The following is a 115,343-nucleotide window of genomic DNA, read 5'->3' on the forward strand; positions in this document are numbered from 1 at the left end:
TTCTGCCGGGGCCGAATAGATTTTGCGCGAGCCGGACAGCGGGCCGGTGGTGACCTGAAACGGCGTCATCTCGGACGGACGTGCGGGCTTGTTCATAGGAATGCGCTCCAAGAAAATGACGCCGACCAACAGGTCGACAAGTGCGGCTTGGACCGCAAAGCGCGTGCCAAAGGCAATCGGCTATTTTCGCAGGAAATTCCCGCGTGCCTCGTCGGGTTGCGTCACATGTCGCAGGGGACTGTCTCATTCACGTGTCACATGGACGGCGTGCATCACACAAAACCCGCTCGTTTCTCGCTCCCCGCGCACGAGCGAGAGGAAAACAAGGCAACACAGCGCGTTATTTTCTGCCGGTTGGGAATAGCGCTCCGCTCAAGTGCATACCGCTCAGAGCTTGGCACACCATTTGCTGACGTAAGCGGCGTCGGGGCGTTGATGTATTGACCTCATTTAGAAGTCGTCTCCTGAGGTGCTCGCAATACTCACTGCGCTCTTCGAAGCGAGCAAACGGCGCTCCAGTTTCACGCGACTGGCTGCGTATCGGCGCTCGTCTCCTGACCCTTGGGACGGCTGCAAGGCTTTCCGGGGGAGGCGGCTCGCCTAACACCTTCTCCCAATCTAATAGGTGAGCCGCCTCACTTTTTTTCCGCTTTGCTGCCGCTTCCCGGGAAATCTCCATCGTCCAGGTTCCCATGGTCACCCTCATCAACACGCTTCAGAACCGGCCACGACATCCCGAGAAGGCCAAGCGACCGGACTCGCCCTCTCCGCCGCGCCCGGATTGGATCCGCGTCACGCTCTCATCAGGGAGCGTGCTGAACCAAACTCTCTCCGTCGTGCGCGAACATGGGCTCAAGACGGTCTGTGAGGAGGCCGCTTGTCCAAATCTCAGCGAGTGCTGGTCGAAGCGGCACGCGACGATGATGATCATGGGCGATACATGCACGCGCGCGTGCGCCTTTTGTAACGTCAGGACCGGAATTCCGCAGCCATTGAACGATCGCGAACCGGAAGAAGTCGCGGCGGCCGTTGCCAAGCTGGGCCTCAAACACGTGGTCATTACCTCGGTGGATCGCGACGATCTCGCCGATGGCGGCGCGGAGCATTTCGCGAGGACCATCGAAGCGGTACGCCTCAGCGCACCGGGCGCAACCATCGAGGTGCTGACGCCGGATTTCCTGCGCAAGAGCGGGGCGATTGAGACGGTGATGGCCGCGCGGCCGGACGTGTTCAATCACAACCTCGAGACCGTGCCGTCGCTCTATCTCCGGATCCGCCCGGGCGCGCGCTACTTCCATTCGCTTCGGCTGCTAGAAACCGCGAAGCGCCTCACTCCCCAGGTGTTCACGAAATCGGGGATCATGGTCGGGCTCGGCGAGGAGCGCGACGAGGTTTATCAGGTCATGGACGATCTGCGTTCGGCCGGCGTCGACTTCCTGACGATCGGCCAATACCTGCAACCGACACCGAAGCACGCGCCGCTCGTCCGATATGTTCCTCCCGACGAGTTCGAGACCTATCGCCGGATCGGACTGGCGAAAGGATTTCTGCTCGTCTCTTCTTCGCCGCTCACGCGCTCATCGCACCACGCGGACGAAGATTTCGAGCGCCTTCGTGCTGCGCGCCGAGCCGCCGACCGGGGTAGCGTTGAAACATCTGAATGACGTTTACGGAGCGTCGTTAAGGAATTCCGTTTATCCATTGGAAAAGACGCGTGGCGGCAGCATACTATGGCCGCCAGCCAGCCGCCGAGACCGATGCGGCTCGACCGAAAGCGCGAACGAGGGGGAAGCCGACAAGCCTAGAAGGGGGACTGATCGCAGGAGGACATAATGCCTCTCAGACTGTCGCTTCCGGCTAGCTGGATGCTGTTCGCGCTGCTGTTGGCGCCCCTCGCGGCGTCGGCCCAAGACAATCAGGCGGCGAAAGAATTCTCGACCCAGCAGCTCGATCAGATGCTCGCGCCGATCGCGCTTTACCCCGACGATCTTCTCACCAACGTGCTCGTCGCCTCCACCTACCCGCTTGAAGTCGTGCAGGCGGCGCGCTGGCGGCAGGACAGCGCAAATGCCAAGCTCAAGGGCGAGGCTCTCGAGAAGGCCCTCGACGGCAAGGATTGGGATCCGAGCGTCAAATCCCTGGTACTTTTCCCCGACGTTCTGCGAACCATGAACGACAAGCTCGATTGGACGCAGAAGCTCGGCGACGCCTTCCTCGCCCAGCAAAACGACGTCATGGACCGCGTCCAGTTTCTGCGCCAGAAGGCCGATGCTGCGGGCTCTCTCAAAACGAACGACAAGCAGAAGGTCTCCAAGCGGGACAACGCGATCATCATCGAACCCGCAAATCCGGAGGTCGTCTACGTTCCGGTCTACCAGCCGACAGTCGTCTACGGATCGTGGTGGTATCCGGACTATCCTCCCTACTACTGGTACTGGGATACGCCACCTTCCTATTTCGTATCCGGACTCTTCTGGGGAACCGGCCTCGCGATCGGAACATCGCTGTGGCGATGGGGACATTGGGATTGGCACAATCACGACATCGACATCAACGTCGACCGCTACAATCGCATCAACGTCAACCGCGCGCAGATCACGTCCAACAAATGGGTTCATGATCCGCACCATCGCGGCTCCGTTCCTTATCGCGGGAAAGAGGCACGCGACAAATTCGGCAAGTCGCGCGAAAAGCTCGATAGCGCACGCCAGGATTTCCGCGGCTTCGACAAAGACAAGCTTGGCGACAAAGCCGGCGACAAGCTTCGGGATGGCGCCGGTCGCGACGGCGATCTCAAAGACCGGGCTGGTCAAGGCGGCCAGAAAGTCAAAGACAGGGCCGGAGACCGGACGCCCAAAAGGGACATCTCCGACAAAGCCCGCTCTCGCGAGAGCCCATCAAAGGCTTTGGACGTGAAAAGAAAAGGCGACGTCAAGAAGCAAGTCGATCGCGGGCAAGTGAGCCGCAAATCTGCAGCCAAGCACATGTCCGCCCCACCGATGCGGGCCGTTCAACGCGGCGGCGGCGGGATCAACAGGGGTGGGGGAATAAACAGAGGCGGAGGAATGCACAGGGGCGGCGGCGGACGGGGTCGAAGATAGCCCCCGACAATTCGGATGCCTTCAATCTCAGCTTTACGAATGGAGCGCGTGCCGTGTTCAAACTTCGCAAACCGAGATTTCATCGACCGGGCCTCGTCACTCTCGCCGTTGCGCTCGGACTTTCGCTTCCGTCTTTCGCAGCCCGTGCCGCAGACGAGCAGTCCGTTTTCAGCTCTCCCGACGAAGCTGTCGCGGCCCTCGTCAGCGCCGTCAAAAGCGAAGGAACAGCTGAGATCGTGCGTGTGCTCGGCCCCGAAGGTTCCGAAATCGCACAATCCGGCGATCCCGTCGCCGATGCGGCGCGGCGCGAAAAGTTCATCGCGGCATTCGATGAAGCGAACAAGCTGGATCGCGTGAAGGATACGGAAGCCATCCTCGTGATCGGACACGACGAATTTCCGTTCCCGGTTCCGCTGGTCGAGACGGCCGGCAAGTGGCGTTGGGATACGGTCGCGGGACTGGATGAAATCCTAACCCGGCGCATCGGCGAGAATGAGCTGGCGGCCCTGGAAGTCATGCGCGCCTACCTCGACGCGCAACGAGAGTATGCTGCTCTCGATCGGGACGGGCGCGGTCCGCAATACGCACGGAGGCTGTTGAGCAAAGAGGGAAAAAAGGACGGGCTTTACTGGCCGGCATCCGGAGATGGCGACGTGAGCCCGCTCGGTCCGCTGATGGCGAATGCGCAAAGGCAAGGCTATGCGCGCACCGATAGCACCGGCGCCCCGCGCGCCTATCACGGCTATTTCTACCGCATCCTGTATTCGCAGGGGCCGTCGGCCAATGGCGGGCAACGGGAGTATCTCATCAACGGCCGCATGATCGGCGGCTTCGGTTTGATCGCGATCCCTGCGGAGTACGGCAATTCCGGCGTGATGACCTTCATCGTCGACGATGACGGCGTCGTCTTCGAGAAGGACCTGGGTGCCGATACGGCGCGCGAATCCGCCCGGATCTATTCGTTCGATCCGGACAGCACATGGACCAAGGTGAGCTTGCCCGCCGGCGAGTGATCAACCCAGATCTCGCCGACCACGCGGAACGCTATTTTGGCTTCGGCTTGGCGCGCGCGATCCCTTCCTGCCGCAGGTAGGAGATGACCTGCCAGATTTCGGTCTCCGAATAGGTGCCCTCGAACCCGCCCATGAGGGTGCCGGGGCGGCCTTTGAAAATGATGTCGAACACGATCGTGTCGTCGGCTCCGCCGTTGGGGCGGAACAGGCCTTCGACGAGGTTGGGTGCGCGGGCGCCGAGGCCGTTGGGGCCATGGCAGAAGAGGCAAGTGTTGCTGTAGAGCGCTTTTCCTGCCTCGATCGCCGTTGCCTGGCCCTCAAGTGGGTTCTTCTTTTCCGCAGCGTCGTCTGCAAACGCGATCCCTACGCCTGCTGCGAACAATAGTGCCGTCGCCATCGACAGCACGGCCGTCACATGTTTCATCTTCCGGTGGCTCCTGGGTGCAAGGTCGGTCGCGGCACGCCCGCCCAAAGGCCGGCGTGCCGCTCGAGGCTATTTGCGCTTGTGGACCGCAAACACGAACAGGCTGCCGCCGAGCTGGCGCGTCTTCAGCCATTCGCCGTAGACCAGCGGCCAGATGCTGCCGCCGCCCGGTCCTGCCAGGATGGCAACGTACTGGGTGTCGCCGACCATGAAAGTGGTGGGGTTCGAGTGAATGCCGGTTCCGACATTGAACTCCCACAGCGTCTCGCCGGTATCGTCCTTGATGGCGCGGAACGTTCCTTCTGCGTCACCGTTGAAGACCAAGCCTCCGGCGGTTGCCAGCATGCCGCCCGTCGCGGGCGTGTTTTGACGGCGAGACCACACCAGTTCGCCCGTGGTGCCATCGAACGCCTTCACGTACCCGCCACCGGGGTTGAGCCGCAGAACGTCGGTTCCCAGGAACCACTGACCGGGCTTGAACTCCTGTTTCTTGGCGGCGAGATCCATCGACATGTCGCGACCGGGTACATAGACGTACCCCGTTCTCTTGCTGAAGGCGGCAGGTACCCATTCCTTGCCGCCGTCGAGTACGGGCGCGATGTCCTTGGTCTCCTTGCCGTAAGTCGGGATCTTTTCTGGGTCCGCCTCGGGCCGGCAGTTGTCGCCCCAGCTCTTCACCCAGTTGACCCGCCCCATCGGCACGACCCAGTTGCATTTGTAGGTCTTGCGATCGATCGAGTAGAGGTGCCCGTTACGATCTGCGTGGAGCCAGGTCTTACGGTCCTGCTTGTCGGTGATAAGGATCGATTCGTTGGTGCCGTCGTAGTCCCACACGTCATGCGGCGTGTACTGGAAGTGGCCTTTGATGGCGCCGGTCTTCACGTCGATCGCGATCGTGGATCCCGTGTAGAGGTTGTCGCCGGGGCGAACGCTACCGTCGAAGTCGGGGACCGGATTGCCCACGCCCCAAAGCAAAAGGCCGGTTTCCTTGTCGTACGAGCCCGGAAGCCACGGGGTTCCGCCCGCCGTCTTCCAGGAGTCGCCACCCCACGTTTTCGCGATCTCTTCCTTTCCGGTCATGGGAACGGTGTGCGTTTTCCAAGCTTCCTTTCCGTCATCGGCATTCAAGGCGTAGATCGTGCCAGGGTTGGCGCCCACGTCGCCGCCCGAGTTGCCGATCAAAATCTTATTGTCGACGATCATCGGCATGGACGTGAAGATCTCGCCGGTCTTGTAGTCGCCGAGCTTCGTCTCCCAGACGACCTCTCCGGTGTGGTTGTCGAGTGCGACGACGTGAGTGTCGAGCGTCGCCAGGATCACCTTGTCCTCGTAGGCGATCACGCCGCGGTTCACGTCGCCGCAGCAGAGCTTCGGACCAAGGTCGGCCGGGAGCTTGCGATCGTAGCGCCAAAGCACCTTGCCGGTGACGCCGTCGATGGCGAACACGCGGTTCTGGCTCGACGACACGTAGAGGCGGCCATTCACGGCCGTGATCTGTGAATCCTGGGCGCCGAGAACGCCAAAAGACAGGCTCCATTTGGCGACGAGATCGCCGACGTTGTCCGAATTGATCTGTTTCAGAGGCGAATAGCGCGTGCTTTCGTAGTCGCGGCCGTACATGAGCCAGTTGTTCGGATCCTTGTCCGCATTCAGCAGCATGTCTTCGGTGACGTAGTATTCGATGTGCTTGCCATCGAGCGTCGAGACGCCGAGTGAAACCGCAGGTGATGCGCACACGCCTATCGCGGCACTCGCCAGCAATGCCCTCTTGAGGCTAACTCTGCCCTTCATTGATTGTCGCTCCCATTTGCCATGCTTTTTTTGGGCGATCCGGACGGATCGCCACGAGGTCGGCAATGACCGGGGTGCAGTCATCATGCCATTTCTGGGAAAACTTCCCGGGAAGGCAAAATCAATGGCTTAGGATTTTCAGGGGTGGATGCCCCGGCAAACCGGGCGACACAGGTGTCGCGGCGGTAATACGCAAAAACAGCGCTGGCATTCCATCCGCCTACGGGCCTTCGAGCCCATCGGTCGACGACCGCAGGAGCGAACAAATTCCGCTCAAATTATCGGTTGGCGCATGTTGCGGAACAGGCCCCCGAAAGCGTCAGCTTTCGAAGACGGGATCGTGATGGTGCCAAGCGCTATTGGGTCGGAAGTTTCGTACTCATGATTGGCGTGATCGCGCCGTTCACATGATACTTGTGGCACAGGAGACAGTCCTGGCGCGCCATGTTGCTGGTGTGACAGGTCTGGCAGAGATCCTTTTTCACGGCGCCGAAATTGGATGCGAAGTTTTGCGGGTTGCCCTGCTCGTAGCTCTTCAGATACGGGCTGCCCTTCTCAAGCTCATGGCAACTCAGACACCCGCGTGTTTCCAGGAGGCCGAAATGCGGCTCATGGATGAAGCTCGTGAAGCGTCCCTTTTTGCTCTTGGCTGACGGCGGGGAGAAATTGACGACCCGCCCTTTGCCCTGGATCTCGTCCACGCTATGGCATTTCGCGCAGGATCCCTGAGCGTCCTTACCCGTGAGGGCGTCGAAGACAGCTGCGGCCGGGCCGGCATCGCCCTTCGGTGCTTGGGGACCTGTCAAAAAGAGCCACGAGTAGATGAACTTGTCCTTGTGGCCCGTGGGGCGATAGAAAATCGCAAAGTCCTGCCGGTACCAGCCGCCATACTCCGCCCAGCTCTCCGGATCCACGTCGCTTTCAATGCTGATCACGGGCGCGACCCTGGTTTGCGGTTCCGATACCGCCGCCTTTGAAGCGGACGATGTGCCGGCTGGCGCCTTCTCATCCGCCTTGGCGGTGGAATCGGGCTCGGCGTTCGCGGCTGCCCCGTCAGGCTGGGCAGGTTTCGCGGCCTCCTTGCTGGCGGCACTCACCCCGCGCAGCTCTTCCTCCGTGGGGAAAAGTAGATCGTCGGTCTGCTCTGTCGCCTTGCCTTGAGGCTGTTGCCTGCTGGATGGCGTTTCCGTGCCGCTATCGGACTTGGTGTTTGCGGTCTCTGACGCCGCGGGAGCATCGGCAGGCACGTTTGCGTCCGCCTTGGAAGCATCGTCCGCAGGTCCGGGACCATCGCGCTTGGATTTCGCGGTTTCGGCTTTGTCGGCCGATCCTTCAGGTCGATCGTCCCTCTCGGCGTCCTTGTTGCGCGCTGCGTCGATCGAGCGAGGCGTGCCACTCGGCAACGGTAAGCGGGCTCCGACCGCCCCGCCGGGCGCGTCGGCGGCACCCTCGCCGTCATCGGGGCCGGCGTTCGTGGTATAGGTTTTTACTGTCGCATCTTCCGACTGTGCTGGTTTCTGGGCGTCTCCGACACTTGCTTTCTGGGCGTCTCCGACGCTGGCTTTCTGAGCGTCTCCGACGCCGGCTCTCATCGGGGGAGACATTTCTTTGGCGGCGCGCGCTTTCCCGCCTTCTCCGGACTTGGCATTCGCCGTGTCGGTTTTTCGGGCCGCTTTGTTTTCGCTCCCTGCGGCCAAACCAGAGTCCGTCACCGTCGGGCTCCAGCCGCTGTTCTGCTGATCCTTCGGTGCCGGGCGATTGGCCATTTCCGCGGCGAGATTGGGCAGCCACTGCTGTTGCGCGCTGACGACCACATCGCGCGGAATGCTCGCGGTCAGATCGGCAACGAGCGTCGCACTCAGCTTCGCTCCGCCGCCGATGTTGAAATCGCCGAGCACGTCCGACGCCTTGCCCTTGATGAGGGCGTAGAACAGCCTCTTGATCTCCCAAACGAGATCCGACACCGCCTTGATCTGATCGTCGCTCGCATCTGCCAAATCCTGGAGGTTCAGGCTGTCCACGGTCTTGAGCAGAGCGCGGCCCCGATCGTTCCGGCTGATCATCACCTTCATGAAAGGTGTGAGCGCGGCTTCGGACGCCTCCGGCCATTCTCCGAAAGCGGCCTTCTTTTTCGTCAGCGTCTGCACGTCGAGGCCAGGCAGGCTCAGGAACGCAACGCCTTTCGGGCCGCTGACCCGTTCCTTGCCGACGATCTGGTCGAGATGGCACCCGGTGCAGGTTTGCTCAAACGGCGCGACGGCCATGACACGCTTGTCCTCGCGCGTGTTGTGACAGGTCGAGCACGTCTCGGGAATGCTCTTTGCCGGATTTTTCTTGGCCACTTCCGGGTAGTGTTTTCCGAAATGGCCGGCGTGATCGTAGATGATCCGCGTGCGCTTCTTGAACGGATAGCTCTCGAATTTCGGGTGATTGCCGTCGAAGCTGTCGAACTTCATCACGTGGCAGGAGCGGCATTGCTCGTTGGAGATCTTGTTCAGGCTGAAGTTGGTGCCCTGATGCTCCTGGTGACAGGTCGCGCAATAGAGGCCGCGCGCAACCACGTCGTGCGTTGGAAAGGCGGCGTTCTGCGCACGGGCTGATTGCGGCGCGGGCAACTCAGCAGCAATTTTCGTCAGCCGCTTGGTGCTTTGTTCGAGCGCTTCGGCTGAAGCGCCATGCGCGTTGAACGCGGTATCCGGCATTTTGTGACAGGTGAGACAGGCTTTGCTGTCGGCTTCCGGATCTCCGGCGACGAGGCCGTGTAGCCAGCTCACTTTTCCGCTGCCGCTCTTGGTATGACAGGCGCTGCACTTCTCGATGCCGCCGTGCGCGCTCGCGAGCGGACCCGGCATCAGAAATTGCGTGCCCTTGGTGAGAAGGAGGGCTGCGCCGAGGCCGACGAAGGTCACGAGTGCCAACAGCACCGCGATACGATCGCGCAGCGATCCAAAGGCCGCCCGCCGCTCGGCCTTCGGCGATAGAGCCCATCCGATCCATCCCGGTTTCCACATCACCAAGCCCCCGATGAGAAAGCATAGGCGATGAGGACGTGATGCACCGAGAGCACGATCAGCGCGTAGGTGACGGGAACATGCACGAACAGGCACGCTTTGGTGAGCCCGAGATAGACATGCGCGAAATCGAGCCGGTCCTTCTCGACCACCAGGTTCTTGATGGCGGCAAGCTTCTCCTTGCTCTGCTGGTCGACATAGCGCGACAGGTTGTCGATCTCGCCCGTCAGCCTTTTCAGCGGGCGCTGCGAGCCGAACAGATGAGAGGCGACGTTGCGCTGCCCTTGGAAGAAGCCGTGCAGGTGGGTGGCGTAGAGATCCTGGATCCAGGCGTCATAAGGCGGTGCAGGCAGCGCGATCGCGGCGGCGGCCGGTTCGGTCCTGGCGACGGCGGCGTGGACATCCCGCGCCAGATCGGCGCGAAGACCGGGGATGCGATCATAACTGATGCCCTCGTCGATCTGATGCTTGGTCTTCAGCGACCAGGCGAGATAAGTGCCGAGAATGCCACTCAGCGTCACCAGCACGAAGCCCACCCACAGCGCCCATTCGAAACCGGTGTCCGGCAGAGAGAAATCCGAATGCGAGATGAAGGCGGCGATCAACAGGTAGCCGATAAAAATATGGATCTTCCGCCAGCGCGCGGCAGATTTCGGCGACAGGACGGCTCTTTTGATGGCGATGTGGAAATAGAGCTGCAGGCTCATGCCACCGGCAAGGATCCAGCCATCGAGATAGCGCGGATCGCGGAGCCCATTGCCATAGATCCAGACGAGCCAGAACAGGCCGGCGGAGATGGCCGCGATCAGAAGACCCTGGACGGTCTGGCTGATGGGATATCCAGACGCGCGCCGTCCTGCCGATCTCACGGCCACTCCCCCGAGACCGTCCATGGCGACGGCCGTTTTCCTCTTGAAGCGCATTCGGGTTGCCAGTCGGCTGGTATCAATTGTCTGGTTTTCTCGCCGTACCCTTGAGCTTGTCCGCTCCAGGAATCAGGCTGTCGAGCCCGGCCATCGTGCTGCCGTCATACGTCTCGGTCATGCCCACGAGCAGCTTGGAGACGCCGTCGGCAGCGACCGTCAGAAGGCGGTCATTGTTCAGCGTCAGACCGGCGGAATGACCGAGCTCGACCATCTTCGGGAGCTCCGGGACGTTCGGCACCGCCTTCGCGGCGGCGGCAAGCTGCTTGCGCGCCCGATCGGCGCGCTTGGCCATCTCGAACGCATAAGTCCTTCTCGCAGTCGCCTTACCGACCGCGCGCAACGCCGTCTCGAGTTCGACGCCGAGACCGACGAGATAGAGCATCCGCTTGCGCGCCGCGTCGGCCGGTACGTTCTCTCTGCCCTTGGAATACCAGGTGTTGTGCCGCACTTCGCCTTGCGACCAGGACACCAGCTCGAACGCGCTGCCCGCCCGATGACCGCCCTTGTTCACAAGATCTTCTCGCGCCACGACGTGGCAGCCAAAGCAGTTCTTCGCCAGCTGGTAGAACGAACGCGGCCGGATCATTCCCTTGGAATCGGCGAGCTTCCAGCGCTCCTTTTCCTCGGCCTTGCTCTCGAACAGTATTGTCTTGCCGCTGAATCCGCTGTGGACCTTGATCCAGTCCTGCCCGGCGCTGTGGCAGGACTCGCACGAGATGCCCGCGACTGGCTCTTCTCGGTTGTTCTTGTTTTGCACCGTGAAATGGCAATCCCGGCACAGGGAATCCGACTTGATGCGCCGCACGCCCATTTTGTCCGCGATCTCGTTCGCCTTGGTGTTGCGCGGCAGTTCGCGGAAGGTTTTGAAGTGATGCGACCCCTTCCAGGCCTCGGCCTCCTGCTTGTGGCATTCGGCACAGGCATTCGGACCGACGGTCTTGGCCGGATCGGACGCAACCGCGCCGTCCGCAGCCAAGCCGACGGTCATCAGCAAGCCGCAGAGACAAAGTGCGGAAGACCGGAGACGGGACGTTGGCCCAAGCCTGATCAACCGAAGGCTATGCACACTACTAACAGTAATGACTACTCACCCTGTGCTTCCGCCAACCCATACTCCTCGATCGGCTGTTCCCGCCGTTTGCGGAGACGATCGAGAGCAAGTCGCCCCATCTGCCGGCCGGTCGGCACAGCGAGCCATCCCTTCACGCGGGTCAGAATACTCGCCTCGACGGCATCGCCGGCCGTCGGGAGAAACGGATCGGCGTAGCAAGCCACGCCAACGCCCGCTGCGATCGATTTGACCGCGTCGACCATTCCCGGCGCGCCGCAGACGTAGACGACATCGGTCGGCAGCAGGCGTGGCAGATAGTCGGTTGGCCGGCCCTGCTTCACCACCGGGGTGACGGACTGAGGCGTGCTGCAAACAGGCACGACAAGGACATTGGGGAAGCGCGCCAGCCGCATGAAGGCGGGCCCCATGTAGAGCGACTCGATGGTGCGGCCACCAACGATGATCATCATCCGGCGCTCTGTATTTTCGCGCAGCGCGGCCACCGCGATGGACCAGATCGGCGCGAAGCCGGTGTTGGTGGCAACGAGAACGAGCCGGCAGTCCGGATTAGACCTGAAATGCGCCGAGCCGTAGGGACCGGTCAGCTCGACGCGGTGGCCCGGCTTGATGCGCTTACCAAGCGATGGGGTGACGCGCCCATCCTTCATGCGCCGAACATGGAACCAGATCGAGCGACCATCCGGATTGCTGCACAACGGATGGGTGATGCTGAAAGGGCGGCTCGGATAGCCGTTGAAGCGCACCTGCACATATTGCCCCGCATGATAGGGCAGCGCGCGATCTGTCCTGATGCCGACTTCCATCACCTCCGGCGACAGGGGAACCAATGAACTCAGCACGCCTTCGACGGTTCGGACGGCCGACGACTGCGTCTTCTCGATCACCGCATCGCCTGCGATCCGGCACTGACAGGCGTGAACAACACCCGGCGAGGCGCCTTCGCCGCCGTTCACTTCGCCGGATACGAGCCGAACGCAGCAAGTGCCGCAGTGGCCGGCACGGCAATCGTACGGCAGGTCGATGCCGTTGCCCAGAGCGGCATCCAGCAGCAACTCGCCGCGCCGCGCGAGAAAGCTTTTACCGTTGATGGTGATTTGGTGACTTCCTGCCATCGCCCCAATCCCGGAAGGCTAAGTGACCGATCTACGGCTGGCGCGAGCGACCCGCCTTCGTTGCGCGGTAGAACATTCAAGACAGCCGACGAAAAACAAACGCTCTGGATAAATGCCCCGCCCTCGTCGCCTGAAAGCAGAAACGACGACTACTTTCTATCGTCCGTCATTTTGTTTCCCCAAATTTTGGCTGGCGCTTAGCATTGGCAAAGTGAAATCGACTACGATTCCAATCGATAATGCATTTCGGAGGAGACAATCCGCGTGACCTTCACGGCCTAACCCTCAGCAATGACCTAACCTTCCATCATGGTCAGACAATGACCCTTTGATGGTTTTGGATGATCGCAGGAGAAACTGACAGCCGTTCAAAAACAGCTTTCAAATTTTGCTGGGAATGGCGATCACTATGAACTGAAGCGAGGCTCCACAAGGCGCTAATAAGCCCGGCTCCATACGAGGAACGCATCGCGCGCCCACTCTGCGTGAAGCTAAAACGCGATATACTTATTTATTCCATGATCCAGAAAATGTCATGTTTCGCACGGTGAGCTGGCGCTCGCCGGGAAGCCAAAACGCCATCTGCTCAATGCTGCACTTTTTATTTCACCAACCCTTTCATCCGATTGATCCCGTGACGCCTATGGAGCCGGTGAACATTTTTCTCAGCTCATTCATTTCCAAACGTTGATTTTACTCGGCCATATGGCGGCCCGCTTCGTTCATTAATTTTCATTGCATCAATCCCGCATAACGGCCGGGGAGCCTGTTTCGCGAGATGGATAAAAAATCGGGATTCAGCCTTTAAATCTTGTGAGAGCGTAGGGCGATGAAACGATTGTCCATTTTTGCAGTGTTTTTCCGTGTCTTCGCGAGCACCCTGCTGATAAGCGCGGCGTTCGTTGAGAAGAATGCCATCGCTGGGGGCAGCGATGGCGTAGGGAGCCCTAGCGCTCAAGCTCAACCCAGAACCGAGCTCGCTCAGAATAGTGGAGCAGCTGCGGCCCACAATGCGGACGCGGCGCTCGAAGCGCTCATCAAGAAGGATGAGAAGAAAAGAGCGCAGATCAAAAAAGCGGGCGACAAATCCGTGAACGCCAAGTCCGACATCCACGGTGGCGGAACGAAGCTTTCCGCTGATGCCCATGCGGACGGCTACGGCGAGATGTCTCTTCTCGGTGCGGCAGCCAAAGCGTCGAAAGGCAAGGAAGATCCGATACCCGCAGTCGACAACGAAACTCTCTCCCTCTATCCCACCGCTGCGCAATGCGGCGAGTGCCACAAGCAGATCTATGACGAGTGGTCTTCGTCGCAGCATGCCTATGCGTCGATCTCGCCGATGTTCCACAAGTTCGAGCAGAAGTTCCAGGACCTGACGCAAGGTACGGTCGGCACCTTCTGCGTGCGGTGCCATCAGCAGGTCGGCACCCAGCTCGGCGAGAGCCGCGAGACACCGCTTTGGGAACGCAGCCAGATCTCACGCGAGGGCGTGAGCTGCATCACTTGCCACCGCGTCAAGGAGCAGTACGGCAAGGTCAACGGCGAGCGCCGGGTTGAACCGGGCAAGATCTACGAGCCGGTTTACGGAAGCGGCGAAAAGAGCGTGATCAAGGACGTTCTCGCCAACAAGGAAACCTACTCCGTCAAAACCAGCACGAAGGGGCGCGGCAACGACATTCACGAGGGCATGATCACCAACGACCAGATCACCAAGTCCGAGTTCTGCGTCAGCTGTCACCAGGTTGCGGTCAATCTCGGCATCAAACTCGAGATCGTCTGGGATCAGTATCGCGACAGCCCGGCACGCAAGGCCGGCGTCTCCTGTCAGGACTGCCACATGGGCAAAGTCCCCGGAAAGCCCGAGGGCTACGCGACCGCACCTTCCGCCATTGTGGGCGGCAAGGAGGTCAATCCGGGACGAAAGCACGCAAATCATCGCTTTATCGGCCCGGGCTACTCGATCGCCCACCCCGGCGTGTTTCCGCACAACACGAAGGCCAAGAACATCAGCATCAAGGATTGGCTCGAATTCGACTGGCGCGCCGGCTGGGGTACCGCAGAGTTCGAAGACAAGGTCGCAGACCGCAAAACCAAGGTCGACTTTCCCAAGCGATGGGCCGATGCGGTTGACCGTGAAGATGCGCGGGAGATCATCGACGATAATCTGAAGAAGCTCGACGAACGCGACGAGCTCCGCCACCAGGTCATGGAGAACAGCAGCCACATCGACGGCCCCCACATCGAGGGCACGCCCAGTGTCGGCAAGGATCTAGCGTTCTCCTACAAAATCAAGAACGCCAACACGGGGCACAACCTGCCGTCCGGCTCACTGGGTGCGCAGCCGCAGCTCTGGGTGAACGTGGCGCTCGTCGATCCCGATGGCCAGAACGTCTGGGAGACGGGCTACGTCGACAGCAATGGCGACATCGCCGATCTGCACAGCCTGGACGTCGCGGCTGGACGCATCAAGACAGACCAACAGCTCGTGCACTTCCAGACCAAGTTCCTGACGACCAACGTCAAGGGCACGGAGCGGGAGATGTACCTGCCGGTGAACTTCGACATCGACCCGCTGCCGCATCTACGTCCGCCTGGAGTTCCGACGACCGTTCTCAACCATCCGCCGCTGGTGCGCATGGAGAACCGCTCGCTGGCGCCGCTCGGCGAGAAGCAGGCCAAGTACCAAGTGCCAGGGAACCTGATCACGAAGCCGGGCAAGTATCGCCTCGCCTTCCGCATGCGGAGCCGAGCCGAGCCGATCTACTTCATGCGCTTCGTCGGCTCCACCAAGGAGATGGAGCAGAGCATGAACGAGCGGATCATGAACTTCCACGCCTTCGCGGTGGAAGTCGATGTGAAGAATTAACACCGAGAAAGCCGGGGTTTTCACGCTGGGTGCCCGCGAGGGGTTCAAAGAAGCGGGCGCCCAGCCTTCCCTCTCAGCTCAGTGTTCACGACGTGGGGCTTCCTTATGATTTGTAATGCGTACCTTGTCAGGACGAGCACCGCCACGATTGCGCTGGTAGCCGGCGGTTACCTTGTGATCTCCGGCACCACCGCGCGCCCAGCAGCGGGCGAAAGCAGCAGCACGCCCAACGATAGCGGCTGGGTCACCCAAGTGTCGCCCCGCGTTTCCTGGGTCGATCCGTCAGAGGTTCGGGCCGGTGCGCAGTACTTGGGCGCCTCCTCCGAAACGGAGACAGGCGAAAAGGAGACCGCCGAGCAGGCGACCGGCGAGAAGACGACTGACGAGAAGAAGGTTGCCGCAAAGGAGACGGACGACAAAGCCGCAACCCCGAAGACGCGCAAGCGCAGCAACGTTTCCGACAAGGAAGACCTTTTCCGGCCCGATCCGCAATACGCGGCAAAATACAATCCCCAGCACCAGGTCGATGTCTATGGCGCCAAGAGTGCGGTCGAGCCGCCGCGCCCACCGGTCGAGCTCGGTCGTCAGCAATACACCTCCGGCGCATACGACGAGAGCAGCACAGTCCTCGGCGTAAAAAATCCGCTGCTCCCGGGTCTCGCCATCTATGGCGACTGGCGGACAGCGGTCGCCCACAACAACAATAACGGCAAGGATATCGCACAGGTCGCGACCCGACTGAACATTGACGTCGACCTCAAGATCACCGGCACCGAACGCATTCATGCGTTCTTCACGCCGATTCAGGAGGACAACAAAAAGTTCACCCGCTTCGAATTCGGCGGCGCCGACGGCGATGGGAAGTTCAACGGCGAGTTCGACATCGACCCGCAGACACTCTTCTTCGAAGGTGATTTCGGCTCTCTTTATTCGGGCTTCACCGGCCAGGAAGCCAGTTTCGACCTGCCGTTCACTTTCGGTCTCTTCCCGCTGTTCCTGCAGAACGGGATCTGGGCGAACGACGCAATCCTGGGTGCCGCAGTGAGCCTTCCTGCCAAGAACTCGGCGGCGCTCGGCCTTGCCAACTTCGACGTCACCTTCTTCGCCGCGTTCGACAATGTCGACAACGCGGGCATCATCGGAGCGGACGAGAAAGACAATCACCTGGCCAACCTCTATGGCGTGACCGCCTTTATCGACGCCTACGACGGCTACATCGAAGCGGGCTACGGCCTGATACAGGGGCGCGACGAGCAGAAGGAGCTTCTGACGCACTTCCTGACCGCCGCCTACACCCGCCGCTACTACAATACCGTGTCGAACTCGACGCGCATGTTCGCGAACTTCGGAGAGGATCCCGAAGGGAACAGCGACGGCTTTGCCCTGATTTCCGAAAACAGCTTGATCACCGGCTTGCCCAGCACGCTGCTGCCCTACGCCAACTTCTTCATCGGCGTCGGAAATCCGCAGCCCCTGGTCGATGGCAACGGCGCGGGCATCCTGAAGAACGTCGGCATCAACTTCGAAACCGACGCACTCACCGGCTACCCGAAACTCGACGACACCGCCTCCAACACCTTCGGCGGCGCGATCGGGTTGCAGTATCTCTTCAATCTGGATCAGCAGCTCGTTTTCGAAGTGGGCATGGTGCAGCCATTCGAGGATGACGGCATCGGCGCCAAGGACGCGCAGTATGGCTTCGGGGTTCGCTATCAGGTTCCGATCGACCGGGCCTGGCTGTTCCGCGCCGATGCCACCTATCAGATCCTCGAGGGCGGTGACGAAGACAATTTCGGCCTCCGCGCCGAGGTCCGCAGGAAGTTCTGAGCGATGAACTATGCGAGGTGTCTCATGAGTGGTTGGAGTATTTTGATGGCCTGCTTGCTGGCAGTCGGCGTTCTCGCCATCGCGCCAGCGGCCGACGCCGCATCGGGCAAAAAATCCCTCTCGAAGTCCCGCGAAAGCGCCAGGGCTTATGCGCTCGAGAGCAGGCGTCGCGTTCGCGGCCCGCGGATCTATCTGCCGATCGGGCCGAGCTATATCTACTACGACTATCCCTACTACTACAGCCGCGGTCACTACCCGACGCATATCGGGGGGTATGTCTACTACCGTCCCTACTACACCCGCAGCCGGTATCGCGGTTCTGAATCACCCCGCCGCCACAAGGCGCGCAGGAATTGATGGCAGGGAGGTATCAGATGTCTCTGACGTTCTTGGGTTGGATTTTCATAGTCTCGTCGATCGCACTACCGGCGCTCGTCGTTTTTTCGCGCAGCGAGCAGATTCCCCTCGATATCCGATCTCGGCTTAAGCTTCGGAAGCTCGATGAAACAAGATCGGGAGCGGCGAGATTTTCTCTCCGCTCTCGTCTGCGGCCATCTAACTGGAGAGGCGGCAAAAATCTTCACGGTGCTGCGCGAGGATTGACGGTTGCCGCCGCGGTTTTTCTGGTGGTTGCAGGCATAGGCGCCCTTTCTTCTTATCTCCGGACTTCTCCCGGTTCCGACGGCGCGACCACAGACACGTCGGCATCGCCCGGGGCCGACGACGAAATGCTCGCGAACCTAGAGGACTACACACGTTCGATTAAAAGCGAAGAACCGGCCTCCAACGCGGCAGCCGATAAACTCCTACCCGACGTGAACACGATGATCGAGCAGCTCGCGGCTCGGCTCAAGACCGCGCCGGCGGACATTCAAGGCTGGCAGATGCTCGGCTGGTCTTACTTCAATACGGAGCGCTACGATCAAGCTGCTACCGCCTATGCGAGGGCAATCGAACTCGATCCGAACTCCGCCGAGCTCAAGACCTCATACGAGCAAGCCAAGGCGAAGGCCTCCGGGGGGAGCACGTTGGAGACCGCTTCGACGGGGCAGACCGGAGCCGCCCCTAAGGGAGGTGATGCGCCAAGCGCAGAGAAACTCGCGAAGTCCGAAACGACGCCTCCACATGAGAATGACGAAGCTATCCGCTCGATGGTCGACGGCCTGGCTGATCGCCTCGATCATTCTCCGCGAGATCTCGATGGCTGGACTCGCCTCATGCGCTCTCGCGTCGTTCTAGGCGAGAGAGAGGTCGCGGACACAGCATTCCGCAAAGCGCTCGATGTCTTCAAGGACGACTCCGCAGCATCGGGCACGATCATGGCGGCCGCGATCGAGCTTGGCCTCAAGCCCGAATGACCGCTCTCAATATTTTACCGGAATGACGCGCAGGAGCCCGACATGAACTTTGAGCATTTGTTCCAGCAGAGGCTCGCGGCCCTTCAACGCGAAGGACGATACCGCGTTTTTGCGGATTTGAAGCGCCGCCGAGGGGCCTTTCCAGTGGCGGATCATTTCGCGGCGAACGGCTCGCGCGAGGTTACAGTGTGGTGCTCCAACGACTACCTCGGCATGGGCCAGCACCCCAAAGTGATCGCCGCCATGCATGAGGCAATCGACACCGTCGGCGCAGGTTCCGGCGGTACGCGCAATATCTCGGGCACCACGCACTATCATGTCGAGCTCGAGCAGGAGCTTGCGGATCTGCACGGAAAGGAAGCAGCCCTTCTTTTCACCTCAGCTTACGTTGCCAATGACGCGACACTCTCGACGCTCGTGAAGCTCGTTCCCGGTACGGTCGTGTTCTCGGACGAGAGAAACCACGCGTCGATGATCGAGGGCATTCGCCGCGGGAACGGCGAGAAGCAGATTTTTCGTCACAACGACGTGGCCGATCTGGAAGCGAAGCTTAAGCGTTATCCCAAGGGCACGCCCAAGATCATTGTCTTCGAGAGCGTCTATTCGATGGATGGGCACATCGCGCCGATCGCCGCGATCTGTGACCTCGCCGAAAAATATGGAGCGCTTACCTACCTCGACGAGGTGCACGCGGTCGGCCTGTACGGCCCGCGCGGTGGGGGCATTGCCGAGCGCGACGGCGTCATGGACCGCGTCGACATCATCAATGGAACCCTTGCCAAGGGCTTCGGCGTCATGGGCGGCTACATCGCCGGTTCCCGTGACCTCTGCGATGCGATCCGCTCGTTTGCTTCAGGCTTCATCTTCACGACATCTCTCGCGCCTGCGATCGCGGCCGGGGCGCTCGCCTCCATTCGCCATTTGAAGACGAGTTCGGTCGAGCGCGGCCGCCATCAGGAGCGGGTTCGAACACTCAAGAGGTCGCTCAAGGCCAAGGGTTTGCCGGTCATGGACAATCCAAGCCATATCGTCCCGGTGATGGTCGGCTGCCCGATTCACTGCAAGGCGGTGACAGACACCCTGCTCCGCCAATACGGGATCTATGTGCAGCCGATCAATTATCCAACCGTAGCGAAAGGCACCGAGCGCATGCGTCTCACGCCCTCACCCGCACACTCCGACGAGCAGATGACGACTTTGATCCATGCGCTCGAAGGACTTTGGGCGGCCTGCGCGGTCCAGAACGGCACCTATGCCAAATTGGCGGCGGAGTAGAGCGCTCGCTCGGCGGCGCAAATTAGCCGCATGGTGGGAACTGCAAAAAATTGAAACCACGTGGTGGAGCCAAGCGGGATCGAACCGCTGACCTCTTGCATGCCATGCAAGCGCTCTCCCAGCTGAGCTATGGCCCCTTACCGTGGGATCCTGCAGCGTGCGTTCAGGCCTAAGGCCTTTTGCCGATCGCAGGAGTTCGTGATGCCGTGTCGGGTCTATCGCCCCTCTGGCGGATCACAATCAAAGAGATCGGCTGATTAGGCCGATCGTCTCAAAACTGCAAGAGCGAAGTTGGCGCAACCCCATCAAAAATGGAGCCAGCGTCCTCGCTCCGCTCATCGTGCTGGGCGTCGCCGAACATGCCGGCCCACAAGGGCCTGACATTTCGGCCTCTTTCGCCCTCCGCTCCAAAGCGTCGCAACGCTTCGGAGCCCTGTTGTTCAAAGACGAGCCTCAGCGCTCCTCGTCGCCGCCATCGACCGGACCGCCGATGATGTTGGAGACGTCGCCGCCCTCTTCTTCCTCTTCCTCGAGGAAGGTCTCGTCCTCTTCCGCCGCAACTTCGGCGTCGCCGTCTTCGATCTCCGGCAGAGCCTCGTCAGCCTCGGCATCCACGGCCTCAGCCGGCGCCTTCTCGACGTAATCCGACTTGCGGGCCCGACGGCTCGATTTCTCTTCGACGGCCGAAATCGCCAATGGCGAGGAGGCCAGCTCGTAGATCGAGCCGCAAATCGGGCACGTTATCGGATTGCGGTTGAGGTCGTAGAACCGAGCGCCGCATTCGTTGCTCTGACAGGTGCGCTTAGTCCCGCGCGCTTGTTTCGTCGCCATGGCTTTCTCACCAGTCAATTTGGGATAGCGGGATCTGACACAGCGGGTGGCGGCTGTCAAAACGAAATCCTCTCAAGAGGCGACAAAACTTTTGCCCGGCGTTGACAGCACCCGCGTCCGGCGGCTCTATGCGCGGGCTTTCCCGAAAATCCGGGCGACGGCCTCCGGTCCTCGCCCCCGCGATATGGCAGGCGCCACCCCGTGACACACGCCGACCCCACCCCGCTTGCAGCCGAACGTTCAGAAGCCCTCAAAGGGACCCTCAGGGTGCCCGGCGACAAATCGATCTCTCACCGGGCCCTCATGCTGGGCGCGCTCGCGACCGGCAAAACCCGCATCCGGGGCCTGCTCGAGTCCGAGGACGTCATCAATACCGCCCGCGCCGTGACGGCGCTCGGAGCCCCGGCCAAGAAAACAGGTGATACCTGGGAAGTGCTCGGCCGCGGGACCGGCGGCCTCGCCCAGCCCGCGGAGCCGCTGGACTTCGGAAACGCGGGCACCGGAACCCGCCTCATGATGGGCGTTCTCGCCCCCCACGACATCACCGTGACGATGATCGGCGATGCCTCGCTTTCGAAGCGGCCGATGGGACGCGTTCTCGGCCCCCTCAAGCAAATGGGCGTCGAAGTGGACGGCGACCGGGATCGCCTGCCGCTTACGCTGCGCGGCACGTCGCAGCTCACGCCGATCGTATACGAGTTGCCGGTGCCTTCCGCGCAGATCAAGAGCGCGATCCTGCTTGCCGGCCTCGGCACAGCCGGCGAGACGACCGTGATCGAGCGGGAAGCCACGCGCGACCATACCGAGCGCATGCTTCGGCATTTCGGGGCCGAGGTTTCGACCGAAACCGGGGAATTCGGCACTCGCATCACCATCCGCGGCGAAGCCGAGCTTCAGGGCCGCGACGTAACGGTGCCGGGCGATCCGTCCTCTGCGGCGTTCCTGATTGCTGCGGCTCTGATCGTGCCCGGCTCCGACATCACTATCGAAGGTGTGCTGGTAAACCCGACCCGCACCGGCTTCTACACGACGCTCCAGGAGATGGGCGGCGACGTGGCTCTCCTCAACCCGCGCGAGGAAGGTGGCGAACCGGTGGCCGACATTCGCGCCCGTTTTTCCAAGCTTTCCGGCGTTTCGGTACCGGCAGAGCGGGCGCCGTCGATGATCGACGAGTACCCGATGCTGGCGGTCGTTGCTGCGTTTGCCCAGGGCTCTACGCGGATGGACGGGCTTGCCGAGCTCAAGGTCAAGGAAAGCGACCGGCTGGCGGCGACGGCCGCGGGCCTCGAAGCGAACGGCGTTCGTACCGAGGTCGCGGGCGACACGCTCATCGTTCACGGGACAGGGCAGGCTGCGGGCGGCGGGCTCGTCGCGACGCACCTCGACCATCGGATTGCGATGGCCTTCCTGGTCATGGGGCTTGCCTCCGAAACGCCGGTCACGGTCGACGATACGGGCATGATCGCCACAAGCTTCCCGGAGTTCCGCGCGCTGATGGAGCAGATCGGCAGCCGGTTCAAAGCGAGCGAGGCCTAACGCTCATGATCATCGCGATCGACGGGCCGGCCGCCTCGGGCAAGGGGACTCTCGCAAAGCGCGTTGCGGAGCACTTCGGCTATGCCTGCCTCGATACGGGGCTTCTCTACCGCGCCGTGGCCCGCGACGTGGCCCGCCAGGGCTTTCGGCTCGAGGATATCTGGGCGGCGATCGCGGCCGCGCGGGGCCTCGACCCGGCCTCGTTCGACGATCCGGCCCTTCGCGGCACCGCCGCCGGAGACGCCGCGTCGATCGTGGCCCGTATTCCGGTCGTGCGGGCGGCGCTGCTCACCTACCAGCGCGATTTTGCCCGCCGGCCTCCCGGGGCCGTACTCGACGGCCGGGATATCGGCACCATCGTGTGTCCGGACGCGGACGTTAAGATTTTCGTGACCGCGACCCCGGAAATCCGGGCAAAACGCCGTTTTACCGAGTTCGAGGCCCGCGGCGACACCGTTGCCTATGAAACGGTGCTGGCCGATATCCTGGTGCGGGACGCCCGTGACTCGGGCCGTCCGAACGCGCCGATGGCCCAGGCCGCAGATGCGATGTTGCTTGACACCAGCAACTTGAGTATAGAAGCCGCATTCGACGCCGTCGTCGGATTGATCAAGAGGAAGATCGGCCCCTAGAGACGCATAAGATATGCGTTTCAATTTTTAGGGGGCGGGCAAGAGGCCCATCACGACGGCGCCCGGACCAATATTCAAAGATTCGTGCCGGCAGAGGACCGTCCGATCGTGCGTTTTCGCATGTCCGGCTGGGGCTTTCGGCATTCCGCTATCCGCGCCGTCGGCTGGCCCTTTGGGGCTTCCCGTGCGGCAGATCTCAATTCTTACACACGTCCAGGAGCTTGAATGACCGCCGAAATCAGCAAAGACTACACCCCGTCGCGTGACGAGTTCGCCGCGCTGCTCACCGAAAGCCTTGCCAAGGACGACCTGTTCGAAGGCAGCGTCGTCAAGGGCAAAGTCGTCGGCATCGAGAAGGACCTCGCCGTCATCGACGTCGGCCTCAAGATGGAAGGCCGCGTTCCGCTGAAGGAGTTCGGTCTTGGCGGCCAGCCCGGCAACATCAAGATCGGCGACACGGTTGAAGTCTACCTCGAGCGCATCGAGAACGCGCTCGGTGAAGCCGTTCTCTCGCGCGACAAGGCGCGCCGCGAAGAGAGCTGGACCCGTCTCGAGAAGCTCTCCGAAAAGGGCGAGAAGGTTACAGGCGTCATCTTCAACAAGGTCAAGGGCGGCTTCACTGTCGATCTCGACGGTGCCGTCGCGTTCCTGCCGGGCTCGCAGGTCGATATCCGCCCGGTTCGCGACATCGGCCCGCTGATGCACCAGCCGATGCAGTTCCAGATCCTCAAGATGGATCGCCGCCGCGGCAACATCGTCGTCTCGCGCCGCTCGGTGCTCGAAGAGACGCGTGCCGAGCAGCGCGCCGACATCGTGGCTCGTCTCGCCGAAGGCCAGATCATCGACGGCTTGGTCAAGAACATCACCGATTACGGCGCGTTCATCGACCTCGGCGGCATCGACGGCCTGCTCCACGTCACCGACATGGCTTGGCGCCGCGTGAACCATCCGTCCGAGATCCTGAACGTCGGCGACACGGTCAAGGTGCAGATCATCCGCATCAACCCGGAGACCCAGCGCATCAGCCTCGGCATGAAGCAGCTGCAGTCGGACCCGTGGTCGACGATCGAAGCCAAGTATCCGATCGGCTCACGCTTCAACGGCACGGTCACGAACATCGCCGACTACGGTGCGTTCGTCGAACTCGAGCCGGGCGTCGAAGGCTTGATCCACGTCTCGGAAATGAGCTGGACCAAAAAGAACGTTCACCCCGGCAAGATCGTCTCGACCAGCCAGCAGGTCGAAGTGCAGATCCTCGAGGTCGATCCCTCGAAGCGCCGCATCTCGCTCGGCCTCAAGCAGACCCAGGACAACCCCTGGGATGCCTTCCTTGCCCAGCATCCGAAGGGCACCGTCGTCGAAGGCCCGATCCGCAACATCACCGAGTTCGGCCTGTTCATCGGCCTCGATGGCGGCGTAGACGGCATGGTGCACTTGTCGGATCTCGACTGGCAGAAGGCCGGCGACGAGGTCATCAAGGACTACAAGAAGGGCGATACGGTCAAAGCTATCGTCCTCGACGTCGACAGCTCCAAGGAGCGCATCTCGCTCGGCATCAAGCAGCTTGCCGGCGATCCCGCCGACGAGCTCGGCAAGTACAAGAAGGGCGACCAGGTCACCTGCGAAGTCGTCGCGGTGCAGGAGAACGGCATCGAGGTCAAGATCGCCGATACCGATCTTACGACCTTCATCAAGCGCTCGGATCTCTCGCGTGACCGTTCGGAGCAGCGCACGGAGCGCTTCACCGTCGGTCAGAAGGTCGATGCATCCGTGCTCTCGGTCGACAAGGCCGCGCGCCGCATCGGCGTCTCGATCAAGGCGCTCGAGATCGCAGAAGAGAAGCAGGCCGTTGCGCAGTACGGCTCGTCCGACTCGGGCGCTTCGCTGGGCGACATCTTCAAGGCCGCGATCAAGAAGCGCGATGCGAGCGGTGGCGACGAAGAGTAAGATCTTCGTTTAACACGTGCAGATCACGAAGCGCGGGACGGGAGTCCCGCGCTTTTTTGTTTTTTAACTGCCCCGTGTCCGGATCCCGGTTTCTGCCGGGATGACGTTTCCCGCGGTCATGGCGGAGCTGCGTTCTGCACGGACGACGGTCGGCGTTCAGAACGATGTAGTGCTTCAAGACGGACGGGCATTGCGCACCGCACGGCAGTTTCCTATTTTGCCGGCAAAGGCTTAATCTAACGCCGCGTTCGCGGAACGGCTTTAGAACTCTGTTTTGTCGTGCTTCTTACCGTAAAACCGGTTTCCACTTTTCCGGAAGCACTCTTGGAGCATCCCCCCATGTCGCTCGAAACTGAAGCCGTCCTCGATCGCCGCCGTATGCGCCGGCGTCTCGCTTTCTGGCGCAGCGCGGCGGTGCTGTTCGTCGGCCTTTTGCTCGGCGCACTTCTGTTCAACAGCGATGAACTGTCGTCGCTCGCCGGAACACGCCAGATCGCGCGTGTCGCCATCGAGGGCACGATTACCGACGACCGCGACCAGATCGCGATGCTGAAAAAGATCAAGGACGCCAAGAACGTCGATGCGCTGCTCGTGTTCGTGAACAGTCCCGGAGGCACGACGACCGGCGGCGAGAGCCTCTATCTCGCACTTCGCGACGTGGCGGAGAAAAAGCCCGTCGTCGCCCAGTTCGGTACGGTCGCGGCTTCGGCGGGCTATATCGTCGGACTCGGCACCGACCATATCGTGGCGCGCGGCAACACGATCACCGGCTCGGTCGGCGTGCTCGCGCAATGGCCCGAGGTGAGCGAGCTGCTCGGCAAGCTCGGCGTGAAATTCAACGAGGTCAAAAGCGGCGAGCTGAAAGCCGCGCCGAACCCGTTCGAGCCTGCATCGGAAGGAGCCCGGAAAGTCATGCAGGACACCATCGACGACGGCTTCAAGTGGTTCCTGTCCCTGGTCGAAACCCGCCGCGGAATCGTACCTCAGAACGTTAACGGCCTTGTCGAAGGGCGCATTTTCTCGGGCCGGCAGGCACTGGACAACAAGCTCATCGACGAAATCGGCGGTGAAAAAGAAGCGATCGTCTGGCTCGAAACCAACCGCGGCGTGCCGAAAGACCTCAAGGTTATCGACTGGAAACCCACGCCAGAGGGCAGCTGGGGCGGTTTCGCGGGCGAAGCTTCCCTTGCCTTTGGAAAAATGATTGCTGCCGCGTTAGGCAATTTTGCTCAACTCGCGAGCCTTCCTCCCGGGCTCGGCAGAGTTGGTCTTGACGGCCTCGTTTCTGTTTGGCAACCTTCTGAAAATTAGAATAAATACAATTACTTTCGCGGGAGGCACGTGCTTTGATAAAATCCGAGCTGATCCAGAAAATTGCGGCTTCCAACCCACACCTGTATCATCGGGACGTGGAGCGGATCGTCAATGTGGTGTTCGACGAGATCGTCGACGCGCTTGCAGAGGGCGATCGGGTCGAGCTTCGTGGCTTCGGCGCGTTTACAGTCAAGCATCGCGCTGCCCGTCAGGGGCGCAATCCGCGCACGGGAACTGCGGTCCCGGTCGACGAGAAATTCGTCCCGTTCTTCAAGACGGGCAAAGAGCTTCGCGACCGGCTCAACACCAACGGGTAAGCGCCGCTAAGGCGTGTAGGCCTGTGGCGCCGGCTTTCCCATTTCCGTGGCGAAGTCCATGCTTCGCTCCGGAGGCGGGCCGTGGACATAGGCGAACTTCGGAATCGGAATACGCGCGTGCTCAGACGAATTCTTTGGCTGTTGACGGCATTTCCAGCGGCCGCGCTCCTGATTACGCTTGCGGTCGCGAACCGCCATTCCGTGCGGCTCGTGCTCGACCCGTTCCGGCCTGAAACGCCTGTGCTTTCGGTCGTGCTGCCGTTCTACGGCTTCCTGTTCGGCGCACTGCTCGTCGGCGTCGTTCTCGGTGGAGCCGCTACTTGGCTTTCGCAGTCGCGATGGCGCCGTACAGCCCGGATCAGGACGGGCGAGGCCAAGCGATGGCAAGGCGAGGCCGACCGACTGACGCGCGAACGCGATGCCGAGGTTTCGGGTCGCGCCAAAGCGCTCTCCGCACCCGCCAAGCGCGACGCGGCTTGACCGTTTCTTTTTTCCGATCAGCGGGACTATAGAGGCCGCGAGTCTATACTCGCTGTTCCGGTTTCTTACCCAACGTGATCCCCATGTCCACACGCGTGAAAATCTGCGGATTGAAGGCCGAGGCGCATCTCGACGCCGCGATCGAGGCTGGCGCCGATCTCGTGGGCTTCGTGCTGTTCGCCAAGAGCCCGCGCAACGTCAGCCTCCAGCAAGCGGCCGCGCTCGTCGCGAGGGCGCGTGAGCGCGGTGACGTCCAAACCGTAACCCTGCTCGTGGACCCCGACGACGACCTCGTCGACCGCGTCGTCGCGACCGTCAAACCGGATCTCCTTCAGCTTCACGGGCATGAAACGCCAGAGCGCGCCGAAGCCATCCGGAAACGCAGCGGGCTCCCGGTCATGAAAGCGGTACCGGTCGCCAAACCTGCCGAAGTCGCCGCGGCCTTCGCCTACCTCGAACCCGGCGGCGGGGCGGATCTGCTGCTGTTCGACGCCAAGCCGCCGGAGCGGCCCGACGCGCTGCCTGGGGGCAACGGGCTTGCCTTCGACTGGCACATTCTCGACGGCGCACGCCGCCGTACGCCGTTCGCGCTGGCCGGCGGCCTCACCCCGGAAAATGTCGCCCAAGCCATCGATTTGACCGGAGCAGCCATCGTCGATGTCTCGTCCGGCGTCGAGAGCCGCCCCGGCGAGAAAGACGCCGACCTGATCCGCCGCTTCCTTCGCGCCGCAAAGGCCGCTAAGGAGGCATGAAAAATCTCCTGCCCGCCCCCGACGGGGATGGGCTATCGCAGAGGACGACCCCCAGTGGCCTCGAAGAAGCAAAAGACGGAAGAAGCGAAGCTCAACACGCTCAAGGCCGGGCCCGACGACAGCGGGTTTTTCGGGCTGTTCGGCGGGCGCTTCGTCGCCGAAACGCTGATGCCGCTGATCCTCGATCTCGAGGCGGCCTATAATTCGGCCAAGGACGATCCCAAGTTCCAGGCCGAGCTGACCGACCTCATGCTCCACTATGGCGGCCGGCCGAGCCCGCTATACTTCGCGGAGCGCCTGACCGAGCATTTCCGCGGCTTGGCGAAGGCCGCGGGCGGGACGGGCGGCGCCAAGATCTATTTCAAGCGCGACGAGCTCAACCACACCGGCAGCCACAAGATCAACAACTGCCTCGGCCAGATCCAGCTCGCGCGCCGTATGGGCAAAACCCGCATCATCGCCGAGACCGGCGCGGGGCAGCACGGCGTCGCGGTGGCGACGGTGTGCGCGCGGTTCGGTCTGCCGTGCGAGATTTACATGGGCGCAACCGACGTTCAGCGGCAGGCCCCGAACGTCGCGCGCATGTACATGCTCGGCGCCAAGGTAAACCCGGTCACAGCAGGCGCCGGCACACTCAAGGACGCGATGAACGAAGCGCTGCGCGATTGGGTGACCAACGTGCGCGATACCTACTATCTGATCGGCACGGCGGCAGGCCCGCACCCCTATCCCGCAATGGTGCGCGACTTCCAATCGATCATCGGCAATGAAACACGCGAGCAGATGCTGGAGCGCGAGGGCCGGCTTCCGGACACGCTCGTGGCCTGCATCGGCGGCGGCTCCAATGCGATCGGCCTGTTCCATCCGTTCCTCGACGACGAGGGCGTGAAAATCTACGGAGTCGAAGCTGGCGGGCATGGGCTCGATGTCGAGAACGGACACGCAGCCTCGATGAACGGTGGGCGTCCCGGCGTGCTGCACGGCAACCGCACCTATCTGCTGCAAGACGCGGAAGGCCAGATCCTCGAAGGGCATTCGATCTCGGCCGGTCTCGACTATCCGGGCGTCGGCCCCGAGCACTCCTGGCTCAAGGATACCAAGCGCGTCGACTACGTTTCGATCACCGACCAGGAAGCGCTGACCGCGTTCCAGCTGTGCGCCAAGCAGGAAGGCATCATTCCGGCGCTCGAGCCGTCGCACGCTCTCGGCTGGGTGACGAAGCTCGCGCCGACCCTGCCGCAGGACAATCTGCTCGTCATGAACATGTGCGGACGCGGCGACAAGGACGTGTTCGCGGTGGCCGGCTATCTGGGGATCAAGCTTTGACCAAGAAAATCGAAACGCGGATCGACCGGCGCTTCGCGGCGCTGAAGAAAGAAGGCCGCGCGGGCCTCGTGACCTTCATCACGGCGGGTGACCCCGATCTCGAAACCTCGAAAGCAATCCTTGCCGGATTGCCGAAGGCCGGCGCCGACGTCATCGAGCTCGGCATGCCGTTCTCCGATCCGATGGCCGATGGCCCGGCCATCCAGGCTTCCTCGCTGCGCGCGCTCAAAGCCGGGCAGAAGATGCGCGACACGCTCGAGATGGTGCGGGACTTCCGCAAAACCGACGCGGACACGCCCATCGTGCTCATGGGCTATTACAATCCCATCTACGTCTATCCGAACGACGCGTTCCTCGACGAAGCGGCCGAAGCGGGCGTCGATGGGCTGATTGTTGTGGATCTTCCGCCCGAGGCGGACGACGAGCTTTGCCTGCCAGCTATCGAGCGGGGGCTCAACTTCATCCGGCTCGCGACCCCAACGACGGACGATAAGCGCCTCACGAAAGTGCTGAAAAACACCTCCGGTTTTCTTTACTATGTTTCGATTACCGGCATCACCGGAGCCAGTTCGGCCAATCCAGACGACGTTCAACTGCAGGTGGCACGCCTCAAGAAGGCAACAACCCTTCCCGTCGCAGTCGGATTTGGCGTAAGAACACCGGAACAGGCGCGCGAAATGGCCAAGGGCGCAGATGGCGTCGTGGTCGGATCGGCGCTGGTTCGGGCCATCGAGACGAGCTTAACCGAGGACGGCAGAGCGACTGGAAATACCGTCGGCTCCGTCTTAAGTTTGGTCGAAGGCCTGGGCGCCGCCTTACGGGCATCGTAATCGGCGGGCAGCGACCGCCGGAGCTTTGTGGGCACCGGCGATGGCATAAACTTTCTATACGGCTTGCGGCATGAGGTGCGCTGCCCAGATGGGTGGACGGACCGGCCGGGTTTCGAGGAGCGGTCAAGCGTGAACTGGATCAACAACGTCGTCCGGCCAAAGATCCGCAGCTTCCTCACGACGAAGCGCGAGGTGCCGGAAAACCTCTGGGTCAAGTGCCCGGAGACGGGTCAGATGGTCTTCTACAAAGACCTCGAGGCCAATCAGTTCGTCGTCCCAGGCTCCAACTACCACATGAAGATGAGTTCGCGCGCGCGGCTCACCAATCTGTTCGACGGCGGCGTGTTCGAGCAAGTCGCGGTTCCGGCCGTCGCGCAGGATCCGCTGCGCTTCCGCGATGGTCGTCGCTACACCGACCGCATCAAGGATGCGCGCACGAAAACCGGCCTCGAAGATGCGGTGCTGATCGGCCATGGCTCGCTCGACGGGCGAACGGTGGTGGCAGCAGCGCAAGATTTCGAGTTCATGGGCGGCTCGCTCGGCATGGCGGCCGGTGAAGCGGTGATCGCGGGTATGCTGCGTGCCGTCGAGCTCAAGGCTCCATTCATTCTGTTTGCCGCATCGGGCGGCGCACGCATGCAGGAAGGCATCCTGTCGCTGATGCAAATGCCGCGCACCACCATCGCGGTGCAGAGGCTGCGCGAAGCCCGCTTGCCCTATCTTGTCGTGCTCACCGATCCAACCACCGGCGGCGTGACGGCGTCGTATGCGATGCTCGGCGACGTACATATCGCGGAACCCGGCGCTCTCATCTGCTTCGCGGGGCCGCGCGTCATTCAGCAGACCATCCGCGAGCAGCTGCCGGACGGCTTCCAGCGCGCCGAGTACCTTCTGCAGCACGGCATGATCGACATGGTCGTGCATCGCCACAAGATGCGCGAGACGCTGAGCCGCCTGTGCAGCCTGCTGATGCACGGCAACGCGACAGCCGACAAGAGCAAGGCGCGGCGCGGCAACGGCAAGGCGCCGAACGGCAGCCTGGTCGACGGAAAACTTATCGAAAACGCCGTCGTCGAACTCGAGCCGGTCAAGGAAAGCGAGCGCTTTGGCGATGCCAAGGGGGACGCCGCCAGAAGCGAAGGCGACACGACGACAAGTGGTGCGCCGGGTCGCGAACAACCGAGAAACTGATCGCGGCGCTCAACCTCGGTGCCCACCCTTTCGGACCCTGATCCTTTCCCATGGGCTTGTAGGTTGGGGGGCTTGTTGTGGGTCGGGGCTCAGGTCATGGCAGGGCGCGCGGGACGGAACCACTCCGACAATGCTAAGCTTCAAGCCAAGTTCTGGCGGGCTCCGCACTGGATCCTGGCAATCGTGACGATGCGATCACGTCTCCGGAACGGAGAGATTTGGAATGCACTGCGTGGGGCCCGCTGATGGAGGGGCGTAACATTCTGACAAGCGACCAGCTCCTCGCGGACATGAAGCTTCTGCACCCCAAGCTCATCGACCTCTCGCTGGGCAGGGTGGAGCGGTTGCTCGGTAAGCTCGGCAATCCGCACAAAACCCTGCCGCCCGTGGTCCATATCGCCGGCACCAACGGCAAGGGATCCGTCACGGCCTATCTCAAAGCCATGCTGACGGCGGCCGGCAAGCGCGTGCACGTCTATACGTCGCCGCATCTCGTGCGCTTCCACGAGCGCATCGAATTGTCCGGTCCCGATGGGCTCACGAAGCCGATCGCGGAAGCCGATCTCGTCGACGTGCTTTCGCGCACGCAGGCCGTCAACAGCGGCGACGACATCACCCAGTTCGAAATCACCACAGCCGCTGCGTTTCTGGCGTTCGCCGAGCATCCGGCCGATGTCGTGCTGCTCGAAGTCGGGCTCGGAGGCCGGCTCGACGCGACCAACGTCATCGCGAAACCGGCCCTCACAGTAATCACCCCGATCTCGCTCGATCACGCGGAAAAGCTCGGCGGCACCTTGGAAGCCATCGCATTCGAGAAGGCCGGCATCCTGAAGCGCGGCGCCCCTTGCATCGTCTCGCAACAGGAAGACGTCGTGCACGACGTCATCGCGCGAGAAGCTATGCGAGTCGGTGCGCATCTTTCCGTCTGGGGTCAGGACTACGACGCCTACGAGCAGCGCGGCCGCCTGATCGTGCAGAAGGCCGATCAGCTGCTCGACCTGCCGTTGCCGGCGCTGCTCGGACGGCACCAGGTCGTCAACGCAGGTACGGCGGTCGCGGCCGCTCTCGAACTCGCGTGTGCCGGTATCGACGAGCAGGCGATCGAGCGCGGTCTTGTTTCTGCGCGCTGGCCGGCCCGCATGCAACGGATCGACAGCGGACCGCTGCCGTCCCTGCTTCGCCCGGGCTCAGAGCTGTGGCTCGACGGCGGGCACAATCCGGCTGCTGGCCTCGCGATCGCGCAGGCACTGGCGGATCTCGAGGAACGCGCGCCGAAGCCGCTCTATCTCATCGTCGGCATGCTGGGCCTCAAGGATGCACCTGGCTTCCTCGCGCCCTTTAGCGGGCTGGCGCGCCATGTCGTCGGTGTACCGATTCCGGGTGCGCACGAAGCGCCGTTCTCGCCGGAAGCGCTGGCGGAGGCCGCGCGCTCGGTCGCGCTCAACGCGGAAGCAGGCGTGTCGGTCGAAGCCGCCCTCAAGCGCATCGATGCGCTCGACCCCGGCCCCAAGCGTATCCTCATCACCGGATCGCTCTATCTCGCAGGGCATGTGCTCGCGCTTCAGGAAGGCGTAGAGCCGCAGGCGAACTGAGGCCCCGCTGCCGTTTTTCCCCGTGGCGGCCTGGATCCTCGGGACAAGCCCGAGGATGACAACTCTGGTGCCTGGTGGCTTTGAAACAAAAAAGGGCTCCGGAAAACCGGAGCCCTTTCTAATTCAACGATAAGCCGGACGGCTTACGCCTTGACGAGGGTCTCGCCGATCTGTGCGCCGAGCCACTCTTCGAGCTTGCGCTTCTGAACGAGCGCGCCGACGTGCTGGCCTGCGACCTCACCGTTCTTGAAGACGATCAGCGTCGGCATGGCGCGGATGCCATACTTGGTGGTGATGGCCGGGCTCTGGTCGACGTCGATCTTCACGATCTTGACCTTGCCCTTCTGCTCGGCAGCGATCTGCTCCAGCGCGGGCGCCATAGCCTTGCACGGACCGCACCACTCGGCGAAGAAATCGACGAGAACGGGCTCGGTCGACTTCAAGACTTCTTCGTCGAACGTCTTATCGGATACGAGTGCGGTCATGGACGTGTCTCCTTTATCGGCGTCAGCCGGGATTTCAAATTTCATTCCCCATTACGGGGACGTGCCTTTGCCGGATCAGAACCATCCGTGCCCTCGGCTGCGCGGACAGTGAACCTAGGAATGCCGACCTCGGGCGTCAAGACTAGAGCGCAGCGCCCGGCCAACATATTGATATTATGCTCATTTCTTGAGTTGGCGACTCTCCGGCTCATCCGGCAAAGCGCCGGTCTTCAAGCGCCATAACTCCGTTGCATAGGTGTCCAGCGTCTGCTGCGGGATCTCCATGAGATGCGCGCCCTGTGTCCAGAGGAGGGCAGCGCGAACGGGCTTTCCAGGCGCAATTTCGCTAACGGCCAGACGATAGGCCGCGAGCTGGAAGAGGTAGACGGGAGCCACCGCCTCCAGCGTGCGCGGCGGGGCGCGGTTGGTCTTGTAGTCGACGATCAAAGCACCGTCATCGAGAAGGGCCAGCCGATCGATCTGGCCTGCGATGCGCAGCGGCGGGCCATCTCCCTCCGGGCGCGGGATCACCGCGACGATCGGGACTTCAGCCTGGCTCGCCGGGCCGAACACGGGCGCAAACGTTGCGTCGCCCAACACCGCAATCGCCTCGGACGCGATGTTCGCGAGCGTACGCGCCGGAAGATCGCGTCCTCGCTCGGCCAGGAACGCCTTTGCGGCCTTGGGCCAAGCCTTGGGCGCGATCTGCGGCAGGTGCTGCAAGAGCGCGTGGGTGAGCGTGCCGCGCAGAAAGCGGGATTGATCGGAAAGCCGGGCCGGGCTCATCGCGGCCGGCTCGGCCTGCGGATCCTTCGGCGGCGGTGTCGGCAGAGGCTCGCCTTCGTCGTCGGTATCGTAGGGCGCGAGACGAGACGGCGCGAGCGGCACCGTCAATTGCGGCTCGCGGGGGACGGCCGTCGCGCTCCACGGCGGCAGCGGTGCAGCCCCCTGGTGTGCGGTCAGCGTCACTTTCGGCGGCTCGGGCTTGGCCGTTTGAGGTGCCGCGAGGCGGAGCACATCCAGACCATTGTCATCGGCGACGCGCTCGACGGCGCCGGCTAGCCCCTCGCGGATCAACTCGTACCAGCAGCCGGGCTCTGGGCCGCGCCGGCCTTCGAAGCCCGCGACATAAAGGCGATCACGGGCGCGCGTCATCGCGACATAGAGCAGCCGATTGCGCTCCTCGCGGTCGCGGGCTTTGAGCGCGTCACGAGCCTCCTGAAGCGGCGCGAGACCGCTCGTGCCTTTCACCGGCCAGACGAAGGGGACGGCCACGCCAGTCGGGCGCTGCATGGCGTCGAGCTTCATAGGCCGGCCGGCCTGACTCGCAGCGGAACCCGCGCTGCAGGTATCCGGCAAGAACACGATCGGGGCTTCGAGCCCCTTGGCGCCGTGCACCGTCATGACACGCACTTCGTTGCGGCCGTGCTCCATGTCGCGTTTGATGTCGCGCTTACCGTCGCGCATGAACGCGAGGAAGCCCGCAAGCGAGGGCGGAGCGCCATCGTCGTAGGTGAGCGCAAGGTTCAGGAACTCGTCGAGCGGATCGGCGGCGTCTGGCCCCAGGCGCGCAATCAATTTCTGGCGCACGCCGTCGCGATCCAGGATATCGGCAAAGAACTCGAACGGCGGGCGGAAGTCCGCCGCCTTGCGCCAGCGGATCAGCGTAGAGGCCGCTTCCACGAAACGCGCGTTCGTCTTGCCGGTTTCCAGCAGCGCCTTCCAAAGCGTGCCCTTGCGCGGATCGCCCGCCTTCTCGCGTTCCCTGAAGGCGAGCGTCGTCAGATCGGCATCGTCGAGGCCGAAGATCGGGCTTTTCAAGACCTCGGCGAGCGCGAGATCGTCTTCCGGCAATGTCAGGAAATCGCCGAGCGACAGCATGTCCTGCACGGCGATCTGCTCGGTCAAGCGCATGCGGTCAGCGCCGGCGACGGGGATGTCGCGTGCCTTCAAGGCCTGCACCATCGGCGCGGCGAAGGGCGCACGTTTGCGCACCAGAACCAGAATATCGCCTGGTTCGATCGGGCGGCCGGACGACGCGAGGATCTCACGGTTGTCGAGCCAGCGCTTGACGGTGTCGGCGATGCGGTTCGCGAGCCTCACGACCGGCGGCTCGGCCGACTGCTCTTCCAGAGGCGACCACGCGTCGGCCAGCTCCACATCCTCGGCGCGCTCGGTCGGCCAGATTTCCACCAGCCCGGCATGCCCCGCCCGCTTGGCGGCATGCGGCGCGGGGCTCACGCCCGGCGTGCGGCTGGTGTTGGCGAACACGCGATCGACGGCATCGAGCACGGGCGCGACGGTGCGGAACGACAGCGTCAGCGGGATGCGCCGCCAGGTAGCGCCGGTGCTCTCGCCCAACTCCGCGAAGCGATTTCCCATTTCCGAGAACATTTCGGGCGCCGCGCCCTGGAACGAATAGATCGACTGCTTCTCGTCTCCGACCGCAAACAGCGTGCGCACCTCATCGCGCGCGCCCGAGCCCGAGAAGAATTCGGTCGCCATCGCTTCGACGACGCGCCATTGCGACGGGCTCGTGTCCTGGCTCTCGTCGACCAGGATGTGGTCGAGCCCCTTGTCGAGCTTGAACAGCACCCATTCGGCGGACGCACGCGTCGATAACAGATTGCGCGTACGCGCGATCAGGTCGTCGAAGTCGAGCGCGGCGCGGCGCACCTTCGCCTCGGTGTAGCGCTGCTGGACGGCATCGGCGAGGCGCAGCAGCGCCATCGTCGCCTCAACCACGGCCGCCCCTTGCTGCTCGGCCCAGAGCGCGACGAAGAGGCCCTGCGCGCGCGACAGCATCGGGTCGATTTCGGGGTTCTTCTCGGCCAGCGCCTTGGTCAGGAACTTTTCGCGAGGCGCCCCATCGGTTTTGATAAAGAGGCCGGACAGCGCTTCCATGCGCTGCTGGTCGGTCGCGGCGTCGAGCGCGGCACCCACCTTCGCTGCCATGTTCGCATCGGTTTTGCCGCCGCCGAGCAGCACGGAGCGGACGTGCGCCAGCTCGGCCTTCGAAAGCAACGTCGCCGCCTCGGCCTGAATGGCTGCCCGCGTGACGTCGCGGCGGATCGTGAAATGACGCCGATAGAGATCTTCAACGGCTTCGAGACCGGCGCCACCGCCTTCACGCACGGGCGGCATGCGGACAGCCGCTTCGAGCCAATCCCGCTGGCTCAAGGCATCGGCGAGAATTTCGTCGAAGCGATCATCGGCGGCATAAGCGATCGCCGCTTCAAGGGCGCGACCCATTGGGCTCGTGCGCTTGCGGGCGGCGCCGCCGATGACCTGATCGATGGCTTCGCGCATCAGCTTGCGCGAGGTTTCCTCGTCGAGGATCGCGAAACCGGGTGTGACACCCGCCTCGAGCGGAAACCGTTGCAGCAGCCGCTCGGCGAAGGCGTGAATGGTCTGGACGCTCAAGCCGCCCGGCGTTTCCGTCGCGCGCGTGAAGAGCGTCCGGGCGAGCGCAATTTCTTCGGTCTCAGGCTTGCGGCCGAGGAAATCCGCGAGCGTGCGGGCGAGATCTGGCTCCGGCAGCATCACCCATTTGGAAAGGCTGTCGAACACGCGCTTCGACATTTCAGCCGCGGCGGCTTTCGTGTAGGTGAGGCACAGAATGCGCTCGGGCGGCGTGCCGGCAAGCAGAAGCCGCAGCACGCGCATGGTCAGCACGTGGGTTTTGCCGGTGCCGGCGTTGGCGCTCACCCAAACGGAAGCGGACGGATCGGCGGCATCGGCCTGGAGGCGCGTCGTGCGTTCAAGCTCGATCTCGATCGGCGTGAGGTCGTTCATGCTCAGGCCTCCTCCTCGGCGGATGCCCCGGACGACCATTCGGCAACGCGCGCCAAATGCGCGTACTCATCGAAATCGTATCCAAAGCGCGCGCGCCGCAGCGGGCGATAGGGTGTGCGCTCGTCGTCGAACCGCGCGACGTGGCGCTTGAGGCCGTCGAGAGTATCCCTTGCCAGGGCTGCGATGTCGGGTGCGTTGACATCGCGCTCGTCACCCGGCGGCTCGCCGCCCGAAGCGCGGATGTAGCGCAGCGTCGCAACGGGATGTTTCGGCAGCTTGTCGAAGCCGAGATCCGCGTCGAGCGCGATAGCGGCTTCGAGCGGGAGCTGCGGCGAGACGCCTGCCAACACCTTGTTGTCTGGCGGCGGCGTGCCGGTCTTGTAGTCGGAAATGACGAGCGCGCCATCGAGGATGTCGATGCGGTCGGCGCGTGCGGTCAGCGTGAAGGGAGCGGCCGCGCCTTCGAGAATGAGCTTTCCCGAGACCTCCGCCCTTACTTCCATTACGCCCGCCCGGCGGCGCGGCTCGGTCGCGGCAAACCACGCAGCGAAGCGTTCGAAGCGCGGAATCCAAAACGCGGCGATGCGCGGATGGGCGGCGTAGGCTTCGAGCGCCACGCGGGCAAAACGAACCAGCTCCTGCTCGACGTTCTCCGGCAGTGTCTTCGGATAGGCCTCCGCAAAGGCCGAGAGAGCATTGTGAATGATCGAACCGCGCAGTGAGGCGCCGGGCGGCTGGCCGAGCGGATCCAGCGGCTCGAGCTTCAGGATATCGCGCGCAAAGATCGCATAGGGGTTCGCGATCCAGGTTTCGATGCGCGACACGGAAAGCTTGCGCGGACGCTGCGCAAAGCTCGGCCGCGGCTCCGGCACTCTGAGACGCGGCACCGCTGCCACGTTGTCACGCTGGCGGGCCCAGGCGAGCCACGGCTGGCTAGGCGCGAGCGCGGACGCGACGCCCATTCCTTCGAGAAGCGCCTTCAAGCGCAACAGCCAGCGCGACGGAACGGTCGGCACGCCGTCCTTTTTCTCGGCACGCGTGAGAATGACTTCGGGTGCGGCGAGCAGCGTCGCGAAATCGTGCGCGGATTGGCCGATCTTTTCCTCTGGCGAGGGCAAGCCCAACGCCTCGCGCATCGGACGATTGAGCCACGGGCCGGGATCGGACGATTTCGGCCAGGTGCCATCGTTGAGAGATCCCAGAATGACGACATCCGTCTGCTGCAAGCGCGCTTCGAACGGCCCCCAGATAAAGAGACGCGGGTGCACCGGGCCACGCGGGCGCACGGTTTCCGCGCTGGCGAGGCTGCGATAGAGATCGGCGTAGTCGGCCGCGGGAATTTCAAGCGGGGGCAGCCGCTCGTCGAGCAAGCTCGCGAAGAAGCGCGCGGCGGTTTCGCCGGCCTCGTCGCGCCAAAGCGGACTGTCCGGCTCCTCCTTGTGGTCAGGCTCGGCGGGAAGACGTGCAACCTCTTCCGCAGCCTTGCAGTGCGCCTCCACGAGGTCGCGCAATGCGGCCGGCTCGGCCCGGTCGTAAAGCGCGATCAACGGCCCGAAAGCCGCGCGCACGCGCGCGAGCAGATCACGCGCACCCTGCCAATCCTCGGTCCAGAGCCGGGTGACTGCCGGATGCTGGCGCACACTGTTGGTCCGATCGCCGTTGCTGCGATCCTCGAAAGCGCGCTCGAACGCCGCTTCGACACCATCCAGTCCCTCGCCAAGATAGGGCGTGCGGAAAGTTGCGATTTCGAGCGCACGGGCGGCGCGGCGGGCCGCGAAAGGATCGAGGCCGAAACGCGTCAGCGGATGCTTCAACAGTGCCACGACCTCGGCCGGAGCGAAGCGCGTGGCAACGGCGTTGATCACGAGATCGAGGAGCGCGCCGGGCGGCGTCTTGGCCAACGGGCGGCCGGCCGAGTCGTCGACCTTGATGCCCCAGGCTTCCAAGCGGATCGCGACGCGGCGCGCGAGAAAACGATCCGGCGAGACCAGTGCCGCCGTGCGCCCTGGCGTTTCGGCCGCTTCGCGCAGGATAAGCGCGACAGCTTCGGCTTCGTCCTGCGCGGTCGGCGCCTCGATCAGGCTCAGACCCTTGGGCGCGGCCACCGCAGGATCCTTACGCGCTGCGGCGGCGAAGCTCTCCCAACGCTCCGTTGTGCCAGCCGGGCGCATGGCTTCGGCGATGAGGCGGCTTCTGGCGCGGGCGGCTGGCTCAGAATGCTCTCCGAGGCGAGTCACCGCGCTTCGCGCAACGCCCAACGCATCGAGTAGCCTGGCGAGCCCAAACTGGGGATGCTCCGGGTGACGCTGCTCTGCCTCTTGCGGACAGATGGCCTGCCAGCTTTGATCGTCGAGATCGGTGTCGAGGGCGGGCAGCACGATGGCGCCTTGCGGCAGACGCGCCACGGCGCGCATCAACTCGACGGTCGCGGGGATCGAGCCAGTGACGCCCGCGACAATGACCGGCGCTCTCGGCGGCAGCATCGTCAGGCGGTGCGCTTCAGCGCGGATCACGGCATTGCGGCGGCCCACCGCCGAGAGATGACCCGACTGCGCAAGGTAAGCCGGCCAGGCCTGCGTAACGATTTCGAGAAATTGGAGCGTCTTCTGCCAATGCTCCGAGAACGTCTCCGGCACGAGCTTCGCGAGACCATCGAGGCTCACGTTCTCGGTCTCGATCATGTCCATCAACCCGGCCAGCTCTTTCGCGAGCACGGCGGCTTGCGCGGGCGTGCTGCTGCCGGCAGCGGCCAACGGCTCGAGGGCGGCGTCTGCGCCCCGCGCCTGATGCATCACCTCGGTCCAGCGCTGGATGAGGCTCGTCAGCACGAGGCGGCGCTCCAGCTCGCCGATCGCAGGCGGGATGGCGCCAAGCTCGCTCGTCGTCTCTGCTTCGGCTGCCGCCGTGATCAACGAGAGATCTTCCTCCCCTTCGGAAATCGGAACGATTTTCGGAAGCAGCAGCGCACGTCCGCCCGAGGCCCGCAGAAACGCATCCTGAAGGGCGCGCGTCGCACGCCGCGTCGGCAGGTAGAGTGTGATGCGCGGCAAGTCGAGTGTCGCCGGCGCAACGCCGCCAGCGGCCGGCAGGCTGCCGTCGAGAATGGCGGCGGCGAGGCAATCGAGAAACGAGCGCCCGGCTTCGACCGTGTAGATGTTCGCGCGGTGTGGTGACGTCATCGGTGTTGGTGGTGCTCCCGGCCGCTAGAGCATGATTGCTTTTTCTTTGTATCGCAATCACGCTCCGTCTCTCGATGAGACCGATGATTCACGTTTCGGGCTCTTCCTGCGCTGCCGATTCACGCCGCGTCCGGTAGAGGCCGCGACGATCGGAGCGCGTGGGCCCGAAACGATCATGGTCTAGGGCAGCAACGGGTATAGCCTGGATGGGATCGGTTCAGGCGCCTTCCGCGCGCTCTATCCACCGTTCCGCTTCCTCCACAGACTGCGGCGTGCCGACATGCATCCACACGCCGTCCAGGCGCAGGCCGTACAGGCGCCTTCTATCAATGGCGCGGTCCCAGAGCTTGTTGAGCGAGAAAGCGCCTGTGGGTGCATTCTCGAACAATCGCGGGTGGGCGATCGAAACGCCGGTAAACACGAAAGGTGATTCGCGCTGCTCGTCGCGGCGCAGCAACACGCCGTCCGAATCCATGCAGAAATCGCCGCGTCCTTCGTAGCCGAGACTGGTGGCCCCGTTGGCGAGCAACATCAGGCTGTCCATGCGATCGGGGTCGAAGGCCGCGATCAAGCGAGCGATGTTCGAGCCTACACCGTCGATCCAGACCGAATCGGAATTGTGGATCAGAAACGGCTTGTCGCCGAGCAGCGGAAGCGCGCGCACGACGCCGCCGCCGGTATCGAGCAGCGCATCCCGCTCGTCCGAAACGACGATGGAAGGCACGGTGCGTTTGGCAACATGCGCCTCGATCAGATCCGGCAAGTAGTGCACGTTCACGACGGCGCGCGAGATGCCACCGGCCGCGAGCCTATCGAGCACATGATCGATGAGCGGCTTACCCTTGAGGCGCACCAGCGGCTTCGGCACCACGTCGGTCAGCGGGCGCATCCGCTTGCCGAGACCGGCAGCCAGCACCATCGCAGTCGTTACCTTGTCGGTCATCAGTCTCTATCGATTTCAAACGGCGGGGGATTGAAGAGGAATGTCAGGTGGCTCGTGGCGGATGTCGCCAGGCAGGTAACGGTCGAACCAGCGGCTCAGGTCGGCAAGGGCGGGGTGAGCCAGTCCGCGCGCCAGATAGCGCCATATGCGAGGGATGTGACGCAAATATGCGCGCTTGCCGTCGCGCATGGCGAGGCGGGCAAATATACCCAGGATCTTGGTGTTGCGCTGAACGCCGAGGGCCGCATAGGCGAAGCGGAACGCCTCCGCATCGAAGGCGGGATCGACCACGGCGCGCATACGGAGGTAATAGGCAAGCAGCTCATCTTCCAGAGCGGCCGGCACATCGAGGCGTGCGTCCTGCAGCAGCGAGACAAGATCGTAGGCGAGCGACCCCTGGAGTGCGTCCTGGAAATCGAGCACGCCGGCGCGGCGGAAGCCTTCGCGGTCTGGAAGCCAGACGAGATTGGGCGAGTGATAGTCGCGAAGCACCCAGCCTTTGCGCTCGGATGCGAGGCGCGCGAAAATTCTCTCCCAGATATCCATGAACTCGGCCCGTACATCAGGCGGAATCGGCTGGCCGTGGATGGCGAGCCAATACCAATCGGGCAGCAGCTCGACCTCGATGCCGAGCACGGAGCGGTCCTGAAGTGGAACGCGATGGGTGCCGCCATCGGGCAGCGTGATGGCTTCAGGCACCGGCAGCGTGCTCAATACCAGCAACGCTTCAGTGGCCGCGCGCCACAACTCGGCTTGGTCGGTGCCATTGGCGATCTCGTTCCCAAAGACGCGGTCACCGAAGTCTTCAAGCAACAGGAAGCCGCTATCGAGATCAGCGGCATAGATTTCGGGGGCGCTGAGACCAGACTCGCGGAGTGCTGCCGCAACGGCCACGAACGGGCGCACATCCTCCGCCAGTTGCGAGATGCGGCTATAGGGCAGGCCACCCCGGATCGGAGGGCCATCGGGCTGCCGCGGCTGATCCATCAGGATGGCTTTTCCCTGCAGACCGTCGAGGCGCGCATAGGCGCGAGCAGACGCGTCGCCCTGCAGATACGCGGCGCTCGCAATGTCCCACGGCGGATGGCCGTCCAGGAACGCCGAAATTTCAGCAAGGCGCTGCAGCCGCGCGGCCCACGAGCCGTTGCCGGTGAGCGCGATCGATCTCAGATCGTCGCCCGATCCCTGCACGAGATGGACATCGAGACGGTTCGCAGCGCGCAGGCCGGGCGCCCGTTCGGGCCATTCAATGATGGCAACACCAGCCGCCAGGCTCTCGTCGAGACCCAGCTCGATCAGCTCGTCCTCGCCCCCCAGCCGATAAAGATCGAGGTGGGCAAGCTCGAAGCGCTTCGACGCGTAGGTTTGTACGAGCGAGAAGGTCGGGCTCGGAATCTCGGCCTCTGCATCCGCCAGCACGGCGCGAATGAGGGCACGGGCGAAGGTGGTCTTGCCGGCGCCGAGATCACCGTGGAGGGCGACCACGTCGCCCACGGCGAGCTTCAGAGCGATGCGTTCGGCGAGGAGCGTGACGCCGCTCTCGTCGGCATCAGCTATTCGCCACTCGCTTGGTATCGGAGGACTCGGTGCTTGTGGGGAGGTCATTCTGTTTCTGCTCAACGCCGCGCTCGGGGAACCGTACAGTGACCTTGGTTCCGGTTCCAGGCTCGCTGTCGAGCATCATGTCGCCCCCGTGGAGGTCGACAAGGCTTTTCACGATCGAGAGCCCCAGGCCGGCCCCGCGATGCTTGGACCCCTGACTACGGCTTTCAAAACGCTCGAAAATATGGCGCTGCTGTTCCTTAGGGATACCGACGCCCTGGTCCTCCACCGAGAACACCATGGTGCCGCTCTCCCGCCAGGCGGAGAGATGAATAACCCCCTCGGGTTTCGAGAAACCGACCGCATTGGACAGAAGATTGTAGAGGATCTGGCGAACGCGCTGCTCGTCGGCCATGAAGGTCACCGCATCATCGGCAATGGCGATGTCGAGGGTCAGGCGGACGCGGGCGGCACGCTCGCGAACACCGTTGATCGCGAGATCGATGACAGCGCGCACATCGACGGTTTCGAGCTTCAATTCCAGGCCGCCGGCGTCGATGGTCGCGAGATCAAGGATGTCGTCGATGATGGCGAGCAGCGTCTTCGAGGAGAAGGCGATGTCTTCCAGATATTCGCGCTGGCGCGGGGTCAGGGCGCCGAAGATCGGATTTGAGAGCAGCTCGCTGAAGCCGATGATGTTGGTCAGCGGCGTGCGAAGCTCATAGGAAATGTGTCCGATGAACTTGTTCTTGAGCTTGTCGGCGGTGACGAGCGCCTCGTTGCGCTCGATCAGTGCGCGCTCGTATCGTTTCGAGTCCGTCACGTCGACGAAAGTCAGCAGCGTACCGCCATCCGGAAGCGGCGTCACCGCATAGTCGATGACGCTGCTGTCGGGGCGCACCATCTGGCCTTCCAACGGCTCGCGCTCTTCGAACGAGGTCACGGCCCGGCTGATCTCCGACCATGTCGACATCTCGCCGTAAAGAACCTGGGTAACGCGAATGAATTCGTCGATGTGCGGGCTCTCGGAAAGCTTCTGCGGTGAGAGCTTCCAGACGCCGGCGAACGCCGAGTTATGCAGCTTCAGACGGCCATCGGTGCCGAACACCGCGACGCCTTCCTTGAGGCTGTTCAGCGTTTCGGTCTGCACGCCGATTAGCGCGTTGTAACGGCTTTCGAGCGAGATCCGTTCGGTTTCGTCCTGATAGAGATAGGTGACGCCGCCGTCCGGGCGCTGCGTCGCCATGACGTGGATATTGCGGCCGTCGGGCAGGTGCCACCAGTCCTCGAGTTCGGTCTCTTCCTTGTAGCACTTGAGGACGTTTTTCTTCCATTCGCGGTACTTCACCACCTCGGGCAGGCGGCCGAGTTCGCGCAGACGATCGAGCACGGTGCCGTCGCTGGGCGAGGTCGCGAGCCAATCGGCATCGAGCCGCCAGAGTTTCTGGTAGGCCGCGTTGAAGAACGTCAGCTTCTGGTCGGTATTGAAAATAGCAACGGCCGTGGCGACGCGATCCAGCGTGCGGTCGTAGGCGGCGACCTGGCGGTCAAGCTCACCTTTCGCGGTTTCGAGGTCGGCAACATCGATGGCCGCGCCCGCGGTCGCATCGCCCAGCGGCAGCACGGTGACCTCGTGGGTCTTGCGCTCGGAGCCGACCACAAGCGGCATGCGCTCCTTGAACGTCTGCCCCGTTTTCAGAACACGCGCGACGACCTTGCGTTGGCGCGACTCCAGCAGCTCGATCTGGCCATCGACGACTTCGGTCTCGCTCTCGGCGTCTACCGCCTTCACATAGGCGCTGTTGACCCAGGTCATGCGACCGCTGGCGTCGTGCAGCCAGGCCGGATGGGGTAATGCGCTCAAAAGCGCGCGGCTCGACCGCACGTCGCGCGCAAGGCGCATATGCTGATCGAGAATAACCGACAGATCGCGCTTGTAGCCGGCGACGTCCTTGAAGCGCAGCACGGCCCGCCCACCGGCCGCGCGCCCATCCGCCTCGATGTGGCCGCCAGCTGCCGTCTTCAGAATGAGATTGAACGCACGGCCTTCCGAGAGCAGGCCGTCGAGGGCCGATTTCAGCGCCGCGGTGCTTTTCTGATCGAGCCAAAGGTTGAAGCGCACCATCTCGACGGAATTGGCCGGAAGGCCCGGCACGCCAGCGAGCGTGTTGGTGACGACAGCAAAGCCTTTGCCCTGTTCCCAATGCATCAGCACTTGAGGCTCGGCCTTGATCAGAGCCTCGGCAGCGGCCAGAGACCGGCGCAGCTCGCGTGCCTCGTCCTGCGCGCGGCCGGTTTGGCGGCGCATGGACGTGATCACCTGATAGACGAGATAAAGAGCCCCTGCCCCGCCAAGCGAAACGAGCCCGGCCAAGATCCAGGCGCTGCCCGGCAAGCTACCGGTTTCCAGAATCCGGCGACCAGACGCGAGCATCGCCGTCAGCATGGTGACGCAGGCAAGACTGGCCAGGATGAGCATAATGAGCTCGACCCTGGTGTTCTGCCGCTCTGGCGTTGGGCTCTTGGTTGGCATCGATCTCGGATTTCGATTCAATCAGGCACAGACGTGCCGTATCGCGGACAGCGAATCGGAATGAGAATTATGAGGAGCTTCGGGAGCCGATGCCAGCCCATCCGGGGCACAGGCGAACACCGAAACCGAAGCCGTTACGCAGGAGCGCGGAATTGCTCGGCGCGGCACACAAAAAAGGCCCGCGGGCGGATCGCTCGCGGGCCTTTGAACGAAGCGCTTGCCGCAGATTGCGGCCGCGAATCAGTAGCGGTAGTGGTCCGGCTTGTAGGGGCCTTCGACCGGCACGCCGATGTAGTCGGCCTGGTCGGGACGCAGCTTGGTGAGCTTCACGCCGAGCTTCTCGAGGTGGAGGGCCGCGACCTTCTCGTCGAGCACCTTCGGCAGCGTATAGACCTTCTTCTCGTACTTGCCGGGGTTGGCCCACAGATCGATCTGCGCCAGCGTCTGGTTCGAGAACGACGACGACATCACGAACGAGGGGTGGCCCATGGCGTTGCCGAGGTTCACCAGACGGCCTTCCGACAACAGAATGATGCGGTTGCCGGACGGCAGCTCGATCTCGTCGACCTGCGGCTTGATGTTGGTCCACTTGAAGTTCTTGAGGCCCGCGACCTGGATCTCGTTGTCGAAGTGGCCGATGTTGCAGACGATGGCGCGGTCCTTCATCTGCCGCACGTGGTCGACAGTGATGATGTCCTTGTTGCCGGTGGCGGTGACGTAGATGTCGGCGCGGCTGAATGCGTCCTCGATGGTCGCGACCTCGTAGCCTTCCATCGATGCCTGAAGGGCGCAGATGGGATCGACCTCAGACACGATCACGCGGGCGCCGGCCTGGCGGAGCGAAGCGGCCGAGCCCTTGCCGACGTCGCCGAAGCCGGCGACGAACGCAACCTTGCCGGCCAGCATCACGTCAGTGCCGCGGCGGATCGCATCGACCAGCGATTCGCGGCAGCCATAGAGGTTGTCGAACTTCGACTTGGTGACGCTGTCGTTGACGTTGATCGCGGGGAACAGAAGCTGGTTCTGCTCGGCGAGCTTGTAGAGGCGATGCACGCCGGTCGTGGTTTCCTCGGAAACGCCGCGGATGGAGGTCGCGACATGGGCGAACCAGCCGGCCGGCTTCTCCTTCAGGAGGCGCTTGATGAGGGCGAAGAAGATCTCCTCTTCCTCGGAGCCGGGCTTGTCGAGGAATGCAGTGTCGCCGTTCTCGGCGCGGAGGCCGTGGTGCACCAGCATGGTGGCGTCGCCGCCGTCATCCAGGATCATGTTCGGAACGCCGCCGCCGTGCCAGTCGAACAGCTTGGCGGTGTAATCCCAGTATTCGACCAGCGTCTCACCCTTGAACGCGAACACAGGCGTGCCGGCTGCTGCGATGGCGGCTGCGGCGTGATCCTGCGTCGAGAATATGTTGCACGAGACCCAGCGCACGTCGGCGCCGAGGGCTTTCAGCGTCTCGATGAGGACGGCCGTCTGGATCGTCATGTGCAGCGAGCCGGCGATGCGGGCGCCCTTGAGCGGCTGCGTCGGGCCATATTCGGCGCGGATCGACATCAGGCCCGGCATCTCGGTTTCGGCGAGCTCGATTTCCTTGCGGCCAAAGGCGGCAAGCGAGATGTCTTTGACGATGTAATCCTGGGCAGCGGTCATGAGGATCCCTTTTTCGAGCGTTTCCCGGAGGCGGAGCCTCTTCGGGACAAAAAGTTCGCCTTCCTATAACCGCGCCGGGCGCGCATCGCAATAAGATATAAACAAGTCCTTATGTCTCAGGAGAGGCAGCAGGCAACTGCGGCCACGCACGCGGGGGGACGGCGCGTCAGGTGGCCCAGGTGGCCTTGGGCCTGGGTGCGATGTCCACGTGTTCCCGTCATGTCGGCGAAGGCCGCCATCAGGATCCGCAAAGGTTGTGTGGATTCAATTCCTAAGCGGGCACGCGTTTGGCCCCCGGCCTGCGCCGGGTGACGGAGGAGAGGATGAGGGCTCCGCAACGCGGCGCTCAGTCTTCCTCAGCGAGCTCTTCGCCGAAGCCGGTCTCGACCAGATTGACGAGCGCTTCCAGGGCTTCAGGCCCCTCCGTTCCCTCAGCCGTGATGTAGAGGGTGGAGCCGGGGCCGGCTGCGAGCATCATCAGCCCCATGATCGACGTGCCGCCGACTGTCTGCCCGTCGCGCGTGACCGTGACGTTGGCTTCATAGCTTTCTGCGAGCTTCACGAACTTCGCCGAGGCGCGGGCGTGCAAGCCTTTGCGATTCACCACCGTGACGACCGCCTCAGGGCGTTTGCTGTTCCGGATCTCGGGCATCGCGGTTTCCGGCAATCCTACTGCTCGCCCGACAATTCCTGGCTCGCGACCTTAATGTACTTGCGGCCAGCCTCGCGCGCGAGCGTCACGGCCTCGTCGAGCGGAACCTCCTCGCGCAGGCCCGCAAGCTTGACCAGGATCGGTAGATTGATGCCGGCGATGATCTCGACCTTCGCCTCGTCCATCACGGAGATGGCGAGGTTCGACGGCGTGCCGCCGAACATGTCGGTCAGGATGATCACGCCCGATCCGGTCTCGGTGCGGCGCACCGCCTCCAGGATCTCGGTCCGGCGCGCTTCCATGTCGTCTTCGGCTCCGATCGAGATGGTCTCGAGCTGAGTCTGAGGCCCGACGATGTGTTCGAGCGCAGCTCGGAACTCAACCGCCAAGCCGCCGTGAGTGACGATCACAAGTCCGATCATCGAGCACTGCCGAAATTGTTTCGAATTCGCATCTTCCGAGCGTTATTCCGGTTCGGGGTTCGCCCCCTAAATCCCCATGACGTCGGGACATTCCCCTTGGGATCATAATGTCCGCGGCTGCCACCTACCCGCTTCGCGCAGCGCGCCGGAGACTTACAGGGGTTCGCGGGCAACGCAAGGGTTTTCCTGCTGGGGCTCATGGGGGAGTTAACGGGACGGCTGCGGCATGGAGCGCCAAAAGGAGCTTGACAGGGGCCGAGGCTTCGAACGCCGCCAAGCGAACAACCGGGACTTCGATGTCCCAAAACACCGCCGTCAGATGATCCAGAGGATAGCGCGGTACGTCCTCGGCCGGGACGATCTCGACGACGAGCGCGAGGTGCGCGGACGCGCGATACGGCAGCTCGACAATTCCCAGGCCGCGCACTTCGATCTTGCCCGCGATGGTGGGAGGGGCCGTGGTTTCGATCCCTTTAGCCGTGCGCGAAAGATTGACCTGATCGTCGGACACAAGCTCGGCGCGATCGGCAACGTGCGCGAGGGGGGCGGCCGCAATACAGCGGAGCGCGAGATCGGATTTTCCGGATCCAGACGGGCCGCGGATGAGCACAGACTTGTCGCCCAGGGCAACGGCGGTGGCGTGGACGGACTCAGGGGTATTCGCGCGTGGGTTGCTCATGATGCCGATCCGATGCCGCCCAGCGCCCGCTCGTCATGCCCGCCTTGGCTGAAGCGACGAGACCGGGAAGGCGGACCACAAAACGCGCACCGCGCGCCCGTTCCACCTTGGCGGCTCCATTTCCGGCGGCACCTTTGCCGCTCTTGTTCTCGGCGGCGATCTCTCCGCCGTGTGCGCGGATGATCTCGCGCGAGATGGACAGGCCGAGACCCGAATTCTTGCCGCGCGTCGCCTCCGTTTCGGGGCGATCCGTGTAGAAGCGATCGAAGATGATATCGAGGCGATCGTCGGGAATGCCGGGGCCTTGGTCTTCGACGACCAGCTCCACGATGCCTTCGACGCGGCGGACATTCACGGTCACCGCCTCGCCTTCCGGCGAGAACGAGATGGCGTTGTCGACGAGGTTGGTCAGCACCTGGCCGAGACGCCCGGCGTGGCCGTTGACGAGGTAGGCGCCTTCGAACGGCGAGATGGCGATCGTGGTATCGACGCGGCGGCTATCGCCGGAGAGGATGTCCCGGAAGATCTGAGACACGCTCGCGACCACGGCCGTGACGTCGACCGGCCCCACCTGCTGGCGCGCCAACTCGGCATCGAGGCGCGACGCATTGGACACGTCGGTGATCAGGCGATTGAGGCGTTTCAGCTCGTTCTGGATCTGCTTCACGACCTCGTTGCGCTGTTCTTCTGTGCGCGCGTAGGTGAGCGATTCCGCCATGGAGCGCGCCGCGGCCAGCGGATTTTTCAGCTCGTGCGCGACGTCGGCGGCGAAGCTTTCGCTCGCCTCCACGCGGCGGTAGAGGGCGGCCGTCATGGCGGCGAAGGCGGACGACATCCGCCCCACTTCGTCGGTGCGTTGCGAATAGTCGGGCAACTCGTGGCGCGCGCCGATATTGCGGCTGACGAGATCGGCGGCGGCCGAAAGGCGGCGGATCGGTCCAGCGACGGTTCTCGCCAGAAGAACCGCGCTCAGCAGCGTCGCCAGCATGGCGAAGGCAGCCAGCAGCCAGATCTGATCGCGCTGATCGGAGATGATCTGGTCGATCTCGCCCGGCGGCGTCGACATCAAGAGCACGCCTTGCACGACGGAGGCGCGCTGGATCGGCACGGCCGTCGAGACGATCTGCTCGCCCTTTTCGTTGAGCAGCAGCATGGCGGTCGCGGTGCCCTGTAGCGCCTGGCGGACCTCGGGATAGGACGTGCCGTTGGCGTTGCCGATCTCGCGATAGACAGGCAAATCCTCGTTCATCAGCGTCCAGGATTTGAGGCGGGTCCAAAAGTTCTTGGTCCGCATCTTGTTGTTGCCCGAGGGCGTCTTCGGATCGTGACGCGAAAGCTGGCCGCGTTTCAGCAGCGTCGCCGAATCCATCACCAGCGTACCGTCGCGGCTATAAACGCGCGCGCGCCGCGTGGTCGGCTGAATGAGCCTGCGCAGAATGGGCGCTACGCGCTCGGGCCGGATCGACAGCTCGTGCGCGGTAAACGCGATGTCGTCGGGGGGAGAAGCCTTCTCGTCGGGCGAGGGAAGACTATCGGTATGGATGATGAGGCGGCCTGTTTCCACCCGCGCATCGCCCGCAATGGCGGCTGCGATGATCTCTCCCTGCACACGCAGGGATTCCCGTTTCGCATCGATCAGCCAAGCGTTGTTCTCGCTGAAATACAGAATGCCGCCGATCATCACGACAAGGCCGGCGAGGCTGGCGACGAGAATACGCCGCAGCAGGCTGCCGCCGACGAAGCGCACGACGGGAAACGCACGCCACAGGCGAAGCGGGAGCGAGGCTGGCTGCTCCTCGCGACTGACCGGGGCTTGCTGGCGCAAGAGATAGCGGGACCGGGCGGCCAGTGTCGTCCGCCACCGACGCACGGCGGCCATAACGGCCTCGAGCCCGGTGACAGCCGCCGGCGATCGCTCGGTCTCGAGCGCCATTAACCCTCCACTGCGTCTACGTCGACTTCAACTGAGCCAGCTTACATCCGGATTCTGATCCGGATGTGGTCTCAGGCATCAAGCTTCCTTGAAGCGGTAGCCTACGCCATAAAGCGTCTCGATGACGTCGAAATCATCGTCAACCTGCTTGAACTTCTTGCGCAAGCGTTTGATGTGGCTGTCGATCGTCCGATCGTCGACGTAGACCTGATCGTCGTAAGCCGCGTCCATCAGCGCGTCGCGCGTCTTGACCACGCCGGGGCGGTGGGCCAGCGCCTGCAGGATCAGGAACTCGGTTACCGTCAAGGTGACCGGGCGGTTGTCCCAATGGCAGGTGTGGCGCTCCGGATCGAGCTTCAGCTTTCCGCGCTCCAGGATGTGGGCGACGGTCGGCTCGGTGACTTGGCCGTCCTTCGGCTGCAAGCGCCGCAGAATGGCGCGCACGCGCTCAACGATGAGGCGCTGCGAGAACGGCTTGGCGATATAATCGTCGGCGCCCATCTTGAGGCCGAACAGCTCGTCGATCTCCTCGTCCTTCGAGGTGAGGAAGATAACCGGCATGTCGGACTGCTGACGCACGCGGCGCAGAAGCTCCATGCCATCCATGCGCGGCATCTTGATGTCGAAGATGCCGAGGTCGGCCGGATCCTCAGTCAGTGCTTCCAATGCGGATGCGCCGTCCGAATAGGTGCGGACCTTGTAACCTTCAGCCTCGAGCGCCATACCAAGCGAGGTCAAAATGTTCCGCTCGTCATCGACCAGCGCAATCGTGCTTTTCTCTTTCATCTCAGCTTATCCTCGCGGGCACCCTAAACGGTACATGGCGCTTTATGGTCCCAAGGTGGATCAATTGTGGCAGGAACCAACTATGTGACAGCGCCTGAACCCAGTCTGAACAACCCCAAAGGGCAAACCAAACAAGGCAAGATCAAATGGCAGGCACCAATCCCGGCATTCCGCAGCAGCAATCCGCCGCCCAGCTTTCTCCCGGGGAGGCCACCCGCGCCCTGATGCGCCGCGCCCTCAAGGCCTCTCTCGCCACTCTCGAAACGTCGACCGGCCATCCTTACGCCTCGCTGATCACAATCGCAACCGATGTGGACGGAACGCCGCTGTTCCTGATCTCAACTCTCGCTCTCCACACGAAAAATCTGGGGAACGATGCCCGCGCGAGCCTGCTTTTCGACGGCACGGACGCGGCCGGCGACCCCCTGGCCGGCGGGCGGGTGACGATCATGGGCCGGGCGGTCAAGACCCAGCGCCCGACGGCGCGGGAGCGCTTCCTGGCGCGGCAGAGCCATGCCAGCGGCTATGCCGACTTCCCGGACTTTGCATTCTATGAGCTCGTACCGGAGCGTGCCCATTTCATAGGCGGCTTCGGCCGGATCGTCGACCTCACTCCTGCCGATCTTCTGGTCGACACGGCGGGGGCGTCCGAACTCGTCGCCGCGCACGCCGACATCGTCTCGCACATGAACGAGGATCACGCGGGCGCCATTGAGCTCTACGCGACCGAAATCGCCGGAGCGCCGGGGGGTCCGTGGCGGCTCACCGGGCTCGACCCCGAAGGCTTCGACATCGTCTGTGACGGCGTCACGCGTCGCTTACCGTTTGCGACGAAAGTCGAAACCGCCGACGACGCGCGACGCGAATTCGTTCGTCTCGCGGCTGTTGCACGCGGCCTAAAGTCGAAGGCCTAAGTACCTTTCGCGTGCTTGAAGCGCTATTATCGCGGGTGCTACTTAGCACCCGCAAAATGATTTTCTTTGTCGATGTTCTTTAGTGGCTCCATGAGCCGCTCGCGGAGGGCTATTCCATGAACGCGATGCCGCCGATCCCACCCGCAACGCGCAACCCCGCCGTGCTGGCCTTCGTTGAAGAAGCGACCACGCTGTTCAAGCCGGAAAGCGTCGTCTGGTGCAACGGAAGCAAAGCCGAATATCAGCAGCTGCTGCATGCCATGGTGGCCACCGGCACCGCGCAGTGGCTCAATCCCGAGAAGCGACCCAATTCCGTCATCGTCCGCTCCGACCCGGCCGACGTCGCGCGCGTCGAGGATCAGACCTACATCTGCTCGGTCTCGAAAGACGACGCCGGCCCAACCAATAACTGGGCCGATCCGGCTGAGATGAAAGCTACGCTGACGGGGCTGTTCGACGGCGCCATGCTCGGGCGCGCGATGTACGTCGTTCCCTACTCGATGGGACCGGTGGGCTCGCCCATCGCGCGCATCGGCATCATGGTGACCGACAGCGCCTATGCGGTCGCCAACATGCACATCATGACGCGCGTTGGAGATCAGGTGCTCACCGCGCTCGGCTCGAGCACGGATTTCGTGCGCGGCCTGCACACGGTGGGCGTACCGCTCAAGAAGCAGACATGGGCCGACGAGCCCTGGCCTTGCAATACGACCAAATACATCTGCCATTTCCCCGAAACGCGCGAGATCTGGTCTTACGGATCGGGCTACGGCGGCAACGCGCTGCTCGGCAAGAAATGCCACGCGCTCCGCATCGCGTCCGCCCAGGCGCGCGACGAGGGCTGGATGGCCGAGCACATGCTTATCCTCAAGCTCACCAATCCGGAGGGCCGCTCCAAGTTCATCGCCGCAGCCTTCCCTTCGGCCTGTGGCAAGACCAACCTGGCGATGCTGATCCCGACCATTCCCGGCTGGAAAGCCGAAACGATTGGCGACGATATCTGCTGGATGAAATTCGGTGCCGACGGGCGCCTCCGTGCCATCAATCCGGAGACCGGTTTCTTCGGCGTTGCGCCGGGCACATCGCCCGATAGCAATCTCAACGCGATGAAGACGCTCGATGCCAACTGCATCTTCACCAACGTCGCGCTCACCGACGACAACGACATCTACTGGGAGCAGATGGGCGAGAAGCCGCCGCAGCATCTGACCGATTGGCTGCGCCGCTCGTGGTCGCCGTCCACCGGACGGACGGCCGCGCACCCCAATGCCCGCTTCACGGCGCCCGCTTCGCAGTGCCCGGCCATCGCCAAGGAATGGGACGACCCGGCTGGCGTGCCGATCGACGCGATCCTGTTCGGAGGGCGCAGGGCCTCGGTGGTGCCGCTGGTCTCGGAAGCGCTGTCGTGGCGGCACGGGACCTTCCTCGGCTCGATCATGGCTTCAGAGAAAACGGCGGCTGCTGCCGGAACCGTGGGTGAACTGAGGCGCGATCCGATGGCCATGCTGCCGTTCTGCGGCTACCACATGGGCGACTACTTCCAGCATTGGATCGAGATGGGCGAGAAGGGCGGCGGCAAGATGCCGAAGATCTTCTACGTCAACTGGTTCCGGAAAAGCGCGGAAGGCCGCTTCCTGTGGCCGGGCTATGGCGAGAACAGCCGCGTTCTGAAGTGGATCTTCGAACGCTGCGACGGCACGGCGGACGCCATCGAGACGCCGATCGGCAAGCTGCCGGACACCGGCGCGCTCGACCTCGACGGGCTCAATATTCCGGCCAATGCGATCGCTGAGCTGCTGAAGGTCGATCGCGCAGGGTGGAAGTCGGAAATTCCCTCGATCCGGGAGCACTTCAGCAGCTTCGGCGACAAGCTGCCGTCAGCGCTCGCGCAGGAGCTCGACGCGCTCGAACAGCGCCTCGGCTGATTTCGATCAGGGCGGCTCGTCATTTTTTTCACCGCTGATTCACGTGAAAGCGATCAGGCTTTCGCGATCGGAGTTGTAGGTGTCAAAGCACCCTATCGCGCTTCCTCCTGAATCGTGGTCTATCCCTTAAGGTGATCGCAACGCGATCCACGACAGTCTCTGGCTCGATCATCATGCCTGAGAGGACGAGCAGGCGGCGCATGCCGGCTTGATGGGACGACCGCGATGCTGAACTGGCTTTCCAGGCTGTTCCGGCGACGTCAGGAGGCCTTGCCTCAGCGCCCGTTTACATCCCGCGTGCGCGTCGTCCACGACGACAAGTTCATCACCGTCTATGACGGCGAAGGCGGGGTCGTCATGCTCGACTGGGCGGACATCGCCAACGTCACGGTTCTCACCACGGACGCAGGTCCGTTCGAAATCGACCTGTTCTGGTTGCTCTCGGATCGCGACGGAAGGCGCACCGTGACCGTTCCGATGGGCGCCAGGGGCGAGCACGACCTGCTACAGGCCATGCAAATCCGCTTTTCCGGGTTCGACAACATGGCTGTCGTCGAAGCCATGAGCAGCACCGCAAACCGCTCGTTTCAAATCTGGCCGCCGGCCGAGATGATTTGACGGACGAGTGCCGATCTCAGGCGCGCGGCTCGGGGGAACGCGCCGAGGCGGGCGCATCGAATAGATGGCGGACGCGGTGCCAGGCGTCATGAACCCCGTGACGGGCCCAGCGCGCCAAGCCAAGCGCCACCGATGCCCATCTTGCCGCCCACCAGAAAAGGCTCTGGTCGGTCGCCATCGAGCGGGCGCGATAGGCACGCGCCAGCGATCGCTTGTCGGACGCGACCTTGACGGGGTCGTCGTAGTAGCTCGCGATCTTCTCGACGCCCATGCCGGGCGTTGCCAACCACCGCGAGACGTATTCGTTGCAGAGACGATCCACGTCGATGACCGCCTTCTGCGCGCCGGTTCCGGCGGCGGGGCAGGCGGTGCCGAACGCGTCGCCCAGCAGAACGATGCCGGGCTGGCGATAATTGCTCGTTGCGTAGAGATCGATCGGGCGCATCTTGACCGGGCCCAGGATGCGAAGCGGGCCTGCCAACGCTTCGAGGCGCGGCATCTCGGTTTTGAGAACCGCTTCCGGCGAAGCGCGTAACTCGCGCAGCCACGGATCGTCGAGCGGCCGATAGAGGAACAGGTTGGCGCGCATTCTCGAGCCAATCGGGAATAGCGTGAGATACGAGATACGCGAACGCGGATGCTCGCCAAAATGCGTCAGCGCCCGGAACGGAAACGCATCGCCAGCGGCGTGTTCCACGTCGAAGCCGAAGCTGATCGAATGACAGACGCTCAAATCTTTGCGCGCCATGTCGAGCGATTGGCGCAGGCTGTTGCTCAAGCCGCTCGCCATCAGCACCAGACGCACGGATATGCTCTCGCCCGATGCAAGCGTGATCGTCTGCCGATCAGGGCTATTCGCGACCGCCGTCACCTTGCCGCGAATGAACGTGACACTCGCCGGAAACTCGGCGCGGAGCGTATTCACAAGCGTGCCGTAGTCTATGCCGAGCTGGTCGCTGGCCCGCTTCTCGACAACGTGGCCGAGACGGGAGACCCAGACACTACGGTCCGGCGTCGCCACCGCAAGCACGGCGTCACCGATACCGGCTTTGCGCAGAATGCCGATCTGGTCGAAGTCGAGCTTCTCACAGCGGAACTCGTCCGGGTAGGTATCGTTCGGATCGATGATCGCAACGCGATGACCGGCGCGAGCGAGGATGGTCGCGGAAATCGAGCCCGCGAGGCCTGCGCCGACAATCCCGACATCGAACTCGCGCATAGGCGTCTCCGTTTGCGGCTTGCAACCAGCGAGCCGACTACAACTCTGATACCTACGTACATTGGGCGCGAGCCGCTAAATGGCGGTTAAGGAACGGCGCCGAGTTTCGGCTTCTCGTCCGATGGCTAACAAAGGATGAAGGAGGCTGCGGAAAAGGCGATCCGCCTCGAACATTTGCGGGTCCGCAGGCCCCGCTTTCCGCCTCAGTTTCGGAATGCCCGCTCCAGATTGCGGGCCTTGTCGAGGTTTTTGGCCTTGTCGGCATTCTTCATGGCGCCGATGCGGGCGCTGTTGACGTCGGCATCGGCGAAGTCGGCGCCCTCCACGTTGGCGCCGGTGAAGTCGGATCCGCCGAGCTCGCTGCCCGCGAGCGAAGCGCCGGTGAAGTCCGCGCCAGTGAGGGTGGAGTATTCGATAAGGGCGCGGCGCAGATTTGCCCCCTTGAACGAGGCCCCTTCGAGATTGGTGCTCTTGAAGGTGCCGCGCATGAGGCCCATCGACTGGTTCTTTTCGTCGGCCGAGAGATTGGCGCCGTCGAGCTTCACGCCTTTCATGCTCGCTTTCGACATGTCGCCCGCGACGTGAGCGCCGGAGAGATCGGCGCCGTCCAGCTTCGCGCCGACGAGCTGCGTTCCGAACAGGCTCGCGCCCTTCAGATTGGCTTCCGTCCAGTCGGAGTTCAGCGCCCAGGCGGAGTCGAGGTTGACGCCTTCGAGGTTGGCTTTCGAGAGGTTCGCGCCCATCAGGCGTGCCGCCTGAAAGTTCACGCGGCGCAGGTCCATGCCGGACAGATCTAGCTTGTTCAAGGCCTTGCCGAAGAGATCCAGCGTTTCGCCCGCGGGCAGCTTTGCAAGTGCCGCCTCGATATCGGCGCGGCTCATCTCCGACTTGGTGAACTGGTCGGTCGAAAGATCGACCATGTCGAGCATGCTTTGCGCGGGGGCTGGGGCCGGTTCGGCGAAAGAGGCGATCGCAATTGCCAATGCGGCGACAAGGCCGGGCCTCCATCTGCTCATCGCCACGGTCATTTCTCCCAATATTTTCTTATTGTTACCACGGATCTGCGGCCAGATAGCGCGGCTGATCACACCGCCGCGCAACCGGGACGAAGCAAATGTTCGAACAGGTGACCTTCTCAGTAAACTGGGTCGCGGACTAGCAATCTCAATAGCAGTGCGTATTTTCCGGATTGCGCCTAAGACGCCGCCACCCCCGCTGACACCCCCTCCCGTTTCCGGCTATGGTGCGGCGACCCAACGACAAGAAGCACGAATTCAAGAGAGGACCGTCGATGTTCGACCCCGAAAACCCGCCGGAGCTCCAGTCTGCTCACTGGCTCAATACCGACGCTCCGATCAATCTCAAGGACCAGAAGGGCAAGGTCGTGGTGGTCGCCGCGTTCCAGCAGCACTGCCCGGGCAGCCTCAAGCACGGGCTGCCGCAAGCCGCGCGGCTCGCTGGCGCGTTCAGTCCCGACGAGGTGGTGGTGATCGGGCTCAACACCCCGTTCGAGCACACCGACAAGCAGGACAAGGCCGCGCTCGAGAGCTTCGTCGAGGAGCATGAGCTGCCGTTTCCGATCGCGCTCGACAAAGCCAACGGCAAGAGCCTGCCCAAAACGATGGAAGCCTACGAGATCCAGGGCACGCCGACGGTGCTGGTATTCGACCGCCAGGGCCGGTTGCGCCGCCACTACCTCGGACAGGTGGACGATCTCAGGCTCGGCGCGGAAGTGATGGCGCTTGCCATCGAAGCGCGCGATGCGCCGCGCGAGCAGTCGATCGCCCTCGAGCGGCGGCTGGCCGCGACGCTGGTCGACCCGAACGCGCACCATCATCACGGCGATGGCTGCGGATGCGGACACGACCATTCGCATGATCACGGCCACTCGCACGACCATGGTCACGACCACGCGCATGCCCATTCTCATGAGGGCGGCTGCTGCGGCGGACAGGGCCATTCACACGATCACGACCATGACCACAAGCACGATCACCAGCACGCCGATGGCAAGGGCGGGTGCGGATGTGGGCATAATCACTAACCTCCTGACCTCGGCCTCAGTTGTTGGGGCCGAGGTGCCGGATGGCCTCCTCATCAAGTCTTTTTGCAAATTGTCAGAACGACAAATGGCGGCGTGATTTCAAACGGCGCCGCCGCTTGATCGCCATCCCCGACAATCTGTCCCGTGAACTTCGCGTTGGCGTCTCTCCCGGGCACAGTTAGCGTCGGGTGCCCGCGGAAATCACCCGCCGCCTGCATTGTCTCCAAATTGATCGTGTTGTGCTTGTGAGGAGGGATGTTCTTGTCACTGAGAACGACTTCCTCGTGACCGCCCTGAGTTCCCAACACGCGGGCACTTAGGCCGTTTTCCCCCTTCTTCCCGTCGGTGGATGGAATCGAAGGATTGGCTCCGAGTACCACCCGCCCGCGGGCATTCTTGAATTCGGCCCATCCGGACGGACACGCTTTCAAATCGAAAGCCATGACCGCTCCGGCTGGTATCTGCTGAGCGACGGCGGGAATCGTGAACGCACACAAGACAGCGCCGGACGCGAGTATCGCAGAGAAATTCATTGTCGAAGTTCCTTCTGAGAAAACTACTCAACTCACACTCGCGACCATAACTTTCGGCATATAGTCAGTCATCTGCTTATTTGCTCAGTTTTGCCTGAACTGTGGACACTTCCACTTGCAAGCAATGCTCCTGTCAGCGCCTCTCCTTGAACGACGTGCCTTCGAAGGTGCGGATGGGGCGACCACGTTCGAGTGCATCGTGCTGCGCCCAGCGGTCATGTTCCGCGTCGGCCTTCGCCGCGTCGACGCCCTCCGCCAGCAACGCTGCAAGCCTTGCCAACGCGAGCTTCTTGTTCATCGCCTGAGAGCGCTCCTCGCGCGCCGTGGCTACGAGGCCGGTCGGACGATGGGTTGCCCGCACCGCGCTTTCGGTCTTGTTGACGTGCTGACCGCCAGGGCCTGACGCACGCATCGCTTCGAACGCAATGTCCTGAAGCCGAAGCGTGGTTGCTCCCGCTTCCGGCGGCGACAACACCTCGACGCCGACGAACCAGTTCTTGCGTTTGTGGCCTGGACGTACAGGCGACGCACAGATCCACAGCACGCTGCCGCGGCTTTTCCCGGCGAACAACCGCGCGCCCGCGCCTTCGACCGAAAGCAACGCCGAGAGGGCCGCTCCCCGCTCGCGACTTTCGACGACCTCCAGTACATCGCACACGAGTCCGGCTTTGCGTGCCTCCTTGGCCAGCACGTCCGCCAGCTTCGCGACCGCGATCTGGCATTCGACCGGACCGCGCCCCGACGTGATCTGAAGCCAGACCTTTTCGCCTTGCCTCTGCTCATTCATCGCGCGCCCTCCGCACCTTGTAGGTGAGAACCGGACGGTAGACCGCGATGGTGGAGATCAGCCCGGCGGCTTCAAGATCGGCGATGACCTGCGCGATATCCTTGTAGGCCTGCGGAGCCTCGTCGTAGAGCAGCTCGCGATCCTCGCAGATCACGCGGCCGCCAAGCTCGGTGCGAGCCAAATCCTCGACGCGGTACTTGTGCGAGAGACGCGACTTCGCGTAGCCGCGCTGCCAGCGGCGGCCTGCGCCGTGGGCGAGCGACCAGGCGGCGTGCTCGCCATTCTCCGCGAGCGCCCGAACGAGATAGCTCGGCGTGCCGCGAGACCCCGGTATCATGAGCGCGCCCTGATCGAGCGCTTCACGCGTCGAGGCCGCGCCCTTGCGGTGGAACCAGGCGGGAGCGCCGTCCCATGTTTCACGTGTCACCATGTTGTGGGCGACATCCGAGATGCAGCGCGTCTCGGCGCCAAGCTCGCCCGCAAACCGATGCACGATGAGCGCACGGTTGGCGCGGGCGAAACGCATGGCGTGGTCGTGGCGCACGAGATAGTGCTCGGCTGCTTCGCTTCCCTCTTCGAGCGGGTTGGCGCCGTGACGCTCCAACAGCTCGCGGAAGATGTCCTGCCCCAAGCCGCGGCTGCCGGAGTGGATCAGCGCTGCGGCGTTGGCCTTGTCGAGGCCGAGCGCGGCGAAGGCCTGCTCGTCGCGCACCTCGTCCACCACCTGCAGCTCGGCGAAGTGATTGCCGCCGCCGATGGTGCCGAGGCCAGGATCGGACAGAGACCGTGCGAGGCCGAAACGCTCCCGCCACGGCGCGAGGTCGCCGTCCCACGGCTGCTCGAGCCCTGCGATCCGCTTCTCCAAGCGGTCGAGCTTCAGCTTGCGGGCGGGAAGATCTGTCGCCCAGAAGCTCATGCCGCAGCCGATGTCGTTGCCGGCGAGTGCCGGATAGAACACGCCGCGCGAGACGAACGCGGCGCCGACGGCGATGCCCTTTCCGGGATGCAGATCCGGAAAGCCAGCCGCCAGCACCATGCCGGGAAGGTTCGCGGTGTGGTTCAGTTGTGCGAGGGCCGCGCCCTCGATCCAGGATTTATCAGTGGTGAAAAGGCGGACTTTGTTTGATGCCGCCGTTGCGGTGTTTGATGTCGCCGGCGCGGTCGCTGCGTTATCGAGCGCGGCGTCCTTGGATGAATTGCCCATTGGGATTGCTCAGGAGAACAGGGGTGTCCATGCCCGCGATGAAGCCACCGCGGACGGCTGATGTCAGCGTCTCGTTGGTGGCTGGGCGCATGAACTTCTCCTTCGGCAATTCGAAAACTATGGCACATCTCTTCGGATGTGGACGGCGCTGATAAACGCAAATTGCGCCGAAAACAAGCCTTATGGATGGGGCACAACATTTCCTTCCGGCCCCTTGTCGGATGACGCTTGCGTCGAACGTCTTGATGGCAGACGGCGCGCATAAGCTATGGCACCGCCGCTCGCTCCAATCGAACGATGAAAGGAAAGACCTCATGTCGAACAAGCCGGAAACCAACACCGTTCGCCTGCACCGCGTGTTTGCGGCCAAGCCCGAGAAGGTCTATCGCGCCTTCCTCGATGCCGATGCGTTCGCCAAATGGCTGCCACCGCATGGCTTCACGTGCCACGTCGACCATCTGGAGCCGAAGGTCGGCGGCACCTTCAAAATGTCTTTCAAAAACTTCACGACCGAGAAGAGCCATTCGTTCGGCGGCGAATATCTCGAACTCGTTCCACATGAGCTCATTCGCTATACGGACCGCTTCGACGATCCGAACTTGCCGGGCCTCATGTCGGTGACGATCAAGCTGAAAGCGGTGTCGTGCGGCACCGAGATCGACATCGAGCAATCCGGCGTGCCGGCTGTGATCCCGCCGGAAGCCTGCTATCTCGGCTGGCAACAATCGCTGATGCAGCTCGCGTTGCTGGTCGAGCCCGACATCCCGGAATAGCCCGAATTCCCAAAAACCGGGCTGCGCAGCTGCTCAAGTTGTGCATCCCGCTGTGCTTCGCCTTCAGGACGCCACCCGAATCGGCGGAAAGTCCCGTCAACAGTTTTCGGGACAGGAGCCGGCAATGACCGAGCGCGCGACAGGGCGGAACAAGGAGCGGGACGACGAGGCACCCGCACGCGAGAGCGCTTCGTCCGGCGGCTCGTCGCCCAGCAAATCGAAGAAGAAGGCCGCCGCGCCGCGCGAGACCTTCGACAAGAAGACCATCGCGCTCGTCTACGATTTCGACGGCACGCTCTCGCCGCGTCCGATGCAGGAGTATTCGTTCCTGCCGCAACTCGGCATCGACCCCAAGGAGTTCTGGGCCGAATGCGGGCGCATCGCGCGCGAGCAGGGCGCCGATCCGCTGATCACCTACATGCACCTGATGTACAAGAAGGCGAAGGAGCGCGGTATCCGCATCGACCGCGCCGATCTCGTCAAGCAGGGCCGCGACGTGGAGCTGTTTCCGGGCGTCGAGGAGTGGTTCGACGCGATCGCGGACTACATCAAGATCCGCGCCGAGAGCCACGGCGTGCAGCTTCGCCACTACCTCGTGTCGTCGGGCCTCACCGAGATCATCGAGGGAACGAAGATCCGTAAGCACTTCCACAACGTGTTCGCATCCGAATACTGGTTCGATCCGTACGAGCTGCCGTATCCGAAGCGCGTGATCACCGACACCGGCAAGACGCAGTATCTGTTCCGCATCAACAAGGGGATCGAGGACCTTGGCGAGAGCATCAACGCGCACATGCCCGAGAGCGAGCGGCCAATCCCGTTCTCGAACATGATCTACTTCGGTGATGGCGAAACCGACGTGCCGTCGATGGCGCTGACGCGCAAGAGCGGCGGGCACGCGATCGCGGTGCATCCGGAGGAGAAGGGACGCGGCTTCGACACCTGCGTGGAGCTGTTCCGCGCGGGGCGCGTCGACTTCTACGCAGCAGCCGACTATCGGCGCGGCTCAGATCTCTTCAAACGGACGTGCCTGCTTTTGGATCGCATCCTCGCGGACATCCGCGTGCAGGAAGAGATTTGGGAAGTGGGGCGCTTTTAAGCTTGCTGATTGGCACGTGATATCAGCTAATTGTATAGTCGCCTCATTTGGTAGACGTGGGCATCTGAAATGCGCAGGAGATGGACTGGAAAGGATATTACAGAGTTCAGGAAGTCTTCGCTCTTCTCTAAATCCGCACTGGGTCGGCTTATCAATCGCCATGCAAGAACTATTCGCGAATGGGAGCGAACCCCACTCAAGCCGCTCACCGATACTGTTTCGCGAGCGATGGATCTCCTTAAGCAACAGGAAACAGAGCGTGTTGAGGAGTTCAGGCAGAGTTTCGGCGAGTTTTTCGACCAACGAATAGAGGCATCGGAATCTGGCTCAATTTCTGGGCAAGATATTTACAACCAGTACAAACTGTGGCTCGGCCAAGATCGCGACCCATTCGAATTCGCGCGATACTATCGCCTAGCCTTTGGTGGCTTCAGGTTTGGCTCTAAATTTCAAGGTATCGCGTGGAAGCCAATCCGCGCAGCAACCCCTGAGATACCCGACCAAGTCGTCGGTGTACGCTTTGAACAGGAAGTCGACGGGCGGCTATCTTTGGCCCGTGGTGCTCCCCTTACAGAACAGGAGCGAGGTAGACTTTCCGGACTCCATGAAATGATGCGCGAAGCCGCGGAGGATCTTTTTGAGAGTGTAAGATCCTCCAACGGGTACACAACACTGCGGCGCCCAACAGAGCGCTATTTGAAGGTCCTGCAGCACCCGACATCGGAGCTGAGGGACGGAGACATCGAGGTGCTGTACGCATGCGGCCTTTCACTGCAAGCTGCGAGAGAAACACTCGCGCGAGAAATTGATCGAGGCGATGCACCTTCAGAGGATATTCGCATTGCATCACCTCTCCAACAGCTCTTAGGCCTACACGGACCGTTCTTGCAATCCACCAAGCGTGGGATTGAACTCTACGATCAAACCGATAGAGATCGACGAACCCATGCAGATGAGATGGAGCTGAAAAATAAGCAATCCGCCCTGAACAAGCTTTTGGCGGAAGCGCCAAGTCTTATTTCTCCCGTTGCACAGCAGACCATAGAAGCAGTGACTTCGACAATGGCCATTGGCTCTCAGGAGCATCGGTCAAACGTCACTGGCCGAAATGCTATTCGCAATCTTTGGAGCGCTGTTGCCCGCTTGGCCGCTTCACCGCGTATGCATGTAAATGCTGCTGGAACGGCGGCAGGTGCAGTGGCAGGGAAAATGCTGTTGGCATCAAACACAGGTATCGCGGTGGTGGCCGGAGGCGCTGCGACTGTGGACGCCATCGTTGGAACGGGCGGTCAGGCGGTCGCTGCTGCACAAGCCTTTGTGCTGCAGAATGGAATTCTCATAAAGGCTCTGGCGGATGCTGGCGGACCCAGCTTTGGCTGGATCAAACCGTTTGTGGATTGGTTGAAGCATCACGCTCAACGCTTCGGCCATGAGCAGTAGATCGGTAAGCCCAAACGCTTCAGAATGGGTGCGCTAACGACATGGCGAGTGCGTGGACGGCCGCTGTCATCGCGGAGCGATGCTCCGCATCAGCAAACGGCCACTCGTTGAGGCCTGGATCCTAGGCACAAGGCCTAGGATGACAGTGAGAGGCCGGGGCGACTTCTCTTAGACGTGACTGGATCCCGGCCTACGCCGGGATGACAATGTGGGAATGATCGTGCATCCAACTCGCGTGGGGGATCGCTGCGTCCACGCCGGAATGACGATGTGGGGACGATCACGCACCCAACTCGCGTACGGGATCGCTGCGTCCGAGCGCCCGTCCTGCCTAGAACAGCTTGTTGAGGCTGCGCTGGAGGGACTTAAAGCCCTTCGAGACGGACTTGGCGAGATTGGGCTGCTTCTTGTACTTGCGCGCGGTGCGGCGACGCTCAGGAGGCGAAGCACGCTCGCGCGGCGCAACAGCAGCGCCGGCAGCGGCCGTCCCCGCAGCGGCAAGAGCCCCCGTCTCGCCCGCACCAAGCCCTGAAGTTTCAGTATCGCGCTCGGTCGACGCGGTCTGTACCGACGCCATCGGGTTCGGCGCGCGCTGAGCCTCGGCAGAGTAGCCCAGATCCTCGGCGCGCGGCGGCGACGCTTCGGGAGTTTCCTGCGCCACGTCCGTGACGCGTGCCTCGCGCCTTTCGTCAGGGCGGCGGTCGTCGATGCTCGCGACTTCCGCACGGCGCTCATCGGCCTTTACCGGCGCGCCTGCCGCACACGTCGTCGTATTATGCGTTTCGAGCAGCACCAGCAAAACCGGATCGGCGCGATCGACGGGCAGGCGGGCATTCACGCGATCGGTGAATGTGCCCATGCCGCGGCGGGTCTGCGCGTTCCAGATGCCGTTGACCGGTCCGTCGTAGCAGCCGGCACGCTTCAGTTGGCGCTGGACGGCGCGCGTCACGTTCAGCTCGTCGTTGAAGCGCGTTTCGGAGAGAGCGGGCTCGCTCGGCGCGGTTGGACGCGAAGCCGGCATCGGCGCGGGCGCCGTCGGCGTCATCGCGACGGGCGTAAACACCGGGCCGGTCACGACGACAGCATCGGCCGGCACCTCTTGCGAGCCGGGCCAGGCGACATAAGCAACCGTCAGCAGGGCAAGAGCAGCGCCGCCCGCAGCGGCAACCGCGCCAACGCTCGATGAGATATTGGCTGAAAGAAACTGCCGAAGGGCCTCAAGATCAAAACGCATCACCACTACCCCACCAAGCCGGAGAGCCTGCCGTTCACACGCAGCTCTCGCTCAACGCTTTCCGCCCATCCCCGGTTCATCCCGCACACATCGGGGACGCTAGCACACTTCGGAGACAGGTGGCAGGCCGAGAGGTAGAGAAGCCACAGCGGATGTGCGAGGCGCGCAAGCAGCGGTTCAATCATTGATGCAGTGGAAGACACGCGTGAGCGCGGCGTTGGCTTTTGAAAACGCGCGACGCGCCCGAAGTCGGGCGCGTCAGTTTTGCGGCTTCAAGAAACGTCCGGCGACCCAGCCTTGGCGGCCGTTGTACTCGATGCGGCACCATTCGAGCTTGGCGTTCTTGCGCTCGTCCTCGGTCATTTCCATCCAGCGGTCGAGGCTCGGCTGCGGCTTCATGCACCCGAGGCCTTTGAGCCCGCGCGCCTTCGGCGGGATGTCCGAGAGGATCTTGCTGTCGCCGTGCGGGACGTCGCGCATGTGCAGCTTGTCGTCGGCTGCGACGCCGGTCACGGAAAAATACTGCGGCTGATCTTCCGCGCTCGCGGCGCCAGCGAAAATGCTCGCCGAAATGCAAACCATCAGCGCGACCGTGGCCGGGCCGGCTTTGTGCGGATTTTTCATCGGTCCCCCAGGCTCTCGTTTCTCGATCTCACCCCTTTTCCGATGGCCGCCCCCCAGCCATGTTGGAAACTAGGCACGCAAAATTGGCCAACCCTATGACCAACCTCAAGGACTAAGGGCAATGTCTATTCATCATTAGCGGCATAAGCGGCGAGGCCCTACCGGCGATCCCGGATCTTGGGGCGGGCGTCGCGCGTTCCTATCTGAGCAAGACACGACAGACGCTCGCTCTCTCGAACATGCTCTAGGAGATGACCCCATGGCCTTCGACGATGTGAAAGCGGAAATTGGGCTTCTGCTCACGCGGATGCAAAACGAGCCGGAAGACGCGCACGAGCTTTACCTTCAGCTCACAGAACGGCTCAACGAGCTCAAGGCTTACGGTCTGCCGATTCCCGACGACCTGAAGGCGCTCGAAGCGGCGCTCGCGGCGGATTTCGATGAAGAACGGGGGCCGGCGCCCGGCTAGCGAGTCCTGAGGTGCGGCGCGGAACCACATCGGGCGCGGCCCGACGACCAGCTATCCGAATTTGATCTGCCGGGCCCATAGATCGCAGTAGAGCCAGGGCGGCCAACTCAGCGTGCCCTTTTCAGGGGTGCGCAAAGATCGAGGCTTCGAGGGTTCGTGCATGACCTATGACACCGACAACGAGGAGCAGCCTCACTCGGGGGCGTTGTTGCGGCTCGCAACCCTCGTCATCGGCAGTGTCGAGATCATCCTTTTCGTGCTGTTCGTCCACCTCATGCTGCAATCAAGCGATCCCCTCGGGTCCGAGATCGGCGAGGGCATGACGGCGGTGATCGCCGTGCCTTTGATCCTGTTCACGCTGCCGGGACTGCTGCTCGCCTGGCTCAATCGTGCCCCTCGGGTCGCGCATACTTTGGTGCTGCTCGCCCTGCCGGCCGCCGGAGTTGCATGGTCTTACGCATAAGGCGCGTCGCGGCGAGCCAAGCGTGCGAATTTTCTAATTGATATCATTCAATATTTTTCGATCTTGTCGCGATAAGCTGAGCTTTGCGTGCCGATAAAATTGCCTGATGTGCAGATCACGCACTTGCGATTTGCCGTTATCGAGGCCTGCGACTATATACCCATCAGAACTAGTTGGGCTGGCGGCCCGCTGGTCACCTGAACATTCCAAGGAGGAATACCATGAAGACCTGGATGAAGCCTTCGGTTCGCGAGCAGGAAGTCGGCCTCGAGGTTACCTCGTATCTGCCGGCTGAGATCGACCTCATCTAAGTCGATCGGCTTTTGTCGAATTCGGACGGCGGTCGCCAAAGCGGCCGCCGTCTTTATTTTGTGCATTTGAATCGCCGATCCGTCTTCACGATCTCGTGCTTTTCTGACGCCAACTCTAATCGTTTCCAATTATGGAATAGCCGGTTTCGCACTGGCTTTATCGCGCGCCTTCTTTGATGCGCGAGACGCCTCTGCCAGACGCGGGAGCAGAGCGCAGGAACTCGTCCGCCACGCACATCGCCTGCCCCTAGGTAGATGCTCCTCCGGCTTCCGGCTCGACGCCATCGGATGCGCAAATCATAGCGATTTTACTGATACAAATGCTGCATCGAGGCGCGCCTGCGATCGCCGCTTCGGCGAGACCCACACCGGCTTAAGCAACGTATCATTGCCTTTCCAAGGCTTCCGACGCCGTGCTATTTCGCTTTCGGCCGTTGAGGTTTTTGTGGGCTTTTCGAACCCCGAAAATGCTACACCGTAGCATCAGCCCCGCTGATAGAACGCAAATGAAAATACAATTGGTAATAGATGGGGCAGCTGCCTACTTATAGAGCGTGCGAAGCTTATTCGTTTCGCGCTCTTAAAAGGAGGAACTACCCATGAAGACTTGGATGAAGCCCTCGGTTCGCGAGCAGGAAGTTGGCCTCGAGGTCACCTCGTACCTGCCGGCCGAGATCGATATCATCTGATATCGTTCGACTTTCGGTCTTTAGCGCGGCGGCCGCTTCCAGCGGCCGTCGCGCTTCTTTTTTGCGCGTAGACCATATTTCGCAACCTGGACTAGCCAGGCGGGTACGGATCGGCAACACTCCGGTCTCCACCCCCTAGGATCTTGTCATACCGTGATAATTCGAGACGCTTTCCCAAGCGATGAATCCTCTTGGCGCCAGCTTTGGGCCGGCTATCTCGCGTTCTACGAGTCTGACCTGGCCGAAGAGGTGACCGCCAAAACCTGGGAGCGGCTCATCCGGCGGCAGGACGGCTTCTATTGCCGCGTCGCCGAGACCAGCGGCAACGTGTGCGGCTTCAGCCTGTCAGTGCTGCATTCCGGGACCTGGACGGCCGATCCTATCTGCTACCTCGAGGATCTGTTCGTCGCGCCCGAGCATCGGGGCCGCGGGATCGGGGAGGCCCTGATCCGGGACCTCGTCGCGACCGCCAAGTCGAAGGGCTGGTCGCGCCTTTACTGGCATACGCAGGGGGCGAACGCCGCCGCGCGCAGCGTTTACGATCGCTTTACGCTGGCTGACGATTTCGTCCGCTATAGGCTCATTTTCTAGAGATCTCAGGATTAGCCTCCGCGGGACGGGCACGTCCGGCTTCGCTCCTCATCGAAGAGCGGGCGTGTGCTGTCGCGGCACGCCCGTGCCCCATCGAAGAGGCGAAGAATGACACGTCTGGAGAAAAGCCCCGAAGCCCGCCTCGCGTGGGTCGATGTCGCGAAGGGGCTCTGCATCGTGCTCGTGGTGCTGATGCACGCGACGCTCGGGGTCGAGAAAGCCACCGGCGCCGAAACCGGCCTGCACGGCTTCATCGAATGGGCGCGGCCGTTCCGCATGCCGGACTTCTTCCTGATCTCCGGCCTGTTCCTCGCCGCACGCATCGACCGTCCGTGGCGCAGCTACCTCGATACCAAGGTCGTGCACTTCGCCTATTTCTATGTGCTCTGGCTGACGATCCAGTTCGCGCTCAAGGCGCCGGGCATGGTGGCCGAGAGCGGTGCGGCGGCGACGCTCGCAGATTATCTCACGAGCTTCCTGGTGCCGTTCGGAACGCTGTGGTTCATCTATCTCTTGATGATCTATTTCGTCGTCGCCAAGCTTCTGGAGCCGGTGCCGAAGTGGATCGTGCTCGCGGTCGCGGCTGCGCTGCACGTGTTCGCGCCCGCGAGCGGCGTGTTCATCGTCGACGAGTTCTCGAACCGCTTCGTGTTCTTCTATTCGGGCTATGCGCTGGCGCCTGTCGTGCTTGCGTTCGTGGATCGGCTCAAGGACGTGCCCGCCATCCCGCTCGTGGCTGGGCTGACCGCGTGGGCCGGCTTCAACGCGCTCGGGGTCAATTCAGGCGTTGCGCTCACGCACGGCCCCGACCTGATCTTCTCCTATGTCGGCATTGCCGCGGTCATCGCCTTCAGCGTGCTCATCACGCATCGCGCGGCCGGAGACGTGCTCGCCTACTGCGGCCGGAACTCGATCGCGGTCTATCTCGCGTTCACCGTTTTCATGGGACCGGTCAGGATCGTCCTGCTCAAGCTTTCCGGCGGCGAGGCGGCGACGGCCATCGCGCTCGCATCGGCTGCGGCCGGCATCGTTGGCGCACTCGTCCTGCAATGGGCCGTCAAGGGAACGTGGGCTGGCTTCCTGTTCACGCGGCCGGCGCTGTTTCGCCTCAAGCCGCGGGGAGGAGAGGTCAGGGCATCGCCCCGGGTTCAGCCGACAGCGGCCTAACCTTCCTGCTCGGCCCTGCCGAGCAGGAACGCCGCCACAGAGCCGTTCCGATTTTGGTGGAATCGCGGAACGGCTCTAGGTTTCGTTTTCTCGTGCTTCTTATCGGAAAACCGGTTCCCACTTTTCCGGAAGCACTTTAAAGCGGCATCCCCGGCTCCTTCTTGGCCTCTTTCTCCAGGCGGTCGATGCGTTCCTTGAACTTCTTGACCATGCCCTCGACGTAATCGAACAGCTTGTCGACGTCCTTCTCGTTCGGCACCGGAAGATCGCCCGGCGGAGACGGAGGTGCGGCGTCCGCAACCGGGGGCTCGCCTTCCGGCGCCTTGGCTGCCGGACCGCCCAACGGGGCGTCGCGGAGTTGCCTCTCAGCTTCCAGCGCCCGCTTTTCTCCTTCCAGCTCCTCGACGCGCTTCTTCAGCGCGCTTTCGGTTTCGGGCATGGCCTTGCAGGTCCAGTCGCCGTCCTTGCCGGTGCAGAACGCCATGGCGCCGGTTTCGCGGTCGAGGCGGATGACGCCTCCTTCCGCCGGAGACATCGTGTAACGGCCTGGATCGTTGCCGGCGGCGACGGCGGGAAACGCCAGACCGACAGCAAGAGCGCCTGCGAGCCAGAGGCGGCCGTCGTTGCGGCCCAAACGAGATGAACTGCGCACGGATATTCTCCATCCTTTACAGGGCACACGCGCTCCTGACAGGCGCGCGGATCTGAGCTCAGAATAGCAGCGGATTGTGACCGCGTCCGCTTCGCGCGGCCTCGCCAAAAACGAATCAGTCGGGCCTTCCTGCCGCTTTCGTCGGAGAGCGCCAGCCTCCTCACGCGCGATTCAGGGCGGTTTTCCGGCCTCAGAGCAGCACTTAACCGAACATTTACTGGGGGCTGAGAGCCTTCAACAGTTCGGGTTTCTGGTTCGTGCCTCGTCTGACCCTTCCTACGCGCTTCAGCCCGGCATGACGGGGCGGCCCGGCCGCCTCTTTCACCCCCTTCGCGAGGGTGCGGCCGGTATGGGCGCCGCGCTGTGACCGTTGGGGACCGTAATGCTGCATTCAGACCAGGACAGATGGCCAACCGGGCAGGGCGCTTACGCCTTCGCCGGATCGGCCGGTTCGCGCAGCGACGCCATCCACGAGCTTGCGCGCGAGATCGAAGATACGCAGCGGCGCCAGGGCGAAACCATCGCGCAGATCGTCGAGCGGCTGCGCGCCCTCGACCTGCAAACTTCCGCCGAGCGCGACGCGGCTTCTGCCTCGTCCAAGGGCCAGGCGGGCGACGAGCCATGGGATGCCGCCAGCGCCGAAGCACTGATGCAGAACTACGAGGCGGACGCCGCCCGCGCCGCAAGCCGCCCAGCCGCGCGCCCTGTTCTTTCCTCAGGACCCGCCAATTCGAGCGCGCACCAGGACTGGCTCGGCCCCGGGTTTCTCGATGTCACGAAGCGGATCAAACGCACGCTGGCCGATCTCAAGCCCGGCAGCACCATTCGCGTGATCGAGGAGCGGCTCGAGCTGTTCCAGCAGCATATCAGTTCCATTCTCGACGACGTGGTGCGCCGCTCGGATCTCGAAGCGCTGAAGCTCATCGAGACCCACATCAATTATCTCGGCGACAAGCTGGACGAGCTAGACCGGCACGTTTCGCGCCTCGACGGCATCGAGGCAGACGTCCACAGCGTGATGGACCAGGTCTCGGACGAGCGGATTGGCAAGCTGCTCGAGTACGACAGCCGCTTTGCGCACGATCTCGAAGCGCTGGCTATGAAGGCCGCGGAAGAAATGCATTCCCGCCTCACGCAGGATGACGCACGCGCCGAGGCCGACACGAAGCGCCACGAGGAGCTGCGCGCGCTGATCGAAAGCTCGATCATGAACCAGCGCAAGGCGGAAACCGAAGCGGCGACGCTGATGACCGGCCTCTCAGGACGCGTCAACGCCCAGTCTGACCGCTACGACGAGCTCAAAGGTCTGCTCGAATCCGCGATCACCGAGCAGCGCCAGAACGAACAGACGGCGTTCGGCATGCTCGATACGCTGCAGCAGGCCATGGTGCGAATCCTCGATCGCATGGACGCCATCGAGCAGCAGCAAGAGCTGCAGCCGCGCCCGTGGCCGGCCGAGCAGGATCAGGCTGCGGAAGCGGAGCTGTTCGTTCCGCAAGACGCCGACCGGGACACCAACGCGGATGTTTCCTTCGAGAACGCGCGCGCCCATGCCGAGGTGGTGGCGCCGGAGAATTTCCACGACTACGGCTCCGTCGAGATGGCATCCCCGCCTCCGTTACCCTCGGCGTTGTCGGCCGATCCCGCCCTGGATGCGCCAGCCGCCCAGGACGACGACAACTCGCCAGTCGACCGGCTGCGCCGCGACTTCGTCGCCGACGCCCGCCGCGCCAAGATGAAGGCCGCCGCGAACCGCGCGGAAGCCATCGCCGACACCTCCGACATCACGCCGCGCATGATCATCGAGAGCGTACGCTCGCCGATGGCTGCGCCTCAGCCGCGCCCGAGCGCCGCCAGCGGGCGCCTGTTCGGCTCCTCGTCGAAGCTGCTCGCCGGCGTGCTCGCGCTGATCATCGCCATCAACGGCGGCATCCTGCTGATCAATCGCAAGAACGCCTCGCAGACGGCGGCACCGACGATCACCATTCAGCCGGCCGCCTCGGCAGATCCGAATGCGGCACACGATGCGCCGCCGCCCGGCCCGCGATCGGCGCTCGACATGGACGAGAACAGCTTTGCGGAGTTCGTTCCGGCCGCCCCCAAGGCGCCCGAAAAGGAGGGTGCCGCAAACGGCGGCGCCGGCCTGCCGCTCGGATACATGGACGACGTGCTCGATCCGCCGGTCGTCGAGACGCTGGGCGAGACGTCCCCGGCCAGCACGCCCGGCGGCGTGACGATCGCAAAGCCTGCCGGATCGATTCCCGACGACGTGGTGGCCGACATCTACCAGCAGCAGATACTCGCGAGCCTTTCCGGAAAGCTCGGAACGGCCGCCGCAGGACACTCGCCCGACGCGTTGCTTCCCGAGAAGAGCGGGCGCATCGATGCCGCCTTCACGCCGCCGGATGCGGCCGCCGAAGCCGGTGATCGCTCGGCGCGCTCGAGTGCGCTCGATCTGCCGCCCGCGACCGTCGGCCCGCTCTCGCTGCGTCTCGCGGCCGCCAATGGCGATGCCTCGGCTGAATTCGAAGTCGCCGCTCGTCTCGCGGAAGGCAAGGGCACGAAGCAGAACTTCGCGGATGCGCTTCGCTGGTATCAGCGGTCGGCTGCCAAGGGCTTCGCACAGGCGCAGTACAGGCTCGGCACGCTCTACGAGCGCGGCCTTGGCGTCTCGCAGGATCTCGGCCGGGCGCGCGTCTGGTACAGCCGGGCCGCCGAGCAGGGCAACGTGAAGTCCATGCACAATCTCGCGGTGCTCGCGGCAGGCGGCGACAACGGCGAACCCGACTATGCCACCGCGCTCACGTGGTTCAGCAAGGCTGCCGAGCACGGTCTTGCCGACAGCCAATATAATCTCGGCGTGCTTCTCGAGAACGGGCTCGGCGTCAAGGTCGATCGCGTGGCCGCCTACAAGTGGTATGCGCTCGCGGCACAGAACGGTGACATGGACGCACTGGCAAGGCGCGATGCGCTCAAGGGCGCGCTGGCCGCCGGAGATCTCAAGGACGGCGAAAACCAGGTTGCCGCTTTCAAGGCGCAACCGCTCATTCCGCTGGCCAACGATGCCCGCGCCGCTGGCGAGGACTGGAAGAAGCGCGTCAATAACGACACGAACGGCTAGAATTCGCACGCGTCCCGGCGCACGCGCTCATCTTTGCCGGGAAATGCGCGCCCTGCGCGGGCCAGCTTCGGCGAAGCGGCACTGGTACTCCCGGCAAAGGTTCAATACGATAAAACTTGCGAGGGCCACATTCGCCCTCGCGCCGCTCTCGCTCCCGGGCCGTGCACGACGTTCGTAATCGACGACGCCCACGGGACGGGAGGCGGCACCGAGGCCCGCCCCGCGCGACACCGGCACAAAATACTCTCCGCATGCACATCTACCTGCCGATCGCCGAGATGTCCGTCAATGTGCTGTTGTTTCTCGGCATGGGCGCGGCCGTGGGCTTCCTGTCGGGCCTGTTCGGCGTCGGCGGCGGCTTCCTGATGACGCCGCTCCTGATCTTTTCGGGCATCCCCTCAGCCGTGGCCGTCGGCACCGGCGCGGCGCAAGTGGTGGCTTCGTCGGTTTCCGGCGCGATGGCGCAATACCGACGGAACAATGTCGACATCAAACTCGGCGCCGTGCTGCTGATCGGCGGCATCGTCGGATCGGTCATCGGCGTCAAGATGGTGCGCATCTTGAACCTCGCCGGACAGTTCGACCTGTTCATCGCGCTCGCCTATGTGACGTTCCTCGGCGTCATCGGCACGCTGATGCTGATTGAGAGCATCCACGCGATCCAACGCACGCGCAGCGGCACCTCGCGCGCGCTCCGCCAGTCGGGCCAGCACAACTGGATCCATAGGCTGCCGCTCAAGATGCGGTTTCACCGCTCGAAGCTCTATATCAGCGCAATTCCGCCGCTGATGATCGGCGCCTTCGTCGGGTTTCTCGGCGCCATCATGGGCGCGGGCGGCGGTTTCATCATGGTGCCGGCCATGATCTATCTCCTGCGTGTGCCGACCAACGTGGTGGTCGGCACCTCGCTGTTCCAGACGGTGTTCGTTTCGGCGGTGACCACCGTCATGCAGGCCTCGGAAAACTACAGCGTCGACGTGGTGCTCGGCCTCATCCTGATCGTCAGCGGCGTGATCGGCGCGCAGTACGGCGCCGCGGCCGGCGCGCGGCTCAAGGGCGAGCAACTGCGCCTGCTGCTGGCGGCGCTCGTGCTGTTGGTCTGCTTCCGGATCGGCTGGGATCTCGTCGTGACGCCGTCCGAGCTGTTCAGCATCTCGAAAACGTTCGGGGTGCCGTGATGAAGCGCGTGCGTTCCCTCACCTTCCGTCGGCCTCTGGCATGCCTGATTGGGGCGGGCCTCATGGCTGCGCTATGGGCCGGATTGCCGGCAAGCGATGCGGTCGCTCAGGGAACGGGGAAGGCAGAAACCGGCGGCCAGGCCCAACCGGGCAAAGCAAGCCCCACACCATCGGACTGGCGGGACCCGCTTCGCAAGTTCGCCCAGCGCAAGAAGAAAGACGAGCGGCTGCCGGCGAAAGCCGATCAACAGCCCAAAGAGGTGGTCGAAGCCGACGTTTCGACGCGGACGATCGCCGTCACGTCGGCATTCACCGGCACCGAGATCGTCGTGTTCGGATCGGTGGTCAACAGCCGCCAGCCGAGCGCGGAGGCGGGATACTACGATGTCATCGTCGTGCTCGAAGGCATGCCGACTCCCTTGCTCGCTCGGCGCAAATCAAACGTCGCCGGGCTCTGGGTGAATACGGAAAGCGTCGCGTACGAAAGCGCGCCCAGCTATTACGCCATCGCCTCGACGCGTCCGATCGAGGAGATCGCCGACGAACCGCTGCTGCAAAGACATGCCATTGGCCTCGACTTCGCGCGCTTGGCGCCAGCCGCGCAATCCGTGCTCGAGATCGAACCGGCGGAACTCAAAACCTACAAGGATGCCGTGATCCGGCTGAAGCAGAAGGAAGGCGTCTTTATCAAAGCCGACTATGCCGTCATCTTCATCGGCAAGAGCCTGTTCCGAGCCGCGATCTCGCTGCCGGCGAACGTACCGGTCGGGCCGCTCACGGCGCGTGTCTACCTGTTCCGCGAGGGGGACCTTCTAAGCTCGTTCCAATCCCGGGTGCGGCTCGAACGCGAGGGTGTGGAGCTGTGGCTCTACCGGTTCGCGATGAAGCAACCGGTGCTCTACGGATTTTTCGCCGTGCTGCTGGCGGTGGTCGCGGGGCTGCTCGCGTCGGCGGCGTTCCGGCGCCGGGATACCGCTTAGTCCTCTTTGAGGAGGCGGGGAGCGATGGGATAAAGGCCTTCCTGGCCAAGCACGAACACCGACAAGCCGTCGTTGCCGAAGAGCGGCGCGAACGCCTCGTCGAGCACGTTCAATCCACCTGCGTAAGTGCCGAAAGCCGGCAGAACGAGACGGTTGCCGTTGCCGACGAAACACGGGCGGCGAATGACGTGGCCATGGAACGAGACGCGCGCGGCCGGATGCAGATGTCCGGCGATCTCGTGCGTGACGGGACTTGCCGTGGGCTCGTGGCGGAAGGTGATGTCGGAAACGGTGATCTCGCTGCGAACCTCTCCGCCGAAGCGCGCATCGATCACAGGATCATGGTTGCCGTTGAGCCAGAGCCAGTCGCGGTCTTCCTGCAGGATCGACAGCGTCCCGCGATCCTCGGCGGTCATGCGGTCGGCGGCGTTGCGGTCGTGGAAGCTGTCGCCCAGGCAGATGACGGTGGACGCCTGATAGGCATCGAGCGTGGCGGCGAGGCGTTCGAGGGTGGCGGCGGTATCATAGGGCGGCAGCAGGATGCCGCGCGATGCGAACGCCGAGCCCTTCTCGAGATGCAGATCGGCGACGATCAGCACATCCTCGGCCGGCCAATAGAGCGCGCCGGACACATCGGCCACGAAGGCGCGACCGGATATCGAGACCGGCTGCTGGCTGAATTCGCCGACGTCGAGGCGCTCGGGCTTCAGCTCAAGCAATGGCGCTGTGTTTCTCACGTCTCGTTTCCCCGCAGCAGTCCCACAAACACGCCCGACATCAGCCCGACTTCCGCGTCGCTTCGGCGATCAGCTCCTGGGCCGCTTCCCGCAGAAGATCTTCCCGCGCCAGGCGTGCAACCGGCTCAACGCCGATCTCGATCAGGATCGGCACGGCCAGCGGCGAAACGCGATCCAAAACTTGATGCCTGATTCGTCCCCGGATGCGCGCCAGGAATTGACCAAGACGAGCAATATCCAGCAAACCCGTGGCCGCGTCCTCACGGGCGGCTTCCAGCAGAATGTGGCCCGGATCATGGCGCCTCAGCACGTTGTAGACGAGATCGGTCGACATCGTGACCTGGCGGCCACTCTTTTCGAGGCCCGGATGGCGCCGCTCGATCAATCCGGCAATCACCGCCACATTGCGGAAGGTGCGGCGCATCAAACTACTTTCGGCGAGCCAGGCTTCGAGGTCGTCGCCCAGCATATCCTCCGCAAACAGTTGATCGAGATCGAGACTTCCGTCCGCAATGCGCTGCGAAAGATCGCCAAGGCCCCAGACGGCGAGGCCATAGTCGTTGGCGACGAAACCGAGCGGACGGGCGCCATCGCGCTCCAATCTGCGCGTCAGCAGCATGCCGAGCGTCTGATGGGCGAGACGGCCCTCGAACGGATAGGCGACCATGAAATGACGGGAGCCGCGCGGGAACGTCTCGATCAGCACGTCGTTCACGCCGGGAAGCTGCGACCGCTCGTTCTGAAGGCCGAGCCATTCGGCGACAGGCAGCGGCAGACCGGCCCATTGCTCGCTGTCGGCCAGCATGGCGCGGACACGCTTGGCCAGATGGGTCGAGAGCGGAAACTTGCCGCCCGCATAGCTCGGGATCATGGCGTCGGCACCGGGCGCACGTGTGACATAGGCCTCGGTCTCGGAAATCCCTTCAAAGCGGAGGATCTCTCCGGCGAACACGAACGTCATGCCGGGCGAGAGCTGCTCAATGAAGTACTCCTCGACCTCACCCAGCACGCGCCCGCCCATCAACGGACGAGCCGCGCCAGACTTCCCGGAGGCTGTCGCGCGGCGGCGGCCGACGAGGCGGACCTTGATCATCGGGGCTTCGACGATGGTGCCGGCGTTCATGCGGTACTGCCGGATGAGCGATGGGTGGGAGAGACGCAGGCGGCCATCGTCGGTAGGGCGGAGCTTCGCGAAGCGCTCGTAGGTCTTGAGCGCGTAGCCGCCTGTCGCCACGAAATCGACCACACGATCGAAGCGGGCGCGGGTGAGGCCTGCGTAGGGCGCGGCGGAGCGGACTTCCTCGAACAACGCATCGGGTTGAAACGGTCCGTGGCAGGCCATGCCAAGAACGTGCTGGGCCAAAACGTCCAGCGCGCCCGAACGGGCAATCACCGTGTCCTGCTCGCCAGCCTTGGCGGCCTCAAGCGCAGCGCGGCATTCGAGAACCTCGAACCGATTGGCGGGCACGAGAAGTGCCGCGGACGGTTCGTCGAGGCGATGGTTGGCGCGACCGATGCGCTGAGCCAAGCGAGAGGCCCCCTTCGGCGCGCCGACGTTGACGACAAGATCAACGTCGCCCCAATCGATGCCGAGATCGAGCGTGGAGGTTGCGACCACGGCGCGGAGCTTGCCCTCACTCATGGCGGCTTCCACCTTGGTCCGGCGCGCCTTGTCGAGTGAGCCGTGATGGAGCGCAATCGGCAGATTGGCTTCGTTCAGGCGCCACAACTCCTGGAACACCAGCTCGGCCTGCATGCGGGTGTTGACGAACACCAGCGTCGTGCGATGGCTCTGGATGGCGCGGTAGATGTCGGCCATCGCATAGAGGGCGGAGTGGCCGCCCCAGGGCACCGGCTCGTCGATCTCCAGGATTTCGATGTCGGGATCGGCACCGCCTTTGGCGACGACGAGATCCGCCATCGACCGCATCAGGTCAGGCGCGGTCTGGGGCACGAGATAGCTCAGAAGCTCCGACGGGTGTGCGACGGTCGCCGACAGGCCGATCTTGATATGGCCGGGCGCCAACGTGGCGAGCCGCGCCAGGCCGAGCGACAGCAGGTCTCCCCGCTTCGAGGGGGCAAGCGCATGCAGCTCGTCGAGGATGATCGTGTCGAGGTCGCCGAAGAGATAGCCGGCGTCGGCGCTCGACAGCATCAGCGCGACTTGCTCGGGCGTGGTCAGCAGGATCTGCGGGGGCTTCACCCGCTGGCGGGCCCGGCGCGCGACCGATGTATCTCCCGTGCGGGTCTCGATCGAGACCTTGAGGCCCATTTCGGACACCGGCGCGACGAGATTGCGGGAGATGTCCTCGGCCAGCGCCTTCAGCGGCGAGATGTAGAGGGTGCGCAAGCCTGCGCCCATGCTGTTGCGGCGCGGGGCACCCGCGAGGGCGATCAGGCTCGGCAGGAACCCGGCCAGCGTCTTGCCGGCGCCGGTCGGGGCGATCAGCAGCGTGGAGCGGCGGGCTTGCGATTTCTCAACCAGGGCGAGCTGGTGGTCGCGGGGGCGCCATCCGCGGCGGGCGAACCACTGCTTGAATTGATCCGGGAGCACGGCCGGCGCGTTCGCGGGCTTGGCGGCCCGAACCGGCGGGCCCTTTGGCCGGCTCCTGGCCTTTTGCGATACGCCGCTCACGCGCTGAGACTTCCTTCGCTCCCGCCGTTCCCTGTGCTAGATGGTGAGCCGGCTCGCTGGTTTCATCCCACGATCGAAACGGCTTCGGCCCTCCTGCTCCACGTCTATGGAACGCCCAATGGACCGTAACACGATATTTGGCGGAAACCCGCTCGGGGTAATCCTCCGCCTCGCCCTGATCTCGATCGTCGTCGGCATCGTGATGAAGGCGCTCGGCATCGATCTCCGGAATTTCTTCCAGCGGATCAACGAGCTGTTGCGGAACCTCTACGATCTCGGGTTCGGCGCCATCGAGTGGGTGATCGAGTACATGCTGCTCGGCGCGCTGGTCGTGATCCCGATCTGGCTCATTGCGCGCGTGGTCGGGGCGGCCCGCTCGAAGGCCGAGTAGCCGCTACGAAAGCGGCTTCGCGGCCCATTCGGCGGCACGGGTTCCGGTCAGCTCAGTGATCGACGCGACGCCGCGCTTGGCGCAGGCTTCGGACAAGTGGGCCTTGATGCGGCCGATAAGGCCCGGGCCTTCATAGATCAACCCCGTGTAGAGCTGGAGCAAGCTGGCGCCGGCCTCGATTTTCGCGAGCGCAGCCTCGGGACTGTCGATGCCGCCAATGCCGATCAGCGGAATTTTCCCGTCCGTCGCCCGATAGACGCGGGCCAGCACGACCGTCGCGCGGTGAAACAAGGGGCTGCCCGAGAGGCCACCGGCTTCCTTGGCCACCGGATCTACCAGGCCGGTGCGGGCGAGCGTCGTGTTCGAGACCGCGATACCGTCGACGCCGCTCGCGACGAGCGCCGCGACGACCGGCTCGATATCGTCCTCGGCGAGATCGGGCGCGATCTTGACGACGATGGGCCTGCGCGGCGCACCGGCCGCGACTTTCGTCGCCCGAGCCGCCATCACGCGAGCCAAGAGCTCGCCGAGCGCGGCAGGCGCCTGGAGATCTCGCAGTCCGGGTGTGTTCGGCGACGAGATGTTCACGGTGAAATAGCTCGCGACCTCATAGAAGGCCTCGATCCCGGCAACGTAATCAGCGGCGCGGTCAGAGCTTTCCTTGTTGGCTCCGATGTTGACGCCGACGACGCCGCGGCGCGGCCGTGCGGTAAGGCGGCGCAACGCGGTCGCGTGGCCCTCGTTGTTGAAGCCGAGCCGGTTGATGACGGCGCGCTCGCGGACAAGCCTGAACACCCGTGGTGCGGGATTGCCTCCTTGTGGACGCGGCGTGGTGGTGCCGATCTCGGCAAAGCCAAAACCCAACCCCAGGATCGCATCCGGGACGCGCGCGTCCTTGTCGAAACCGGCGGCGATGCCGAGCGGGTTCGGAAAGCTCTCTCCCCACAGCGAGACCGCGAGGGCCTGGCTTTGCGCCGCGGCACAGCGCGGGTAGGCGCCCAGCTCGAGCGCGCGCAGCGTCAGCTCATGCGCAACCTCAGGATCGAGCTTGAGAAGGAACGGGCGGGCGAGACCGGACAGCGCGGACATCATGGAGCGATATCCTCCGGTATCTGAGGAACGCCGTCTGCTCCGAGGGGCAGCGGTTTCTCCCAAATGGCAACCTTGGTGGACACCGTTCCGTAAAGATGCGGGAATAGATCCCCGCCACGCGAAGGCTCCCACAGGAGCGCGTTGCCGAAAAGTTTCTCGTCGAAAGCAACGAGAACGAGATCCGCTTGCCCGTGAAAATGCTTCGCGGCCGTGCCCCTCAGCTGCGCGGGCGCGGAGAAATGAATGAAGCCATCGCGAAGATCGTCGGGCGAACCACGATAAATTCCTTCCTGGCACGCAGAGGCCCATGCGTCTCGACCGACAATCTTGAAAATCATGCGGCTTGCTCGTGTGACCTGTTTCACTCACTGCCTGTAATCGAGGCGCGCGACCGGCGCGAGCTTCTTCTCGCTCGCGTTCGCTTCCGCTACACTTAGACGCTCGTCCTCCGAGCGTGGCTTCGTTATAACTCGCTCGTGGGGGATCAAGTGGCCGAAACGAGCGGGGCTTCATAGCACGGGCTTGTGGGGTGTTGCGCAACCCCGATTACATTTTCCGAGGCAATCCGACGGACATATTGAAGTCTTGCTCGCGACGAAGGTCGCGGAACGGAAAGCCGTGTGTCGACTAGGGTGGAAGGCGAAGGACGTTCTGGCGTGCACGAGGTTATTTCCGTAAAGGTCGTACCGCTCAAAGAGCTTTTTTCCGATGTCTACGAGTTCAGGCTTCCGTATTTTCAGCGGGCCTATGCGTGGCAGACCGCGGAGATCGGGCGACTTCTGTCGGATATCACGCAAGCGATGCGTGCGAGCGACGGCAAGCGGGGGTACTTCCTCGGCAAGCTCATGGTCGCGAAAAAGCAGGGGCAGCCGGAAACCGCCCTCGTGGACGGCCATCAGCGCGTCATGTCGCTGACTTTGTTGTTTGCCGTGTTGCGCGATCTCGAAAGCAATCCCGCGCTGCAGATCCGGCTCAACGACTTCGTCCGGGGCAACAGCGTGCGGCTGAAACCGCAGGATGCGATGGCGCTTTCCTGCGAGCGCTTCGTGCAGACACCCGGCGCCACTGCGGTCGAGCCCGAGGACGATCTCGACCTCCTTTCTGAGACCGAGCGCAACGTCATCGAGAACCGCAACTACCTACGGACCGAGCTTTCCGGCGCCGACTACCCGCCGGAAGTGCGCCACGCGCTCGTGACCTACCTTTCCGAACGGTGCTGTGTGATCGTCGCCTCGGTCGAGGACGACGAGGAGGCGTGGTCGTTCCTCAGGACCGAGGAAGAGACGCGCGTCGACTTCAGCAAATCGGATCGGGCCAAATTCAGCCTCATCGCCATCGTGCCACCAGGCGAGCGCGCGGCCTGCCAGAAGGTGTGGGAATCCTGCGAAGCGCTTCTCGGCGCTGCCGACATGCATGCGTTGCTCGGACACCTGCGCACCCTCAAGCGCCGTCGCAGCAGCGGCAAGCCGATCGAGATCGACCTCGCGGAAGGCTACAAGTTCAACTCGCCCGGGGCGGGGCTTTCGTTCCTCGAAAATCAGTTCAAGCCCGCCGCAGAGCGGCTTGCGATGCTGCGCAAATCCAGCGAGGGCCGCGATGGACGGCCATTACCGGCCGTGTCGGAGCGTCTCAAGTGGATTGATCCGCAACTGTGGGTGCCGGCGGCGCTTCTCTGGTTCGAGCGCAACCAAGATCCCGACGAAACGCTGCTGTTCTTCCGCAAGCTCGAACGGCTCATCTGGATGATGAAGATCGCAGGCTTCGATCCGACGAAGCAGAGCAATCGCATCCTCCAGCTGCTTGGCGAGATCGACCGCACCGTCTCGCCCGCGAAGATGCGCGAGCTCGAAATCACCAATGCGCTGCGGGACGCCGCGGCCTCAAACCTGCGCAGCCCGACGTTCGACGCCAAGCACTACAGCGGCCGTGTGTTGCGGCGGGTCAGCCTTTCGCTGGGGCAGGATCCGGGGCCGATCGAGCGCACGACGCTCACCATCGAGCATGTGCTGCCGCGCGGGTTTGCGCCGAAAAGTGGCTGGCGCACGCATTTTCCGTCGGCGCGTTCGGTGCGCGACTACTCGCACCGGCTCGGCAACCTCACGCTGCTTTCGCCCGAAGACAATCAGAGGGCGGATACCATCGACTGGGCGGACAAGCGCCCCATTTTCGCGCGGTCACAGTACGTGCTTTCGCAGAAGCTGGCGGAAGCCGAGAGCTGGACACCAGCGCGCATCCTCGAACGAACCGAGGAGCTGATCGCGCTTCTGTTCAAGGACTGGGATATCAAGGTCTAGAGACAGCCCAGTTTCGCTTGAATCGCGATCATGGTGGTCTTTCGTGAGACCGATGATTCACGCTTCGGACTTTTCCGGCGCTGCCGATTCACGCCGCGCCCGATAGGGGCCGCGACGATCGGAGCGCGCTGGCCCGAAGAGATCATGGTGGTCTTTCGTGAGACCGATGATTCACGCTTCGGACTGATAGGGTCCGAAGCGATCATGGTCTAGGCTGGCGCGGCGTCCTTGGCGAGCAGCTCGCCCTTGAGGGCCGACGCGATCAGCGCGCGGGTCTCGGGGATACCGTACAGCGCGATGAACGAGCCGAAGCGCGGGCCCTTGCTCTCACCCAGCAGGATCTCATAGATGCTGTTGAACCAGGCGTTCGAGACGCCGGGACGTTCCGGTGTCGCGCCTTTGGCAGCGAAATCCTGGTAGCGCGGAACGGCGCGCCCCACGTCGTAGATGATCGTCTGCAGGTCCTCGGCGGTGGCATTCGGCGGAGCCTTGGCCAACGCAGCCGAGAGCGCTTCGAGCGCTGCGCGTTCCTCTTCGTCGGCGGCGCGGTGGCGCTTCTTCGTCTTCACGAAATCCGTGTAGTAGCGAACCGCATAGCCCGCGAGCTGATCGAGAAGCGGGGAGGCTTCCGGGCTTGTTCCCGGGAAGTGGCGCTTGATGAACCCCCACAGCACGGACTTGTCCTCGGCGTTCGAGGCCGCCACGAGATTGAGCAACAGCGCAAACGTGACCGGGAGCTCGGCGGCCGGCGGATTGCCGCCGTGAATGTGCCAGACGGCGTTGTCGAGCTTGGTTTTGCCGTCCTGCCGGGGATAGCCGGCGAGCAACTGCAGGTACTCGTCTACGGCACGCGGGATGACGTCGAAGTAGAGCTTCTTCGCGCTTCTCGGCTTCTGGAACATGAAGAGCGCGAGGCTCTCGGGCGACGCGTAGGTCAGCCATTCGTCGATGGTGAGGCCGTTGCCCTTCGACTTCGAGATCTTCTCGCCGTTCTCATCGAGAAACAGCTCGTAGACATAGTGCTCAGGCGCGGTCCCGCCCAGGATTTCGCAAATCTTGTCGTAGATCGGCGCGTTGGTCTGGTGGTCTTTGCCGAACATCTCGAAATCGACGCCGAGCGCGGCCCACCGCATGCCGAAATCAGGCTTCCACTGCAGCTTTACGCGACCGCCGGTGACGGGAAGCGTGACGTCGCGGCCATCCTCGTCGGCGAAGGTGATCGTGCCGGCCTTGGCGTCGACTTCCTTCATCGGGACGTAGAGCACGCGGCCGCTGATCGGCGAGATCGGCAGGAACGGGCTGTAGGTCGCCTGCCGCTCGGCGCCAAGCGTCGGCAGCATGACCTTCATGATGGCGTCGTAGCGCTCGACGGCGCGCAGCAGCACCTCGTCGAAGCGGCCGGCTTTGTAATACTCGGTGGCGCTCGCGAACTCGTACTCGAAGCCAAAGGTGTCGAGGAAACGGCGCAGCATCGCGTTGTTGTGGTCGCCGAAGCTCGGATAGTCGCCCCCGAACGGATTGGGCACCGAGGTGAGCGGCATCTGAAGGTAGGGCTCGAGAAACGCGCGATCCGGCACATTCTCGGGGATCTTGCGCATGCCGTCCATGTCGTCGGAGAAGCAGAGCAGGCGCGTCTTGATCTTGCCGCCGGTCAACGCCTCGAAGGCGTGGCGAACCATGGTCGTGCGCGCGACCTCGCCAAAGGTGCCGATGTGCGGCAGACCCGAAGGGCCATAGCCGGTTTCGAACAGCACAGTTCGGTCGGATCCCGCCTTCTGCTTCTCGAGCCGCTTGATGAGACGGCGTGCCTCCTCGAACGGCCAGGCTCTCGCGTCGCCGAGCGCGGCGGAAAGGATCGGATCGAGAGCGGCTTGAGACATGGGGCGGGCTTTCGGCAAAAGAGGATTTTCGGTAGCAAATCGAATGAGGCCCGCAACCTATGGGGCGGCGTCGGGCCCGTCAATTGCGCGACCCGAGCGCGCTCGCCGCGATCAACAGGCGCGGCGCCACGCGGACGTTACGCTGTCGTCTGGACCGGCCCCGTGCCCGTGGGGCGACGCGGGCGAAACAGTCGGCGCAGCATCAACAGAACAAAGACGACCGCCAGCCCCAGTCCTCCGACCACGAGCGGGTGCTTCTCCCACAGCAGAACGGGAGAGATCTGCCCGTCCCAGGCCGCGCGTGCATCCTCCAGAATGACCTCAGGGCCGCCACTGCCCTCTCTCAGCATCATATCGACGGCACGGGCCTGATCCTTGCTTGCAAGCACCGCCTCGCGGACGCGGGGGGCAGCCAGGCTCTGCATCTTTGCCGGCGCCGCGGCGACGGCTGCGAGGACGCGCGCGCGGGGTTCCGGCTCGAGCCCATCAAGATAGCGCGAGAGCGTTTCAAGCTCGGCTTCGGAAAAGCTTCGGGCCAGGCGCTTCAAGTCTTCGGTGCCGAGGGCGAACAGGCGGTCGCGGGACGTTGGCGCAAGCGCCGCAAGGCGTGTGATCGCGACGTGATCGTCGAGCGCGAGAAGGGTGGAGAGCGTCAGGCGCGTAAACCCTTCGGGCGCGGCGCGGCGGTAGATCTCATGCTCCAGCACTTTCGGCAGCTGATCACCCGCGAGCGCCGACCAGCCGAGGGCAGCATCGATCGAGCGGGTATCGCGGGCAATAACCATTGCGGGCTCTGGCAGAAAGCGCACCGCTTCATTCAACGTTCCGTTGTCGAGCCGCTTCAGAACGCCCGGCTCGCCGTCCGCGCCGAGTACGAGCGCGACGACCTCGTCCAGACGAGCAAGCTGCTCCGGCTTCACGGTATCGAGAAACTTCTTGAAGCCCTCGTTGCGCTCGGCGAGATCGAGCGCCTTCTGATGCGCATTGCGGAAGGCGCGCCAGATCTCGATGACGCGATCGGCTGATTTCGCGGCGATCTCGTGCAGGTGCTCCGCGATCTGCTCGCCGAGCGTCTTGGCGAGCTCGGCTTTCACCATCTCCTTGCTCGCGTCCGACTTCATTTCTTCGGAAATGATCGGCAGGACGCCGTTTCTCAGCTCCCAGATATCCTTGGCGACCAGGACCAGCCCAACGCCCCCGGCCGCGACCGAAACGAGGCGCGCCAGAATGCTTCCCGCCAGGCGCTGGCCGACGCGGGCGGCGATGTTTGCAAGCTGGCGACGCATCAACAGGATGGCAGCGCCGGCGATGCCTTGGCTAGAATGCTGAATGACCGATCCGGACGAGATCGTTGCCCGGCCGGCTGCGGCTTCGAGGCCGAAATCTTTCTCGACATCCGACGTGACGACGCCGGCCACCGTGGCGCCGTAGCGTTTTCCAAGGAACGCTCGCAGGCATTCGAGCGACGGGCCGACCGCATCCTGGCTCGCGAGTTCGAGCGTGCGGCCGACTTCGTTGCCGACACCGACGGCCAAGCTTTCGATCGCCGTCTTCATGGCATCGGACTTGTAGACACGCTCGGCGACCGCGGTGGATATCGCCTGGGCTTTCTCCGAGTTGACGAGCGATTGGGCAAGTCCCGCCCAGCTGGTCTCGCTGCGGACTTCCTCGACCGCCAAATCCACGCGCTTGGCGAGCAGATCGTCCATGCCGAGACGGCGCCATTGGTTGTCGACGGCTGCGCGGTAGTCGATATTCTTCACGCCGGCTTCGAGGGCCTTCAGTGAAAGAGCCTCGATCGAGCTGCGGAAACCCGCCTCATCGGCCGACTGGCACGCCTCATAGTCGGCCCGCGTCATGGGAGGAGCGGCAAAAACGGGGAGCGCCTCGCGCGTCGAAACCGCCAGTACCAGGATCGCCGAGACAGCAGGACGCAGAAAACGAGACAACGGCAAACTCCTCGACGCGCCGGTGGCGGCTCTCCCCTCCGAACGGCGCTTCCTGCACCGCTCAGGGCCACGGCTCGGGCTTACGCGCCGACATTATTTACTATACGCGCGCGTGGTCGAGTGACCAGTGACTTTTCGGACATGTTGGCCGGCTCGCCTCCTTCGTTCGGACGCGGCAGCGGGAATTGCGGATCGGGACGAAACGATCCGAAACACTTCTTGCGAAGGTCCATTTAAGCTCCAATTCCCCGGGTGCGACAATCTGACCACCCATCCAATGGGGGCGCCATATCCCCGTCCATTCCCGCTCGAAACACAATCAGATCGAAGACTGCGGAAATTGGAATTGCGGTGAGAGGCCGGCAGATGATCCGTTAACGATAAATCGGCCGTCAAATTTCTGCCGCACACGGCGATCAGTACGGCGCCATCGGCCCTTTCGGGGGCGGTTCGGAGCTTCTCGTCGCGTAAGATTTCACTCTAAAGTGACGAGGCAAGGTCTGATTGTGTTGGCCCTTATTTACCTTGCGACCGATAGCCCCATAGGCAAAGCCGGTGCGAGAGTTGCAGGTAGGGCGACGGCGGCCAAGCTAGGCAATCCTTCTGGGCCCGACGATGTGCGAAACGCACGTCGCACAGGGTCCGGCGCTTTGGCTGATTAGCGGAAAATTTCCGATTGGAGAGATTATAGAGGTCCTTCGGGCTCAAGCTTATGAAACGGCTGCTCGTTTATTTTGCGAGCAAGGCGCCAATAAATGAAGCAGAGCATGGAAACCAAGGGGTCGCTATTGGGGCAGGATTAATGGGGGCGCTGACTCAGCGCTTGGCATCGTCGCATTAATCGGCTTTATTTCCTTTTGGAGTGCAACAGCGAGTTCATCTAACCGCATGAAAAAGAAAGAAAAAATCAACGCCTACCGCGGCAGCCTTCTGATCGAGGGCGGTAAGGTCGGCGTGCTTCTGGTGCACAGCCTGGGCGGCAATCCAATCGAATTGCGCTTTGTGGCTCAAGGACTTGCGCGCCAGGGCTGCACCGTTTACTGCCCCCTCATTCCGGGTCTCGGCGGCGGTACGGATGCATCCGGTCTTTCTTCCTGGCAGGATTGGTACGCGGCTCTCGAGACCGCACACGACGAGCTGAAGGCGCATTGCGACGTCGTTGTCGTCGGTGGCATCTCTGCCGGCTCCATGCTCGCGCTGAGGCTCGCCCGCGAGCGCTCCAAGGACATTCACGGCCTGTTGCTGTTCGCTCCGACGATCTGGCCTAACGGCTGGGCGATCCCGCTGCATTTCAACCTGTTCGCGCTCGTCTACCACAAGTGGGTGGCCAAGCTGATGCGGCTTCAGCAGCGTGCGCCCTACGGCATCAAGGATGAGCGCATCCGGAACTTCGTGATCGACTCTTTCAAGAGCGAAGGCCGTCCCCTGGAAGACCTCTTCGGCCGCGGGGGCGGACTGGTTTGGGAGTTCAAGGCGCTCGCACGCGATGTGCGCCGCCGCCTCGGCGAGATCACGCAGCACGCGGCAATCTTCCATCCGCGCGAAGACGACCAGAGCGACATCTCCAACGCATTCAAGCTGCAGCGCAAGCTCGCGGGTGTTGTCGAAATGACGGTGCTCGATGACAGCTATCACATGGTGACGCTGGATCGTCAGCGTTCGGTCGTCGTCGACCGTTCGGTCGAATTCGTGCAGCGGCTGACGCAGAAGCTCGAGGAAAAGGCTGCCGTTTCCCGGCTGGTCCAGAACAAGGGCATCGCCGAATAAAGCTGAAACAGCTGCATTTATTCAAAAGAAAAAGGCCGGCGCTGATGCCCGGCCTTTTTCTTTTTCATATCTTGTTCCGGACAATCAGGCCGGGGGCGGGGCGCCTGCGCAACGCGGAAGATCCGCCGGTGCCTTGGTCCAGGTGAACGATTTGCCGAGCATTTTCACACCGAGATAGCCGGTCACGACCAATTTGTCGGCTTGGGTGAGCTTCAGCGCTACGCTGTAGGTTTTTCCAGTTTTCGGATCGTAAATCTTGCCGCCGTCAAAGGTGCCGTCCGACATCAAGCCCAGCCCCCAGAGGATCGGCAGGCCGCAGATCGGGCGATCCTGGTTAGCGGGGTCCGGGTTGTAGCGATCGTGCTTGGCAACGCCTTCCGCATTGAGCGGCTCTTTGAGCCAAATGATGCGTCCGCACAGGCGATTGGGGTTATCGGCGCAAATGTAAACTTCGACCGCGCCTTGGCCGCTGTCGTCATACCAAACGCCGATCTCGGGGCGGGCGGCAGCACTCTCGGACGCGAGCGCGACCAGGCCGATCACGAAAACGGGAACAATCCGCGCGGCAGGGCCCAGCAGGGCAAAGATTCTCTGAATCATGAGGGACCTAATGGCTTGACTAGACTGCTTCCAGGAAAGCGCTTGCGCCGAACGGGTGTCGCTTCGTCGCATGACGTCGACTTTGCAATCAATAACGGCGAAAACACGGAGCGAAACCGTTATCGATCAAGTGTTGAAGCTCATCAAGAGGACACGAAAAAGACTTACCATCTTTCTGCCCTAGCGCTTTGATTTGAATGCTTTGGCGCTACAAGGGTAGTGTGTGCCCGCTTTAAAGCCTATATACCGGCTCAATAAACGATCTATGTCAGAACATCAGTGACGGATGAGCGTTATTTGAGCTCACGAACTTGCCGCGGTGACGGCGCTCCTGCTCTGGTCGATCTCATAGAGACGCACGCTCGTCCGAAGCATGCACGTCCGACGCGCCCTGGCCCCGCAAACCCGATCGGTTCTTGAGAAGATGATTCTTACTCTGGCGTTCCGAAATCTGTTTCACGATCGCATCCGGCTAGCCGTGACGCTGGTGGGCATTCTGTTCTCCATCGTGCTCGTCGCCATTCAGCTCGGCATGTATCTCGGATCGAGCCGGATGATCACGTCGATGATCGAGCGCTCCAACAGCGATCTGTGGATCACGGCCTTCGGCGCCAAGAGCTTCGAGGAAGGCGGCATCCTGCTGACGTCACGGGAGCGGCATCAGGCGCTCGCCACACCCGGCGTCAAGGCGGTGGTGCCGCTGGTCGTCGCGTTCGCCGAATGGCGCAAACCGGAAGGCGGGTCGACGCGCGTCGTGCTCGTCGGCACCGACGCAGAGGACGGCGCGCTCGAACCCTGGTCTCTCGTCTCGGGAACCTGGCAGGACATCAAATCTCCCGACGCGATTTCCGCCGACGACACCTATTTCCGCGAGCTCGGCATCAACGGCATCGGCGATACGGCTCAGATCGCGATGGGACGCGTGAAGGTGAAGGCGCTGACCCACCGGATCCGCTCGTTCACCCAATCACCCTATGTCTTCACGACGCTCTCGCGCGCGAGAAGCCTGCTTGGCGCCGAAAGCGACAAGGCGACGTTCTATCTGGTCCAGCTCGAACCGGGCGCAAACCTGGAGACCGTTCGCCACGAGCTTCTGACGCGGCTCGACGGCGCGGAGGTTCTGACCAAGAACGAGTTCGAGGATCGCAGCCTTCGGCAATGGTTGTTCCGGACCGGCGCGGGTCTCGCGCTCATCGGCGGCGCGTTGCTCGGCATCCTGGTCGGCACGGTGATCGTCGCGCAGACGCTCTATTCCAGCACCAAGGACCATCTCAACGAGTTCGCTACGCTGCGCGCGCTCGGCTCGTCCTCGGGCTACATCTATAAGGTCATTCTCGCGCAGGCGGGCTTGAGCGCGGTGATTGGCTACGTTCTCGGCATCCTGATCTCGCTCGGTATACTCTACATCAGCCGCAACACGCCGTTGCCGCTGGTTATGACGCCCGGACTCGCCGGGGCCTTGTTCGGCCTCACCCTCTTCATGTCCGCGGTCTCCGCGATTTCGGCGATCATCAAAGTGACCCGGATCGATCCAGCCACGGTGTTCAACAGATGACGAAACCCGTTCTCGAATGTGAAAACGTCGTCAAGGAGCTCGGCAAGGGCGCCGGCAAGGTGCGCGCGCTCAAGGGCGTGAACCTGTCGCTCGTCAAAGGCGAGCTGACGCTGCTCATGGGGCCTTCCGGCTCCGGCAAGACCACGCTGCTCTCCATTCTCGGCTGCATCCTGACACCGACCTCCGGCACGATCCGCGTCGAGGGCGAGGAAGTTGCCGGAAAGGGGCCCGAAGAGCTCGCGGAGCTGCGGCGCAAGCACATCGGCTTCATCTTCCAGTCCTACAACCTGTTCCCGACGCTGTCGGCGCTTGAGAACGTGCGCATCGCGCTCGACGTGATCGGGCGCAAGGGCTACCAGGCCGCGCTGCGCGCCGAGGAAGTGCTGCGGGAGGTCGGGCTCGGGAACCGGCTCAAGAACTATCCGTCGAACCTCTCGGGCGGCGAGCAGCAGCGCGTTGCGGTGGCACGCGCAATAGCGGCTTCGCCTTCGGTCGTGCTTGCAGACGAGCCGACGGCCGCACTCGACAGCGAAAACGGCCACGCGGTCATGGCTTTGCTGGCGCGCATCGCCAAGGAGCAGAACCGCAGCGTGCTGGCCGTGACCCACGATCCCCGAACCCTCGGTTACGCCGACCGCGTCGTGCGCATCGAGGACGGCCTCATCGTCGGCGAGGAGCGCAGGCCACAGGGCCTCGATGCTCCCGAGATCACCGACCTCACAAAAAGGCGCAAAGCAAATGCCTAAAATCGACCCGACATTTTCAGCCGTGACGGCAGCCGCCGTCGCGGCGATAGCGACGAGCGTGATGCTGAACCAGCTGACGCCGCAGCTCGGCCAGAGCGCGCAGCAGATCGCCAGCGGCAACGCCCAGGCGGCCGACTCCTCGCTGACACGCCCCGTGTGGGCAGCTTCCGCAACCGGCCGCGTCGAGCCCAAGGACGGCGAAGTGCGCATTTCGGCCGAGGTTCCGGCGCGGATCGTCGACGTGATCGCCAAGACCAACGACAAGGTCACGGCCGGCGAGCTTCTGGTGAAGCTCGACAGCGACGACCTTCAGCCCAAGCTCACCGCCGCCCGTTCGGAAGCGGATGTGCGCGTCCGCGAGCGCGACGAAGAGGAAGCAACCGGTGTCGCACTCGACCGCCGCAAAGCAGAGGATGCGGTCAACGCTTCTGAGCGCGCGCACTTCCGCGCCCAGGACGAGCTGGATACGGCGGTTGTCCAAAGCAAAATCGGCGGCGGCGACGCCAATGCCGTGACTGCCGCCCGCGAGAAACTTACCGAAGCCGACAAGAAACTCGCCGACGATCGCGCCGCGCTTGCGGCCGTTCTGGCGAAGCCCGGCCTTCCCCTCCCCACGCGTCTCGAGTCCGCGGTTTCGATCGCGCGTACGGACGTCGCCCAGGTCGAGAACGCCATCGAACGTACGCGCGTGCGCGCGCCTTACGACGGCACCGTGCTCAACGTGTGGGCCAAGGCCGGCGAGATGACCGGTCCCGCTGCGGATCCGGCGCTGCTGCTGTTCGGCGATATTTCGAGCCTTCGGGTCCGCGCCGAGGTTGAGGAACGCGACGTCACGCGTATCCGCATCGGGCAGCGTGTTGTGGTGCGGGCCGATGCCTTCCCCGACAAGGATTTCGAAGGCGTCGTCACCCAGCTTGCGCCGGCGCTCGGTTCTCCGCGCATCACCACGCGCGGGCCGCGCCGCCCGAACGACGTGGAAGTTCTGGAAGTCTTGATCTCGCTCGACGGTACGCCGCCGCTTCTGACCGGCATGCGTGTCGACGCGTTCTTCCGGCACGAGGCATCGGCCTCCGCCACGCCGGCGCGCTGATCAGCGTCCCCAAGCGCACATAAAAAAGCCGGGCGGTCCGACGGGGACGCCCGGCTTTTTTGTATCGTGTTTGCTTCTCTCTATTCGGCGGCGGAATGGGTAGCCGGGGGCGCGAGAAGCGGCTGTGCTTGCGGCTGATCGGGCTCGTCAACTTCTCCGAGATGCCGGCTGAACAGACGCCAGATCGCGCTCGCCACGTCGTCCATCACCGCGAACACTGCAGGGACGAACAGAAGACTTCCCACGGTCGACGAAATGAGCCCGCCGATGACGGCGATGGCCATCGGAGCCCGGAATTCGCCTCCTGAATCGAGCGCGAGCGCCGACGGCAACATGCCGCCGATCATCGCAATCGTCGTCATGACGATCGGGCGGGCGCGCTTGCGTCCGGCATCAATGATCGCTTCGTCGCGCGGGACGCCGCGGCGGATCTCCTCAACCGCAAAGTCTACGAGCATGATGGCATTCTTGGTCACGACGCCCATCAGCATCAGCAGGCCGATGACAACAGGCAGGCTGATGGCGTTGCCCGTCAAGGCAAGAGCTGTGATCGCGCCGCCGATCGAAAGGGGAAGAGAGAAGAGGATGGTGATCGGCAGCAGAAAACTTGCGAACAACAGAACGAGTACGGCATAGACCATCATCAAGCCGGCACCCATTGCCTGTCCGAAGCTTTCGAACACCTCGCCCATGATTTCGGCTGCGCCGAACTGCTTGATCTCGACGCCCGGCGGCAAGCTCTTGGCGGCGGGCAAGGCCATCACGGACGCCACGGCATCGCCGAGCGGCGTTCCAGTCACGAGATCGGCGCCGAGCACGATGCGGCGTGTGCGGTCGTAGCGGTCGATGGCGGTCGGGCCTTGGCCGTAACCGAACGTGGCGACGGCCGAGAGCGGCACCGACGAGCCCGAGGCCGTGGTGATCTTGAGTCCCTCGAGTAGCTGACGGTTCTCGCGCGCACCTTCCTTCAACTGCACGCGGATCGGCACCTGCCGATCTCCGACGTCGAACTTGGCGAGATTGGCGCCAATGTCGCCGATGGTGGCGATACGCACCGCTTCCGAGATCGCCTCGGTGGTTATGCCCAGTTCGGCTGCGACCTCGGAACGGGGATAGACGCGCAGCTCGGGACGATCCAGTTCGGCGGTCGAGACGACGTTGACGAGGGTCGGGATGCGCTTGGCCTGGCTGGTCAGTTCGGCCGCCACCTTGTTGACGGCTTCGCCATCGCGGCCGGTGACGACCAGCTGCAGCTCACGCTGGCCGTCGTCCTGCAGGAAGAAGTAGCGGATGTCAGGGATGTCGGCCAAGTCGCGGCCGATCTGTTCCTGGATGCGGCTTTGCGGAAGCGCACGCTTTTCCTTCGGGACAAGCGTCACGATCAACGTGGCCTTGCGAACTTCCTCGCCGCTTCCGAGCAAGGTTCCGCCGATGACGAATACGCTCTCGATATCGGGTCGGGCCTTGATACGACGCGTTACGTTATCGGTTGTTGTTTCGGTATCGGCGAGCTTGGTTCCGGGCGGAAGTTCGACGCCGAGCAACATGCGGCCACTATCTTCCTGCGGCAGAAAGCCAGACGGCAGCAGATAGAAGCTGCCGATCGATCCCATAAAGACGAGGATGCCGAGACCGACGGCGGCAAAGTGATGGCGCACAGTCCAGCCGATGACGCGGGTGTAGAACCGCATCAGGCGGCCTTCCTTCTCGACGTGGTGATGGCTGCGCATGAAATAAGCCGCGAGCAACGGCGTTATCAGTCGCGCGACGAGCAGCGAGAAGAAGACAGCCGCGGCGACCACCAGACCGAACTGCTTGAAATACTGCCCTGCGATGCCGCCCATGAACGACACCGGCGTAAACACGGCGATGATCGTCATCGTAATGGCGATCACGGCGAGGCCGATTTCGTCGGCGGCTTCGAGCGAAGCGCGGTACGGAGATTTCCCCATCTGGATATGCCGGACGATGTTCTCGATCTCGACGATGGCGTCGTCGACGAGAATGCCGGTCACGATGGTGATCGCAAGCAAGCTCACGAGGTTCAGCGAAAAATCCATCGCCGACATGGCCCAGAAGGCGGGAATGATGGACAAGGGAAGCGCGATGGCCGCGATGACGGTGGCGCGCAGGTCGCGCAGAAAAACGAACACCACGACGATGGCCAGAACCGCGCCTTCCAGCAGCGTCTTCATGGTCGACTGATAGACGCCGTACGTGTAGTCGACCGTGTTGTCGATGCGCTGGAGGATGACGTCCGGATAGAGCTTCTGGATCTCCTCGATCTTCTTGGCGGCGGCGGCGGCGACCTCGGTGTCGCTCTCGCCCTTGGCACGTGAGATCGAGAAAGCGACGATGCTTTCTCCATCGAGCTTGGCGAACGTGCGCGGCTCCTCGACCTCGTCGGTCACGGTTCCGAGCTGATCCAGCCGCACTTTGCGGCCGCCGGGAAGCGCGATCACGGTCTGGGCCAGCTCGGTCACGGTCTCTTTGCTGGCGAGCGTGCGAATGGCCTGCTCGCGACCGGCAATCTCTCCGCGACCACCCGCAAGATTGATGTTCGAGGCGCGGACCTGCTGGTTCACGTCGCCGGCGGTCACGCCAAAGGCCAGCAGCCGGTCGGGATCGAGATTGATCCGGACCTCGCGCAAGACACCGCCCGTCCGCTTCACTTCGGACACGCCCTTCACGCCTTGCAGCAGGCGCACGAGCGTATCGTCGACGAACCAGGACAGCTCCTCAGGCGTCATCGCAGGTGCGCGCGCCGCGTAGGTCACGACGGGCAGACCCTCGATCTCGACGCGGGTGACGACCGGTTCCTCGATGGTGCGCGGCAGGTCGGTGCGGATGCGCTGGACCGCGTCCTTCACGTCGTTCAAGGCGCGGTCCGGGTCGATTTCGAGGCGGAACTCGATGGTCGAGACGGACGCGCCTTCGTTCACGGCGGAGGTGACGTGCTTCACGCCATTGATACCGGCGACGGCATCCTCGATCCGCTTGGTGACCTGCAGCTCAAGCTCGGACGGCGCCGCGCCCGACTGATAGATTCGGACCTGGATAATCGGGACGTCGATGTTCGGAAAGCGCGTGACGGGCAACGACTGGAAGCTGTTCAGGCCCAGAACGAGCAGGACCATGAACAGCACCAACGAGGGCACCGGATGGCGGATCGACCATGCGGAGATGTTCATTCTCCGACCTCACTGATCTTGGCCGCAGGCTGAACGGGACGCACCGCATCTCCGTCGCGCAAGAACGTGCCGGCCTTCGAGACGATCAGGTCGCCCTCGGACAGACCGGCCTCGATGGCGACCATGCCGCCGGTCTCGAGCCCGGTCTTGACCTGGCGGGTCACGACCTTGCCATCGACCACGGCCTGGACGCTCGCGCCGTCATCCGTGTAGAGGACGGCCGATAGGGGTACGGCGATGGTGCGGTCGCGCGAGGTCTCGATGGTGCCGCGCCCAAACGAGCCGATCTTGAGATCGGGATTGTTGCCGATGAATATGCGGACGTGGCCAAGGCGCGTCGCCTTGTCGACCTCGGCTGCGACGAGGCGGACGGTTCCCGTTACCTGGGTGCCGCCGGACGACGTCACGCGCGCCTTCTGGCCCTGTTTGACCTTCGCAAGATGCGTTTCGGCAACCTCGGCATCGAACTCGATATCGCCGTTCTCGATGATCCGGAACATGGCGTCGCCGCCGGCAAACGAATTGCCGAGCGCGAGGCCGCCAATGCGCGCGCCGCGACGGCTGATGATGCCATCGGCCGGAGCGCGAACCTCAGCGTTGCCTCGACGCCAGAGGAGCTCGCGGCGCTGTGCCTCGACTTGAGTTTTCTCGGCCTCCGTCTGGGCGAGACCACCCCGAGCAAACGAGAGCTGAGATGAGGCGGTTTTGGCAGCCGCCTCGCGCTGATCGAACACGCTTTCGGACAGATACCTGTCCTTCACGAGCGGCCGGGCGCGTTCGAGCTGCGCCTTGGCTTCGGCAACGCGCGCTTCCATTTCCGCGACCGTGCTCTTCGCGCGCTCGATGTTGGCGGTTGCGCTTCCGAGAGCGGCTTCGTTCGCGGCGAGCTGCGCTTCAATCTGCTCGGTGACGAGCACGGCCAGCACGTCGCCTTTCTTGACGCGATCGCCTTCCTCAGCCTTCAGCTCGAGGACGCGCAGTCCGTCGACTTCGGGCGCGACCAGAATCTCTTCGCGCGCGACGAAGGACCCGGTAACGAGAACGGTCTCGACGAAATCCGACGTCACCGCCTGCACGACGGAGACGGCAGGCGCGGGCGCACCGGCGTGGGCGACGTGGCCATTCTCGGCTTCAGCATGACGGGCCACGGAGGTCAAGAAGCCCGCCTGATAGGCTGCGACCACAAGGCCGACGAGGCCCAAGGCGATGACAAGAGCACGCTTCTTCATACGGTGGCCTCGGACTTTGCGGCTTTCGTGGCCACTTGAGGTGGGACTTCGACAGGGTTCAGCAGCGTGCTCACGAGCTTCACGATCACGGGAAGTATTTTCTCGACATCGAAATTCCGATCGACGGCATGGCGCCAGAACAAGCCGTCGCCGAGCAGCGAGAGAACCTCCGAAAGCGTACGGGAGTCGTGTTCCGGCGCTATCTTTCCGTCCTGGCGCGCCTTCTCGAAAATCTGCTCGAAGTTCTGGAGGCAGAAATCATCGACAGAGCGAAAGATCTCGCCCACGGCGGGATTGCGCGTCGCCTCGCAACCGATCTCGATGCAAAGGACGCGCTTATAGTGCGGCTCCTCGACGGTGTAATGCTCGCCGAGCTTCGCGAGGGCAGACAGCAGGTCAGGCGCATCCGTCAGCTCGGCAAGCTTGGACGCGAGCTTGTTGCGATCACGCTCGACGATGCCGGCGATCAACTCTTCCTTCGAGGCAAAATAAACATAAAGCGCACCCGGGCTGATGCCGGCCTCTTTGCAGATGTCCTGCATGGTGCAGCGGTGAAAGCCCGCATTCGCGAAGCAACGCTCCGCCGCGTCGAGGATTCGCTCTCGACGCGCCCTCTGAGTCTCTGGCGTGAGTTTCGGCATGGTTGTCTTCCGGACGGCCATGAACAGTGGCCGACGGGTCGGCCAATCGCTGTTCCCTTGGAAACAAAACGAATGATCATTTTGTTTGTGTCGGAGGATTGTGGCCCGGTCAAGGCGCAAAATGCCCGCCTGGCGACGGCATATGCTTTTGATCTTTAACCATTTTGTTCGCCACGCCCGGGCTTTCGGAAGCCTCCCGATTTGGCTGACTGAGGGACAGCGGACAAACCTCGACCGTTGCCCACCTCGCGAGACCGGGTTTCCGTTATCTCAGAATTGGGTGAGCCAGTTGACGGTCACGTATGGCGAAATTTCTGCTTCGCCCCGGTTGGCGAAGCTGTCGCCGAGGACGCCTGCGGAGAGGGACACTTCTCCGCTCCCCCATTCGTAGCGGGCGAATGCCCCACCGCGCGCGTAGTCCATCAGGTCGGCGCGCTCGATGGGGTCGCCATCGTTCGGCACGCACTCGGATCCGCTGGCCTTACCCAGCCGGCATTCGCCCTGCGCATCGACATTGATACCGCCTTCAAGGCCCAGCGAGAGCTTCGGCCAGACGCGATAGCCGATCCGCGCTCTGGCGGCGCGGGTGTTGTGCGCCGACGACCATGACAGATCGAGCGAACCCCAGCCGCGCTCGCCGATGTTCAACCACAGCTCCAGCACGCCTTTGACGCCGATTTCCTCGCCAATGGCGACGGTTTCCGGATCGAGCGGCGCGATCTCGTGGCTGATGATCGAGGCGCCGACGAAGGCCTTGGCCGTCAGATCCCCGAAACGCTGCAGATAGCCGACGAGGACGTCGGCAAAATAGGTGCGCGCGTGCGGATTGAGGCCGCGTTGTCCGTCAAGAAGTGGATCTTCGCTCGGCGTTTTCTCGTAGCTGTATTCGCCGTAGCCGCCAGCCGCGCGAAAGCGCCAGCCATTGTCGTAGACGCCGCTCCAAGGCGCGACCGTCACGCCGGAGTACAGAAGCCAGACGTTGCTTGAAATGTCGGCACCGGCCCAAACCTCACGGCCGATTGCGGGAGCCTTGTCGGGATCGGCCACGGCCGGGAGAGAGAGCAGCGCCAGCAGGGCCGTAGCGATCAGCGGCCGTGCGCGGCCCAGACCCGGGCGCGCTCCAACACGATGAACTGAACGCCACCGCACCGCCATGACCGACGCAACACAGTTGAAACATGACTGATCTCATCAGGGGACTTAACGTTAATGGTGTCAACGGAGATTGTCTGCCTACGTATCATTATCTATTTTCGATTGTGGCACCGAACAGCTCCCTCAATTACAGGTTGCGCGCCTCTCGCACTTGGCAGACCGCGTCGCTCGCGGTAGCAACGAACGTGTCTCCCAGCTCAAGCCGGATCGGCCTCGATGTGCCCTGACGACCAGCACAAACCGACCGCTAAGCCCTCCCGAGAGGAGCGGCAGGCGAAGGCGTTGCGCGAGAACCTGGCGCGGCGGAAGGCGCTCGCGCGGGCCCAGCGGAAACGGGAAAGCGCCGAGACGGCCGCACCGCCGGAGGGGCAAGGCTCGGCGGTAAAGCGTGAAGAGGACCCAGAGCTGTAGGCGTCCGGCCCTATTCTCCCAGGCACTTGAAAATCAAGGCGGTTCAGGGCTTGGCCGCCAATAGAGCCGTCGCCATTTGCCGGTGCCCGATGCCCGTTATCCAGGCTCCGATGTCTATGACCGCGCTTTCTGCCTTCGCGGGGCCATGCTTTTCCGGAAGCAGTATTTTTGTCGTGCTTCTTATCGGGCTCTTTTGCTTTGCATGGCTCCGCCATGACTTTAGTTGCATGGCTCCGCCATGACCGCTTCCCACTTCTCTTGAAGCACTTTAATCATTCCGGTCACGTTTCGGCGGGCGGCGCTTGGCAGGGAATTACTCGGCTCGCCCGCATACCCACAAATTCGGCGAAAGGTTTCAGCACTCCATGGATCGCATCAAGATCACCGGCGGCGAACGTCTTCAGGGATCTATCCCGATCTCGGGCGCGAAGAACGCAGCGCTCCCCCTCATGATCGCTTCGCTGCTGACCGACGACCGGCTCACGCTCAAAAACGTGCCGAACCTCGCCGACGTCAACCTGCTCGCCCGCATCCTGCGCAACCATGGCGTCGATCTCGCCGTCGACGGCAAGCGCTCGGGCGTTACACCGCATCTCGGCGAGACCTTCCATCTCACGGCGCGCGACATTTCCGACACGACGGCGCCCTACGAGCTGGTCTCGCGTATGCGCGCAAGCTTCTGGGTGCTCGGACCGCTGATCGCGCGCATGCACAAAGCCAAGGTGTCTCTACCGGGCGGATGCGCCATCGGCACGCGGCCCGTCGATCTGCATCTCATGGGCCTCAAGGCGCTCGGCGCGGAAATCGAGATCGACGGCGGCTATGTCATCGCGAGCGCCCCCAAGGGCCTCACGGGCGGACACGTTCTCTTCCCGACGGTCTCGGTGGGCGCCACGCACAATGTGCTGCTTGCGGCGGCACTGGCGAAGGGCGAGACGCTGATCGAAAACGCCGCGCGTGAGCCCGAGGTCGGAGACGTCGCTTCCTGCCTCGTCAAGATGGGCGCGCAGATCGAAGGCATCGGCACCTCGACCTTGCGCATCCAGGGCAAGTCGCGTCTGGAAGGCGCCGTGCATACGGTGCTACCCGACCGCATCGAGACCGGCACGTTCGCGTTCGCGGTGGCGGCAACAGGCGGCGACGTGGTGCTCGAAGGTACGCGGCGGGAGCTGCTCAAAAACGCGCTCGATACGCTCGCAACAACCGGCGCGTCCGTCACCGATACCGATACGGGGATCCGCATCACGCGCAACGGCAACGGGCTTCAGCCCATCGACGTGGAAACCCAGCCCTTCCCCGGCTTCCCGACAGATCTGCAGGCCCAGCTCATGGCGCTGATGACGCGCGCTCACGGCACCAGCGTGATCCGCGAAACGATCTTCGAGAACCGCTTCATGCACGTGCAGGAGCTGGCTCGCCTCGGCGCCGACATCAAACTGCACGGCGACACGGCCACGATTAAGGGCGTGAAAAGCCTGCGCGGCGCGCCGGTGATGGCCACCGATCTGCGCGCGTCCGTCTCGCTCGTCATCGCGGGGCTGATGGCGGAAGGCGAGACCACGATCAACCGCGTGTACCATCTCGATCGCGGGTTCGAGCGGCTCGAAGAAAAGCTCTCGCGTTGCGGGGCGAAGATCGAACGTATCTCCGCGGGTTGAGCCGGAGGCATCCGGCCAAAGCAAAGGCCACCGTGGCCCCGCGCGTCAGAGGCTCTTGTTCATGCGGCGAATGCGGGCAGCGAGCTGGCGCATCACGTAAAGCGAGAACGCGGGGTTGTGGCGTACGAGGTCGAGGAAGGTTTCGCGATTGATTAGCGCCACTTCCGTCGGCTCGGCAGCGATCGCTGCCGCCGACCGGGGTGAGCTGTCGATCAGGGCCAATTCTCCGAAGATGCCGTGCAGCCCGACGTTCTCGAGCACCGTGCCGTAAGTCACGATACTGACCTTCCCCTCGACCACGAGATACATGAACTCTCCCGGGTCTTCCTCCAGGAAGATCTTCTCGCCGGCTGCATACCGCTTGAGCGGAATTCTGAAGCGATCGAAGAAATCAAAGTCAAAAGGGGCGCCCGTCATGGCCAAGCCTCGCTCCGAATTCATACCCAACCGAGAACTCGCACTATATCGCGAAAGGCGGGCGCCTGTCGCAGGAGATCCGCGCGCGGACGTTAACCAGAGCGAGACATCAACGGCCTAAGCGCGCCACACTTTTCGTTTATTGACGGGCTTTCTATTCGTTGACGCAGCTCAATGCCCGCGCCTCAATGGAGACCAAGATCCGACACCGGGCGTAGGGCGTACATGAATGCACGTCATCCTGCCTGACGACGCGAAAGCTCGGTGGCCCTCAAACGTTGGAGATCTCACGTGACCAAATCCGGTAGCATCCTCGTTGCCCTCGCGGCGGTGGCTCTCCTCGCGCCAGCGCCTGCCCTCGCGCAAGCAAAGGTCAAGGCAGGAACGCTGACCTGCACGGGCGGCGCGGGCGCCGGCCTCATTCTCGGTTCCAAGAAGACTTACGATTGCACCTATAAGTCGGTTTCGGGACGCACCGAACGCTACTCCGCTTCGATCACCAAGATCGGTCTCGACATCGGCGTGACCAGCGAAAGCGTCATCATCTGGACCGTGCTCGGGTCGACGACCGACATCACCGGGCGCGGCCTTGCCGGAAATTATGCAGGCGCGACAGCCGATGTGGCGCTCGGAATCGGCGGCGGCGCGAAGGTGCTGGTGGGCGGTTCCAAACAATCCGTCGTGCTGCAGCCGGTCAGCGTACAGGGACAAACCGGGCTCAATCTCGCCGTCGGCGTCGCGGAACTTTCGATCCGTTAAGTCCTGCTTCGTAGTTCAAGCGCCCGCGCATCTCCGCTCCGGCTGCGCGGGCATACCTTGCGTGCGGCAACGGCTCCCGTTATCTCTCGCCGTATTCCAGGATCCGCAACGGGACGTCGCCTTCATGACCGACCTCAAGCTCATAGCCTTCGATGCTGAGGATCTTGCGGTGATCGCCGCTCACTTGCAGGACGCCGTGTTGCGTGTCGAAGACATGGCGTACGTCAAGGCTGAACGGCGCTTTGCCATCGTCGCCAATCGTTTCGATTGGAGCCAGTCGGCTCAAGAAGGCAAAAAGCCGGGCCGCTTCGTTCGCCGTCGGGCAGGCGCCCGCATCGAGCACGTAACCGGCGCGAAAGTCTCCGGGATCGACCTCAAAAACAAGGATCAGGTGCTCTCGCTTTTAACCCTGACGTTCGAAGAGACCGAGGCGCCGCAGGGCGTCATCACGCTCTCGTTCGCCGGCGGCGGGGCAGTGCGGCTCGATGTGGAGTGCGTGGAGGCAGCCCTTACCGACCTGGGCGCGGCGTGGGCTACCCGCAGCAAGCCCCAGCACGCCGAGGATTGAGGGGCATTGCGCCAATCGGGCCACGAATACGGGAACCTCCTGTGGCGCTCGTGCGATGATTGGGAAAAGCGCTCCGGAGCAATTCGAGGGCACAGCCGAACTTCGGAATGGCGAACTTCGGAATTGAGACACTAGCGCGCTTTCCCCTTAGGCATCCGTAGCTTATAAGGGCCCAACTCATGGGGCCTCGCGACGAGGTTTCTCGGGTGTTTCCGCTGTTCTTCGAATCGCTCCGACACCCTAATCTTTCGCAGTAACGTGCTTCCGGCCGGACAACCGAAACCCGCAATTCCGGAAGCACTCTGACACCGGAGCTCTCGATGCCCCAGCGGCTGACGTCATCCGAGCCGAATTTTGCGTCCCGCTTCGAAGCCTTTCTCTTGACCAAACGGGAGGCCTCGGCTGACGTCGATCTCGCCGTGCGCGCGATCCTGGCCGACGTCCGCGAGCGGGGCGACAAGGCGCTCATCGAGCTGTCTCAGAAATTCGATTCCGTCGACCTCGGAAAGCTCGGCATCCGCGTTTCCAAGGACGAGATCGAGGCGGCCGTCCGTGCGTGCAGCCCGGAGACGCTCGAGGCGCTCGCCTTCGCGCGCGACCGGATCTCCGATCACCACATGCGCCATCTGCCTTCGAGCGAGACGTATCGGGATGCGCTCGGCGTGACGCTCGGCCATCGCTGGACGGCCGTCGAGTCGGCCGGGCTCTATGTTCCGGGTGGGCTCGCGTCGTATCCGAGTTCGGTGCTGATGAATGCGATCCCGGCCAAGGTGGCGGGCGTCGAGCGCCTCGTGATCGTCGTGCCGTCGCCGCGCGGGGAGCTGAACCCGCTGGTGCTGGCGGCCGCGAAACTCGCGGGCGTGGAAGAAGTTTATCGTGTGGGTGGGGCGCAAAGCATCGCCGCGCTCGCGTACGGTACCGAAACCATCCCGCCCGTCGCGAAGATCGTCGGCCCCGGCAATGCCTATGTGGCCGCCGCCAAGCGGCAGGTGTTCGGGACGGTCGGCATCGACAGCATCGCCGGGCCTTCGGAAGTGCTGGTGATCGCCGACAAGTACAACGATCCGGATTGGATCGCGGCTGATCTGCTGGCGCAGGCGGAGCACGATACGGCCGCGCAATCGATCCTGATGACCGACGATGTCGCATTTGCCGATGCCGTCGAGGCGGCCGTACTGCGCCAGGTGCAGCAGCTCCCGAAAGCCGACATCGCGGGCGCAAGCTGGCGCGACTTCGGGGCGGTGATCGTCGTCGGATCGCTCGACGAAGCGCCCGCTCTCGCGGACCGCATCGCGGCAGAGCATCTCGAGATCGCGACCCGCGACCCCGACGAACTGGGTTCCCGGATTCGCAACGCGGGCGCGCTGTTCCTTGGCGCCTATACGCCTGAGGTCATCGGCGACTATGTTGCCGGATCGAACCATGTGCTGCCGACCGCGCGCAGCGCCCGCTTTTCATCGGGTCTCGGTGTGCTCGATTTTCTGAAGCGCACCTCGATCCTAAAACTCGACGAAGGATCGCTCGGCAAGCTCGCGCCCGCCGCCATGACGCTCGCACGCGCCGAAGGGCTGGAAGCGCACAGACGATCCGTAGAAATCCGACTTTCTCAGAAGGGCTAAGGTATGGACCAGGCTTCGACGGAGACCGTTCAGACCAACAATCGTCTCAGCGAGATCATTCTCGATTCCGGCTCCATCGCGCGCGGTAACGCCAACATCGAGCATGAGCGGGAGGTCGCGATCTACGATCTGCTCGACGGAAATTCGTTCGAGCTCGAGGGCCGCGACGACGGGCCCTACAAGCTCACGATCGGGCTCGTCGACGACCGCCTGGCGCTCACCGTGTATAGCGCGGCGCAGACGTCGGACGAGCCGGTCGTCGCGCATTATCTTTCGCTCACGCCCTTCAAGCGCATCATGAAGGACTACTTCCTGGTGCTCGACAGCTACTACCAGGCGATCCGCACCGCGCAGCCTTCGCGTATCCAGGCCATCGACATGGGTCGGCGGGGGCTACACGACGAAGGCAGCCGCGTGCTGGTGGAGCGCCTGGAAGGCAAGGTCAAAATCGATTTTGATACGGCGCGCCGTCTTTTCACGCTGATCTCGGCCCTGCACTGGAAGGGGTGACGCGTGGCGGGCGAGGGCGACGGGCCTCAGGCGGTGCTGTTCGCGTGCGCCATGAATGCCGTGCGCAGCCCGATGGCCGCCGCGATTCTCCAGCATCTTCTGGGACAGCGCATTCACGTGGCCTCGGCCGGCGTTCGCCCCGGCCTGCTCGACCCCTATGCTGTGGCCGTGATGGATGAGATCGGCATCGACATCTCCGATCACGAGCCGGCCTCGCTCAAGGATGCGGAGGTCGAAACATTCGATCTCATCATTACGCTCTCGCCGGAAGCCCATCACCATGGGCTAGAACTGACGCGGGTGGTGCCGGCCGAGATCGAATACTGGCCGACGCCGGACGCCACGGCCGTTCTCGATAGTGCGGGGCGGGACGAAATTCTCGCGACCTATCGCTCGGTGCGCGATTCCCTGTTCCAGAAAATCAAGCAGCGCTTTCTGCCGGCGAGCGGCGGCCCGACGGTTTGACGGCCGGACCGGCTTACGCGGATTTGGTGATGGCCGGAGCACGGGCGGCGATCAGGAACCAGGTGTCCTGCTTGCCGACGCCCTTGATTTCGATGGCGCCACGAGGCTCCACCTCGAACGCATCGCCGAGCCTTTCGCGCGTGACGGGGCACAAATGAATGCGCCCGGGGACCGACGTATTTTCCAGCCTTGCCGCGAGGTTCACGGCATCTCCCCAGATATCGTAGCTAAACTTCTGGCGCCCGATCACGCTGGCCATGACGGGGCCTGTCGCCAGCCCCATTCGCATGTCGATCTCGTAACCGGTGCTGGCGCGAAGCTCTCGCACCGCATCCTGCATATCGATCGCCATGCGCGCCAAACGGGCCGCGAAATCCGGAACGGGTTCGGGAACGCCAGAGGCTACCATGTAGGCATCGCCGATGGTCTTGATCTTCTCGACGCCGTGACGTTCGGCGAGCGCGTCGAACATCGTGACCAGCGTGTTCAACAGCGTCACCGTCTCGTTGGCGCCGAGACGGCGGGCGAGCGGGACGAAGCCCGAGATGTCCGCGAACAGGATCGAAGCTTCCGCGAACGTATCGGCGACGGCCTCCGTCGGCTTCGCCTTCAGGCGCTCGACGATCGTATCGGGCAGGATGTTACGCAGGAGCGCGTCGGTCTCGGCCTTGGCGTTCTCGGCCAGGCGGAATGCATAGAAGACGGCGGCAGCAATGATGCCGAATGTCGTAATCGCGGCCTGCATGTAGAGCGCGTCCAGCACCTCCTGCTCGACCCCGATGGCCGCGTTCGCCTGCGGAAACCAGAACCAGCATAGGAGATGCAGGATGAGGGCGGCCGCGATCGACGGAACGACGAGCCACAAGCGGCCGAGGCCGAACACGACGAACGCACCCGCCGAGAAGGCGACGTACTGGATGTGCAGTCCCGATTCGCGACCGAGATAGGAGGTCAACGCGAAGAGCGCCGTGCATTCGCTTACGAGAATCAGCAAGGCCGCGGCGACGGGGCCGAAACGGTGGACGAACGGCACGGCCGCAATGATGACGACGAGCGCGTAGTTGATGTGAATGATCGGCCAATAGCGATCGTAGTCGAGGAACGTCTGCTGCACCGCATAGATCAGTGTCGTGACCACGATCAGATAGGCGATCATGTTCAAAATCATGAGCCGGCGCTTGGTCTCGGGCGGATAGCCTTGCGTACCGGCCTCGACGAGGCGTGCGAGCCAGGGCCCCACCCCGGCCAGACGGCGCGACAAATCCAGACGTTCGAACCCCCTCGCGAAGCGAGCGGCCAGCCCAGCGCCAGATTCTTTCATCCGCGACACGGTCGCCAGCCTCCCAGACACATGCGAGTGTCCGGAGCCTAGATCACGTTCGCGCTGATTTGAATCGGGATGTTCCATGCGTGACGGCAGCGACCTGGCCCGGAAAGAGGAAAACGATGGGCCAGCGCTATCGCGCGATACGGGAGGTCCCGGCTATCTCCCAAGAGACAACGGCCAGGACTTCAGCCCTGGCCGCAGTGCGACGTCAGGCGCCCGCGATGTTTTCGAGCTCGTCGATGTCGCACGTGAAACGGCTTTCCTTGCGCTCTATCGCGCCGGTGTCCTCGAGCATGGCGAGGGCCGCGTTTACCTTAGGACGGCTCGCGCCGATAAGGAGCGCCAGCTCGCTCTGGGAAATCGGCAAATCGAGGACAATCTTGGCGCCGGGCTTGAACTCGCCCTTCTGCCGGGCCGCAGCCAGGAAAAACCGCGCGAGACGCACTTCGATCGGATAGAGGGCGATGCCTTCCATCTGATGGTCGGCTTCACGCACCCGGTTGCATAGGAACTTGATCACGGCCTCGCGCACGACGGCGCGCTGCTCGATCAAACGGGTGAGCGCTGCCTTGGACAGAGTGAGGGCGGTGACCTTGGTGACGGCCGTGGCATCGGCCGTGCGCACGCCACCGTCGAGGACCGCGATCTCGCCGAAGATCTGGCCGGGCTCGGCGTGAGCGAAAGACAATTCACGGCCTTCGGAGGTCAGAACCGAAAGCCGGACACGTCCGCCAGTCACGAGATAGATATCGCGGCCGGCGTCGCCCCGCGCGAAGATGGACTGGCCGCCGTCGAACGACGTCTCGCGCATCTCCTGAACCACGGCTTTTCTGTCGGCCTCCTCGAGCGGGCCGAACAGCGATGTTTTTCCCAGCACTTCGAGGAGCGCATCCTTGGCTATCATCCCGTTCTCCGACGGTCGCATGTCGGCGGGGATTTTCGCGGGTTGGGGACGGAATGGCAACGTGCTTCTTGCTTTTCACGAGGGCTCTCTGCATTCTCCGGCCGTGTTTACGGGGGACGGCGCCGCTTTCGGACCGGTTTTGGCATCGTCAGCCTCGTCGCCACCGTCGGGCCTTAACGTTAGCGGCCCTTTTGCCGTCAAAGTTGCCGCGATTGATCGATCCGGTGTGCGTTCGTAGCCCCATCGCCCGTCTCTCATCATCGGCTAGCAGACATGACCTCCGTCAAGGCCGCCTTTCTCTCCTCCTTCAAACGTACGGACAGCCCTCGCCGCGAGACGCTGCGCCGCGAGCTTACTCGCGAGCGCGCCCGTGAGGGCGGGCCGCCGGGTGCGCCTAAACTGGTTCTCGCCAGCGCCAGCCCGCGGCGGTTGATGCTGCTCGCTCAGGCCGGGATCGTGCCTGACGCGCTGCGCCCAGCCAGTATCGACGAAACCGCGCGGACCGCCGAGATGCCGCGCGCGCTCGCCTCGCGACTCGCCCGATCCAAGGCGGAGACCGCGCGCGACCAGATCGCCAACGATACGGATATCGCCGGAGCTTACATTCTGGCGGCGGATACCGTGGTTTCGGTCGGCCGGCGCGTTTTCGGGAAGCCCGAGCATATCGAGGAGGCCGTCGCCACACTGGAGCGGCTTTCCGGGCGCTCCCATCGCGTGCTGACCGGCATCTGCCTGATCACGCCCGACGACAAGGTTCGCACCAAGATCGTCGACACACGCGTGCGCTTCAAGCATCTGGCGAAATCCGAGATCGAAGCCTACATCGCTTCAAGAGAGTGGCGCGGCAAGGCCGGCGGCTACGCGATCCAGGGGCTCGCCGGCTGTTTCGTGCGCACGATCACGGGCTCCTATACGAATGTCGTCGGGTTGCCGCTCACCGAGGTGGTCAGCCTTTTGATAGGCGAAGGGTTCCCGGTGCATTTCAACTGGCTGAGAGCGGCAGAGGTCGACTCTGAATGATCGCAGAATGAATGCCTCGAACGACAACACCGTGCCCGGCGCCGCCGCCGGACGCTGCCCGATCTGCGGAAAACCGGCCGTGCATTCGGTGCGGCCGTTCTGCTCGCCCCGGTGCGCCGACATCGACCTCGGTCGGTGGGTGTCGGGGGCTTATGTCATCGCGGGCGGCCAATCGGGCGCGGACGAGGACGGCGATGAAGGCTTCGCCAAGGAGACCGGGACGCTCGACCGCGGGAAGGGTTCCGACGAAGCCTCCTAACCCACCGGCCTGCAATGCTTTCTCGAGAGTTGAATAGCCCTCTGCAGCCTCTTTTCAGGCAGTCGCGTCAGGTAACCCGGAGCCCCCACCAAGTTTGTCGTTCTTCTGAAGGAAAACTGCTTCACACTTTTCCGGAAGCACTCTATAAAGCGCGAGCTTCGACGGCGGCCTGCTCCAGGCCGTGGGCCTCGAAGCAAAAAGCCCAGGTAGCTCAGTTGGTAGAGCATGCGACTGAAAATCGCAGTGTCGGGTGTTCAATTCACCCCCTGGGCACCATTCTTATCAGCGCCTTAGCCGGTCTCCCGCTCCGCTGATCATCGGCAAACACCACCCATGTCATGATCTTGTAATGACCTAGCGGAAGCGCATGCTCCCGCTCGCTTCGCGTTACCGCCGCGCCCGGAAAGATGAGCTATTGGACTTCGATCCGGTCGGACAACTCTTCGGCGGGAACAAGTCGAGAGCGTCGCGCTGGTTCGGTAAGTTGGAGCAGGAGGGGACTATGGAAATGTCTATCGAAAGCCCGCAGTAGTGCGAGACGGCAAACGGCGAGCTACAATAAAAATCCGTCTCCTCGGACAGACTTGGGTTACCGTTTAAGTTGGCACGCCGAAGCAGAGGAAAGTGCCGCCACCGGCGTTGTTGGGTGGCGAGCCTTCCAGGCCAGTTCCAGAAGGACATGTGCATTCCCCATTTGCGGGGCTCGTTACTGGGACGCCACCGACGCTTCCGTTGACCGCGCAAATAGGCGTCTCGCCAGATCCAGGTTTCTCCGTGACAAGCTTGGGGAACACCGGCGTGTAGTTGTCGGGATCGTCGGTGCGATGACGCTGAATGAGCGACTTGTTGCGGTCAGCGCCAAGGTAGATCTTCAGGCCGCCCGTCACCGCTGTGTAGTCGTCATCGCCAAAATCTCCGCGCGCGAATAGCGACATCGGAACGTCGCCAGCATCGAACAGAAACTCCGCGCCTGCTGACGCGAAGCTCACTTCATTGAGGTAGCGATAGCCGCCTGAAATCTTGAAGTTATCGGTTGGGTAATAGGCCAAGTCGATGTGAGTGAACGCGTGCTCGTCGTCCTGTGTAAGAACGACTAATCCGCCCGATGTGGTTGGGACATCTACACCCTCGAAGCCTGCTATACCCGTGAGCGAGAAGCGACCGAGGTATAGCTCGGCTTCCACCGCTACCCGCCAGATATCGATTGAGTCCCAGGTGTGATAGCTGCCGTAGATGCCGAAGAGGTATTGGGACGGATCTCGCGTAAAAAGATGTGCGCCACCACCACCCATAGTCTCGCCGTCAATCGAACCGACTGCACCGTCGACCTGAAATCCAATGGATGGGGCAAGGGGGATTGAATAGCTGCCGAGCGCGAGGAAGGAAGAGTCGCCGTCAAATGCGCCACCTTCAACGCTGAACTTGCCGTTGGGTCCCGAGACAGCCGGCCCTTCTGCGAAGGCGTTGTTCGCTACAAGTGTCGCAGAAAGCATCAACGCAAGCTTCAATATTGAACGCAAAACACTCACCCACGGTACGCATACAGAACCGATCTGATCTGATCAGGTAACAGAGAGGCTGGATAGGTAGCATTGGTCCGTCGAGAGACTATTTGGTGCTCTGTTGCGATTGGGTGACGCCGGCCGTGCCGCCCAGGCAGCGGTGCTCGACAAGAGCGTCCGCCCTACTCTCGCTTCACTATTTAAAGGTTGCCGGACAGCACACGGCGGTGTTACACACGGCAAAACTGCGAGCTAAATACTTGTTCTAAATCAATGGGCTGCGCGTACAGGGCGGCATTCACCCCCTGGACACCATTCTCACCCTCTCAAGATTCAAAAATAGCCAGCCTCCCTCAGAGCCCCCGGCTCGCACGAGCGCCCTCGCTAGCTCACAACGCTGCAATTCAAAATTCTGAATACTGGTTCGTTACCAGCCAAGCGTCATACCTGCGCGACCAGCAGCGACGCCTTGGCCGGCGCCGGTGCCAATACCTCCGTCGACCATGATACTCGTGCCTGGACCAAAGGTGTTCCTTGCAACGACTCCGGCGGCGGAAACTCCCACGGCATGCGAGCCATCAAAATTGCCCCAGCCAACGCGGACCGCAAACGTTTGTCCGGGCAAGAACGTCGGCGCCGCAACCGCCATTGCAATCGCAATTCCCTCGGCAAGCTCAGCGTCTCGTTTGTGGAGGCCACTGACTTCCGATTGAAGGGCAGATATCTCTCCGCCGATGCCTGAAATTTGGCTATCGACGTAGGCTTTGTTCGCCGCATCAGACGCATCGGTGGGAGACGCGACATTCGTCACAGCATGCCCACCCATGTTGATTGCCCCTGTCATCGCGCCTCCGGTGCGCTGGAGAGCGCCGCTTGCTGTTGCTGCAGCCGCTGTGGCTGTTGATTGTGCGTTGGCTGCCGATGCGGCAGCCGAATTTGCAACGTTCTGGGCACTTGCTGCTAGGCCCGCGAGGATGATGCCTTGGTTTGCAGATAGCGCGGCGCTAGATCCCCCTGTTGTTAAATCATCGATAACGGTTATTGCGCCCCCGGATCCAGCCGCGGTGGAGAGTTTTCCGTTCGCATCAATCGTCACGAACATCGGCGCACCGCCGGTGCCAAGTCCAGCAAGCACATAGCTCGACGTTGATGTGCCGAACATCATTTGATTGTCGGCCGTTGTTTGGGCGCCGTGTCCGATAGCAACGGAATAATCGTGCAGCGCTTTTGCGCTCGTTCCCAAAGCAACAGACGCAAAGCCTTGTCCGAGAGATCCTGCTCCAAGTGCTGACGCGTGAAAGCCTGTGGACGTAGCGCTGAGGCCTACTGCAGTCGCATTGGGCGCTGTTGTTGACGAGAGTGCGCCGATTGCGGTGCCGCCGCCCGGTCCACCGCTTGTCGTGGCAAATGCACCAAGCGCCACCGAATTTTCACAGCTCGCAACGGCCCCGGCACCAAGTGCCGTTGCACGATAGGCCTGAGCCGACGCGCCCGGCCCGTCAGCAAAGTTGTCGCTCACTGGGCTTACGGGCGCGCACTGGGCAAGGACGGCCGAGGAGAATGCCAATATGGAGAGAACAATGACACTTGCCGCTAGTGCCTTTACGCCAAGCGACACGACAAAAACGCAAACATACTCAAACGCAAAACGAATTTTCATGACGCACACAACCCCGATTGATCGGGCGTCTCAAGAATTGAACACTGCCTCAGGAGATGACGCCCACACCCCAAAAATCAGAATGCTATATGCGCAGTCGACAGATCAACAGCTATCTGACAAATGAGGAGCGTGCTGTCATTGGAGCGCGTGGCGGCTGGCCGCGTCGGCGCGAGGACGCACGACAGCCTCTCGGCGCGACCGATCCCTGCGCGACCGTTTTGCGGAGCAGCAGCTGCCTTCTTACGGAGCTGCTGAGACGTTTCGTTTTCCGGCGGTAGGCCGGCGCCGCCACGTCGATCGGACTAGCTTCTGGGCTGCCATTTCCAGAGCACAGCGAGACCACCAATAGGGGCCGAGCTTTTTGAGATTGTATAGGAACGACGACGGAGAGCGATAACCGCTTCCGCTCCAACTCTTGTGGCGTGAGTTCCCGCCGAGGGTGTGTATCGCGGAACTGAACTCGGCCTGATCGAAGGGAGCCGGGGAAACGCCATAGATATCCAGACCCCAACGCCACGGCATCCTGACATCTACGTCGACAGGATTGTTCCTTGGAACATCTTTGAGGAGCTTTCTTGCACCGCGATTGCTGACCAGCTGAGCGACGGTGCCGTCAGGAATTCGCACATACCTGACGAGATGGCGATCATCTCGCAGTTTGAATATCGGCCGATACGCGAACTTTTTACGTCTTGGCCGGCCATCGAGATGCACATAGTCCCATCCTTCCGGCAAGTTCGCGAGACAATCGCCAACCAACGCGATCGCGGACTCATCGAATTTCGCGTCATCTTCGAGCACGAGTGCGTACGGCAAGTCACGCGAGACAATTTGTTGCCAGACCAGCACATGGCTTGCGTAGCAGCCCACTTCGCCATTCTTCAATCTGGATGGCGGAAAGAGCCTGTGAAGATCCCCCGGGAGATCCCGGCCGTTAACGCCGGGAACTCGCTCTGCCTCCATCCGGCATGCAGCGAAATTTTGTTCGATCCGTTCTCGACGGGGCAAGTCGATATCGCGATTGATGTAAAATACAGTTGGCCGGCAGGCTATCGCACTCATATCGCCCCTCACGACAAAGCGTGCTGGGCATTTGGGAGCGCCGGCATGCGAAGTCAAATTCCTAAAGATGCTTTGTTATTGCCCGGCTGCGGCATCAGCCTACTGGCGGAGGTAGGTGCGAACTCTTCCCGTGGAGGAGCCAGGCTTTTCGACGAAGCCAAACCGTTCCAGCGATTTTGTGAGTTGCGACACGCCCCGGCTCCCGTACACGCCCGGGTGCAACTCGGCGACGATGGCGCGCAGCGGATCGAGCGTTTTCGCCGACGTCAGAAGATCGAGCTCTCCCCCTTCGATGTCGAGGGTCAGGATGCTCGGCTGGTGGGTGCTCAGCAACTGCGAAAAATCAAGAGCAGGCGTTTCCACGACGCGATCGAACGGCGCATCGCTCGGCTCCATGGAGCTCATCCAAAAATCTCTTCTGCAGTAGAACGGCACCGAGCTACTGGATACGTCGCTCAGCACGACGCCGTTGAGGATCGTGATGTCTCTCGCATCGTTGCGCTCGTGAACCTGCGCAATGTACGGAACCAGATCCGGGTTTGCCTCTACGCAGACGATCTTTCCGGCAGACGTCTTTTTCCGCAGATAGGTCGAAACAAAACCAAGTCCGGCGCCGAGCTCCACAATCGTCTCGCCCGGCTTGACGACGGCTGCCGTTATTTCGGCTTCCTGCTGCTCGTAGGCGCCTTTGCCCAGGACGAGCTGAATTTTTGGCGACATGACGCGAGTGTCGATCGGCAGCCGGATACCGGCAATTTTGGCTTCTCCACGCCGCGCGTTTCCGAACGCCCGAACTCTCTTGATAAGCGACTTCATATTTTCCGATACCCGGACGTGATTTTCGAGGTTGAGCGCAGTGCAAACAGCTTGCTGATTGCACAGTAGTTTCAGATCTTCATAGACCGGGTCAATTGGGGCTCGACTTGACCCGGAAGATCATGATCCCACGCCCCGCCTTGCTGAGGAAGGTGTGTTCGAGCTGATAATTGTCGGTCAGATAGCCGATCAATTTTGGGAACGCGGGCGCCGTGTCATGGGTAAATGCCAGCACGAGATAGTCATAGCCTCTGATCTCGTCCTTCTGATTTTCCAGTTCGAAATGACCAGCCGCTTCCTGCTTTCTGCTCGGATGATCCCGAACAGTGGCTGGAGATTTTATCCGCGCGAAGTAATAGTCCAATGTCGGCTTTGGGCACACTTCGTATACGAGGTAGCGCTTGCCTGGACTTCCCCGAACCAGCGTATCGATCGTCTGGGCGATACCGCGATGGTCGGTTTTCTTGAAAGCGGCGGCGCGCTTCGTCCCCGGCAATACGAAAATTGCAGCTACGAGCAGAGCGACCAGTACCGGAGAGGCGACAAGCGCGCGCCCGACGCGAGGCTGCCAGCGAGCCAGCCGCCCCAGTACCAGATTGGTTGCCAGGCCCAATAGCACCGCGAGTGGAGGCGTACAGAACGCGAAGTAGCGCGGGCGATAGCGTTCCTGCTCAAACAGCCAGAAAGCGACGTAAGCGAAAACGATCGGAAGGACCAACCAGGCGACGAAATACAGGTTGGCCACATCGCGAGAACGATAGCCGGAGTGCCATAACCTCCTAATCGACAGCGCAATGACCAAGACGACCAGACCGCCGAATGCAAGCAGCACGAGACCTGGGAACTTGAAGTTCTGCTCAACGACCAGATCTACGAGCATCATCCAGGGAGAGTGGGCCGGCGCTGTTGCTTCGACCGCGTAAGCCCCTTCGTCTCCATAGCTTCGATAGGACCGCGCCATCACCGGTCCCCAGACGATCGCCAAAAGGAAGACAGGCGTGAGACCGAAGCCGGCAAGCTTGAGGACAGAGCCCACAGATAGGCGATATCGAAAGAGAAACCAGATCGCGAAAAAGACGCCCTGACCGGCGAGGAAAAAGACGTTGTAATAGTGGGTGAGGAGCAGGGCCAGGTTAACTGCGGAGAGCGCGGCAAACCACCGATTGACGACGAGCGTGTTTCTGCCGGCCTCCAACAGGCTCCGCATATAGCGGAACATCAGCAGAGACGACAGCGTCACCAGAAACAGCGTCTGCGCATAGGACCGCGTTTCCATCGCATAGAGAAACGGGATGTACATCAGTGAAAAGAACAACGCAGCGGCTATCGCCAATCGTTTGCCGTGCGTGTGAAGAACCAGAGCGTAGAGACAGACTGTTGCGCCGGCCACATACCAGTTCGATAGATTGCGTGTTGTCGTTTCTCCATCGCCGAATGCGGCAATCCAACCGTACAAAATAGATTGGTAGAGCGGCGGATGGATCGAGTTCTCGGCAAGCGCCTGGATCGCGCTCCACACCGATCCGTGCTTGTTCCCATAGTGATACACGGACAATAATTCGTCATACCAATAAGACTGCCCCGATAGGAGCTGTCTCATCGTGAAGGTCAGAAACAATATCAGGAAAAACGTGCTGTGATCGCGCAAGAACCTGGACGTCGACGTTGCTTGCTGAGGTGCCATCATCACATACCGGCTGGAGATGCTTGCGTTCGCTATTCACGCAATAGCGCTGGATGTCCAGTGGCGCGGCGGAGCGTGAACTCATGCACGCACGAATATCGCAGCGCCATGGCTGCTGCAAATAGCCGGAGGCGCGTCTTTTCGCAATTGCCTATCCACAACATCTCATCGGCGGGGCGGATCTGAGTGCGAGGTCCTCCCTTCGCATGCTTATAGATCGACTTTCCGCCGACGTTGCCGCATCATCGGCGCCCGGATCGCGACTTGAGGGACATGGTGGGGAGCGCGGAGGGATACAGACCTGAAATCGACGGATTGCGCGCGATCGCAGTCCTGTCGGTCATTTTCTTCCATGCTGGGATTCCCGGCTTCAGCGGAGGATACGTCGGCGTCGACGTGTTCTTCGTGATCAGTGGCTATTTGATATGCTCGATCGTCGTCGGCGAACTCAGGTCCGACACATTCTCGTTTGCAAAATTCTACGAGCGACGCGCCCGCCGCATCTTGCCTGCGCTGTTCGTGATGCTGCTGGCGAGCGCGGCAGTCGCACCGCTCGTTCTGCTGCCCAACGACATGCTTGATTTCTCGCGCA

Annotated in this window: 98 protein-coding genes and 2 tRNA genes (1 of these 100 running past the window's edge); 52 read left to right on the forward strand and 48 right to left on the reverse strand. The window is 62.8% G+C overall.

What is annotated here, in order from left to right; genetic code table 11:
- Positions 1–692: 692 nt before the first annotated feature.
- The 3 genes from lipA (at position 693) to RCO24_RS13550 (ending at position 4,114) form a co-directional block, all read left to right on the forward strand.
- Positions 693–1,664 carry a lipoyl synthase gene (lipA, locus tag RCO24_RS13540; protein ID WP_308962813.1) on the forward strand — a complete coding sequence of 324 codons (972 nt, stop codon included), beginning with the start codon at positions 693–695 and terminating at the stop codon, positions 1,662–1,664.
- 168 nt (positions 1,665–1,832) lie between these two features.
- Positions 1,833–3,101, forward strand: a complete 1,269-nt coding sequence (locus tag RCO24_RS13545) for a DUF3300 domain-containing protein (protein ID WP_308962814.1) — start codon at positions 1,833–1,835, stop codon at positions 3,099–3,101.
- Between the two features lie 53 nt (positions 3,102–3,154).
- A complete protein-coding gene (locus RCO24_RS13550) occupies positions 3,155–4,114 on the forward strand; it encodes a DUF2950 domain-containing protein (protein ID WP_308962816.1) in 960 nt (319 codons plus the stop codon).
- A gap of 31 nt (positions 4,115–4,145) precedes the next feature.
- On the opposite strand, the gene RCO24_RS13555 is transcribed toward RCO24_RS13550, so the two are convergent.
- The 7 genes from RCO24_RS13555 to RCO24_RS13585 all read right to left on the reverse strand — a co-directional run bounded on the left by RCO24_RS13555 (position 4,146) and on the right by RCO24_RS13585 (position 13,564).
- Positions 4,146–4,538, reverse strand: a complete 393-nt coding sequence (locus RCO24_RS13555; RefSeq protein WP_308962817.1) for a c-type cytochrome — start codon at positions 4,536–4,538, stop codon at positions 4,146–4,148.
- Between the two features lie 69 nt (positions 4,539–4,607).
- Entirely contained in the window at positions 4,608–6,329 is a 1,722-nt protein-coding gene (locus tag RCO24_RS13560; protein ID WP_308962818.1) for a PQQ-dependent dehydrogenase, methanol/ethanol family, read from the reverse strand.
- 356 nt (positions 6,330–6,685) lie between these two features.
- Positions 6,686–9,340 (reverse strand): cytochrome c3 family protein, encoded by a 2,655-nt coding sequence (locus RCO24_RS13565; protein ID WP_308962819.1) that lies wholly within the window; start codon positions 9,338–9,340, stop codon positions 6,686–6,688.
- Entirely contained in the window at positions 9,340–10,263 is a 924-nt protein-coding gene (locus tag RCO24_RS13570) for a hypothetical protein (protein WP_308962820.1), read from the reverse strand. Before RCO24_RS13570 ends, RCO24_RS13565 begins: the two co-directional genes overlap by 1 nt.
- Positions 10,264–10,285: 22 nt before the next feature.
- The gene (locus tag RCO24_RS13575) at positions 10,286–11,254 is read right to left on the reverse strand and encodes a cytochrome c family protein (RefSeq protein WP_308962822.1); all 969 of its coding nucleotides are present in this window, start codon (positions 11,252–11,254) and stop codon (positions 10,286–10,288) included.
- A 95-nt stretch (positions 11,255–11,349) separates the two neighbouring features.
- Positions 11,350–12,450, reverse strand: a complete 1,101-nt coding sequence (locus tag RCO24_RS13580; protein WP_308962823.1) for a 2Fe-2S iron-sulfur cluster-binding protein — start codon at positions 12,448–12,450, stop codon at positions 11,350–11,352.
- 670 nt (positions 12,451–13,120) lie between these two features.
- A complete protein-coding gene (locus tag RCO24_RS13585; protein WP_308962824.1) occupies positions 13,121–13,564 on the reverse strand; it encodes a hypothetical protein in 444 nt (147 codons plus the stop codon).
- Between RCO24_RS13585 and RCO24_RS13590 the strand changes: the two genes are divergently transcribed.
- The 5 genes from RCO24_RS13590 to hemA all read left to right on the forward strand — a co-directional run bounded on the left by RCO24_RS13590 (position 13,541) and on the right by hemA (position 19,776).
- On the forward strand, positions 13,541–15,316 hold the full coding sequence (locus tag RCO24_RS13590; protein WP_308962825.1) for a multiheme c-type cytochrome: 1,776 nt from the start codon (positions 13,541–13,543) through the stop codon (positions 15,314–15,316). The genes RCO24_RS13585 and RCO24_RS13590 overlap by 24 nt on opposite strands.
- Positions 15,317–15,421: 105 nt before the next feature.
- Positions 15,422–17,143 (forward strand): hypothetical protein, encoded by a 1,722-nt coding sequence (locus RCO24_RS13595; protein WP_308962826.1) that lies wholly within the window; start codon positions 15,422–15,424, stop codon positions 17,141–17,143.
- 24 nt (positions 17,144–17,167) lie between these two features.
- On the forward strand, positions 17,168–17,500 hold the full coding sequence (locus RCO24_RS13600) for a hypothetical protein (RefSeq protein ID WP_308962828.1): 333 nt from the start codon (positions 17,168–17,170) through the stop codon (positions 17,498–17,500).
- Between the two features lie 371 nt (positions 17,501–17,871).
- Positions 17,872–18,501: a tetratricopeptide repeat protein gene (locus tag RCO24_RS13605; protein WP_308962830.1), complete on the forward strand. Its 630-nt coding sequence runs from the start codon at positions 17,872–17,874 to the stop codon at positions 18,499–18,501.
- A gap of 42 nt (positions 18,502–18,543) precedes the next feature.
- Positions 18,544–19,776: a 5-aminolevulinate synthase gene (hemA, locus tag RCO24_RS13610; protein ID WP_308962831.1), complete on the forward strand. Its 1,233-nt coding sequence runs from the start codon at positions 18,544–18,546 to the stop codon at positions 19,774–19,776.
- Between the two features lie 61 nt (positions 19,777–19,837).
- Here the strand turns inward: hemA and RCO24_RS13615 are convergent.
- Together RCO24_RS13615 and RCO24_RS13620 are read right to left on the reverse strand one after the other, a co-directional pair.
- A tRNA-Ala gene (locus tag RCO24_RS13615) sits at positions 19,838–19,913 on the reverse strand.
- A 316-nt stretch (positions 19,914–20,229) separates the two neighbouring features.
- Entirely contained in the window at positions 20,230–20,607 is a 378-nt protein-coding gene (locus RCO24_RS13620) for a TIGR02300 family protein (RefSeq protein ID WP_308962832.1), read from the reverse strand.
- 201 nt (positions 20,608–20,808) lie between these two features.
- Between RCO24_RS13620 and aroA the strand changes: the two genes are divergently transcribed.
- From aroA to RCO24_RS13675, 11 genes are all read left to right on the forward strand, one after another.
- A complete protein-coding gene (gene aroA / locus RCO24_RS13625) occupies positions 20,809–22,143 on the forward strand; it encodes a 3-phosphoshikimate 1-carboxyvinyltransferase (protein ID WP_308962833.1) in 1,335 nt (444 codons plus the stop codon).
- Between the two features lie 5 nt (positions 22,144–22,148).
- Positions 22,149–22,775: a d(CMP) kinase gene (locus RCO24_RS13630; RefSeq protein ID WP_308962834.1), complete on the forward strand. Its 627-nt coding sequence runs from the start codon at positions 22,149–22,151 to the stop codon at positions 22,773–22,775.
- 225 nt (positions 22,776–23,000) lie between these two features.
- Entirely contained in the window at positions 23,001–24,722 is a 1,722-nt protein-coding gene (rpsA, locus tag RCO24_RS13635) for a 30S ribosomal protein S1 (RefSeq protein WP_308962835.1), read from the forward strand.
- Positions 24,723–25,061: 339 nt separating this feature from the next.
- Positions 25,062–26,033, forward strand: a complete 972-nt coding sequence (gene sppA / locus RCO24_RS13640) for a signal peptide peptidase SppA (RefSeq protein WP_308962836.1) — start codon at positions 25,062–25,064, stop codon at positions 26,031–26,033.
- Between the two features lie 35 nt (positions 26,034–26,068).
- The gene (gene ihfB / locus RCO24_RS13645) at positions 26,069–26,353 is read left to right on the forward strand and encodes an integration host factor subunit beta (protein ID WP_308962837.1); all 285 of its coding nucleotides are present in this window, start codon (positions 26,069–26,071) and stop codon (positions 26,351–26,353) included.
- 117 nt (positions 26,354–26,470) lie between these two features.
- Positions 26,471–26,833: a hypothetical protein gene (locus RCO24_RS13650; RefSeq protein WP_308962838.1), complete on the forward strand. Its 363-nt coding sequence runs from the start codon at positions 26,471–26,473 to the stop codon at positions 26,831–26,833.
- Between the two features lie 83 nt (positions 26,834–26,916).
- Complete coding sequence (locus RCO24_RS13655; protein WP_308962839.1) at positions 26,917–27,585, forward strand: phosphoribosylanthranilate isomerase; 669 nt, start codon at positions 26,917–26,919, stop codon at positions 27,583–27,585.
- A 27-nt stretch (positions 27,586–27,612) separates the two neighbouring features.
- The gene (gene trpB / locus RCO24_RS13660) at positions 27,613–28,911 is read left to right on the forward strand and encodes a tryptophan synthase subunit beta (protein ID WP_374990964.1); all 1,299 of its coding nucleotides are present in this window, start codon (positions 27,613–27,615) and stop codon (positions 28,909–28,911) included.
- Complete coding sequence (gene trpA, locus RCO24_RS13665) at positions 28,908–29,741, forward strand: tryptophan synthase subunit alpha (protein WP_308962842.1); 834 nt, start codon at positions 28,908–28,910, stop codon at positions 29,739–29,741. The genes trpB and trpA overlap by 4 nt, the downstream gene beginning before the upstream one ends.
- Before the next feature lie 129 nt (positions 29,742–29,870).
- On the forward strand, positions 29,871–30,932 hold the full coding sequence (accD, locus tag RCO24_RS13670; RefSeq protein WP_308962844.1) for an acetyl-CoA carboxylase, carboxyltransferase subunit beta: 1,062 nt from the start codon (positions 29,871–29,873) through the stop codon (positions 30,930–30,932).
- 245 nt (positions 30,933–31,177) lie between these two features.
- Complete coding sequence (locus tag RCO24_RS13675; RefSeq protein ID WP_308962845.1) at positions 31,178–32,524, forward strand: folylpolyglutamate synthase/dihydrofolate synthase family protein; 1,347 nt, start codon at positions 31,178–31,180, stop codon at positions 32,522–32,524.
- A gap of 143 nt (positions 32,525–32,667) precedes the next feature.
- Here RCO24_RS13675 and trxA read toward each other — a convergent pair whose 3' ends face one another.
- The 12 genes from trxA to RCO24_RS13735 all read right to left on the reverse strand — a co-directional run bounded on the left by trxA (position 32,668) and on the right by RCO24_RS13735 (position 51,120).
- On the reverse strand, positions 32,668–33,009 hold the full coding sequence (trxA, locus tag RCO24_RS13680; RefSeq protein WP_308962846.1) for a thioredoxin: 342 nt from the start codon (positions 33,007–33,009) through the stop codon (positions 32,668–32,670).
- A gap of 180 nt (positions 33,010–33,189) precedes the next feature.
- Positions 33,190–36,804, reverse strand: coding sequence for a double-strand break repair helicase AddA (gene addA, locus RCO24_RS13685; protein ID WP_308962847.1), 3,615 nt, complete (start codon positions 36,802–36,804; stop codon positions 33,190–33,192).
- 2 nt (positions 36,805–36,806) lie between these two features.
- Positions 36,807–39,983, reverse strand: a complete 3,177-nt coding sequence (addB, locus tag RCO24_RS13690) for a double-strand break repair protein AddB (protein ID WP_308962849.1) — start codon at positions 39,981–39,983, stop codon at positions 36,807–36,809.
- Positions 39,984–40,200: 217 nt separating this feature from the next.
- A complete protein-coding gene (locus RCO24_RS13695; protein WP_308962851.1) occupies positions 40,201–40,926 on the reverse strand; it encodes a nucleotidyltransferase family protein in 726 nt (241 codons plus the stop codon).
- Positions 40,927–40,941: 15 nt separating this feature from the next.
- The gene (gene tsaE, locus RCO24_RS13700; protein WP_308962853.1) at positions 40,942–42,531 is read right to left on the reverse strand and encodes a tRNA (adenosine(37)-N6)-threonylcarbamoyltransferase complex ATPase subunit type 1 TsaE; all 1,590 of its coding nucleotides are present in this window, start codon (positions 42,529–42,531) and stop codon (positions 40,942–40,944) included.
- Positions 42,476–44,947 carry a HAMP domain-containing sensor histidine kinase gene (locus RCO24_RS13705; protein WP_308962854.1) on the reverse strand — a complete coding sequence of 824 codons (2,472 nt, stop codon included), beginning with the start codon at positions 44,945–44,947 and terminating at the stop codon, positions 42,476–42,478. The genes tsaE and RCO24_RS13705 overlap by 56 nt, the downstream gene beginning before the upstream one ends.
- A gap of 294 nt (positions 44,948–45,241) precedes the next feature.
- Positions 45,242–46,648, reverse strand: a complete 1,407-nt coding sequence (gene ahcY, locus RCO24_RS13710) for an adenosylhomocysteinase (RefSeq protein WP_308962856.1) — start codon at positions 46,646–46,648, stop codon at positions 45,242–45,244.
- Positions 46,649–46,994: 346 nt separating this feature from the next.
- Positions 46,995–47,300: an HPr family phosphocarrier protein gene (locus tag RCO24_RS13715; RefSeq protein WP_308962858.1), complete on the reverse strand. Its 306-nt coding sequence runs from the start codon at positions 47,298–47,300 to the stop codon at positions 46,995–46,997.
- 17 nt (positions 47,301–47,317) lie between these two features.
- Positions 47,318–47,722 (reverse strand): PTS sugar transporter subunit IIA, encoded by a 405-nt coding sequence (locus tag RCO24_RS13720; protein WP_308962859.1) that lies wholly within the window; start codon positions 47,720–47,722, stop codon positions 47,318–47,320.
- A gap of 196 nt (positions 47,723–47,918) precedes the next feature.
- Positions 47,919–48,401: an HPr kinase/phosphatase C-terminal domain-containing protein gene (locus tag RCO24_RS13725; protein WP_308962860.1), complete on the reverse strand. Its 483-nt coding sequence runs from the start codon at positions 48,399–48,401 to the stop codon at positions 47,919–47,921.
- Positions 48,373–50,334 carry a stimulus-sensing domain-containing protein gene (locus RCO24_RS13730; RefSeq protein ID WP_308962861.1) on the reverse strand — a complete coding sequence of 654 codons (1,962 nt, stop codon included), beginning with the start codon at positions 50,332–50,334 and terminating at the stop codon, positions 48,373–48,375. The genes RCO24_RS13725 and RCO24_RS13730 overlap by 29 nt, the downstream gene beginning before the upstream one ends.
- A gap of 78 nt (positions 50,335–50,412) precedes the next feature.
- Positions 50,413–51,120 (reverse strand): response regulator transcription factor, encoded by a 708-nt coding sequence (locus RCO24_RS13735; RefSeq protein WP_308962862.1) that lies wholly within the window; start codon positions 51,118–51,120, stop codon positions 50,413–50,415.
- Between the two features lie 146 nt (positions 51,121–51,266).
- Here RCO24_RS13735 and RCO24_RS13740 point away from each other — a divergent pair, with 146 nt between their 5' ends.
- From RCO24_RS13740 to RCO24_RS13750, 3 genes are all read left to right on the forward strand, one after another.
- Positions 51,267–52,034 (forward strand): DUF2470 domain-containing protein, encoded by a 768-nt coding sequence (locus RCO24_RS13740; RefSeq protein WP_308962863.1) that lies wholly within the window; start codon positions 51,267–51,269, stop codon positions 52,032–52,034.
- A gap of 116 nt (positions 52,035–52,150) precedes the next feature.
- The gene (locus RCO24_RS13745; protein WP_308962864.1) at positions 52,151–53,959 is read left to right on the forward strand and encodes a phosphoenolpyruvate carboxykinase (GTP); all 1,809 of its coding nucleotides are present in this window, start codon (positions 52,151–52,153) and stop codon (positions 53,957–53,959) included.
- Between the two features lie 225 nt (positions 53,960–54,184).
- The gene (locus RCO24_RS13750) at positions 54,185–54,577 is read left to right on the forward strand and encodes a hypothetical protein (protein WP_308962866.1); all 393 of its coding nucleotides are present in this window, start codon (positions 54,185–54,187) and stop codon (positions 54,575–54,577) included.
- A 16-nt stretch (positions 54,578–54,593) separates the two neighbouring features.
- On the opposite strand, the gene RCO24_RS13755 is transcribed toward RCO24_RS13750, so the two are convergent.
- Both RCO24_RS13755 and RCO24_RS13760 read right to left on the reverse strand, forming a co-directional pair.
- Positions 54,594–55,796 (reverse strand): NAD(P)/FAD-dependent oxidoreductase, encoded by a 1,203-nt coding sequence (locus RCO24_RS13755; protein WP_308962868.1) that lies wholly within the window; start codon positions 55,794–55,796, stop codon positions 54,594–54,596.
- A gap of 203 nt (positions 55,797–55,999) precedes the next feature.
- Entirely contained in the window at positions 56,000–56,812 is an 813-nt protein-coding gene (locus RCO24_RS13760) for a pentapeptide repeat-containing protein (RefSeq protein WP_308962870.1), read from the reverse strand.
- Positions 56,813–57,087: 275 nt separating this feature from the next.
- On the opposite strand from RCO24_RS13760, the gene RCO24_RS13765 reads away from it, so the two are divergent.
- Entirely contained in the window at positions 57,088–57,840 is a 753-nt protein-coding gene (locus RCO24_RS13765; RefSeq protein WP_308962871.1) for a TlpA disulfide reductase family protein, read from the forward strand.
- 53 nt (positions 57,841–57,893) lie between these two features.
- Here the strand turns inward: RCO24_RS13765 and RCO24_RS13770 are convergent, their stop codons facing one another.
- The 3 genes from RCO24_RS13770 to RCO24_RS13780 all read right to left on the reverse strand — a co-directional run bounded on the left by RCO24_RS13770 (position 57,894) and on the right by RCO24_RS13780 (position 60,364).
- Positions 57,894–58,373, reverse strand: coding sequence for a hypothetical protein (locus tag RCO24_RS13770; RefSeq protein WP_308962873.1), 480 nt, complete (start codon positions 58,371–58,373; stop codon positions 57,894–57,896).
- A 133-nt stretch (positions 58,374–58,506) separates the two neighbouring features.
- Positions 58,507–59,160 (reverse strand): peptide chain release factor H, encoded by a 654-nt coding sequence (gene prfH / locus RCO24_RS13775; RefSeq protein WP_308962874.1) that lies wholly within the window; start codon positions 59,158–59,160, stop codon positions 58,507–58,509.
- Positions 59,153–60,364 carry an RNA ligase RtcB family protein gene (locus RCO24_RS13780; RefSeq protein WP_308962875.1) on the reverse strand — a complete coding sequence of 404 codons (1,212 nt, stop codon included), beginning with the start codon at positions 60,362–60,364 and terminating at the stop codon, positions 59,153–59,155. Before RCO24_RS13780 ends, prfH begins: the two co-directional genes overlap by 8 nt.
- Positions 60,365–60,678: 314 nt before the next feature.
- On the opposite strand from RCO24_RS13780, the gene RCO24_RS13785 reads away from it, so the two are divergent.
- The 3 genes from RCO24_RS13785 (at position 60,679) to RCO24_RS13795 (ending at position 63,676) form a co-directional block, all read left to right on the forward strand.
- A complete protein-coding gene (locus RCO24_RS13785; protein WP_308962876.1) occupies positions 60,679–61,137 on the forward strand; it encodes an SRPBCC family protein in 459 nt (152 codons plus the stop codon).
- A 124-nt stretch (positions 61,138–61,261) separates the two neighbouring features.
- Complete coding sequence (locus RCO24_RS13790; RefSeq protein WP_308962878.1) at positions 61,262–62,236, forward strand: HAD family hydrolase; 975 nt, start codon at positions 61,262–61,264, stop codon at positions 62,234–62,236.
- A 228-nt stretch (positions 62,237–62,464) separates the two neighbouring features.
- Positions 62,465–63,676, forward strand: a complete 1,212-nt coding sequence (locus tag RCO24_RS13795; protein ID WP_308962879.1) for a hypothetical protein — start codon at positions 62,465–62,467, stop codon at positions 63,674–63,676.
- Between the two features lie 331 nt (positions 63,677–64,007).
- Here the strand turns inward: RCO24_RS13795 and RCO24_RS13800 are convergent, their stop codons facing one another.
- Positions 64,008–64,910 (reverse strand): hypothetical protein, encoded by a 903-nt coding sequence (locus RCO24_RS13800; RefSeq protein ID WP_308962880.1) that lies wholly within the window; start codon positions 64,908–64,910, stop codon positions 64,008–64,010.
- 258 nt (positions 64,911–65,168) lie between these two features.
- Positions 65,169–65,534: a hypothetical protein gene (locus RCO24_RS13805; protein WP_308962881.1), complete on the reverse strand. Its 366-nt coding sequence runs from the start codon at positions 65,532–65,534 to the stop codon at positions 65,169–65,171.
- Positions 65,535–65,793: 259 nt separating this feature from the next.
- Here RCO24_RS13805 and RCO24_RS13810 point away from each other — a divergent pair, with 259 nt between their 5' ends.
- The 6 genes from RCO24_RS13810 (at position 65,794) to RCO24_RS13835 (ending at position 69,224) form a co-directional block, all read left to right on the forward strand.
- A complete protein-coding gene (locus RCO24_RS13810; protein ID WP_308962882.1) occupies positions 65,794–66,003 on the forward strand; it encodes a hypothetical protein in 210 nt (69 codons plus the stop codon).
- A gap of 160 nt (positions 66,004–66,163) precedes the next feature.
- On the forward strand, positions 66,164–66,466 hold the full coding sequence (locus RCO24_RS13815) for a hypothetical protein (protein WP_308962884.1): 303 nt from the start codon (positions 66,164–66,166) through the stop codon (positions 66,464–66,466).
- Positions 66,467–66,687: 221 nt separating this feature from the next.
- Positions 66,688–66,777, forward strand: a complete 90-nt coding sequence (gene pqqA / locus RCO24_RS13820) for a pyrroloquinoline quinone precursor peptide PqqA (RefSeq protein ID WP_020086227.1) — start codon at positions 66,688–66,690, stop codon at positions 66,775–66,777.
- A 599-nt stretch (positions 66,778–67,376) separates the two neighbouring features.
- Positions 67,377–67,466 (forward strand): pyrroloquinoline quinone precursor peptide PqqA, encoded by a 90-nt coding sequence (pqqA, locus tag RCO24_RS13825; protein ID WP_020087993.1) that lies wholly within the window; start codon positions 67,377–67,379, stop codon positions 67,464–67,466.
- A gap of 153 nt (positions 67,467–67,619) precedes the next feature.
- Positions 67,620–68,057 carry a GNAT family N-acetyltransferase gene (locus tag RCO24_RS13830; protein WP_308962886.1) on the forward strand — a complete coding sequence of 146 codons (438 nt, stop codon included), beginning with the start codon at positions 67,620–67,622 and terminating at the stop codon, positions 68,055–68,057.
- 108 nt (positions 68,058–68,165) lie between these two features.
- The gene (locus tag RCO24_RS13835; protein WP_308962887.1) at positions 68,166–69,224 is read left to right on the forward strand and encodes an acyltransferase family protein; all 1,059 of its coding nucleotides are present in this window, start codon (positions 68,166–68,168) and stop codon (positions 69,222–69,224) included.
- Between the two features lie 136 nt (positions 69,225–69,360).
- Here RCO24_RS13835 and RCO24_RS13840 read toward each other — a convergent pair whose 3' ends face one another.
- The gene (locus tag RCO24_RS13840) at positions 69,361–69,876 is read right to left on the reverse strand and encodes a hypothetical protein (RefSeq protein WP_308962888.1); all 516 of its coding nucleotides are present in this window, start codon (positions 69,874–69,876) and stop codon (positions 69,361–69,363) included.
- Between the two features lie 382 nt (positions 69,877–70,258).
- Between RCO24_RS13840 and RCO24_RS13845 the strand changes: the two genes are divergently transcribed.
- From RCO24_RS13845 to RCO24_RS13855, 3 genes are all read left to right on the forward strand, one after another.
- The gene (locus RCO24_RS13845) at positions 70,259–72,997 is read left to right on the forward strand and encodes a tetratricopeptide repeat protein (protein ID WP_308962890.1); all 2,739 of its coding nucleotides are present in this window, start codon (positions 70,259–70,261) and stop codon (positions 72,995–72,997) included.
- 251 nt (positions 72,998–73,248) lie between these two features.
- Positions 73,249–74,175, forward strand: coding sequence for a sulfite exporter TauE/SafE family protein (locus RCO24_RS13850; RefSeq protein ID WP_308962892.1), 927 nt, complete (start codon positions 73,249–73,251; stop codon positions 74,173–74,175).
- Between the two features lie 62 nt (positions 74,176–74,237).
- Entirely contained in the window at positions 74,238–75,155 is a 918-nt protein-coding gene (locus RCO24_RS13855; RefSeq protein ID WP_308962894.1) for a TIGR02186 family protein, read from the forward strand.
- Here the strand turns inward: RCO24_RS13855 and pdeM are convergent.
- Together pdeM and RCO24_RS13865 are read right to left on the reverse strand one after the other, a co-directional pair.
- On the reverse strand, positions 75,152–75,892 hold the full coding sequence (pdeM, locus tag RCO24_RS13860; RefSeq protein ID WP_308962896.1) for a ligase-associated DNA damage response endonuclease PdeM: 741 nt from the start codon (positions 75,890–75,892) through the stop codon (positions 75,152–75,154). The genes RCO24_RS13855 and pdeM overlap by 4 nt on opposite strands.
- 40 nt (positions 75,893–75,932) lie before the next feature.
- Positions 75,933–78,446 (reverse strand): ligase-associated DNA damage response DEXH box helicase, encoded by a 2,514-nt coding sequence (locus RCO24_RS13865; protein WP_308963202.1) that lies wholly within the window; start codon positions 78,444–78,446, stop codon positions 75,933–75,935.
- A 199-nt stretch (positions 78,447–78,645) separates the two neighbouring features.
- On the opposite strand from RCO24_RS13865, the gene RCO24_RS13870 reads away from it, so the two are divergent.
- Positions 78,646–78,918 carry a DUF6460 domain-containing protein gene (locus RCO24_RS13870; protein ID WP_308962898.1) on the forward strand — a complete coding sequence of 91 codons (273 nt, stop codon included), beginning with the start codon at positions 78,646–78,648 and terminating at the stop codon, positions 78,916–78,918.
- Between the two features lie 3 nt (positions 78,919–78,921).
- Here RCO24_RS13870 and RCO24_RS13875 read toward each other — a convergent pair whose 3' ends face one another.
- Both RCO24_RS13875 and RCO24_RS13880 read right to left on the reverse strand, forming a co-directional pair.
- Positions 78,922–80,010 (reverse strand): quinone-dependent dihydroorotate dehydrogenase, encoded by a 1,089-nt coding sequence (locus tag RCO24_RS13875; RefSeq protein WP_308962900.1) that lies wholly within the window; start codon positions 80,008–80,010, stop codon positions 78,922–78,924.
- The gene (locus RCO24_RS13880) at positions 80,007–80,348 is read right to left on the reverse strand and encodes a DUF952 domain-containing protein (protein WP_308962902.1); all 342 of its coding nucleotides are present in this window, start codon (positions 80,346–80,348) and stop codon (positions 80,007–80,009) included. Before RCO24_RS13880 ends, RCO24_RS13875 begins: the two co-directional genes overlap by 4 nt.
- Before the next feature lie 282 nt (positions 80,349–80,630).
- Here RCO24_RS13880 and RCO24_RS13885 point away from each other — a divergent pair, with 282 nt between their 5' ends.
- Positions 80,631–82,304, forward strand: coding sequence for a DUF262 domain-containing HNH endonuclease family protein (locus tag RCO24_RS13885; RefSeq protein WP_308962904.1), 1,674 nt, complete (start codon positions 80,631–80,633; stop codon positions 82,302–82,304).
- A 209-nt stretch (positions 82,305–82,513) separates the two neighbouring features.
- Here the strand turns inward: RCO24_RS13885 and RCO24_RS13890 are convergent, their stop codons facing one another.
- Positions 82,514–84,184 (reverse strand): lysine--tRNA ligase, encoded by a 1,671-nt coding sequence (locus RCO24_RS13890; RefSeq protein WP_308962906.1) that lies wholly within the window; start codon positions 84,182–84,184, stop codon positions 82,514–82,516.
- Between the two features lie 137 nt (positions 84,185–84,321).
- The gene (locus RCO24_RS13895) at positions 84,322–86,133 is read right to left on the reverse strand and encodes a hypothetical protein (RefSeq protein ID WP_308962907.1); all 1,812 of its coding nucleotides are present in this window, start codon (positions 86,131–86,133) and stop codon (positions 84,322–84,324) included.
- An 888-nt stretch (positions 86,134–87,021) separates the two neighbouring features.
- Here RCO24_RS13895 and RCO24_RS13900 point away from each other — a divergent pair.
- The gene (locus RCO24_RS13900) at positions 87,022–87,900 is read left to right on the forward strand and encodes an alpha/beta fold hydrolase (protein ID WP_308962909.1); all 879 of its coding nucleotides are present in this window, start codon (positions 87,022–87,024) and stop codon (positions 87,898–87,900) included.
- Between the two features lie 84 nt (positions 87,901–87,984).
- On the opposite strand, the gene RCO24_RS13905 is transcribed toward RCO24_RS13900, so the two are convergent.
- Positions 87,985–88,500: a DUF2147 domain-containing protein gene (locus tag RCO24_RS13905; protein WP_308962911.1), complete on the reverse strand. Its 516-nt coding sequence runs from the start codon at positions 88,498–88,500 to the stop codon at positions 87,985–87,987.
- A 424-nt stretch (positions 88,501–88,924) separates the two neighbouring features.
- Here RCO24_RS13905 and RCO24_RS13910 point away from each other — a divergent pair, with 424 nt between their 5' ends.
- From RCO24_RS13910 to RCO24_RS13920, 3 genes are read left to right on the forward strand one after another with little or no spacing between them, the layout of a single operon-like run.
- A complete protein-coding gene (locus RCO24_RS13910; RefSeq protein ID WP_308962912.1) occupies positions 88,925–90,055 on the forward strand; it encodes an ABC transporter permease in 1,131 nt (376 codons plus the stop codon).
- Positions 90,052–90,801 (forward strand): ABC transporter ATP-binding protein, encoded by a 750-nt coding sequence (locus tag RCO24_RS13915; protein ID WP_308962913.1) that lies wholly within the window; start codon positions 90,052–90,054, stop codon positions 90,799–90,801. Before RCO24_RS13910 ends, RCO24_RS13915 begins: the two co-directional genes overlap by 4 nt.
- The gene (locus RCO24_RS13920; protein WP_308962914.1) at positions 90,794–91,891 is read left to right on the forward strand and encodes an efflux RND transporter periplasmic adaptor subunit; all 1,098 of its coding nucleotides are present in this window, start codon (positions 90,794–90,796) and stop codon (positions 91,889–91,891) included. Before RCO24_RS13915 ends, RCO24_RS13920 begins: the two co-directional genes overlap by 8 nt.
- Before the next feature lie 80 nt (positions 91,892–91,971).
- On the opposite strand, the gene RCO24_RS13925 is transcribed toward RCO24_RS13920, so the two are convergent.
- The 4 genes from RCO24_RS13925 to bcsS all read right to left on the reverse strand — a co-directional run bounded on the left by RCO24_RS13925 (position 91,972) and on the right by bcsS (position 98,101).
- Positions 91,972–95,082 (reverse strand): efflux RND transporter permease subunit, encoded by a 3,111-nt coding sequence (locus RCO24_RS13925; protein WP_308962917.1) that lies wholly within the window; start codon positions 95,080–95,082, stop codon positions 91,972–91,974.
- On the reverse strand, positions 95,079–96,311 hold the full coding sequence (locus tag RCO24_RS13930) for an efflux RND transporter periplasmic adaptor subunit (RefSeq protein ID WP_308962918.1): 1,233 nt from the start codon (positions 96,309–96,311) through the stop codon (positions 95,079–95,081). The genes RCO24_RS13925 and RCO24_RS13930 overlap by 4 nt, the downstream gene beginning before the upstream one ends.
- Positions 96,308–96,952, reverse strand: coding sequence for a TetR/AcrR family transcriptional regulator (locus tag RCO24_RS13935; RefSeq protein ID WP_308962920.1), 645 nt, complete (start codon positions 96,950–96,952; stop codon positions 96,308–96,310). The genes RCO24_RS13930 and RCO24_RS13935 overlap by 4 nt, the downstream gene beginning before the upstream one ends.
- A 270-nt stretch (positions 96,953–97,222) precedes the next feature.
- Entirely contained in the window at positions 97,223–98,101 is an 879-nt protein-coding gene (gene bcsS / locus RCO24_RS13940; protein WP_308962922.1) for a cellulose biosynthesis protein BcsS, read from the reverse strand.
- 222 nt (positions 98,102–98,323) lie between these two features.
- On the opposite strand from bcsS, the gene RCO24_RS13945 reads away from it, so the two are divergent.
- Entirely contained in the window at positions 98,324–98,518 is a 195-nt protein-coding gene (locus tag RCO24_RS13945) for a hypothetical protein (protein ID WP_308962924.1), read from the forward strand.
- A gap of 365 nt (positions 98,519–98,883) precedes the next feature.
- Positions 98,884–100,176: a UDP-N-acetylglucosamine 1-carboxyvinyltransferase gene (gene murA / locus RCO24_RS13950; RefSeq protein ID WP_308962926.1), complete on the forward strand. Its 1,293-nt coding sequence runs from the start codon at positions 98,884–98,886 to the stop codon at positions 100,174–100,176.
- Between the two features lie 45 nt (positions 100,177–100,221).
- Here murA and RCO24_RS13955 read toward each other — a convergent pair whose 3' ends face one another.
- The gene (locus RCO24_RS13955) at positions 100,222–100,593 is read right to left on the reverse strand and encodes a cyclic nucleotide-binding domain-containing protein (protein WP_308962927.1); all 372 of its coding nucleotides are present in this window, start codon (positions 100,591–100,593) and stop codon (positions 100,222–100,224) included.
- A gap of 291 nt (positions 100,594–100,884) precedes the next feature.
- On the opposite strand from RCO24_RS13955, the gene RCO24_RS13960 reads away from it, so the two are divergent.
- The 5 genes from RCO24_RS13960 to RCO24_RS13980 all read left to right on the forward strand — a co-directional run bounded on the left by RCO24_RS13960 (position 100,885) and on the right by RCO24_RS13980 (position 104,514).
- Positions 100,885–101,352 carry a DUF992 domain-containing protein gene (locus RCO24_RS13960; protein ID WP_308962929.1) on the forward strand — a complete coding sequence of 156 codons (468 nt, stop codon included), beginning with the start codon at positions 100,885–100,887 and terminating at the stop codon, positions 101,350–101,352.
- Between the two features lie 124 nt (positions 101,353–101,476).
- A complete protein-coding gene (locus tag RCO24_RS13965; protein ID WP_308962931.1) occupies positions 101,477–101,920 on the forward strand; it encodes a DUF2948 family protein in 444 nt (147 codons plus the stop codon).
- A 320-nt stretch (positions 101,921–102,240) separates the two neighbouring features.
- Positions 102,241–103,539: a histidinol dehydrogenase gene (gene hisD, locus RCO24_RS13970; RefSeq protein WP_308962932.1), complete on the forward strand. Its 1,299-nt coding sequence runs from the start codon at positions 102,241–102,243 to the stop codon at positions 103,537–103,539.
- Between the two features lie 3 nt (positions 103,540–103,542).
- Positions 103,543–104,049, forward strand: a complete 507-nt coding sequence (locus RCO24_RS13975) for a UPF0262 family protein (protein ID WP_308962934.1) — start codon at positions 103,543–103,545, stop codon at positions 104,047–104,049.
- A 3-nt stretch (positions 104,050–104,052) separates the two neighbouring features.
- A complete protein-coding gene (locus RCO24_RS13980) occupies positions 104,053–104,514 on the forward strand; it encodes an arsenate reductase ArsC (RefSeq protein WP_308962936.1) in 462 nt (153 codons plus the stop codon).
- Between the two features lie 13 nt (positions 104,515–104,527).
- On the opposite strand, the gene RCO24_RS13985 is transcribed toward RCO24_RS13980, so the two are convergent.
- A complete protein-coding gene (locus RCO24_RS13985; protein WP_308963203.1) occupies positions 104,528–105,835 on the reverse strand; it encodes an adenylate/guanylate cyclase domain-containing protein in 1,308 nt (435 codons plus the stop codon).
- A 214-nt stretch (positions 105,836–106,049) separates the two neighbouring features.
- Positions 106,050–106,745, reverse strand: coding sequence for a Crp/Fnr family transcriptional regulator (locus tag RCO24_RS13990; RefSeq protein WP_308962938.1), 696 nt, complete (start codon positions 106,743–106,745; stop codon positions 106,050–106,052).
- Between the two features lie 273 nt (positions 106,746–107,018).
- On the opposite strand from RCO24_RS13990, the gene RCO24_RS13995 reads away from it, so the two are divergent.
- The 3 genes from RCO24_RS13995 (at position 107,019) to RCO24_RS14005 (ending at position 108,300) form a co-directional block, all read left to right on the forward strand.
- Positions 107,019–107,765, forward strand: coding sequence for a Maf family nucleotide pyrophosphatase (locus RCO24_RS13995; protein WP_308962940.1), 747 nt, complete (start codon positions 107,019–107,021; stop codon positions 107,763–107,765).
- 7 nt (positions 107,766–107,772) lie between these two features.
- On the forward strand, positions 107,773–108,024 hold the full coding sequence (locus tag RCO24_RS14000) for a DNA gyrase inhibitor YacG (RefSeq protein ID WP_308962942.1): 252 nt from the start codon (positions 107,773–107,775) through the stop codon (positions 108,022–108,024).
- Positions 108,025–108,224: 200 nt separating this feature from the next.
- Positions 108,225–108,300, forward strand: a tRNA-Phe gene (locus tag RCO24_RS14005).
- Positions 108,301–108,620: 320 nt separating this feature from the next.
- On the opposite strand, the gene RCO24_RS14010 is transcribed toward RCO24_RS14005, so the two are convergent.
- The 5 genes from RCO24_RS14010 to RCO24_RS14025 all read right to left on the reverse strand — a co-directional run bounded on the left by RCO24_RS14010 (position 108,621) and on the right by RCO24_RS14025 (position 114,715).
- Entirely contained in the window at positions 108,621–109,532 is a 912-nt protein-coding gene (locus tag RCO24_RS14010; protein ID WP_308962944.1) for a hypothetical protein, read from the reverse strand.
- Positions 109,533–109,953: 421 nt separating this feature from the next.
- Positions 109,954–111,186: a hypothetical protein gene (locus tag RCO24_RS14015; RefSeq protein ID WP_308962945.1), complete on the reverse strand. Its 1,233-nt coding sequence runs from the start codon at positions 111,184–111,186 to the stop codon at positions 109,954–109,956.
- A 243-nt stretch (positions 111,187–111,429) separates the two neighbouring features.
- The gene (locus tag RCO24_RS19270) at positions 111,430–112,251 is read right to left on the reverse strand and encodes a glycosyltransferase family 25 protein (protein ID WP_374990965.1); all 822 of its coding nucleotides are present in this window, start codon (positions 112,249–112,251) and stop codon (positions 111,430–111,432) included.
- A gap of 99 nt (positions 112,252–112,350) precedes the next feature.
- A complete protein-coding gene (locus tag RCO24_RS19275; RefSeq protein ID WP_374990966.1) occupies positions 112,351–113,067 on the reverse strand; it encodes an FkbM family methyltransferase in 717 nt (238 codons plus the stop codon).
- Between the two features lie 91 nt (positions 113,068–113,158).
- Positions 113,159–114,715, reverse strand: a complete 1,557-nt coding sequence (locus RCO24_RS14025; RefSeq protein ID WP_308962949.1) for a hypothetical protein — start codon at positions 114,713–114,715, stop codon at positions 113,159–113,161.
- A 309-nt stretch (positions 114,716–115,024) separates the two neighbouring features.
- Here RCO24_RS14025 and RCO24_RS14030 point away from each other — a divergent pair, with 309 nt between their 5' ends.
- Positions 115,025–115,343 carry the start of an acyltransferase family protein gene (locus RCO24_RS14030; RefSeq protein ID WP_308962951.1) on the forward strand. 1,631 nt of this gene lie beyond the right edge of the window, so 319 of the gene's 1,950 nt are visible here — the first part of the coding sequence; it begins with the start codon at positions 115,025–115,027; its stop codon lies beyond the right edge, outside the window.

The organism is Hyphomicrobium sp. LHD-15 (assembly GCF_031157355.1).
Lineage (GTDB): Bacteria > Pseudomonadota > Alphaproteobacteria > Rhizobiales > Hyphomicrobiaceae > Hyphomicrobium_C.

What these genes read in the sequence shown, in the direction of transcription:
- lipA (WP_308962813.1), top strand. Translation starts at nt 693, where the DNA reads ATGGTCACCCTCATCAACACGCTTCAGAACCGGCCACGACATCCCGAG.
- RCO24_RS13545 (WP_308962814.1), top strand. Translation starts at nt 1,833, where the DNA reads ATGCCTCTCAGACTGTCGCTTCCGGCTAGCTGGATGCTGTTCGCGCTG.
- RCO24_RS13555 (WP_308962817.1), bottom strand. Translation starts at nt 4,538, where the DNA reads ATGAAACATGTGACGGCCGTGCTGTCGATGGCGACGGCACTATTGTTC.
- RCO24_RS13560 (WP_308962818.1), bottom strand. Translation starts at nt 6,329, where the DNA reads ATGAAGGGCAGAGTTAGCCTCAAGAGGGCATTGCTGGCGAGTGCCGCG.
- RCO24_RS13565 (WP_308962819.1), bottom strand. Translation starts at nt 9,340, where the DNA reads ATGTGGAAACCGGGATGGATCGGATGGGCTCTATCGCCGAAGGCCGAG.
- RCO24_RS13570 (WP_308962820.1), bottom strand. Translation starts at nt 10,263, where the DNA reads ATGCGCTTCAAGAGGAAAACGGCCGTCGCCATGGACGGTCTCGGGGGA.
- RCO24_RS13575 (WP_308962822.1), bottom strand. Translation starts at nt 11,254, where the DNA reads ATGACCGTCGGCTTGGCTGCGGACGGCGCGGTTGCGTCCGATCCGGCC.
- RCO24_RS13580 (WP_308962823.1), bottom strand. Translation starts at nt 12,450, where the DNA reads ATGGCAGGAAGTCACCAAATCACCATCAACGGTAAAAGCTTTCTCGCG.
- RCO24_RS13595 (WP_308962826.1), top strand. Translation starts at nt 15,422, where the DNA reads ATGATTTGTAATGCGTACCTTGTCAGGACGAGCACCGCCACGATTGCG.
- RCO24_RS13600 (WP_308962828.1), top strand. Translation starts at nt 17,168, where the DNA reads ATGAGTGGTTGGAGTATTTTGATGGCCTGCTTGCTGGCAGTCGGCGTT.
- RCO24_RS13605 (WP_308962830.1), top strand. Translation starts at nt 17,872, where the DNA reads ATGCTCGCGAACCTAGAGGACTACACACGTTCGATTAAAAGCGAAGAA.
- hemA (WP_308962831.1), top strand. Translation starts at nt 18,544, where the DNA reads ATGAACTTTGAGCATTTGTTCCAGCAGAGGCTCGCGGCCCTTCAACGC.
- RCO24_RS13620 (WP_308962832.1), bottom strand. Translation starts at nt 20,607, where the DNA reads ATGGCGACGAAACAAGCGCGCGGGACTAAGCGCACCTGTCAGAGCAAC.
- RCO24_RS13630 (WP_308962834.1), top strand. Translation starts at nt 22,149, where the DNA reads ATGATCATCGCGATCGACGGGCCGGCCGCCTCGGGCAAGGGGACTCTC.
- rpsA (WP_308962835.1), top strand. Translation starts at nt 23,001, where the DNA reads ATGACCGCCGAAATCAGCAAAGACTACACCCCGTCGCGTGACGAGTTC.
- sppA (WP_308962836.1), top strand. Translation starts at nt 25,062, where the DNA reads ATGTCGCTCGAAACTGAAGCCGTCCTCGATCGCCGCCGTATGCGCCGG.
- RCO24_RS13655 (WP_308962839.1), top strand. Translation starts at nt 26,917, where the DNA reads ATGTCCACACGCGTGAAAATCTGCGGATTGAAGGCCGAGGCGCATCTC.
- trpB (WP_374990964.1), top strand. Translation starts at nt 27,613, where the DNA reads ATGGGCTATCGCAGAGGACGACCCCCAGTGGCCTCGAAGAAGCAAAAG.
- RCO24_RS13675 (WP_308962845.1), top strand. Translation starts at nt 31,178, where the DNA reads ATGGAGGGGCGTAACATTCTGACAAGCGACCAGCTCCTCGCGGACATG.
- trxA (WP_308962846.1), bottom strand. Translation starts at nt 33,009, where the DNA reads ATGACCGCACTCGTATCCGATAAGACGTTCGACGAAGAAGTCTTGAAG.
- addA (WP_308962847.1), bottom strand. Translation starts at nt 36,804, where the DNA reads ATGAACGACCTCACGCCGATCGAGATCGAGCTTGAACGCACGACGCGC.
- addB (WP_308962849.1), bottom strand. Translation starts at nt 39,983, where the DNA reads ATGACGTCACCACACCGCGCGAACATCTACACGGTCGAAGCCGGGCGC.
- RCO24_RS13695 (WP_308962851.1), bottom strand. Translation starts at nt 40,926, where the DNA reads ATGACCGACAAGGTAACGACTGCGATGGTGCTGGCTGCCGGTCTCGGC.
- tsaE (WP_308962853.1), bottom strand. Translation starts at nt 42,531, where the DNA reads ATGACCTCCCCACAAGCACCGAGTCCTCCGATACCAAGCGAGTGGCGA.
- RCO24_RS13705 (WP_308962854.1), bottom strand. Translation starts at nt 44,947, where the DNA reads ATGCTCATCCTGGCCAGTCTTGCCTGCGTCACCATGCTGACGGCGATG.
- ahcY (WP_308962856.1), bottom strand. Translation starts at nt 46,648, where the DNA reads ATGACCGCTGCCCAGGATTACATCGTCAAAGACATCTCGCTTGCCGCC.
- RCO24_RS13715 (WP_308962858.1), bottom strand. Translation starts at nt 47,300, where the DNA reads ATGCCCGAGATCCGGAACAGCAAACGCCCTGAGGCGGTCGTCACGGTG.
- RCO24_RS13720 (WP_308962859.1), bottom strand. Translation starts at nt 47,722, where the DNA reads ATGATCGGACTTGTGATCGTCACTCACGGCGGCTTGGCGGTTGAGTTC.
- RCO24_RS13725 (WP_308962860.1), bottom strand. Translation starts at nt 48,401, where the DNA reads ATGAGCAACCCACGCGCGAATACCCCTGAGTCCGTCCACGCCACCGCC.
- RCO24_RS13730 (WP_308962861.1), bottom strand. Translation starts at nt 50,334, where the DNA reads ATGGCGCTCGAGACCGAGCGATCGCCGGCGGCTGTCACCGGGCTCGAG.
- RCO24_RS13735 (WP_308962862.1), bottom strand. Translation starts at nt 51,120, where the DNA reads ATGAAAGAGAAAAGCACGATTGCGCTGGTCGATGACGAGCGGAACATT.
- RCO24_RS13740 (WP_308962863.1), top strand. Translation starts at nt 51,267, where the DNA reads ATGGCAGGCACCAATCCCGGCATTCCGCAGCAGCAATCCGCCGCCCAG.
- RCO24_RS13745 (WP_308962864.1), top strand. Translation starts at nt 52,151, where the DNA reads ATGAACGCGATGCCGCCGATCCCACCCGCAACGCGCAACCCCGCCGTG.
- RCO24_RS13750 (WP_308962866.1), top strand. Translation starts at nt 54,185, where the DNA reads ATGCTGAACTGGCTTTCCAGGCTGTTCCGGCGACGTCAGGAGGCCTTG.
- RCO24_RS13755 (WP_308962868.1), bottom strand. Translation starts at nt 55,796, where the DNA reads ATGCGCGAGTTCGATGTCGGGATTGTCGGCGCAGGCCTCGCGGGCTCG.
- RCO24_RS13760 (WP_308962870.1), bottom strand. Translation starts at nt 56,812, where the DNA reads ATGAGCAGATGGAGGCCCGGCCTTGTCGCCGCATTGGCAATTGCGATC.
- RCO24_RS13765 (WP_308962871.1), top strand. Translation starts at nt 57,088, where the DNA reads ATGTTCGACCCCGAAAACCCGCCGGAGCTCCAGTCTGCTCACTGGCTC.
- RCO24_RS13770 (WP_308962873.1), bottom strand. Translation starts at nt 58,373, where the DNA reads ATGAATTTCTCTGCGATACTCGCGTCCGGCGCTGTCTTGTGTGCGTTC.
- prfH (WP_308962874.1), bottom strand. Translation starts at nt 59,160, where the DNA reads ATGAATGAGCAGAGGCAAGGCGAAAAGGTCTGGCTTCAGATCACGTCG.
- RCO24_RS13780 (WP_308962875.1), bottom strand. Translation starts at nt 60,364, where the DNA reads ATGGGCAATTCATCCAAGGACGCCGCGCTCGATAACGCAGCGACCGCG.
- RCO24_RS13785 (WP_308962876.1), top strand. Translation starts at nt 60,679, where the DNA reads ATGTCGAACAAGCCGGAAACCAACACCGTTCGCCTGCACCGCGTGTTT.
- RCO24_RS13790 (WP_308962878.1), top strand. Translation starts at nt 61,262, where the DNA reads ATGACCGAGCGCGCGACAGGGCGGAACAAGGAGCGGGACGACGAGGCA.
- RCO24_RS13795 (WP_308962879.1), top strand. Translation starts at nt 62,465, where the DNA reads ATGGATCTCCTTAAGCAACAGGAAACAGAGCGTGTTGAGGAGTTCAGG.
- RCO24_RS13800 (WP_308962880.1), bottom strand. Translation starts at nt 64,910, where the DNA reads ATGCGTTTTGATCTTGAGGCCCTTCGGCAGTTTCTTTCAGCCAATATC.
- RCO24_RS13805 (WP_308962881.1), bottom strand. Translation starts at nt 65,534, where the DNA reads ATGAAAAATCCGCACAAAGCCGGCCCGGCCACGGTCGCGCTGATGGTT.
- RCO24_RS13810 (WP_308962882.1), top strand. Translation starts at nt 65,794, where the DNA reads ATGGCCTTCGACGATGTGAAAGCGGAAATTGGGCTTCTGCTCACGCGG.
- RCO24_RS13815 (WP_308962884.1), top strand. Translation starts at nt 66,164, where the DNA reads ATGACCTATGACACCGACAACGAGGAGCAGCCTCACTCGGGGGCGTTG.
- pqqA (WP_020086227.1), top strand. Translation starts at nt 66,688, where the DNA reads ATGAAGACCTGGATGAAGCCTTCGGTTCGCGAGCAGGAAGTCGGCCTC.
- pqqA (WP_020087993.1), top strand. Translation starts at nt 67,377, where the DNA reads ATGAAGACTTGGATGAAGCCCTCGGTTCGCGAGCAGGAAGTTGGCCTC.
- RCO24_RS13835 (WP_308962887.1), top strand. Translation starts at nt 68,166, where the DNA reads ATGACACGTCTGGAGAAAAGCCCCGAAGCCCGCCTCGCGTGGGTCGAT.
- RCO24_RS13845 (WP_308962890.1), top strand. Translation starts at nt 70,259, where the DNA reads ATGCTGCATTCAGACCAGGACAGATGGCCAACCGGGCAGGGCGCTTAC.
- RCO24_RS13850 (WP_308962892.1), top strand. Translation starts at nt 73,249, where the DNA reads ATGCACATCTACCTGCCGATCGCCGAGATGTCCGTCAATGTGCTGTTG.
- RCO24_RS13855 (WP_308962894.1), top strand. Translation starts at nt 74,238, where the DNA reads ATGGCTGCGCTATGGGCCGGATTGCCGGCAAGCGATGCGGTCGCTCAG.
- RCO24_RS13870 (WP_308962898.1), top strand. Translation starts at nt 78,646, where the DNA reads ATGGACCGTAACACGATATTTGGCGGAAACCCGCTCGGGGTAATCCTC.
- RCO24_RS13875 (WP_308962900.1), bottom strand. Translation starts at nt 80,010, where the DNA reads ATGATGTCCGCGCTGTCCGGTCTCGCCCGCCCGTTCCTTCTCAAGCTC.
- RCO24_RS13880 (WP_308962902.1), bottom strand. Translation starts at nt 80,348, where the DNA reads ATGATTTTCAAGATTGTCGGTCGAGACGCATGGGCCTCTGCGTGCCAG.
- RCO24_RS13890 (WP_308962906.1), bottom strand. Translation starts at nt 84,184, where the DNA reads ATGTCTCAAGCCGCTCTCGATCCGATCCTTTCCGCCGCGCTCGGCGAC.
- RCO24_RS13900 (WP_308962909.1), top strand. Translation starts at nt 87,022, where the DNA reads ATGAAAAAGAAAGAAAAAATCAACGCCTACCGCGGCAGCCTTCTGATC.
- RCO24_RS13905 (WP_308962911.1), bottom strand. Translation starts at nt 88,500, where the DNA reads ATGATTCAGAGAATCTTTGCCCTGCTGGGCCCTGCCGCGCGGATTGTT.
- RCO24_RS13910 (WP_308962912.1), top strand. Translation starts at nt 88,925, where the DNA reads ATGATTCTTACTCTGGCGTTCCGAAATCTGTTTCACGATCGCATCCGG.
- RCO24_RS13915 (WP_308962913.1), top strand. Translation starts at nt 90,052, where the DNA reads ATGACGAAACCCGTTCTCGAATGTGAAAACGTCGTCAAGGAGCTCGGC.
- RCO24_RS13920 (WP_308962914.1), top strand. Translation starts at nt 90,794, where the DNA reads ATGCCTAAAATCGACCCGACATTTTCAGCCGTGACGGCAGCCGCCGTC.
- RCO24_RS13925 (WP_308962917.1), bottom strand. Translation starts at nt 95,082, where the DNA reads ATGAACATCTCCGCATGGTCGATCCGCCATCCGGTGCCCTCGTTGGTG.
- RCO24_RS13930 (WP_308962918.1), bottom strand. Translation starts at nt 96,311, where the DNA reads ATGAAGAAGCGTGCTCTTGTCATCGCCTTGGGCCTCGTCGGCCTTGTG.
- RCO24_RS13935 (WP_308962920.1), bottom strand. Translation starts at nt 96,952, where the DNA reads ATGCCGAAACTCACGCCAGAGACTCAGAGGGCGCGTCGAGAGCGAATC.
- RCO24_RS13945 (WP_308962924.1), top strand. Translation starts at nt 98,324, where the DNA reads ATGTGCCCTGACGACCAGCACAAACCGACCGCTAAGCCCTCCCGAGAG.
- murA (WP_308962926.1), top strand. Translation starts at nt 98,884, where the DNA reads ATGGATCGCATCAAGATCACCGGCGGCGAACGTCTTCAGGGATCTATC.
- RCO24_RS13955 (WP_308962927.1), bottom strand. Translation starts at nt 100,593, where the DNA reads ATGACGGGCGCCCCTTTTGACTTTGATTTCTTCGATCGCTTCAGAATT.
- RCO24_RS13965 (WP_308962931.1), top strand. Translation starts at nt 101,477, where the DNA reads ATGACCGACCTCAAGCTCATAGCCTTCGATGCTGAGGATCTTGCGGTG.
- hisD (WP_308962932.1), top strand. Translation starts at nt 102,241, where the DNA reads ATGCCCCAGCGGCTGACGTCATCCGAGCCGAATTTTGCGTCCCGCTTC.
- RCO24_RS13975 (WP_308962934.1), top strand. Translation starts at nt 103,543, where the DNA reads ATGGACCAGGCTTCGACGGAGACCGTTCAGACCAACAATCGTCTCAGC.
- RCO24_RS13985 (WP_308963203.1), bottom strand. Translation starts at nt 105,835, where the DNA reads ATGAAAGAATCTGGCGCTGGGCTGGCCGCTCGCTTCGCGAGGGGGTTC.
- RCO24_RS13990 (WP_308962938.1), bottom strand. Translation starts at nt 106,745, where the DNA reads ATGATAGCCAAGGATGCGCTCCTCGAAGTGCTGGGAAAAACATCGCTG.
- RCO24_RS13995 (WP_308962940.1), top strand. Translation starts at nt 107,019, where the DNA reads ATGACCTCCGTCAAGGCCGCCTTTCTCTCCTCCTTCAAACGTACGGAC.
- RCO24_RS14000 (WP_308962942.1), top strand. Translation starts at nt 107,773, where the DNA reads ATGAATGCCTCGAACGACAACACCGTGCCCGGCGCCGCCGCCGGACGC.
- RCO24_RS14015 (WP_308962945.1), bottom strand. Translation starts at nt 111,186, where the DNA reads ATGAAAATTCGTTTTGCGTTTGAGTATGTTTGCGTTTTTGTCGTGTCG.
- RCO24_RS19270 (WP_374990965.1), bottom strand. Translation starts at nt 112,251, where the DNA reads ATGAGTGCGATAGCCTGCCGGCCAACTGTATTTTACATCAATCGCGAT.
- RCO24_RS19275 (WP_374990966.1), bottom strand. Translation starts at nt 113,067, where the DNA reads ATGAAGTCGCTTATCAAGAGAGTTCGGGCGTTCGGAAACGCGCGGCGT.